Source organism: Mesorhizobium sp. WSM4833 (assembly GCF_055811095.1).
This window is the reverse complement of the sequence record NZ_JBVVQG010000002.1, coordinates 218,770-325,803: the sequence shown is the minus strand read 5'-3', so window position 1 is coordinate 325,803 and position 107,034 is coordinate 218,770. Positions and strand designations below refer to the sequence as shown.

The window sequence follows — 107,034 nt, the reverse complement described above, 5'->3', positions numbered from 1 at the left end:
CGGCGAACTCGCCGCAATAGACTTCCATCTCGCGGATCGGCCGGCGCGACAGCAGCGTCTTGCGGTAGCCTTCGCTGGTCGGCAGCGCCGGCCGCTCGCTGCGTGTCAGCACCGCGTGCGGCGACACTTCGCATTCGTCGAAAAGATCGGCGAGGCTGATGCCGAGCGCATTGGCAATCAGCATCAGCGTGCTGGTGTTGGCGCCGGAAAGGCCGCGCTCGAGCTGGCTTAGGAAACTGGCGGTGGTGCCGATCATGTCGCCGAGCTGGCGCAGCGTCAGGCGCCGCGTGGTGCGATAGGCCTTGATCCGATCGCCCAATACCGTCGAGCGGCGCGCTTCGGCGCTGGTCGCGGCATTGTCGTTGAGTGCGTGATCCGCAGCGATTTTCATGGCGATCTCAGGGTTCACTTAACATGCTATTAAGTGGGGCGTCCTGGCAAGCGGATTCGCCTGGTCACCTGAAAATCATCGATGGACCTGCAGAGGGCATGATCGGCCGACCGGCAACCCGGTTCAGCTCGATCACTGGATCATGAAGCGCGAACTGAATGGCAGGCTTGCCGCGCCGACGGCCTTCGGGCTGATGGTGACGCGCGCCGGCAGCGCTTCGATGCCGGGGAATTCCCGGCCGATGTCGTCGCACAAGGCCTCGGCAATCTTTTGCGGCGCATAGCTGGACAGGACGACCGTCCTGAACTCGACAAACTGGGTCAGCGCGGAGATCGACGCTTTCAGGCGGTCGGAACACTCGCCCAGCCATGCGCTGTAGGCCTCGCCCAGATCGGGCCACTCAGGGCTGCTGCTCCAGATGATTTCGGATGGGCGCCCGCGCATGGCCAATTCGCTCTCCAGGCGCATCAGGCCGTGATCGAAGCTGGCGCTGGAGCTTCCCTTGTAGATCTGGTGGTTGAGGATGAGCCTGCTCTGCAGCCGTGCTCCGAGATAGAAGAACAGATAGTCGTTGAGCGGTTTTGCGACGCCGAACATGCTCTCGCCGCCGGCTGCCGCGGTGATGTCGTTCTGCACGAAAACCGGCAGCTTGATCTGTTCCTCGATCTCGGCCTGCAAGGCTTTCAGCGAGGTGCTCGATCCGTTGCGGGTTGCAGCCATCGTGTCGACATCGTCGGGAACCGCCAGGCCGATGCCGGCAACCCGGCTGCGCGCCTCGACCGGCAGGCTGGTCATGGCTTGCCCGATCGCGCCGAACAGATCGCTGCTTTGCGGAAACGGATTGGCTTCATCCGCCGGCAACTGCGTGTGGAAGCGCACCGTGCCGATGAAGTCGATGAGCGCGATGTCGATCCTGCGCCGGCTGAAGCCGACGCCAACCGCATAGGCGCCCTCCGGGTTGAGTGAAAGCGGGATCGTCGGCGGCCCGACGCGGCCGCGCTGCGCCTCGCCCTGCGAGACCAGGCCCTCCTGCTCGAGCGAGCGAACGATGACCGAAGCCGTCTGCGCCGACAGGCCGGTCTTCTCGCCGATTTCCATCCGCGAAATGCCTTCGTTCTGAAGCAGCAGGGATAGCACCAGCCGCTCGTTGTAGCTGCGGACGCTCAATGCATTCAGCCCGCTCGCACGATCGGCGATGCGCAAGGGATTGGGTGGTGCGAATCTCATGTCAGGCAAAGGTCGCCCCGTCGGTAAGAGCGCGTTGCCTGGCGGCGGTATGGTTGCTCATGTCGAGCGGCTCCAGCCGATGGCATCGACCGCGCGGGCGAGCGCGGCGCCCAGCAATCTGTGCGCCTCGGCATCGATGTGAAAGCCGTCCGCCTCGCTGCACGACACCACCGAGCCGGCATCGAAAAAGTGCAGTTCGAGCGAGTCCGCCAGGACTTCGAATTCGAGCGCCAGCAGGCGCGATTTCTCGGGTGCGCCGGCGAAGATGGACTTCCATTCCTTGACGTCGTCCTGCATCGGCGGCGGCGCCACGATCATGATCTCGGGCGTCGAGCCGCCCGGACCTGGCGCCAGCTCCTTGATGTCATAGACCAGGCAGCCGATCCCCATCGCCACTTCCGACGGCGGCTTGTTGAAGCGGATCTTCAGATCGTTGGTGCCGAGCATGATGATGACGAGGTCGAGCGTCGCATGGCTCTGCAGGCAAGGACGAAGATAGGTTCGGCCGTTCTTGTGGGCGCCCTCGATCGGGTCGTCGTGGACGGTGGTGCGGCCGCTCAATCCCTCCTCGATGACATACCAGTCAGGGCCCAGCTGAGAACGCAATATGCCCGGCCAGCGTTCACCCGGACCATAGCGCTCGAGCGGCCCCCTGCCGGGGATCTGGCCGTGCGTGTTGGAGTCGCCGTAGCACAAGACTGATCGCATGTTTTTCCCGCCGGGACAGACTGCGCGCCGAAGCCGGCGAGCGCCATTCATGATGGATAGTGGAGCGGCGAAAGGCAAGCAAGGGAATAGTCATTCAACCTGACTAACTATTGACAGGGCGAATCCGCTGTGCTTCTAAAGTGCCCGGAGGAGTTCTCGACCGTCATCATCGTCCAGCAGAAGTTGGGCTTCGACACGCATGTGTTCGGGGGCGGGAGAATTGCGCGCATCGGTCGGTTTGTGACGGGGGCATGCATTGGGAGAGCGTCTCGTGGCCATACGAATTTGTAGGCCGGAGCAACCACAAGGAGGAGTGTTCAATGTTAGGATTGCTGAAAACCGTCGGCCTGGGGATGCTCGTTGCGTCCACGCTTGCCGTGACGTCCCTGGCGCATGCGCAAGACGTCAAGCTGATGGACGGCGTGGCGCCGCGCCCCGACGACACGCGCATGACCGCCGCCGGTGCGTTCAAGAAGGACCCGCCTTGGGTCATCGGCATGAGCGACTTCGGTGTCAACGCAAACACCTGGACGGTGCAGGTGGCGCATGAGGCGGAGAACGCCGCGGCCAAGGACAAGCGCATCTCGAAATTCATCCTGCTCGATGCCGGCTTCGACCAGAAGAAGCAGGTGGCCGATATCGAGGACCTGATCGCACAGCATGTCGACGCCATCATCGTTCAACCGGTGACCAGCACGTCGGCCAATGCCAGCATCGCCAAGGCGGTCGCCGCCGGCATCCCGGTCATCCTTCACACAGGGCGTATCGATTCCGACGCCTACACCACCGAAATCCAGGGCGGCGCCGAGCACTTCGGCAAGGTCATGGGCGACTGGCTGGTGAAGACCGTCGGCGACAACGGCAAGATCTGGGTCCTGCGTGGCCTGGCCGGCCATCCGGAAGACACCAACCGCTACAACGGCCTCCTGGAATCGCTCAAGGGCACGCATGTGCAGATCATTGCCGAGGAGCATGGCGACTGGCAGTACGACAAGGCCAAGAAGCTGTGCGAGACGCTCTATCTGAACAATCCGCAGGTCGACGGCATCTGGTCGTCCGGTGCCGACATGACGCGCGCCTGCGTCGATGTCTTCAAGCAGTTCGGCACACCCATTCCGCCGATTTCGGGCGAGGGCAACAATGGCTATTTCGGCCAGTGGATTACGGATGGGTTCAAGTCGATCTCTCCGGAATACAGTCCCGCCCAGGGCGCTGCCGGCGTGCGCGCTGCCGTTGCCCTTCTGGAAGGCAAGCAGCTCTACAAGCGCTATGTCTACAATCCCGACGGATGGGACCAGGACAAGGCCAAGAAATACTATCGCGACGACCTGACCGCCAATGTCTGGTGGCCAAGCGAACTGCCGGAAGACAAGCTCAAGGAATACTACGGCAAGAAGTGACGGCGCCGTGGCTGGCGGGGAGTGGACAAACATTCCCCGCAGGCCGTTCCATGTGTTGAATCCGGTTCGTTCGAGGGTTTCGTGACCAATCTTGTCGAGATGTCCCACATTTCGAAGGCATTCGGAGGGAGCAAGGCGCTCCACTCCGTTTCCCTGGACCTCAAGGCGGGCAGCGTCCACGCCCTGATGGGCGAGAACGGTGCCGGCAAATCGACGTTGATGAAGATTCTGGCGGGCGTGCATCAGCCCGATTCCGGCGAGATCTTCATGAGCGGCGAGAAGCTCGATTTGAAGTCGCCGCGCGCCGCGCTCGATGCCGGCATTTCGACCGTTTTCCAGGAGCATTCGCTGCTGCCCAATCTGTCGATCGCCGAGAACATGTTTCTCGGCCGGGAGCCGACGACCCGGTTTGGCTCGATCGACTATCCCGCGATGAAAAGCCAGACCGCCAGGGCGCTTGGCGAACTCGGCCTCACGCTCGACCCGTCGCAACTCGTTTCCAGCCTGACGATCGCCGAGCGGCAATTCGTCGAGATCGCGCATTGCATCCAGGCCGACGCCAGCGTGCTCATCCTCGATGAGCCGACGGCGGCTCTCAACGCGGCCGATGTCGATGTGCTCAACCGCAACATCCGCCGGCTGCGCGACAAGGGAAAAGCCATCGTCTACATCTCGCATCGCATGGAGGAGATCTTCGAGTTGTGCGACACGGTGACGGTGCTGAAGGATGGCGCACTGGTCGGCACAAGGACGGTGCCCGAGATCACCACCGACGAACTCATCGCCATGATGGTCGGACGCGAACTCCAGGACCTTTTTCCCGATCGTACGGGCGATGTAGGCGATGAGATACTGCGCGTCGAAAACCTCAAGATCACCGAGACATCGCAGCCGCTGTCGCTGACTTTGCACAAGGGCGAGATCGTCGCCCTGGCCGGGCTGGAAGGGCAGGGCCAGCAGCGCTTCCTGCGATCGCTGATTGGCCGCTACCATCCCTTCGCCGGGACGATTTCCATCAACGGCAAGGCGCTGAAGATGCCGCTCCCGGCGTCGGCGGGCGTTCGGTATTTGCAGCAGCTGAAGGTCGGCTTCGTTCCCGAGGACCGCAAGGAAGAGGGGCTCTTCCTCGCTTTGCCGATCGCCCACAACATCGCCATCGGATTGCATTCGAGGCGCCCTGAACTTGCGCCGGCGCGGCCATATCGAAACGTCATCGCCCGCATGATGGAGGTCATGAACATAAAGGCGGCGGGCCTGTCGGCTGCGGTCGGTTCGCTGTCGGGCGGCAACCAGCAAAAGGTTCTGCTCGGCCGCTACCTTGCCGCCGATCTCGATCTTCTGCTGGTCGAAGAGCCGACGCGCGGCGTCGACATCGGCGCCAAGTCCGAGATCTACCATCTTCTGCGGGACTTCACCGCGAAGGGCGGCGCGGTGCTGGTGCTCTCGCGCGAGACGATCGAGCTGATCGGGCTCTGCGACCGCATCTACGTCGTCCATCACGACACGATCGTGGCCGAAATGCTGGCAGCGCAGGCGAGCGAACACAAGATTCTCGACGCGGCCCTCATGGGCGGCTCCACGCGCCAGCATTAGGGGCCTGCCATGGTTCGTTCGGTTTTCAACATCCTGAATGGCCGGAACACGCGGCAGGGCCTGTGGGGCCTGCCGCTGCTGGTCGCCTTGCTCATTTCGCTGTGGCTCACCGTCGAGACGACGCAGTTCGCCACGGCCGAAAACCTCTTCAACCTGGTTGCCCAGGCGATGCCGCTGATCATCGCGGCGATCGGACAGCTCGTCGTCGTGCTCATCGGCGGGCTCGACCTGTCGGTCGGCTCGGTCATCAGCTTCACCACCGCGGTGCTGGCGCTCGACCAGCCAGCGATTGTGTTGATCCCGGCGGTCTTCGTGCTGGCGGCAGTCATCGGGCTGATCAACGGTCTGGCGATCACCCGTTTCAACGTCCATCCGATCATCGCGACGCTGTCGACGCAGTACATCGTGCTCGGCATCACGCGCATCCTGCGGCCCATCTCCGGCGGCACGGTGCCGGAGATCGTCATCGATGCCGTCTCGGGCAGTTTCCTCGGCATTCCCTATCCGGTTTTCTGGGGCATCGTCGTGATCCTGGCAGCGTGGAAACTGCTCTACGGATCCCGGTATGGGCTGCATCTGTTTGCGATCGGCGGCGGCATCGCGTCCGGCGCCGAGAGTGCTGCCCGCAATTTCGGCGTCTCCGACCGCCGCAACATCATCCTCGCCTATGTGATCTGTTCCTGTTTCGCAGCCGTTGCCGGTGTCTTCCTGGCCGGGCGCATCGTGTCGGGCGATCCGAATGTCGGGCTGCTTTTCGAACTCGATACCGTCACCGCCGTGGCGCTTGGAGGCACCCAGCTTTCCGGTGGCATAGGCAGCCTGCACGGCACCGTGATCGGCGCGCTGGTCATGGCGCTGCTGGCCAATGGCATGAACCTCGCCAACGTCTCGCCGTTCGTCCAGACCGCGATCAAGGGCGGCATCCTGCTGGCGGTGGTCGGGCTGCAATCCCGCAAGAAGATGGGGCTCTGAAAGATGGCTGCCGTTCTCGCAAATCCGATCGCCCGGCGCCTGCTGCGCATACCGCCGTCCTATTTTGTCTTCCTCGTGCTGCTGGTCACGCTGTGGATCGCACGGCCGAACATGCTCAACCTCAACATCATGGGTATCTTCGTCAGGCAGATCGTCCCGCTCGGCATCCTGGTTCTGGGGCAGCTCGTCGTCATGCGGGTGAAGTCGATCGACCTTTCCGGCGGCGGCATCATCCTGCTCATCAACTATTTCATTTCGTCGGGCACTTTCCCCGGCGCGTCGATGCCTTTCTTCGTCGTGCTGGCGCTCGCCACCGGCCTCGCCATCGGCCTGTTCAACGGCTTCATGATAGGGAGCCGGCGGGTGTCGGCGGTCATCGTCACGCTGGCGGTCAGCATCATCCTGGTCGGGCTGGTGCAGTTCCTGTCGAGCGGCAATCCGCCCGGCGATGTGCCGAAGCTGTTCAACGACCTCTACAACACGAAATTCCTGTCGGTTCCGACGCCGGTGCTGTTCTGGGTCCTGCTGACCGCTTTGGTGTGGCTGCTGCTGTCGCGGACCGTCTTTGGCCGCTACGTCGCCTCGGTCGGGGAGAATGCCGAAGCCGCGCATTTTTCCGGCGTGCCGGTCCAGCGCACGGTGATCCTTGCGCACACGCTCGCCGGCCTGATCGCGGCGATCGCGGCCCTGGTGCAGACCGGTTCGATCGCCGTCGGCAGCGTCCGTGTCGGCCTCGACCTGCCGATCCTGGCGGTCGCGGCAACGATCCTCGGCGGCGTCGTCTTCGGTCGCGGCGACGGTGGCGTCTGGGGACCTTTCTTCGGGGCGTTGTGCTTTGCGCTGCTGTTCGTGGTGATGACCGTGCTCGGCATCGACGAGCCTGGCAAGCTTATCGCGCAGGGCGTCATCATCCTGGGTGCCGCGATCTTCTACGGAGTGCGGGTGCGAAACCCCTGACCTGAGACGGCGAAAAGCAAGCCGACCGGCGTTCGCCGGGACTGACAAATCAACGCGTTCAGACAATTGCAAACAGATGGAGAAACATGGATGTCACCGCCAAAAAACATCATGTGCTACGGCGACTCGCTGACCTGGGGCTGGGTTCCGGTCAAGGAGGGGTCGCCGACCTACCGCTACCCCTATGACCAGCGCTGGACCGGTGTGATGGCGGCGGCGCTGGGAGGGGGCTACCACATCATCGAGGAAGGCCTGAGCGCGCGCACGACATGTCTCGACGACCCCAACGATCCGCGCCTGAACGGCGCCAATTACCTGCCCTCGGCCATCGCCAGCCATCTGCCGCTGGACCTGGTCATCGTCATGCTCGGCACCAACGACACCAAGTCCTATTTCCGCCGGACGCCTTATGAGATCGCCAATGGAATGGCGAAACTGGTCGGGCAGATCCTGACCAGTGCCGGCGGCATCGGCACCCCTTATCCGGCCCCCAAGGCGCTGGTCATTGCGCCGCCGCCGCTGACCCCGATGCCCGATCCATGGTTCGAGGGCATGTTCGGCGGCGGGCACGAAAAATCCAGGGACCTGGCCAGGCAGTACAAGGCGATGGCGGATTTCATGAAGATCGATTTCCTCAATGCCGGCGATTACCTCACCACGGACGGTGTCGACGGAATTCATTTCACCGCCGCAAACAACGCCGATCTGGGACGCGCCGTCGCCGACAAGGTCAAGTCGATCCTCGAGCCGGGCCAGGTCAGCACCGCCGCTTGAAGCCGCCACGCCCGTCGGCTTGCGGCACACAGGCCCACGGCGCAGGTGTGTCGCAGGTTCCTCCGGCGATGCACATCGATGCGGGGCCGAACGATGCGTTTGGCCCCGCGTTGATATGGCGCCCGGCGCCGGCAGATGTGCGTCGATCTAGGGGCTTGGCCTCGGAACATCATCGGCCGATGCTTTGGTTTGACGATCGAAGACGACCGCCAGGCCGTTCTTGACGGCAAGTGAGGCGACCATGTCGTCGAGCTCGCGATCGGGAATGGCGGGTTTGAGGACCTGCCGGATGGCCCGATAGGCCTGCTCGGTCGACACATAGTCATAGCGCTTTTTACGCGCTTCCACATATTGCTCGATGAGAATGCCCAATCGGCGGGCGGCTATGTCATCTGGCTGCTGCAAGGGAGCCTCCTCAAGCGTCGATCGTTTGCAGACCCCTCGGATGTAAAAACCCACGCTGCGAAAGTTAAGGCCTGCGGCTGGTCCGAAGCCAAATAAATACGCTGTGGTCATCGACGATCCGCACGGCAGCCAAGCCAAGCGTCGGTCAAGGCCTTGGGCGAAATAGGGCGGCAGCGATCGGCTCCCAAGCGCGGAGCGATCCGCCCAGACGTGCATTCATAACAGCGCCGACAGAGCGGCCATGAAGTGGTCGTTTTCCGAAGTCGAGCCGATGCTGACACGCACATAGGTGTCAAAGCCCTGCTGCTTCCACGGTTTGACGATGACCCCTTGCCGCAGCAGGCCTTCGACGAAGACGGAGGCATCCTGCCGGCAGTTGAAGAACAGGAAATTGCCTCTGGAGGCGGCGACGTCGAGGCCCTTGCTCGCCAGGAAAGTCTCGACGCGTTTTCTCTCCGCCCTGGCCAGAGCTACGACCCTGGCGAGGTGTTCGTCATCGGCCAGCGCCGCGAATGCTGCGGCCTGGGCCATGCCGTTGGCGTTGAAAGGCGTGCGGACGCGGTCCAGCAGCGCGCGCAGCTCCGGGTCGCCGACGATGCCGAAGCCGATCCGCAATCCGGCCAGGCCGAACGCCTTGGAAAAGGTCCGAAGCACGATCCAGGGCCGGTCGAGCTTTCCCAGATAGGGCAGGGATGACGCATAGTCGTCGCCCTTGGCATATTCGGCATAGGCTTCGTCGATGACGATCAGCGTCTCGTCGCTCGTCGCATCCAGAACCCTCGACAGATCGCCGCCGGAGAGCCAGCTGCCGACCGGGTTCATCGGGTTCGAGAACAGCAGCATGCGCGGCCGTTCGCGCACCGCCTCGACCAGCGCATCGACATTGATGGTCAGATCGTCGTTGACGACAACGCGCTTGACGGTAGCGCCCATCAACGTCGTGTAGTCCTCATGCAGCGGAAACGACGGATAGAGCGTGACGACGGCGTCGCCCGGCCGCAACACCGCGCGGCTGATGACGGAGAGAAGATCTTCGGAACCGTTGCCGAGGATAATCTGGTCCTCGGCGACGGCATATTTGTCGCCGATCGCCTGGCGCAGCTTGCGCCCGGCAGGATCCGGATAGAGGCGGAACATCTCGGAGCCGGCATGCATCGTCGCGGCGAGGGTCGGGCTGGGCCCGAGCGGGTTTTCGTTCGAGCCCAGTTTGGCGATTCTGGCCGGTGCGTATCGTTTCCGCACCTCGTCAATGGTCAGTCCGGAATTGTAGGGCGACAGGCGGTTGACTTCGGTGCGGACCATATCCGAGGCTTTCGACACGGGCTGGCTCCTCTGCGGTGGATTTCGTCATCCGTACCGCAGCTGAAATGCTTTGTATATGCTTGTATATGTAAGCTGACCTGATAGTCTCTACGCCGAAGCGGAAACCGACAACCGACCAGGAGGATCACATGCGCAACGCTTCTCTCTTCGATCTCTCCGGCAGGAAGGCGCTTGTCACCGGCGCCAGCCGTGGCATCGGGCGCAGCATCGCCGAAGCGCTGAGCGCTGCCGGCGCCGACGTCGCGGTCACGGCGCGCAGCCTGGCCGCGCTGGAGCACACGACGGTCGCCATCCGCGCGGCCGGTGGGGTGGCGCATGCCGTCGCTCTCGACGTCACCGATGTCGGCCGCTGCCGCGCAGCCACCAACGAGGCTGCCAGCCTGCTTGGTGGTCTCGACATTCTCGTCAACAATGCCGGGATGGAGGAGGTGCGGCCCTCGCTCGATGTCGACGAGGCGCTGTGGGACAGGATCGTCGACACGAATCTGAAGGGAGCGTTCTTCTGCGCCCAGGCCGCCGCGCGGCAGATGCGCGACGCCGGCCGTCCCGGCACCATCATCAACCTGTGCTCGCTGACGTCGGAAGTCGGAATCCCAACCGCGGTGCCGTATGGCTCGTCGAAGTCCGGCCTGCTCGGCATGACGCGGGCGCTTGCGGCCGAGTGGGCGGAGCTTGGCATAAGGGTCAACGCCATCGCGCCGGGCTATTTCAGGACGGCGATGACGGACGTTTTTTACAACAACGAGGCATGGCAGCACTCCATGCTGGCCAAGATTCCGCAGCGGCGTTTCGGTGATCTCTCCGACCTGCATGGCATCGCCGTGTTCCTCGCTTCGGATGCGGCGGCCTACATAACCGGCCAGTCCATTCCGGTCGATGGCGGCTTTCTCGCCTCGATCTGATGAGGCAGGTTTGTCTCGGTAGTTTCGACGGGAAGGATGATGGAAAAATCGCTGGCGACCGTCACATAGACATGTATATACTTTTGCCCGAGTGAAGCGTCTCGACGGCTTTGATCCTTGTTCAGGGTCGACCTGTCGGCCCGCAGCATATGGCCGGCCTGCGCCAGCCGTCATTGCGTTCCAAGAGTTCCAGGAGAACGAGCAGCCATGTCCGACATCAGCTTCCACGATTTGTCATCCATCGATGCCGACCAGCGCGCCAGTTTGCTGAAGCGCGCCGAGGCCGATCTGACGGTCTTCGTCGAGAAGGTCCGGCCGATCATCCAGGCCGTCAAGGACGAAGGCGACGCCGCCTTGATCCGCTTCGCCAGGGAACTCGACAAGGCCAATGTCGCCGAGGGCGAGCTGCAGGTGTCGGAAGCCGAGTTCGACGCGGCGTTCGACAAGGTGGAAAAGGACGTCGTCGAGAGCATCCAGTTCGGCATCGACAACATCAGGCATTTCCATGAGGAGCAGAAGCCGGAAACGATGTGGCTCAAGGAAGTCCGGCCGGGCGCCTATGCCGGCGACCGGTACACGCCGATCGCTTCCGTTGCGCTCTACGTGCCGCGCGGCAAGGGCGCCTTTCCGTCGGTGACGATGATGACGTCGGTGCCGGCGGTGATTGCCGGCGTGCCGCAAATCGCCATCGTGACGCCGCCGACATCGGATGGTTCGGTGGACGCGGCAACGTTGGTCGCCGCACGCCTCGCCGGCGTCGGAACCGTCTACAAATGCGGCGGCGCTCAGGCAGTTGCTGCCGTCGCCTACGGCACGGAGACGGTGAAGCCCGCGCTCAAGATCGTCGGCCCCGGCAGCCCCTGGGTGGTGGCGGCCAAGAGCGTGCTGTCGTCGGTCATCAACACAGGCCTTCCGGCCGGGCCGTCCGAAGCGATCATCTTTGCCGATGACAGCGTCGACGGCGGGCTTGCCGCGCTCGACCTGTTGATCGAAGCCGAGCACGGGCCGGATTCCTCGGCCTATCTGGTGACGCACAGCCGCAAGGTCGCCGAAGCCGCATTGGCTGCAATCCCGGAGCATTGGTCGCGGATGACCGAGCAGCGTGTCGAGTTTTCACGCGCGGTGCTGACCGGCAAGCGCGGCGGCATCGTGCTGACGACGTCGCTGGAGGACAGCTACCGCTTCATCAACGACTATGCGCCCGAACATCTCGAGATCCTGTCGAAGGAGCCGTTCGCGCATCTCGGGCGCATCACGGAGGCGGCTGAAATCCTGATGGGGCCGCACACGCCGGTGACGCTGGCCAATTTCGTGCTTGGACCCAATGCGGTGCTGCCGACCAGCCGTTGGGCGCGGACCTACGGGCCGCTTTCGGTGACGGATTTCGTCAAGCGCTCGTCGGTCGGCTATGTCACCTCGGTGGCCTATCCGGAACTCGCTCTGCACGCCCGCAGGCTCGCCCGCTACGAGGGCTTCAGCTCGCATGAGAACGCGGTCTCGGAGATCCGCGACCGCTATCTTGCCGGCTGAGCGGAACCGATCGAGATGAAGGCGGCACGACTTTACGGGCCCGGCGATCTGCGCGTCGAGGACATCGCGACGCCGGGCGCGCCGGATGCAGGCTGGGTGAAGCTCAGGGTCGATGCCGCCGGCATCTGCGGTTCGGACCTGCATAATTTCCGCACGGGACAGTGGATAAGCCGGTCGCCTTCGACGGCCGGCCATGAGCTGACCGGCACGGTGACCGCCACCGGCGAGGGCGTCGACGCCTTCGCTATCGGTGACAGGGTTGTCGCCGATTCCCGCTTCTGGTGCGGAGACTGCGCGCAATGCCAAGCCGGCAGGCATCATCTCTGCGCGTCACTGGGCTTCGTCGGAGAGGTCTGCGACGGCGGTTTTGCCGAACAGGCGGTGCTGCCCGCACGGCTTTTGCATATCATCGATGCCGGGCTCGACGAGCGGGTCGCGGCAATGGCCGAGCCGCTGGCGGTGGCGCTGCACGCGGTGCGGCGCCTGCCGAAAACGACAGGCTCCGTGCTGGTCGTCGGTTGCGGGCCGATCGGCGGTCTTGCCGCCCTGCTGTTGTCGCGGACCTTCGCCGGCACCGTGCTGATCGCCGACCGCAACCAGAGCCGCTGTGCCCGGGTGGCGCGGGTGACGGGTGCCCGGATCGTCGATCTGAGCCGGGACGCCGTTGCCGCCGCAACTGCCAATGCCCCGCTGCTCGCGGCCATCGAGGCGACCGGCAGCGTCGCGGCGCTCAATCAGCTGCTCGGCGTTCTCGATCCCGGCGGTACGATCGCCATGGTCGGCATCTTCCACGGCCGCCTCGACATTGATCCCAATACGCTGGTCGAACGCGAAATCGGGTTGCTGGGATGCCATGCCTTTGCCGACGAACTGCCCGAGGCCGTGCGGATGCTGGGTGAATTGAGCGAACCGCTGCTGGCGCTGATCGACCAGGAGATCGGCCTGGATGACATTCCGGCTGCCTATGAGCGGCTGTTGGCGGGGCGCAGCGACGGCTTGAAAACAATCATCCGCATGCGGCAACCTGTCGAGTCGTGATTTCCGATGAATCGCCGGAAAGGACTTTTGAAATGATCACTTTGCCCGACACCGCCAGCCCTCTTTACGAGAAGGTGAAGGACTACATCCTGGCAAACATCGGAACGGGCCGGTGGGGCAAAGATCGCAAGCTGCCGTCCGAGAATGAGTTGGTCGCTTCACTCGGCGTCTCGCGGATGACGGTTCACCGGGCGCTCAGAGAATTGACCTCGGCCGGGTTTCTGATCCGCCTGCAAGGTGTGGGGACCTTCATCGCGCCGCCTAGGCCACAGTCGACGCTGATCGAGATCAACAACATCGCAGCCGAGATCGTCGAGCGCGGCAACAGACATCGTTCCGAAGTCCTCGTCCTCGAAACCATCATGCCGACAAAAGAGCTGGCGCTGTCGTTCGAATTTCCAAAGCGCGTCTCGATCTATCATTCCGTCGTCGTCAATTTCGAGAACGATCTGCCGGTGCAGCTCGAAGAGCGCTTCGTCAATCCGAGCCTTATCCCCGACTATGACAAGCAGGATTTTTCGAAGACGGCGACCTATGACTACCTCATGCAGAAAACCCCGGTGACCGAGGTCGAGCATATCATTTCCGCCGTCCCGGCGGATGCCGAGACGGCGCGGCATCTGGGCATCGATGTCGGCGCCTGCTGCCTTTTCCTGCACCGCCGGACATGGACGGGCGCGGTGGTGGCGACGATCAGCAAGCTGACTTATGCCGGCAGCCGCTACTCGCTCGGCAGCCGCTACTCGCTCGGCAGCCGCTATTCCCCTTCAAAAAGCAGCTGACGGAAGCAGGTCGAATGCAAGAGCGACAGATGACGCCGGCACCGAGCCGCACGGCGCGGATCCGGGCACTCGCGCAGCATGATGTTGCCGAAGCACAAAGCGCGCTGGCGGCATTGCTGGGCGACCTGTTCGCGATGCGCCCCCGCAATGTCCGCATCAACTTCGATAAATACAGCCTCAATTCGTTGAACGGCTTCTTCGAGGACGACGGCAAGGCCTACTTCTTCAAGTTCCATCAGGAGGAGCGGGAAGAGGCGATGACGGGCGAGTATTACCGCGCCGAGATTCTGTCGCGCGCCGGCCTGCCGGTTGATCAACCCGTGCATATGTCGGCCCAACCGGGCGAGCAGATCCTTGTCTATCGGCGGCGCACGGATCCGAGGTTTTCGGATGTGCTGTTCGCGCTGGATGCGCAGGACGATGCCGGCAAACGGAGAGAAGCCGTTCTTGCCGAGCGCGACCTGTCGGCCAGGCTGCTCAAGGTCTATCTCGAAACGCTGCATCCGGTAACCGTCGAGGAGGTGGCGGCGGAACCGATCCACAGGCTGTTTCATGAGCGGCTGATCGATGCCGAGACACGCTTGTCGCCAGGCGGCCGGCTGGCCGATTTCTATGTCGGCAAGCCGTTCGTCTTTCCCGGTGCCGAGCTGGATTGGGATCGGTTTTCCCGGCTGAAATTCGTCATCAATGGCGAGCAGTACACCGACAGCGTCGGTGAGCTTTTCGATGCCGCCGCAGTGCGCTTGCGGCCGGACCGGATTGCCGATGCAGGCGGCGTGGTCGCGCATGGTGACGCCCACAACGCCAATGTCTGGTACACGGCGAAGGCGGGGAGGGCGGAGCTGTCCTTCTTCGATCCTGCCTTTGCCGGCTCGCATATCCCGACGCTGCTGGCGGAGGTGAAGGCGACGTTCCACAACATCTTCGCCCACCCGTTCTGGCTCTATGATCCGGCGACCGCGACCGAGGCTTTTCGCGCCCATGCGCGGCTGGACGGAAACCTGCTCCATGTCGACACGGACTGGGACCTGAGCCCGATCCGCCGCGACCTGCTGGAGGTCAAGGCCACAGCGCTGTGGCGGCCATTGCTGCTTGAGCTCAAACGGCGCGGCATGCTGCCGGCCGATTGGCGCGCGGTGCTCCGGGCCGGTCTCTTCCTGTCGCCGACGCTGGTCATGAACCTGCGCGCCGGCGCACGCAGCCACACGCCGGTTTCTTCCCTTATTGCCTTTTCGGTGGCGGTCATGGTCGGCAGCGAACCTGTTGCCGGAACCGATCGGGTGACCGATTTTCTAGACCGGATTGATCCCGGAGAGCGTAAAAATTGAGTCTTTCCAACTTGTATATGCATGTATGTATTTTAGTCTTGACATCCGCTCCCGCTGACGCTGAAATATCCGCGCACTTCACCATGAAGTGGCAGGTAAGACGCCGAGGCACAGTGCCGCAAGAGCAGAAACCCGCAGTCTCACCGGACCGGCTACCTCAGTCAGAAAAAGCGGTCCGATCATCAAGGGGAACAAGGATGATGCGTAACCTAACAGGACAATTTCGCGCGCTCGTGATGGCCGCCGCCATCGGGCTCGCCGCCGCCCCGGCGGCCTACGCGGCCGATGCGGCCATTCCCACCACGCCCGAGGCAGGAGCGTTCAAGATCGGCATCGAGCCCTGGCTCGGCTATGGCCAGTGGCATGTCGCCGAGGCCAAGGGCCTGTTCAAGACAAACGGGCTGAGCGACGTCCAGATCGTCAACTTCGCCGAGGACAAGGACATCAATGCAGCACTTGCAAGCGGCCAGCTCGACGCCGCCAACATCGCCACCCACACGGCGATGGGCATGGTTGCGGCCGGCCTGCCGGTGAAGATCGTGCTGCTGCTCGACGTCTCCGTGACCGCCGACGCGATCATCGCTGGCAAGGACGTCACCTCCATCGCGGACCTCAAGGGCAAGGAGGTGGCCTTCGAGGAAGGCACGACGAGCGACATCCTGCTCAAATACGCGCTCACCAGGAACGGCATGTCGATCGACGATGTGAAACCGGTTCCGATGCCTGCGTCCGACGCCGGCAGCGCCTTGATCGCCGGCCAGGTGCCGGTCGCGGTGACCTATGAACCGTACCTCACCGTCGCCATGGCGCAGAACAAGGACCTCAAGCTGCTGTTCACCGCCGGCGAGGATCCCGGCCTGATCAGCGACGTGCTGGTGGTGCGTGACGAGGTGATCAAATCGCGGCCCGGCCAAGTGCTGGCCATGATCAAGAGCTGGGACGCAGCGCTCAAGGACTACAATGCCGATACGCCCGGTGGGCGCGCCATCATCGCCAAGGCTGTCGGTTCGGACGTCAAGGACCTCAACACCGCCTTTGACGGCGTGCGCTACTACTCACTCGCCGAAAACAAGGCGGCGCTGACCGGTGATTTCACCACCAAGACCTTCGCCGATGTCGAAGCCGCCGCCAAGAACGCCAAGCTGCTGCAGGCCGATGTGACGCCGGAGCAGATGATCGACCCGTCATTCGTCAAGGCGGCGGAATGACCAAGGCCGGATCGCGGTGGTGACGCAGATGCCCGGGGAGCGTCCCGCTCAAACGGATCCGGCTCGTCCCACGAAACAGGCGAGGCGTCGCCGATCCTCCGGCATCGGCGTGCCCATCGCCAGGTCGCGCTTCCTGGTGATCGCGGTGGCCGTGTTCGTCGGGCTCGGCCTTGCCTGGTGGGCGGCGACCGGACTGGGGTTGGTAAAGCCGATCTTCCTGCCATCGCCGGGCAGCGTCGCTATGCAGATCGCCAAGCTCGCGGCCGACGGCACGTTGTGGCTGGACCTCAAAGCCTCGATGTACCGTATCTCCATCGGCTTCCTCATCGCCTCGGCCCTGTCGATACCGATCGGCGTGCTGATCGGCAGTTTCCGTTCCTGGGAAGCGGCCATCGAGCCGCTGGTGGATTTCATCCGCTACATGCCGGTCGTCGCTTTCGTGCCGCTCTCCATCCTGTGGGCCGGCACCGGTGATTCGCAGAAATTCCTGATTATCTTCATCGGCACGTTCTTCCAGCAGGTGCTGATGATCATGGACAATGTGAAACGGGTTCCCGCCGATTTCATCGGCCTTGGGCGCACGCTCGGCTTGCCGGATCGCAAGATCCTGACGCGCATCGTCGTGCCCAGTGCCTTGCCGGGCATCTGGGATACGCTGCGCATCAGCCTGGGCTGGGCATGGACCTGGCTGGTGCTGGCCGAACTCGTCGCCGCGACTTCGGGGCTGGGCTATCGCATCACCGTGTCCCAGCGCTATTTCCAGACCAACACGATCATCGGCTACATCCTGCTGCTCGGCCTGCTCGGCCTCATCACCGACCAGGTGATGAAGGCGCTGGAAAAGGTGCTGTTCAAGCAAGAGGGCCGCTCGCAATGAGGTCCAGCCGATGAGCCCCAAATTGCGGATCGCCGGTCTCCACAAGAGCTTCGGCACGGGCGAGCGGCGCACGGAAGTACTGCGCGATATCAACCTCGATCTTGCCGACAACGAGTTCGTCTCCCTGGTCGGCACGTCGGGCTGCGGCAAGAGCACGCTGCTGTCGATCGTGGCCGGACTGCAGGACTTCGACGCGGGCGATCTCAGCATCGATGGCGCGCCGATCCTGCAGCCTGGTCTCGACCGTGGCGTCGTCTTTCAGTCCTACACGCTGCTTCCCTGGCTGACGGCGCGGCAGAACATCGAGTTTGCGCTCAAGGCCGCTGGTTACGATCGCCCGACCTGCCGCAGGATCGCGCTGGAGCATCTCGAACTCGTCAAGCTGTCTGGTAGTGCGGACCGCTATCCAGCCGAACTCTCGGGCGGCATGAAACAACGCGTCGCCATTGCGCGCGCGCTTTCCTACCGGCCCAAGATGCTGTTGATGGACGAGCCCTTCGGCGCGCTCGATGCCTTGACCCGGCATCAGATGCAGGAACTGCTGACCCAGATCTGGGAGGAACACAGGTTGACCGTCCTGTTTGTCACCCATGATGTGGAGGAGGCCGTCTATCTGTCGGACCGCATCGTCGTCATGGGCATCGGCCCGGGACGTATCACGCAGACATTCAACGTGGATATCGAGCGCCCGCGCCGCGAAGAGGTGATGGAAAGCCCTGCATTCATGGATCTGCAACGCGGCGTGCACAAGGCCATCCGCGAGGGTTCAAAACGCCCGGAAATGGCCTAGGCGCCTGCGGTCGTTTGCAGGCCCAATCACGTCGCCTTGCCGACTGCCGCGTCCAGTTCCAGCTCGCCTTCGGAAATATCGTCGAACGAGGCGTAGTTCATGTTGTAGAGGCGGGCGTAGAGGCCTTTTCTTGCCATCAGCTGTTCGTGGTTGCCGCTTTCGACGATCTCGCCGTTCTGCAGCACGATGATGCGGTCGGCGCCGCGGACAGTGGCCAGACGGTGGGCGATGACCAGCCCGGTGCGGCCTTCCAGCAGCGTGATCAGCGCCTTCTGGATCAGCATCTCGGTGTAGGAATCGATGCTGGCCGTGGCTTCGTCGAGCACCAGGATCTTTGCATCCGCCACCAGCGCGCGCGCAAAGCTGATCAGCTGGCGCTGGCCCAGCGAGAGATTGCCGCCGCGCTGCTCGAGTTCGGTATCGTAGCCATCTGGCAGGTTCTCGATGAAATCGTGCGCGCCGACGGCTTGTGCGGCGCGGACCACCTCCTCGCGGCTGGCTGATGTCTTGTGGTAGCGGATGTTTTCCAGCACCGAGCCGGAAAACAGGAACGGCTCCTGCAGCACCATCGCGACCTGATCGCCGAGCGAATCCTGGGTGAGGTCACGCACATCATGGCCGCCGACCAGAACCTCACCCGACCAGACATCGTAGAAGCGGTGCACCAGCGCCATCGAGCTCGACTTGCCCGATCCGGTCGGGCCGACCAGGGCCACGGTCTCGCCCGGATTGACGCGAAAGGAGATGTTCTTCAGCACCGGCTGGTTCGGCCTATAACCGAAAGTGACGTTCCTGAACTCGACCGAGCCGTCCATATCGCGCGACAACGCGATAGCGCCTTGCCTGTCGCTGACATCGACCGGCACGTCGAGCACTTCGGAGATGCGCTGGCCCGAAGCCATGGCGCGCTGCATGACGCTGTATTGCATGGTCAGCGAGCGGATCGGGTCGAAGAAGCGCTGGATGTAGAACAGGAACGCCACCATGACACCGATGTCGAGGCTGTGCGAGAGCACCATCGACCCGCCGACGACGATGACAGTTGCCATGGCGATGCCGGTCAGCGTGTCGACGATCGGCACCATCACCTGCGCGTATTTCGCCGACCTCAAATGGGCATTGAGGTTGGCCAGCACCTTTTCGTCGTAGAGGTCGAAATTGACGTGCTGGCGCTCGAGGCTCTGCACCGTGCGCACGCCATGGATGCCTTCGGCCAGTGCGCCGTTGGCGATCGAGTTGGTTTCGTGCGCGGCCATGAAGGCGACCTTGGCGCGCGGCAGCCAGAAAAGGCGCACGATGAACAGCACCGGCATGGTCGACAGCGTCAGCAGGCCAAGCCGGAAATCGAGCCACAAAAGCACGCTGACAATGCCGAACAACAGCACGATGTCGCCTACCGACATCACCGATGTTTCGAGGAATTCCTGCATCGAATTGACGTCGCCCTGCAGGCGCGACATCAGCCGCCCGACCTCGGTCTTGTCCATGAAGCTCAGCGAGACCCGTTGCAGATGGCTGAACATGGCGCGGCGCAGGTCCGACAGCACGTTTTTCGGCCACCTTGCCGACGACGCTTTCCTGCACATAGCTGGCAGCATAGTTGATCAGGATGATCACGGCGAAAGCGCTGATCGCGGCGATCATCACCGATTGGTCGAGCTTGCCAGCCGTCATGCCGTGGTCGATGGCGTAGCGGATGACCAGCGGGATCGCCAGTTGCGTCAGCGTGAACACCAGCACCGCGGCGACTGAGATGAAAATCCGGTTCTGATACGGCCTCACGAAGCTCCAGATACGCCGCACGATGCGCGGGTCATAAGCTTTGCCGAAGACCTCTTCGTCGTCGCGGTGCGAGCCCACGACCGCCTTTGTCGGTGGCCCGCTGGTGTCTTCCTCCTCGTCGTCGGCCGGTGTCTGCATCACGCGGCTCCCGCCACGGGCCGCTCATCGTCCGGCCGCAACTGCAGGTCATGGAGCGCGCGGTAGCGTCCACCGAGCGCCAGCAACTCCTCATGCGTGCCGCGCTCGACGATCCGGCCGCCCTCGACGAACAGGATCTGGTCGGCATGCATCAGCGAACTCAGCCGGTGCGAGATGATGAGCGTCACGCGATCCCTGGCGAAGCGCTTCATGGCCGCCCGGATCCGCTGCTCGGTGCCGGCGTCGATGGCCGCGGTTGAATCGTCGAAGACCAGCACCGATGGCTGCAGCATCAGGCTGCGCGCAATGGTCAGGCGCTGCCGCTGGCCGCCGGAAAGCGAGGCGCCGCGCTCGCCGACGACCGTGGTGTAACCGGCTGGGAGGCCCATGATGTAGTTGTGCAGCTGCGCGTACTCGGCGGCTTGCCCGATGCGGGTCTCGCGCGCCCAGGGATTGCCGTAGGCGATGTTGTTCTCGATCGAGGTGGTGAACAAGAACGCGTCCTGCTGCACGACGCCGACCGCCTTGCGCAGCGATTGCAGCGTCACCTTGCGGATGTCCTGGCCGTCGATGGTGATCGAACCCGAAGTGACGTCGTAGAAACGCGGGATCAGATGCGCGATGGTCGACTTGCCGCTGCCCGGTGGGCCGACAATGCCGATGGTCTCGCCGGACCGGGCCTCGAAGGAGATGCCGGACAGTGTCGACCGGCCGCCCGCGCCCTCATAGCGAAAGCCGACATTGTCGAAGCGCAGCACGCCGTCGCTGACGACGAGATCCCTGGCGCCGGGCGCGTCCTCGATGTCGAGTTCGGCGTCGAGCAGTTCGAACAGGCGGGTGCCGCAGGTCGAGGCGCGGGCGAAGGAATTGACCATCAGCCCGAGCTGACGCACCGGCATCTGCAGGATGGTCATGAAGGTGAGGAACTGGGCCAGCGTGCCGACGCTGATCTGACCCGCGATCACCTTCTGGCCGCCGAACCAGAGCACCAGCCCCATGGCGGCGAGGAAGGAAAAATTCATGGCGCTGGTGTTCGAAACGCGGATGTCGACGCGCTGATTGGCAAGCTCCAGCGCCGACAGCTTGGCGCGGTCGAATTTTTCCAGCTCATGCCGCTGTGCCGCAAAGGCCCGCACGACGCGGATGCCGCCGAGGTTCTCATCCATCACCCGGCTCAGCACAGACAGCCGCTCCTGCAAAGTCAACCAGGTGCTGCGCAACGCCAGCTGGGTGACCGAGGACCGCCAGGCAACGAACGGCACGAAACTCAGGCTGAGCAGCCCGAGCATGAGATCGGTGCTGATCAGGAGATAGGCGCCGACGCCGATCAGCACGCCGAGCAGCACCACACGCAAAATGCCGGTGGAGAAGAACATGCGCACGCCGTCGAGATCGAGCAGGCCGAGCGTGATCAAATCGCCGGTGTGGACCCTGTCGTGGTAGGCGAAGCTCAGGCGCTGGATCTTCTCGTAGAAGGCCAGCCGCAGTTCATAGCCGGTGCGATGACCGACGGCCTCGCCATAGTAGTTCTGCGCCATGGTGAAGAGGCCGCGCAGGATCGAGACGACGAGCAGCGTCAGCGCCGTGTTCCACAGCGCCTGTTCCGCCGCAGCGCCGGCACCCGCGGCCATCACACCTTGCGCCTGGTCGATGGCGCGTCCCAGCAGGCGTGGAATGAAAAGCTGCAGCGTCGCGGCAATGAAGGTCGAGACGATGGTGATGGCGACCTGCCAGGGATGGCGCAGTGTCATGCGCACGATGCGAAGCAAGGTGCTGAGGCCCTTGCCCCAGGACGCTTCCGCGACGTGAGCAAACGATTTGCCGCGCTCCGGCGCGCTGCTGGTTGCTTGCGTGTTCAAGGAAAATATCCAAACCAATCCGGACGTTAGCCCGGACTAATAAAGCAGACTCAATGTGAGCGGTTGACTTGGCGCTATGTTACGCGGGTCTGGCTTGGCCATTCAAGAGCCAATGCCGGCATCGCACTGTGCCTGAAGGAAAGCGAACATGCGGCTGTGACCCGGCTGGCACCAGCGGCGGAATCCTGCCGATCTTGCCGAAGGGCGTTGGCCGGACGAGGCCAGCGCCCGGCTGTACGCAAGCGCCGGCCGGACGGCATGCGACCTTCCATCCGGCCGGAATCCGGTTTGCTAGGCAGGTATCAGGACGGCGATCCGATGCACGCCGACCTCCTTGCTTGTATTTGTCGCCTCGTCGGTCTTGCCTTTGGCGCAGGTGTACATGTCACCCGTCTTGAGCTTGAATTCCTTGTCGGCCTTCTTGATCGTGAACGCACCTGAAGCAATGGTGCAGACCATATCGTTGTCCATCACCATCTGAGGCGCGTGTGCGCCGGGCTGAAACACCACGTCGACAATTGCGATGCTCTTGTAGGCGGGAATGTCGGAGTTGCCGGTGCTGACCTCAACCACCCTGACACCGGGCGCAATCTCCTTGCCTTCCTTCGGGCCGTATTTCTTCGCTGATGCCGCCAGGGTGAACAGAGGCGTTATCGCGGCAGCCGTCACACCGAGAGCAATTGCAGACCTGCGATTCATGGTTTTCATCGCATCCTCCCACATGTTCGCCATGAACGAATGTGCATGGCTGAAATATATTAGCATAAACGAATGTAATTGTATGCGAGGAAGCTCCCAACCCCGGCATAGCCGCGTGAACTTGGCGGCAGCCGTCAGAGAGGTTCGTACATCGACCATCTGCTTGCCGCAAAAACCCCGCCGCGGCGGACCTTCGGACTGCTGTTGAGCCGCTCAAAAACCCTGGCCGTGCCGCCAGCAGGCGATCCGGTGGCCGGCCGCGACCTCTCGGGCCGGCGGCTCCGCCTTTCGGCAGTCGGGCAGGACCAGCGGGCAGCGGTCGGCGAAGGAGCACCCCGTATTCGGGACGCCGGCTGCCTCGATCTCGATTGGAGCGGATAGTCTCGGCGCAGCTTCGTCGGAGGACGCAGCCAAAAGCAGGGCCGTATAGGGGTGGTTGGGGCCGCGAAAAATCCGGTCGGAGGAGCCGGTTTCGACCAGGCGTCCGCGATAGAGCACGCCGATCCTGTCGGCCATGTAGCGCACCACCCTGAGGTCGTGGCTGATGAACAGATAGGTCGTGTCCTTGTCGCGCTGCAGGTCGTTGAGCAGGTTGAGAACGGTCGCCTGGACGGAGACGTCGAGCGCGGAGGTCGGTTCATCGAGCACGACGACCTTCGGCACGCCGGCGAAGGCGCGCGCGATTGCCGCCCGCTGCCGCTGGCCGCCGGACAGCGAACGCGATTTCTGCTCGGCCGTGGCGCCGGCAAGGCGAACCGATTGCAGCAGGTCGCCGACGCGGGCTCTCACCTCGCTGCGGCGCAGGCCGGCGAGCCTGCGCAGCGGGCGGCCGAGGATCGTGCCGATCCGCTGGCGCGGATTGAGCGTGCGATCCGGCGACTGGAAGACCATCTGCACGTCGCGGCGTTCAGCAAGGTTTCTCTTCTCGACGCGCGGCGCGACCGTCCTGCCGAACAGTTCGACCGATCCGGCGCTTGGCGTCTGCAGGCCGGTGACGATCCGTGCCAGGGTCGACTTGCCAGAACCGGACTCGCCGATCAGCCCGAAGGTCTCGCCCTGGCCGATGTCGAGATCGACGTGGTGCAGCACTGGCTGGCTGCCGAAGGCATGACTGATGCCTTTGCAGGCGATCGCGATGCGGCGTTCTTTTGGCAGGCCGGCGTCTTCGCCTTGGACTATTGGGTGCGCTGGCACGCCGTCCGTCTCCGCCAGTCTTCCGTCCCGCTTGGTGTAGTTGAGCGCCGGGATCGAGGCGATGAGCGCCTTGGTGTAGGCGTGAGAGGGGTTGTCGAAGACATCGCTCGCAACGCCGCTTTCGACCACGGTTCCCGCCTGCATCACCGCCACCCGGTCGCAGGAGCGGCGGATCATATTGATGTCGTGGCTGATCAGCAGGATGCTGGTTTTGTGATCCTTGCGTAAGTCGGAGAGGATGGCGATGATCTCGGACTGGACGCTGGCGTCGAGCGCCGTCGTCGGCTCATCCAGCACCAGCAGCGATGGGTCGAGCGCAATGGCAATGGCGATGTTGGCGCGCTGCTGCATGCCGCCGGAGAGTTCGTGCGGATAGAGATCCAGCACCCGCTCCGGATGGCTGACCCGGACGCGGCCGAGCAGTTCGGCGGCGCGCCCGCGCGCCTCTTCGAGGCGAACCGGGCGATGCCGCATGACCGTCTCGGTGATCTGGCGGCCGATCGTCATGCTTGGATTGAGGGCAGCACCGGGATGCTGGTAGACGGCGGCGATATGATTTCCCCTGAGCCGGCGCAGCTGCTCGGCGGAAAGGTCGCGGATTTCGCGGCCCTGGAATTCCAGCGCCGACGCAGCGATGCGGGCGTTTTTCGGCAGATAGCGCAATATGGCGAGCGCCACCGAGCTTTTGCCCGATCCCGACTCGCCAACCAGGCCGAGCGCTTCGCCTTCGCCGATGTGCAGTGACACGCCGCTGACGGCGGGATGCGATCCCTTGCGCCCGTCATAGGCCACGGACAGCTGGTCTACGTTCAGAACCGGGGAGGACATGGGGACTTGAAACCACTTTCTTCCAGCGCCGCCATCGAGGGCAATCGCTTCCGCTTTCGAAATGCATTATCTCTATAAAATTACTCGAATTAAGCCGGAGCGCAATCTACCTTTCTCGCATCAGCAGAGATTGTCGCCGTCTGCCGAGGCAGCGCGACGGTCTCCGGAGCAGATCTGGAAGGAGGCCCGGCATGGCTCGAGACCACATGATCCTCAGCGCATTCTTCTTCAACCCGCAGGGCGATCATCGGATGTCGTGGCGCCACCCGAGGGCGCCGGGGCGGGAGGTGCTGGATTTCGAATTCTACCGCGATCTCGTGCAGGCGGCCGAGCGTGCCAGGATCGACACCATCTTCGTCGCCGACCATGTATCGATCTGGGATTCGGTCAAGAGCGGCGTCTCCCATTACGCCAATGCCCGCCTTGAACCACTGACGCTGCTCTCGGCGCTGGCGGGAGTGACCAAGCATATCGGCCTGATCACCACCGCGTCGAGTTCTTATAGCGAGCCCTACAATGTGGCGCGCATTTTCGCCTCGCTTGACCATATCAGCAAGGGCAGGGCGTCGTGGAACGTCGTCACCTCGGCCATGGATGAGGAGGCGCGCAATTTCGGCCGCGACGGCAATATCGAACATGCGTTCCGCTATGAGCGCGCGGCCGAATTCCTCGATGTCGTCAAGGCGCTGTGGGACAGCTGGGAAGACGAGGCGCTGCTGATCGACAAGGCGTCTGGCTATTTCGCCGACCCCGACAAGGTCCATCCCATCGATCACAAGGGCAAGCACTTCAAGGTGCGTGGGCCGCTCAACGTCTCGCGGCCGCCGCAGGGCCATCCGCTGATCGTCCAGGCCGGTTCGTCCGAAGATGGCAAGAACTTCGCCACCGCCCAGGCCGATGCGCACTTCGCCATCTACAGCACCAAGGAGGATGGCATCAAATACCGTCAGGACATCAACGAGCGGCTGGCCCGCCACGGCAGGCGGCCGGAGAGCTTCAAGATCCTGCCCGGCATCCTGCCGATCGTCGCCGCCTCCGAAGCGGAAGGCCGGGAAAAGCAGGAATACCTGCAGACCTTGCTGCCGGATCAGGTCGGCATCGACCTTCTGTCGAGCTGGAGCGGGTTGGACCTGTCGCTGTTCCCGCCGGACGGGCCGCTGCCGCCGCTGCCGGACGAAAGCACGTTCAATGGCGGGCGCACATCGCTCAACCGGGTCAAGCAGTGGGCGAAGCAGAATCTCAGCCTGCGCGAGATCGCGCGCAAGCTCGCCAACAGCGGTTCGGTGCCGACGGTTGCCGGCACGCCGGTACAGATCGCGGACCAGTTGCAGGACTGGTTCGTTTCGGGTGCCGCTGACGGCTTCAACCTGATGTTCCCGCTGCTGCCAGAAGACTGGGTGAATTTTGCCGAACAGGTGGTGCCGGAGCTGCAGCGGCGCGGCGTCTTCCCGACCGAATACGGGCCGGGAACGCTGCGCGACCGTTTCGGCCTGGCGCGGCCCGCCAACCGCTTCGCCGAGCAGCGCGACAATGCGCGTGCCGTGTCCTGACCGGAAGAACGATCATGACCGTCGCACCAAGATTGCAGCCACGCGAAGCGACCGCGCCGCAGCTCGTCAATGTCCTGCACAGCCCCAAGCGTGTGCGCGTCAAATTCGGCGGCCGCACCATCGCCGACAGCCGCAACGTGCTGGTGCTGCGCTCCAACCATTTCCTGCCGATCTATTTCTTCCCGCCGTCAGCGGTCGACCCATCGGTGCTGAAACCTTCGCTGCATCGCGAGCCGCATCCGGTCGGTGGCGAGACCGCCTATTGGGATATCGACGGGGGCGACAGGCGCAGCGCCAACGCGGCGTGGTCGTTCGTGTCGCCGCCGGATGAAAACCTGGCGCCGCTGGCCGGCCGCATTGCATTCACCTGGAAGGCCGTCGACCAGTGGTTCGAGGAGGAAGAGGAAGTCTTCGTCCACGCCCGCGATCCCTATGCACGCATCGATGTTCTGCAAAGCTCGAGCCATTTGCAGATCTGGTTCGACGGCGAGCCGATCGCCGACAGCCACCGCCCGGTGCTGCTGTTCGAGACGCATCTGCCGACGCGTTTTTATCTGCCCGCGGAAGACATCCGGCTGGAGCGGCTGACAGCGTCCGTCACCACGACGCGATGTCCCTACAAGGGCATCGCCTCTTACTGGTCCGGCCTGCTGAGCGACGGTTCGGTGCGCCCTGATATCGCCTGGAGCTACCGGGATCCCATTGAGGAAATGCCGAAGATCAAGGGCCTCATCGCCTTCTATCCGCAGGCCGTCGAACGCATCCATCTCGACGGCGAGCCCGTCGCATAGATTTTCAATCTTCATTTCAAAGCAGGGGTTTCAAAATGACCAGACGCAGAGATATCGACGCAGTTCGCAATCTGTCGGGGGACATCTGGAATGTCGCCGTCGACGAACATCAGGGCGGCTTTCTCAAGCGCCGCGATCTCCTCAGATATGCCGCACTGCTCGGCCTGACCGGCTTTGCCGCCTCGCAGGGATTGGGAGGCGCGCGCGCCGCGGCTGCCGGCGGCGGCACGGTTCGCGTCGGGCTCGGCCAGCCGACCAAGGCGATCGATCCGGTTTCGGTCACCGATCCGGCCAGCATCGGGGTGATCAGCCAGGTCGGCGAGTATCTGATCCTCGACGATCCGAAGGATGGTCTGCAGCCGAAGCTGGCTCTGTCCTGGGAGGCCAACGAGACGGCCAGCCGCTGGACCTTCAAATTGCGGCAAGGGGTAAAATTCCACGATGGCCGCGCGGTCACCGCCAAAGACGTTGTGGCGAGCTTCGAGCGGCTGGTCGATCCGGCCAGCGGCTCGTCGGCGTTGTCCGCCTACAAGGGCATCCTGTCCAAGGGCGGCGCCAAGCTGGTCGACGACGAAACCGTCGCCTTCGATCTCGACGGTCCGAACAGCAACTTCCCGTTCTATGTCTCCTCCGACGTCTACAATGCCGTCATCCTGCCTGCCGACTATGCCGGTGATTTCGAGAAGACTTTCAACGGCACCGGTCCGTTCAAGCTCGAATCCTTCCGCCCCAAGCAAGGCGCCAGCTTCGTGCGCAATGAGAATTACTGGGGCGACAAGGCGCTGCCCGACCGGATCGAGATCAAGTTCTTCGACGACGAGCAGGCACAGGTGCTGGCTTTGCAGGCCGGCCAGCTCGACGTGATCCCAAGCACGACGCGGCTGGAGCTGGCGATCGAGGGCAATCCCAACTTCAAGCTGCTGAGCGTGCAGGCGAGCTCGCACGACCAGGTGCATCTCAGGACCGACCAGGCGCCGTTTACCGACAAGCGCATCCGCCGCGCGCTGGCGCTCACGATCGACCGAGAGGCTGTGGTCAAGGGCCTGCTCAAGGGCCGCGCCATCGTCGGCAACGACACGCCGTTCGCGCCGATCTTCCCCTCGGCCGATCCATCGGTGCCGCAGCGCAAGCAGGACATTGCCGAGGCCAAGCGGCTGCTTGGCGAGGCGGGCGTGCCCAACGGCTTCGAGGTGACGCTGACCACCGAACGCGCCTATGACATTCCCGACTATGCGGTCATCATCCAGAACTTCGCCAAGAAGGCCGGCATCGACGTCAAGCTCAATGTCCTGCCGCAGGACGCCTATTACGGCTCGGCGACGTTTGGCAGTTCGCCATGGCTGGATTCGGTGCTCGGCATCACCGACTATGGCCACCGCGGCACGCCCGACATCTTCCTCAACGCCACGCTAAAGAGTTCGGGAGCTTGGAATGCGGCACATTTCAACAACCCGGCCTATGACGCGCTGCTGCTTGACTACTCGAAGGCGCGCGACCTGCAGGCACAGCGCCTTGTTGCCCGCAAGATCCAGACCTTGCTGCTCGACGAGACGCCGGCGATCATCAGCTACTTCTCGCAATACAGCCGCATCGTCAGCTCCAAGGTCGAGGGCGTGCGCTTCACCGCAATTTCGCATCTCCTGCTCGACCGCGTTTCCTTCGTCCAGGCATGATCGCGACATGCTGACCGGTCGCATTCTGTCAGCGCGTGTGGGCACACTTGTCCTCACGCTGTGGCTGGTCAGCATTCTGGTGTTCTTCGCCGGGCAGGTCCTGCCCGGCGATGTGGGCCGTGTCATGCTCGGGCCTTTTGCCGACGCGCAAGCGGTGGCGGAACTGAACAAGCGGCTAGGCGCCGACCAGCCGGTTCTCGTCCAGTATTGGCTCTGGTTCAGCAAAGCGGTCACCGGTGACTTCGGCACCTCGCTGTCGATGCGCGGGCCGGTGGCGCCCTTCGTGCTGGAAAGCCTCAAGCGCTCCGCGGCGCTTGCCGGGATTATTTTGCTCTTCCTCGTTCCGCTTGGCGTTGGTGCCGGCGTCATCGCCGGTCTCAATGCGGGCCGCCTCATCGACCGGCTGATCGTGATGGCGGGCGTCTCCTTCGGCATTGTGCCTGATTTCGTTTCCGGCCTGATGCTGCTCATCGTTTTCGGCCTGTGGCTGAACTGGTTCCCGATCTCCGGAGTTGCGCCCGATGGCGCGGGCTTCTGGACGCATGGCTATTATCTGATCCTGCCGGCGCTGCCGCTGGTGCTGAACCTTTCCGGCTATATCGCCCGGATGACGCGAGCAGGCGTGATCGAGGCGATCGCCGCCGATTACACGCGCACCGCCGTCCTGAAAGGGCTCGAGCGGCGCGAGATCATCTTTCGGCACGTGCTGCGCAATGCGCTGACGCCGACCGTCGCGGTGCTGGCGACGCAGACCGGATACATGCTGGGTGGGCTGGTGGTGATCGAGGCGTTGTTCGGCATCCAGGGACTTGGCAATCTGGTCCTGAACGCGGCCAAGGCCCGTGATTTCCCGATGCTGGAGGCAGGCGTATTGGTGATGGCGGCCATCTTCGTGCTGTCGGCGGCGGCCGGCGACCTCTTGCTGGCGCTGCTCGATCCGCGGCAACGCCGCCGGACCTCGCCATGACGGATCTGGCCGAGTTTCCCGCACTGCAGCGCGCCGTGGCGGGCTTTTCGGCAGTGCGCCGGATTCGCAGTGCTTTCGCCGGATTGCCGCCGTCGGTCGTGGTCGGATTGCTGCTGCTTTTGTTCTGGGTCGCTTGCGCCATAGCAGGCAACCTCTTCGTTCCCTACGATCCCTATGCCGAGGATTTCCTGGCGACGCTGACGCCGCCCGATGCGCTGCACTGGTTCGGGACCGATCAGCTCGGCCGCGATGTGCTGTCCCGCATCATCGTCGGTTCGCGCGACATCCTGCTGGTTGCGCCGCTGGCGACGCTGGCCGGGGTTGCCGCCGGCAGCATTATCGGCCTGGTGCTCGGCTATTTCGAGGGCCTCACTGATGCCATCGGCGCGCGGCTGCTCGATACGCTGATGGCGTTTCCGTTCATCGTTCTCGTCACCATGACGCTGGTGGCGATCGGCCCGTCGAACCTGACCGTCATCCTGGTGATCGGCATCGCCTACGCGCCGCTGGTGGCGCGCACCGTTCGCGCCGCCGTGCGTGAGCAGAAGCAGCGCGACTATGTCAGCGCCGCGCGGCTTGGCGGTGAAGGCCCGCTCGCCATCATGTTCCTGGAGATCCTGCCCAACATCAGGGAAACGATCCTCATCGAACTCGTCACAAGGCTGGGCTACGCGTTCTTCTCGATCGCGACGCTGAGCTTTCTCGGCCTCGGCATTCAGCCGCCATCGGCCGACTGGGGACTGGCCGTCGCCGACGGCTATGGCTTCCTGACCGGCGGAAAATGGTGGGTCGTCGTCTTCAATTCCGGGGCAATCGTCTCGCTGGTGATGGCGACCAACCTGATCGCACAAGGCATTGGCGCCTTCGAGAATAGCGATGCATGAGCCTTGATCCGGGCGCCAAAAAATCTCTTTTGCATTGAAGCCTGACGCGCATCCTTATATCGCATGATTATGAAGAAAATCGGGTTCCTGTCGTTCGGGCACTGGACGCCCTCGTCGCAATCGCAAGTGCGCTCGGCTTCGGACGCGCTTTTGCAATCCATAGAGCTGGCTGTCGCCGCCGAGCAGCTGGGCGCGGACGGCGCGTATTTTCGCGTGCATCACTTCGCCCGCCAGCTCGCGTCGCCGTTCCCGCTGCTGGCGGCGGTCGGCGCCAGGACCAGCCGCATCGAGATCGGCACCGCGGTCATCGACATGCGCTACGAGAACCCGCTCTACATGGCCGAGGATGCCGGTGCCGCCGACATCATCGCCGGCGGGCGCCTGCAACTCGGCATCAGCCGTGGCTCGCCCGAGCAGGTGATCGATGGCTGGCGCCATTTTGGCTACGCGCCGCCGGAAGGGCAGAGCGACGCCGACATGGCAAGGCACCACGCCGAGGTCTTCCTCGAGACGCTGCGCGGCGAGGGGTTCGCCCAGCCCAATCCACGGCCAATGTTCCCCAACCCGCCCGGCCTCTTGCGCCTCGAGCCGCATTCGGAGGGTTTGCGCGAGCGGATCTGGTGGGGTGCGGCTACCAACGCCACGTCGGAATGGGCAGCCAAGCTCGGCATGAACCTGCAGAGCTCGACGCTCAAATTCGACGAGAGTGGCAAGCCGTTCCACATCCAGCAGGCCGAGCAGATCCGCATCTATCGCGAGGCCTGGAAGGCAGCCGGCCACAAGCGCGAGCCGCGCGTCTCGGTCAGCCGCAGCATCTTCGCGCTGGTCGACGATCGCGACCGCGCCTATTTCGGCCGCGGCAATGAGAGCCGCGACCAGATCGGCTTCATCGAGGAGAACACCAAGGCGATTTTCGGGCGCAGCTACGCGGCCGAGCCGGATGTGCTGATCAAGGAATTGGCGCAGGACGAGGCGATCGCCGAGGCGGATACGCTGTTGCTCACCGTTCCGAACCAGCTCGGCGTCGACTACAACGCGCATGTCATCGAGGCGATCCTGACCCATGTCGCTCCAGCGCTGGGCTGGCGCTGACGCCGGATCGATCAGGGCCGAGTTTTCCAGGGAGGTACACAATGCCAAAGAAGGCCTTGATCGCCTGGGGCGGCTGGGAGGGCCATACGCCGGAGCAGAGCGCGAAGCTCGTTCGCACCTTGCTTGAGCGAAACGGCTTCGACGTCACGCTGGGTGAGGGCACGGCGATGTTCGCCGGTCCGGAGCTTGCTTCCTTCGATCTCATCGTGCCTGTCATCACGATGTCGACGATCGAAAAGGCCGAGTTGCAGAACCTGACGCTTGCGGTTCGCGGGGGAAGCGGGCTCGGCGGTTTCCACGGCACGATGGGCGACAGTTTCCGCAATGAGCCTGACTATCAGTTCATGACCGGCGGCCAATGGGTGGCGCATCCCGGCAACATCATCGACTACACTGTCGCGATCACCCGGCCGGACGATCCGATCACAAAAGGCATCAGCGATTTCGCCTACCGGTCGGAGCAATATTACATGCATGTCGACCCAAGCAATGAGGTGCTGGCGACCACCACCTTCACCGACGCGCATTTTCCGGGGATAGGCGGCGTCGTCATGCCGGTCGTCTGGAAACGGCGCTATGGGGCGGGGAAGGTTTTCTACAGTTCCCTTGGTCACACGGCGGATGAGTTCGCGGTGCCGGAAATGGCGCTGATGGTGGAGCGGGGTTTGCTTTGGGCGGCGCGGGGGTAGAAGCAGGCGAAGTTCGTGAAAATCTGATGGAATTCACAGGAAATCTACGGAGATATCCAATGAACGATTCCAGTTGGTCCGCTTCCGAAAAGAAGCTCGCCCGCCACGCCTTCGATAAGGCTCTTGAGGCGGCCCTCGCAAAGACGATGGCCGAATTCAAGAGCAAGGCCAGTGCGGTGACGGTTCCCTCCCAGATGTGGGAGCTGGAAGCCTATTTGCGTGAACAGCGGCGGGATATCGATCGGACGTTCGACTACCGCTATTCGCAGCTCCTTTATGTCTTCACTCATCTCATCCGAGCAGGCTGCCTCGATGAAAAGCTGCTTGCCGGTCTGTCGCAAGACAAGCGGGATGTCATTCGGCGGGACCTTGCCTTTGCGGCGGGACGCCCGGCCAGCGGATGACGACGGCAGGGAGTGCGGCCGCGTCCCAATCCCTGCCATGCTGGAAAGCGGCCGTTGTCGTACTACCATCCCGTCACATGGCGAGGGGGATGAGATGGACCATCAGCGTACTGTTTTTCTGATCGGAGCAGGTTCCGTTGGTGACGACGAGCAAGCCGTGTTCACGCTGCACGTGAACGGCGCTGCCTGCAATCTGAAATGCAGTTATCGGGACAAGGTGATCGAGGCAGAAGAGGAAGACTTTTTCGAGGCTCTGTTCCAAATCCGTCAGGCACTCGAAGTCGATGGCCTGCTACCCTTCTGTTACGGAGCAAGCGCCAATGTTTATCCGGAAAATACCGTGATGGAGAAAAGTCGCGGATTGATAGCCTGCAAGGTGAAGACGGGGCAATTTCCGCAAGAGAGCGATCTGGTCGACATATTTGATGATGGCGTCGACGTGGTTCCGGTTTTCGTCCATATGCAGCAGGAATTTTGGGAAGAATGGCTGACTTCGCTGCCTTCCTAGCTGCTGGCGTTCATCCAATCCCGCCCGTAACCAGATAGGCGCCGGCGCTGCGCCCATCCTCCAGCCGCACAATAGCCGTCACGATCGAGCCATACGAGCCACGCCAGACGCTGTGGAACCGCTGGTGCTCTGCGGCCGGAACCAATGCCTGTCCACAGCAGCGCGCTCCGCTTCGCTGCATGGCGACAGGCTCGCCGTTGACATGCACCTTGACGCTGGCGTGTTCCGCCTCGGCGTCGATCGGCAGGTCGAGGGTGATGGTGATCTCGTCCTGATCGCCGGTCGTGCGCGTCTCGGCGGCAAGCGCGATGACGAGCGGAGGTGCCTTGCCGTTACCGGTTTGCGTGGGCCGGCGGGAAAATACATCTTCAGTCAGTTCCGGCGTGCGTGGGGGCAGGGTGCGGCGCCGGGTCGACAGTTCGTAGTCGCCGGCCATGCGCAGCAGCCTTTCGTCGTCATAGGCCTTACCGGCGAAGGTCAGGCCGACCGGCATGCCGATATCGGCCATGGTTCCCATCGGCACGGTGACGGTCGGGATGCCGAAATGGCGCCAGACCAGATTGCCGTTGGCGACCCAGGTGCCATTGCGCCAGGCAAGGGCGGCGGATGCCTCGTCGATGTCTGCATCGGCCGGTCCGACATCGGCGGCGGCGGGCAGCACCACGGCGTCGATGTCTTGGCCGTCCAGCCAGACCTCGAAATCGATCCGCCTTGTTGCTTCGAGGCCCTTCAGTCCGTCTTCCAGCGTTGGAATGTCTGCGAACGGCGTGACGCCGGACCGGGCCCGTTCCACATATTCTCTCAGATCGAAGCCGCCCTCATAGCGGTCGGGCAGCGTGCCGGGCGGCTGCGGGAAGATCTTTGGGCCGTCGACGGAGACGAGATCGGGCACGGCCGGGTCGGCATTGGCGCGCAAAAAGTCGTCCCAGCCCCAGATGCTGAGATCCCAGAGTTCGCGCTCGGCGAAGTCCTGCGGCACCAGCCCGCGCTCGACCATGGTGCGCGCCCCGGGGCGGTCGCGCTCGTAGTTGGAGACGACGGGAAAATCGACCTCGATCACCTCGGCGCCAAGCCGCTTGAGATCGGCCGCTGCCTGCTCCCACAGGGCAAGCACCGAGGCGCGGGTTTCGATCGGCGCATCGGCCTCGCTGTCGCGGCCGATATACATTCTGGGCACGCCCAGGCGCTTGCCTTTCAACGACCCCGCCAGTGCGAGATCGGTATAACGGGGCGGCCGCACATCGGAGCTTTTCGGCAGCTTGACCCAGGGCTGCGCGCGCCAGAAATCGCCTCGTGTCTCGGGATCGTCGGCGACGATCACATCGAGCAGTTCGAGCATGTCGGGCACGCTGCGCGCATGCGGCACGACGACATCCATGGTCGGCACCAGGGGCCAGTTGCCGCGCACAGAAATGACGCCGCGCGACGGCGTGTAGGCGACCAGCGCATTGTTGGTGGCCGGCGCGCGGCCGGACGACCAGGTTTCCTCGCCAAGCCCGAAGGCGCAGAAGCTGGCCGCTGTCGCCGTGCCGGAGCCATTGGACGAACCCGATGCGAAGGCGGCGGTGAGATAATCGCCATTGTACGGACTTTCGGCGCGGCCATAGACGCCGCGCTGCATGCCGCCATTGGCCATTGGCGGCATGTTGGTCAGCCCGATCAGCACCGCACCGCCGGCGCGCAGCCGGGCTATGGTGAAGGCATCCTCATTGGCAATGAGATGCTCGAAGGCCGGCGAGCCGGCGGCCACCGTCAGGCCTGCAACCTTGTAGCTGTCCTTGGCGGTGTAGGGGATGCCGTCGAGCGGTCCGAGCACGGCGCCGTTGCGGCGCCGCTGGTCGGAGGCCGCCGCCTGCTCCAACATGTCAGGGTTGAGCACCGGGACGGCATTGAGGCTGATGCCGTGCCGGTCGAAATGCGCGATGCGCCTGAGATACGCCCCGACCAGTTCGACGCTGGTGACGGTGCCGTCATCGAGCGCGCGGCGCAGTTGGTCGATCGTCGCTTCGACGAGGTGAAGGCTGGCGTCGGTCATCACGGATCCCACATTTCCACGCACCATGGATGAGCGAGGCCGCAGGCTTCGGCAAGAGCCTATCGCGGTCTTCTCGGAACTTTTGTCCGGCTGGCGGTTTTGGATGTATGGTGCGATTCCGGAATGGCCAGAAGGGTGTGCCGATGACCACGAAATGCGTTGCGATCCTAGCTCTCGCGGTTGCTACGGGCGCGAGTCTTTGCGCCCCGGCCTTGGCTGGCGACCGGCATTACGACCGCCGGGTCCACTCCGAACGCTACGTTCCCGCCGAAGGCGATCTCATCGATATCCTGTTCGGCGGTCCGCACTACTACGATCAGCAGTTGGTGACGACGGCGGCTGGCGCGTGCTCCTACCATCGCGTTGGACCCGACGCGAATGCATTGAACAAGATCAACGATCATCACTGCGGGAAATAAGGCAGTAGGGCAGTAGGGCAGTAGGGCAGTAGGGCAGTAGGGCAGTAGGGCAGTAGGGCAGTAGGGCAGAGGGAGCGCCTCAACGCTGGCCGCTCTCCTTCATACGCTCGATGATTTCGGCCATCAGCGCCAGGTCGCGGCGGGAATCGGCGAGGTCGGTCAGCGGCTTTGTTCCTTCGGCGATGTGGCGGTGGAAAATCTCGAGTTCATTCGAGAAAGCATCGCCGTAGAGAGGGCCGAAGGCTTTCGTCACCGGGCCGAGCGGGCCGGCATCGGTAACCTCCAGCCGCGTCGGCAGGCTGCGGATGTAGGGCGTGTCGTAGATGATGCGCACGCGCCTGGTGTTGGAGCGCACCTCGATCATTGCGTCGAACAGGCCGAGATCGTCGACCACCGCGTCGTAGAGACAAGCGAAATGGCCGTAGTCGAAGGTGACTGATGTGTTGGCGCCGCCATTGGTGCGGTGCGCGGCCAGCACGCGCGCCGGCTCGCCGATCAGCCCGCGCATCGCTGAAATGTGGTGCGAGGAAAGCGCCGTCAGCCCGCGATAGGCGCGCACCAGGTCGGCCGGCGCGTCGGCACCGACGACTTCGCGGATCAGCGCGTCGCGCTCCTTGGCGCCACGCGCCAGCAGGGCCGGGTCTATGTCGTTGGGATAGAGGACGTTCTGGCTCTTCTTGAGGAAATGCCGGCCCTCCGAGATCAGGTCGAAGATGCGGACATGGGTGATGTCGGCGAAGGCCGGCAGCTCGTCCCTGGCGGCCAGATATGCCGGCGCGTAGCGGCGCATATAGCCGACGAACAGGGTCTTGTCGTAGTCCGGCATCAGCGCCAGCAGATCGTCGATCTCGCGCACCGTCAGACAGGCGGGCTTTTCCAGCAGGATGTGCTTGTTGGTGGCAATCGCCGCGTGCACGAAGCGGCTGTGGGTGTCGTCGGATGACAGCACGAACACCGCGTCGATGTCGGGTGACGCTATTAGCGCCTCGGCCGTCTCGAAGGTTCTTGCCGTCGGGTGTTGCGAGGTGCACAGCGCCACCAGGCTGGGCGACACGTCGTACACGCCCATGCCGACGGTTGCGCATGTTTTATAAAAAATTTACACGCGTCAAGATTTAAAATGTGCGTAGCGATTTTTGACTGCGCGCCCTGCGGGCATGACTGTCCTGCCGGCATGCGCTACAACCAAGGCGCGAAAAAAACTGCCGGCCTAGGGAACCACTAGGGGGATGTCCGCGTTGGTCGCTACTTTTGTGCAGAGGGAGGTTTGGGGTGGGGCGTTTCGAAATCGTGGAAGAGCCAACGGGTACGTTTTCGATTTTCGACACCGTCACGGAATTGCCGGCAACGGCCAAAGGGGGCGTGTGCATTGGGCTTTATCGGCACGAAGTGCCTCTGGCACTGCTTGCAGCGGTTGAAACGGTCCAGCCCGGCCATTTTTCGCTCCTGCCCTCATTGTCGGTGTTGAACGACTGGCGGGCTCATCGAGACGATCTGCTGGCATGAGCAAAGCTGCCCGATGTCGCATCAAAAATCATACGGTATGGGAAATCACGCCCTGTTGTCGAAAGCGGCGGTGAGGCATGGAAAGCAAGGGGAGGTTGCAGTGCGTTGGGAGGTGAAGCAATGTCTGATCAGGACGACCTGATCCGAGCTGCCATCGGACGGCTGCTCGCCGAGAAGACAGGCGCCGCCGTCATATCGATGAGAGAGAGCGTCACCGAGCTTCTGGCGCTGACCGGTGCCGCACTCGACGAAAGACTCCAAGACCTGCTGCTGGAAATGGCCGAAGTCCGCGGCATGATGGTCGCTCTCGACTTCTGAACATATCCGGCTGGGATGCCGCAGCATGGACCGGCAGCGCTTTCATCGCCGGCAGCCTCGGACAGGCAGCTTTGGACTTCCGATGAAGATAGCTGACCAAAGCCGAGAGTAGCGGTCGAACAATTTCGCGGGCGACCGGCAGTGTGATCGCCGGCCGCCGTCCAATGCACTATGCCATGGCGGCCAATGCGGCCGCTTTGACCGACAGGGTCGGGTGGACCATCACCCCGAATGCCGAGACAAATGCTCGTAAAGATTCGGGTTGGTGCGGGTTGAACTACTGAGCCCATGACTGATATTCGATTGTTGGGGTCTGACATGGGCGGCAAGATTGCGTGCGAACTACTGCGGATGAAATCGGTTCCATTGGCTCGACAACGACGCCGGTGCGGGAATTGACGCCTGCCGAGCGCGACCGGATGTTTGCCTTGTATGAGACCTACTACGAGGCAGTCGATCGCAATGTCTTCGAACGTGATCTCGCTGAAAAGGATGCTGTCGTGATCATCCGGTGCGACCGGGAGATAATCGGCTTTTCGACTTACCTTGTCAGACCACAGACCGTCGGCGGGGAGACTGTTCACTATCTCTTCTCCGGCGATACTGTTCTCCATTCCGCGCGTTGGGGCGACCCCGTGTTGCTGCGCGGTTTCTTTCGCGCGGCCGGCGCCGCCAAGGCCGGGGTGGCGGGCCGGTTGTTCTGGTTCTCCATCATCGGAGGGCATAGGACGTTCCGCATTCTCCCCAATTTTTTCTGCGACTTCGTTCCAGCCGTCGATGGTCCGGTTTCGGCCCGCCTGCAGACGATCCGCGATGCCATCGCAACTGCCCGATACGGGCGTCAATTCGAGCCGTCGACCGGACTGATAGACTTCGGCCTGTCGCAAGGCCACTTGCGGGAACAGTGGGCAGATGTCGAGGAAACAGCATTCCGCAACCGTTTTGCCGCCTTCTTTCTCCAGGCCAATCCCTTCTACTTCCGAGGTGTCGAACTTGCCTGCCTCGCGGAATTCGAACTCGGCAATCTGAAGCGCTACGCCGCCGCGAGTTTCGCCGAAGGGCTGCAAGATGGGCGCTGAAGCCTGGGCACGGATTGCCGGCGCGACCGCTGCCGGGGATGCCGGTTTTCGGGCGCGGCTCGATCAACTTGAGGCCACGCAGCGCTCCCTCTTGCGGCGGCTCCTAGAAGCCAATCCTGCGACTGTGTTTGGTGGTGACCACAACTTCGCCAACGTCGCTTCGGCCGAGTCCTTTCGCGATCTCGTGCCGATCCGCGGCTACGAGGCCTTGTCGCCATACATCAATCGTGTCGTCGCCGGAGAGGAAAATGTGCTGACTGCCGAGCCGGTCCGGTTTATCGAGCAAACCGGCGGCAGTTCCGGTGGCGCGAAATACATCCCTTATACCGACACGGGCCTGCAGGCCTACACCGATTGTCTCTATCCCTGGATGTCGGAACTGATACGGCGCCGGCCGGGCGTTGCGCAAGGGCACAGCTATTTCGCGCTAAGCCCGGTAGGCCGCGGCGCAAGCGAGCGCGTCGGTGCGCGCAGGTTGGGCAGTCCCGTTCCTTTTGCTTATTTCGGCGCCTTGCGCGACAGCCTGATCCAAGTTTCGGCGGTGCCGATGGATTTGAGGCTGCTCAGCGATTTCGCCGAGTGGCAAAGGCAGACCTGCCTGCACCTGCTGGCGGCCGAGGATCTGAGCCTGATCTGGGTCTGGAGCCCGACCTATCTCACCGAAATCCTGCGCGCGATGCAGCGCGATGCCGAGAGCCTGTTGCCGGAGCTCGCGGACAGGCTGGGCGCCGTGCGGCCGGCGGACGTGGTGCGCCGCCGCATTGCTGCGCTGGAGGGCGCGCTTGGAAGTTCGCAGCTGTCGGCGATCTGGCCTCGCCTCGACACGATCAGCTGCTGGACAGACGCTTCCAGCAGTGGCTTTGCCGCCGCATTGCAGGCGCAATTTCGGCATGTCTTCATCCAGTCCAAAGGGCTGATGTCTACCGAAGCTGCCGTTTCATTTCCCTATGGCGACGGGTCCGGGTGCATCCTGGCATCGCAAAGCGGGTTTTTTGAATTTGTCGATGACAGCGGTGCCAGCTATTTCGCGTGGCAGTTGGAGGCAGGCCTGACCTACCGGCTTATCGTGACCACCGGCTCCGGCCTCTATCGCTACGATACGCAAGACATGGTCGAAGTCACCGGGTTCACCGGCGACACGCCGCGCCTGCGTTTCAGCGGGCGTATCGGCATGGTGTCCGATCTCTGTGGCGAAAAGCTCACGGAAGCCTTTGTCGTGCGGTCGCTGGCCGAGGCCGGTCTCGATCATCGTACCTATTCGCTGCTGGTGGCGGTCGCGACGCCGCACCCGCACTACCGGCTTTTCGTCGAGACCGGTCCGGGGCCGGCCGTTGAGGTGCTTGGCGGTGGCCTCGACCATGCGCTCAAGGCCAACCCGCAATATGAGTATGCCCGCCGCATCGGCCAGTTGGGGCCGCTGCGGACGACCGGCGTGGACGACCTCTATGGCAGGCTGAAGCGCCACCGCATGAAGGGCGGCACGAGCATTGCCGGAATGAAGGCGCCGGTTCTGCTCACTCGATCGGACGCAGCGCTTCTCGCGGCGCTCGGGGCGGACAAGGAGGACGCTTAGGATGATGCGGCATCCCGTGTCGCGGAAATGGGTCGCGCAAAGGCATGAAAACCGGACAAGCGACCATCCGGTCAGGCTGTCAGCCGCAACGCCAGCGCATCCAGGCCGCGGATCGAGGAATTGTCCATCCAACGTGCAGCAACAGGCTCGATGGCTCTCCAGTGGGTGAGTGCGGCTTCCAGCACCGCGACACCTTCCATTTCGGCCAGCGCCCTGCCGATGCAGACATGCGCGCCCCGGCCGAAGGCCAGGTTCTGCCTGCCGGCCCGGCCGAGGTCGAAACGCGATGCGTCGGCAAACTGGGCCGGGTCGCGGTTGGCAGCGCCGACAAGCAGCACCATCAGCCGGTTCTTTTCGATTTCCTGGCCGCCGATGATTACAGGCTCGAGCGGCCAGCGGCAGATCTTCTGCACCGGGCTTTCCAGCCGCAGAGTTTCGGCAACGGCACTGGCAGCAAGCCGGCGGTCGGCCCGCAGGGCCGCCCACTGGGCGGGCTGGTGAGCAAGATGGAACAGCATGTTGCCGATGAGGTGCACCGTGGTCTCGTGGCCGGCGAAGGCCAGGAAGGCGATGTTGCGACCGGCAGCCGTCAGCCCCAACGCATCGACGAGGCCGGCCAGCCCGGTCAGCAGCGGCGGCATTCGCCCAGCGGCAAGCAGATGGCGCAGATGCTCGACGAAGTAGCAGGACATCTCGTCGGCGGAGTTGGCGCCGCCGAACGCATCATCGAAACCAGTGTCGAGAAGGGCGCGGATCGAACCCGACCATGCCCGGACCATCGGCATGTCCTGGTCCGGTACGCCAAGCAGGCGGCAGATGACACGTTCGGGCACGGCGCGCGTGAAGGCGGCCACGACTTCGGTCGTCCCGGACAAGCCGGAATCGCCCATGAGGTCTTCGATCGTTTCAGCTACAATGAGACGCAAAGCCGGCATGCCCTTGCCGACAAAGGGCTGCTGCAGGGCCTGGCGCAGGGCGGCGTGAGCGCTGCCCTCCTGATAGATCAGCCAGTCGCGGATCGCGGAATCCGAATCCGCCATTACATCGGCCGGCGGCACGTGCGAAAGCTTGCGATTTGCGAGGCTGCTCGAAACGAGATCGTAGCCGGTGAGATAGACATCGCCCCACGGCGCCTGCCAGACCGGAGCGTGCCGTCGCATTTCATCGTGGATAGCATAGGTGTCCGTGGCACCTTCGAAAGCACCGGCGCGAATCACTTGCCAGGGATGCCGGCCGGATTTGAACAGAGCATTGGAGGGGAATTCGGTATGCATTGCGTTGGGGGAAGTCCAATCTTGTCGGCTAAGACAGTCGTGTGTCATGCATGCCAGGATATCGACGCCCGGCCATGACCAACAATCAGGGGCCGATCTACTATTTCTGCACACGCCAACACGCTTACACGATGGGCGTACTGCTTGGCTATTACCAGCATGGGCTTGGTGATCTTGTTCGGATCATTCCCTACGAGCTGGCCGCGAGGCTCGGGCCCCTCTCTCCGGGCACCTTCGTCTTTACGGATTTTGAACGGCTGGCGCCGGCGCAATTGCAGGCGGCGGTCTCACTTCATGAGCGCATCGCCTCGCTCAATCCAGGCCTGTTGCTGCTCAACGATCCAGCAATCGTGCCAAGTCGCTTTGACTTGCTGAAACGCCTGAAGGCCGCGGGCCTCAACCATTTCGATGTGCATCGGCTGGGTGAGCGCAAGTCCGTACGCCGCTTTCCAGTTTTCGTGCGCTGGGAAAGCCAGCATGAGCCGCCGCTGACCGGGCTGATCCACGCCGCGGATGCGCTGGAAGCAGCGATTGCCCGTCTGCCGGGCCATGTCCGTCAAGACCCGGACCTGATGATCGTCGAATACGGCGCGGCTCCCTCGGCCGATGGGCGGTTCCGCAAATACTCGGCTTACAAGGTCGGCCCAACCGTCTATCCGCAGCACTGCTTCATCAATGAGAACTGGTACATCAAGTTTCCGAGCACCCGCTTCACCGAAGCCGATAGGGCCGAAAGCCGCGCTTACGTGGACGACAATCCGCATGCCGAGCAGATCGGGCGTGTCTTCGCCCTGGCCGGCATCGACTATGGGCGCATCGATTACGGCATCGTCGACGGCCAGGTCCAGACCTTCGAAATCAATAATAACCCGTCCGTTCTGACGCGGCCGCCTGGCTGGGACGCGGGGGTGGATTACAGCCGCTACGCCGAGATGCACGAGCGGGCTCTGCGTGGCATCATGCGCCCGGTCTCGGGCCCCGACCTTTTACTCGGCAACGGTACCATGAGCGTCGATGCCATCCACGCCGATGCCATGCATGCGGTGCGGCAGAGGATTGCGGGATTCTCCCGGCGTCGGCGCCTGTCCCTGCGACCGCTCAAGAAGCGGCTGGCGCGGCTGTTTGGCTGGGGGTGACATGAGCGCAATTGGGCTTCACATTTAATGCAATGCAGCCCCTAATCGCTCCACTGCCCACGCGGCGCGGCATCATGCTTCTTCCGCCCTATCGCCAACATTGCCGGCATGTCGCGGATCGTCGCCGCGACAGCGCGCCTCGCCAAACCTTGGCTCTTTTTCCGACCCTCAAACGTCTTAGCTACAGTGAAGCTAAGGAGCAGGGTCGATGAGCCTCAGGAATAAAAAAATCGTGGTCACCGGTGGCAGCCGTGGGCTTGGCCTCGGATTGGTCGAGGCGCGGTCGAACAGGGCACCAGCGTGACGGTCGTTGCCCGTGGCGTCGAGGCGCTGGATGCGGTCGGTGCGCGGCTTGGGGTCGCCACTATCCGCGCCGACGTTGCGGAGGAGGGCGCGGCCTATCGCATTCTTAGCGAGGTTCGTCCTGACGTCGTGGTCCTGAATGCTGGTGCCACGCCCCGGATGGGCCGGTTGGACCAACTGAGCTGGGAAGATTTTTCAATCGCTTGGGAAACCGACGTCAAGGCCGGGCTATACTGGCTGCAGGCGGCGCTCAACCTGCCGCTCAAGCCGGGCAGCCGTGTTCTGGTGGGATCGAGCGGTGCCGCCGTCACCGGGTCGCAGTTGTCGGGCGGCTATGGCGGCGCCAAGCGCATGCTGTGGTTCATGGCGAAGTACGCCAACGGCGTTTCGCAGGAGAAGAAGCTCGGCATCCGCTTTCAGGCGATCGTGCCGCGGCAGATGATCCTCGGCACCGGAACAGGCGATGCGGCGGCCGGCGCCTATTCCGGATCCATGGGCATCACGCCCGAACAATTCGTCACCCGCTTCGGTGCGCCGATGCCGCCCCGAACCTTCGGCGACAGGGTGGTTTCCGTGCTGGAAGACCCGCAATATGCGGAGGGCATCGTCTTCGGCCTCAATGGCGACGCGGGCGTAACCGTGATGGAGGGGGCTGCGGCTTGAGCGAACGAGATCCTGCCGTGGACCGCGACCGACGGGAAGGGCTGCTTGCCCTTGCCGCCGCGATGCGGCCAGAGCTGCACCGCTATTGCGCGCGCCTGATGGGCTCGGTCATCGACGGGGAGGATGTCGTGCAGGACACGTTTGCGCGGGCCTTCGTTGCGCTGAATGAGCTGGGCGAGGTGCCGCAGCTCAGGCCCTGGCTGTTCCGCGTCGCCCACAACCGTGCGCTGGACCTGCTGCGCAGCCGCGCGACCCGCGCGGCGGAGCCTATCGAGGCGGCGCTTGAAATTGCCGACGACACCAAAGCCGACCCGGTGGAGATGCTGATGCGCAGGCAAGCTATACAGACCGCAGTGTCGCGCTTCGCGGAGCTTCCGCTGCTCCAGCGCAGCGTCGTCATCCTCAGAGATGTGCTCGACGAGCCGCTGGCCGAGATCGCTGCTTTGCTCGGCATCACCGTCGATGCGGTGAAAGGGCACTTGGCGCGCGGCCGCGCCCGGCTTAGGGAAGTCAGTGCGCAGGCCAGTTCGGCTCCCGATGCGCGTATCGCGTCGGCCGCCGTGGTCCGTTATGCGACCCTGTTCAACCAGCGGGATTGGGACGGCTTGCGCGCCCTGCTTGCCGACGACGTCAGGCTTCATCAGTCCCTGCATGCGCCGCGCTCGGGTGCGGCGGATGTCGGCGTGTTCTTCACGATCTACGCCAAAAGCGACCGCGTGTGGCTGACGCCGGCCTGGCTCGACGGCCGCGAGGTGATCGCTGTGTTCGAAAGCCATGCCGACCAGAAACCGCGTCATTTCATGTGGCTGGAGTGGCGAGAAGGTCAGATCAGCTTCATCCGCGACTATCGCTATGTCAGCCATGTTACCGACGATGCCGAGCTGGTGCTGGCCAAGGACGCCAGGTCCTTCGGTCGCGGCACCGGGCACTGAAGAGCGGGCGCGCATCTGACCATCATACGGGCGGTGCTGTTCCTGCCAAGGGGCCGATGCGGGGCTGGGCGTCATACCGCATGAGAATGACTTTGACGTGCCCACGCGTGGTACGCCCTTAACTCTGCTCGATCAGCGCGCGCGCCGCAGCTTTCCCTGCCGCAAGGATACGATCCGACAATTCCGTTCCCTCCACGGCACGGGCCAGCTGAAGCGTGCCAATGAGGGTCGCAAAGATAGCGAACGCAACGCCCTCCGGATCAGGAGTTTGCGGCGGCAGCTCTACCGACACCTGGTGCACCTGGGTCAGCAAACGCTCGGTATAAAGCTGACGCGTTTCGGGTGGCTCGCGGGCGATTTCCGCCAGCAAGGCGGCAGAGGCGCAGCCCTTCCCGGGGTTATCCCGATGCGCCGCCGACAGATATGTGTCTATGGCCATTGCCAAGCCGCCGGAGGCCAATGCTTGCCGTATCTCGTCGGACTGATCCTCGAGAGCTGCAGCGACCGTTTCACGGACAAGCGCCGCCTTTGATTGAAAGTGGGGATAGAAAGCCCCGTTCGTCAGCCCGGCGTCGCCCATGATGGTTGCCAGTCCGGACGCCGCTATGCCGTTTTTCCGAAAGCGTTCCGCGGCGACCTCCAGGATCCGGCCGCGCGAGGCGTCCTTCCTGCCCTTTTCGTAGCGCATGGCTGCTATTCCTTTCTGCTATTGCATTATGGCCATAATCTGATATTACGACTGTAATTTAACGGATGAAAAAAAGCTAGCCCCCCATGAGTTTGGAGCACGAAATGAAAACGAATGCCGGAAAAACCGCCGTTGTGACCGGGGCCTCTTCGGGCATTGGCCGCGCCAGTGCCGAAGCCCTTGCGCGGGCCGGGTTCACCGTCTTTGGAACCAGCCGGCGCAAGGCCGGCAACGATCCGGACGGGGTGACCATGCTGATCTGCGACGTGACCGACAGTGAGGCCGTTGCCGCACTCGTTTCGACGGTGCTCTCGCAGACCGGCCGGATCGACCTCTTGGTCAACAATGCCGGCGTCGGCCAGCTTGGAGGCGCCGAGGAATTCTCGATTGCCCAGGTGCAGGCCCTGTTCGACGTCAATCTGTTCGGCGTCATCCGCATGACCAATGCGGTGCTGCCGTCGATGCGGCAGCGTGGCGAGGGGCGCATCATCAATATCGGCTCTGTGCTGGGACTGGTGCCGGCGCCGTATTCAGCGCATTATTCGGCGGTCAAGCACGCGCTCGAGGGCTATTCGGAATCGCTCGACCACGAGGTTCGCGCCTTCAACATCCGCGTTTCGGTCATCGAGCCGGCATTCGTTCGTACTGTCTTCGACCAGAACGGGATCCAGCCGGATTCGCCGTTGCAGGAATACGATCAGGCCCGCGCTACGCTGGAAGCGCTGCTTCGCGACGTGATGCCTGTCGCCGACCGGCCGGAAATGGTGGCGCAAGTGGTCGTCAAGGCAGCGACCGATGCCCGTCCGCAACGGCGCTACACCGCCGGCAAGGCTGCGCGCCAGGTCAGCCTGCTGCGTCGCTTTGCTCCCGCGGGGATATTCGACAAGAGCCTGCGGAAACAATTCCGCCTGCCCGTTTGAACACAGCGAGCAGAGGATTTCACGCACATGCGACACACCAAAATCACTCTCAGAAAGTCACTGCCATGAAGGCATTCGTCGTCGACAAGTACAGCAGGAACGGCACTCTGCGGCTAGCCGAAATGCCGGAGCCGAAACTCGGGGACAGCGATGTCCTGGTCGAGGTCCACGCGGCGGCGGTGAACCTGCTCGATTCCAAGGTCAAAACCGGAGAGTTCAAGCTGATCCTGCCCTATCGCCGGCCCTTCATCCTGGGTCACGACGTGGCCGGGAGGGTTGTGCGCGTGGGATCGAAAGTCCGCAAATTCAAACTCGGCGACGACGTCTATGCGCGGCCGCGCGATGGCCGGATCGGAACGTTCGCCGAGTTCATAGCCATGGATGAAGCCGACGTGGCCCTGAAACCCGGGAACCTCAGCATGGAGGAGGCGGCCTCGATCCCGCTGGTCGGCCTGACCGCCTGGCAGGCGCTCGTCGAAAGGGCCAAGCTGAAGAAGGGACAGAAGGTCTTCATTCAAGCTGGTTCCGGCGGCGTGGGGACATTCGCCATCCAACTGGCAAAGCATCTCGGCGCGACCATTGCGACCACCGCCAGCGCGGCGAGTGCCGGTCTGGTCAAGGGGCTCGGCGCCGATATCGTCGTCGACTACAGGAAAGACGATTTCGAGAAAGTCCTTTCGGGCTACGACGTCGTCTTGAACAGCCAGGACGCCAAGACACTTGAAAAATCACTGAATGTGCTGAAACCGGGTGGCAAGCTCATCTCCATCTCCGGCCCACCGGATCCGGAATTTGCCAGGGAAAAGGGACTGAACGTGGTGCTGAGGCTGGTGCTTCGCCTGCTGAGCCGCGGTATTCGAGCGAAAGCCAAGCGCCGTGGCGTGACGTTCTCGTTCCTTTTCATGTGGGCGCAGGGCGAGCAGCTGAGCAAGATCGCATCGCTCATCGAATCCGGCGCGATCCGCCCGGTCGTCGACCGGATATTTCCCTTCGAGGCGACCAATGAGGCGCTGGCCTATGTCGAAACAGGACGCGCCAAGGGCAAGGTCGTCATCAAGGTCAGATAGCAACTCAGCCCCGATCGAGGTCAGCCGCGCCGGGCTGCGTCGATCGCCGCGACGTCGATCTTTGTCATCTCCATCATCGCATCAAAGGCGCGTTTGGCTTCCTCGCCGCCGGCCGCCATGGCCTCGGTCAGCGTGCGCGGCGTGATTTGCCAAGACACGCCCCATTTGTCCTTGCACCAGCCGCACACGCTCTCCTGGCCGCCATTGCCGACGATGGCATTCCAGTAGCGGTCGGTTTCCTGCTGATCGTCGGTGGCGATCTGGAACGAGAAGGCCTCGTTCTGCTTGAATGTGGAGCCGCCGTTCAATCCGATGCAGGGAATGCCGGCGACGGTAAATTCGACCGTCAACACGTCGCCTTTCTTGCCGGACGGAAAATCGCTCGGCGCACGGTGAACGGCGCCCACGCTGGTGTCGGGAAAGGTCTCTGCGTAGAAGCGCGCCGCAGCCTCGGCGTCCTTGTCGAACCAAAGGCAAATCGTGTTCTTCGGTATCTTTGGCATTGCATGTTCCTTTCGGCGTTGGAGTTGGCGGAGGTCAACCCAGGAGATTGCGTGCCGTGCGCATGAAGATCCTCGACCCGATCGGGATCAGGTCGTCGGGAAAGTCATAGTCGGGATTGTGCAAGGCGGGGTGCCGCTCGCCCGCACCGAGGAAGAACATCGCCGACTTGGCACTATGGCCGAACAGGCCGAAATCTTCCGAGGCGCGCATCGGCAGGGCCTCTTCGCCGTGCGATACGCCCTCTTCATCGAGCGCGCGCCGCAGATGCTCCACCGCGTCCGGCGCGTTGACGCTGGCGACGAAGATCTCGTGATAGTCCCAGCGGGCGGTAAGGCGATGCTCGCCCGCGATCCTGGCGACCAGTGCTTCGGCAGCAGCACAAAGGTTCGCCATGCGCTCGTCACGCCGGGTGCGCAGCGTTGCCCACACCTGCGCATGAGCAGGCGCGATGCCGAACACGGCTTCGCCCATCGCGGCATGGGTGACGGTCAGCATGGAGAAGTCGTCGTCGGCGAAGGTTCCGCGCCCGAGCGCCGGCAGCGCCGGCATCAGCTCACTGATCGCCAGCATCGGCGAGGTGCCGGTCTCCGGCATGGATGAATGGGCGGTCTTGCCCTCCAGCACGATGCGCATGCCGCGTGACGCACAGTTGACCACGCCGGGCTTGAGCCGCACCTCGCCGAACGGCACGCCAGGCAGGTTGTGCAGCGAGAAAGCGAAATCCGGCGCGATCTCGCCGAAGCGGGGATCGGCAACGACGCCGGCTGCGCCATTGCCGGTTTCCTCCGCCGGCTGGAACATCAGCACGACGCGGCCACTTGCAGGCCGCTCGCGCCCCAACTGCCGGCCGAGGGATGCCAGGATGGCGGTGTGTCCGTCATGGCCGCACATATGCGACTTGCCCGGCACGCGCGACGCATGCGGCACGCCTGAAAGTTCTTCGATAGGCAAGGCATCGAGTTCCGAACGGAACAGCACCGTCGGCCCTGCTTTGCCGCTGTCATATGTGACCGCGACGCCGTGCCCGCCGAGCTGTGTCAGCACCTTGTCCGGCCCCGTATCGGCGAGGAAGGCGACGACCTCCTTTGCCGTCTTCTCCTCTTCATTCGAGATTTCCGGATACTGGTGCAGCTGGCGCCGCCACGCCGTCAACTCGACGATGTCTCGGTTGGTCAGAGTCATGCTTTTTCAACCTCCGCTGCATTCTTCATCGACACGTCCAGGCACAGGGGTGCCGCAATGATGAATTGCTAGCGACAAAGGGCAGTTCCCGCCACAGTCCAAGTTTCAGGCTTCGGCAGGCCAGAAACGGCCGTTCTCCCGGCCATCCGCAGCCTATTGATTGATCTCGGGCTCGACGAGCTTTGCCAGATTTCTGAGCGATTCCTGCCAGCCGAGATAGCAGGCCTCGACCGGAATGACGTCCGGAATGCCGGCCTGGGTAATGTCGATTTCAGTGCCGACCGACACTTTTTTCAAGACCACGGTCACCCGTATCTCGCCGGGCAGGTTGGGATCGTCGAACCTGTCGGTGTAGAGCAGGCGCTCGCCCGGAACGAGTTCAAGGTATTCGCCGCCGAAGGCGTGGCTGTCGCCGGTGGTGAAATTGCGGAACGACATCTTGAACGTGCCTCCGACCTTTGCCTCGAAATTATGGACCGTGCAGGTGAAGCCGTTTGGCGGAAGCCACTTGGCCAGCGCGTCCGCTTCAACGAAGGCGCGATAGACCTTTTCAGGGCTGGTCGTCAGAACGCGGTGCAAACGTACGGTGCCGGGCATTGCTGGATCCTTTCATGAATGCCTGTTCGATACCCCAAGGACGGACGAAGCCTAGCCAGTCCGACATTGGTTTGCGAATTTTTTGACGGGAGGCGGCCTGCCTACGCCGCGGACATGCGTTCGACCCCGAGCTATCAACACGAAGCTCGGGCGAGGCGGCGGATGAACTGCACCGGCTTCGGAGCTGGCGCTCACCTGCTAAATCGAGTTCCTGAGCCATCTTGTTGTTCGGGCGTGTTTTTGTCGATTGCCGCGAACGGCCGCGCGTCCCCGTCAATGCTTCGAACGCCGCCAAATAGGGCAGCGCGTCTTTGCCGTCCATGTGCCGATCATTAGAATTTGCATCTGATCAGAGTTGATTTCCTATCAAGCCGTTAATGCGGCCATGCTGTTAATCAGCATTTGCTAATGAGTCTTTCGAACCTGAGGCAAGCAATGACCAAGAATCTCGGCAATGCACGTCATACGCCGGCGAAGGACCCGCAGGTCTCCCTTCTGGGCAAAGCCGCGCCGGCGCTGTTTCCGCTGGTCGTGGCGGCACTGGGTTACATGGTTGGCAAGCAGTTCTTCGGCATCTAGGCGCGAAGTTCCGTTCCCTCAAACGTCTCGGCGGACCGACCATCTCAGCGCGCGGGCCGCCGTTTGCGTTGCAGCGGCGTGTTGCCGGGCATCAACGTCAAACATGCACGTCGCCAAAGGACAGTTCGCCGTCGTTATCGGCCGTGAAAAAGACGATGGCAAGCAACCCGACATAGAATGCGGCCACGACAACCACGATCGCCACACCGGGAACGGGGCCAAGGGCGGCGCTGTCTACGGCTTCGCGAAGCGAACCGGCAAAGCCGGTCCTGACGCCCACGGTTTGAAGGCTGGGGGTGGATATCTTGAGCACCCAGGCCAGCAAGAGGATCAGGAACAGGTAGATGTAATTTCGCCGCAGCCGACGGGCCAGCGCGACGCGCTGCGACAGCAGGAACTTCGGCGCGCGTAGGCCTTCCCCGACGATGAGCAGCCAGTCCGAGGCAAAGTCGGGCTGTGGGGAAAAGATCTGCGCGAAATAGTGGCGCTCGAACTGGCGTACGCGCGCCCGATAGAAATCGAAGAACCGATAGCGGCGCGCCTCGATCCATAGCAGCAGCAAGATCAGCAGCATGGCGAAAAGCAGCACGCCGTGATGCGCACTGGCCGTCGACAGCGATACCGAAAGCAGCGCCGCCACCACCGTGATTGCCCAGTTGGTTGTCCTGTCCAGCCGGTCGCGCCATCCCGCCATGCGAGCGATCTCGGCGCGGTGAAAATGCGACAGCGTGTTGACGCGCTCCGCCGATGAAAGGACGGGGCCAGCGGGCTGTGCCGACGCGTCGTTCATGGCATCCTCCGGCAAGGAACAGAACGGCCTGCCAGCGGCATTGTTCCCTGTCCTCGAGACCGCCGATCCAGCCGACCAGCCGCGCGTTGACGCCGAGGCGGCTCCGGTCCAGCAGACATCAAGCTGGCGGTTGACCACTGTTTCGCGACATGCCGATCGAAGGGGCACGACTGATGTGGACAGCACCGGTGACGCAGGCACCTGCATGCACCAATCACATTACATTACGAGGTCTTGACCCACCCGCGACGGAGTCCAAAATCCTCCGCACCAGTGCCGACGAGGCGCCGGCTTCACGGGCGCCGCGCGGGTCAGGGGCGGTGGCCCTCGGGCAGGCTCAGGTGCGCGAGCCCCCGCCACTGATCCAGGCGTTTCCAACTGGACCGGAGCGCCAATGGCGCAGACGCGCATCGTCCGAGCATGGCAACCAGAGCATGCAAACGAACGATAGACAGGATCAAGAAAGGAGCAAATGCAATGACCATTCGTGATCTGATGCCATGGGGTCGCGATCCGAACCAGGTTCAGACCCTCTCAGGCGACCGCGATCAGGACCCATTCATGAGCCTGCATCGCGAGATGAACCGCCTTGTTGACGACATGTTCCGCGGTTTCGGTTCACGTCTTCCATCCTTGGGCAGGCTCTCTTCGGCGGGCGGTGGCTGGCCTAGCGTGGAAATCTCGGAAACGGACAAGGAAATCCGCGTGACCGCCGAGATACCCGGCATGGAGGAAAAGGACATAGAGGTGTTGCTCGATGACGGCGTCCTGACGTTGCGCGGTGAAAAACACGCCGAAACCGACGACAAGGAACGTCAGTTCTCCGAGCGATTCTACGGCCGCTTCGAACGTCGCATTCCGATCGGCTTCGAAGTCGAAGAAGACAAGGTCGCTGCCGATTTCCGCAACGGCGTGCTGTTCGTCACCTTGCCGAAATCCGAGAAGGCACAGAACAAGATGAGGCGCATCCCCATCGGCGGCAAGAGCACCAAGCACTAGAATGATTGGATGCCGGGCGGGAGGGTCACCCGCCCGGCATCGGCCGTTGAATTTTGCGCCGGTCACATGGACCCTTGAGAATCCCTCTGCCTTCGGCAACATGACGGCGACGGTAGAGGGTATGAAATGAACCAGCCGATTTCTGCCATATCGCCGCGCAAGTCCGTGCCGCGCAACACGCCGATGGCGCTGACCGAGGCGTTGGTCGCGCGCACTATGCGTGCTGTCGAGGATGCCGGGCCGACGCCGGGCATGGTTCACATGACCGACGCCGACTATGCGCGCATCCGCGACGAGGTGCTGGCCGGCGCTCCGGCCGGGCCGCTGAAACTATTTGCCTATGGCTCGCTGCTGTGGAAGCCCGCCGGCGAGGTGAGGGGCGGAGAACGCGCGGTGGCCAGCGGCTGGCATCGTTCGTTCTGCTTCACGGTGCAGCGTTTTCGCGGCACGGTCGAGCAGCCCGGCTTGATGATGGCGCTCGATCGCGGCGGCCAGTGCCAGGGCATGGTGTTCGAGATCGCGGAACCGGTGGCGGCCAACCTCGAAGCGCTGCTGCGCCGCGAAATGACCATCCTGCCCGCCGTCAACGTGCCGCGCTGGCTGCAGGTCAGGACCGAAGGCGGCCCATGTCGCGCGATTGGTTTCGTCGTCGATCCCGCCAATCCGCGTTATGCCGGCAAGCTCGACAAGCAGGCGATCGCGGCGACGCTGGTGACAGCCGTCGGTCATTGGGGCTCGGGCGCGCAATATCTATTCGAGACGATCCGCCACCTCGAAGCCTGCGGCATCCGCGACCGCAATCTGTGGCGGCTGCAGGAACTGGTGGCGGAAGAGATCGGGCTGACCGTCGCTCAGAAGTGATCCGCCCAGAAGTGATCCGCTCAGACGCGGCACGCTTCAGTCGTGTTTGGCTCCGGATGCTTGCAGGCCACAGCACCTTGCGAAGCAAATCTCTGATTTCGGAAGTCTCCGCAGTGAAGGTTTAATGAATTGAAAACAGTTCTGGGCCAACGATGACCTGAACACCGGCGCAGGACACGGTGCGCGTGGGCCAATCATGAAATCCTCGACCGGAGAGCACTACCCAGCGCTGGATCATGTTCGTGGCCTGGCGGCTTTTCTTGTCTTTACCTGGCATTTCCTTCATGCTTCTCCTGAAGGCCCCGTGCCTTATGACTTCGTGCCGGCTCTTCCTATCTTCAGCGTTCTGGATGAGGGCATACTGGCGTTTCCCTGTTCATGGCGCTTTCCGGCTACCTGTTCGCCAAGCTGCTCGATGGAAAGCAGATCAACTATCTGCCCTTCTTTGCCAACAGGGCCCTCAGGCTGCTTCCGCTTCTCCTGGTCGTGCTATGCATCGAGGCCTGCCGCAGGTACGTGGCCGGCCAGTCCCTCGACGGGTATTTCACGGGCGTCGGATTGGGGTTTCTTTTTCCCACCCTCCCGAATGGCGGCTGGTCGATAACGATCGAAGCGCACTTCTACCTGTTGCTGCCGTTCTTGCTGATGGTATCCAGGCGGTTTGTGTTCGCGCCCTTGCTGTTCATCGCGGCAGCCATTGTGCTGAGGTCCGTCCTGTATGTGCAGATCGGCGAAGTGCAGTCGGCGGCGTCCGCAACCATCATAGGCCATGCGGATCAGTTCCTGGCCGGCATTCTTGCCTTTCACCTGCGTGCCCACGCGAAGAACCAACACTGGCTGGCGCTGGCCGTTCTCATGGCTTTTTCGGGGTTCTTCTGGTGGTTCGATGCAGCCGGCGGATTTTACCAACTGGGCCGCTATCCGTCGCCTCATTGGATATGGATCATCCTGCCGACCCTGGAGGCGGCAGCCTATTCATTCGGCATCGCCTACTACGACACGAGCTTTTCGAGAAAGCGAACAAGCCCGCCATTCAGGGTACTGGAGAAGGCTGGGGCCTACAGCTATTCGATCTATCTTCTGCACCTGTTCTTCGTCATGCAATTGGCAGCGTTCATAGACACGAATGTCATGAGCATCAGCAATTTCTACGTCGCATGCCTCTGGTCCGCATTGTGCTTCGTGGCGACGATCCCGATCGGCTATCTCAGCTATACCTGCGTCGAGGCGCCATTCCTGCGCCTGCGTCTGCGCTATATGGACCAAAAGCCCGAAACCGCGGCATCGACCGCGGCTGAGCTTGGATCGGTCATCGCCGATACACCGACCTCGTTCAGCCGTCCCTGAGCCATACCAGCATCTCGCCGGGCTCGCGGTTGTTCCAGGCGAAATAGGGAATGGCGGTCAGTCGCGTCTCGGCGGTGGCCGGCGGCTCGGGCCTGTAGAGCCCGTCCTGCCAGCCGTCGGAGACATCGGCAAGTGCCGCGGTCGACAGCGTCACCACGCCGCCGAGAAGTTCCGGCCGGTGCTGCGCTTCGATGGTGGCCGTCCGCGGCAGCGTCAGGCGATGCGGCTGGCTGTCATTGTCTGATGCCTCGACGCAATAGATCAGCGGGCCGCGTGACAGCGCGACGCGGCCAGCATCCTGGCGCACCTGCGGGTTGGCATAAAGCCGCTCGATCGGCATTTCGAGATCGAGCCGGACATTGTCGCCCTTTTTCCATGTCCGCTTGATCGCGGCGTAGCCGTCGCTGGTGATATCCGCCAGCCTGATGGCTTCGCCGTTTATCTTCAACCCGGCACTGGCGCTCCAGGCGGGAATGCGCAGGTGCAAAGTGAACTCGACCGGCGCCCGCGGTTCGAGCATGATGTCGACGGCGCCGTCCCAGGGATAGCTGCTGACCTGCGTCAGGCTCACCGGGACGCCCGATATATCGAAGCGCGCGGTCGAGTCGCCATAGAGGTGGACGGCCAGCGCATCGTCGGCCAGGCTGTAGAAATAGCTGCCGATCGAGGCGACCATGCGCCCGATATTGGGCGGGCAGCACGGGCAGCGGTGCCACTTCCACCTGTTGTGCTTGCCCCGGCTTTCCAATGGATTCTCGTAGAAAAACAGCGAGCCGTCGAGCGACAGGCCCGAGATCGAACCGTTGTAGAGGGCGCGTTCCATCATGTCGGCGTAGCGCGCGTTCGGCCCCATGCCGAGCATGCGGCTGGCCCAGAACACCAGGCCGACCGCCGCACAGGTCTCGGCATAGGCGCTTTCGTTGGGCAGGTCGTAGTCGCTGGTGAAGCCCTCATTGTGCGCCGACGGCCCCAGTCCGCCAGTGATGTAGAGACTCTTGGTGGTGAGATCGTCCCACAGAAGGTCGAGTGCTGCTCGCAGCGTATCATCGCCATATTCGGTCGCGATATCGGCCATGCCGGAATAGAGGTACATCGCCCTGACAGCATGGCCGACGACCTTGTTCTGTTCTCGCACCGGGATATGCGACTGGCTGTATTCATAGGTTTTGAAATGATAGGCCTTCGGGTCGGCGCCGCGGGCGCGGGCCTCCTCGTCGAAATAATGCGGCTGCTGACCGCGCTGGTCGATGAAGTATCTGGCCAACTCCATATATTTCCGCTCGCCGGTCACCCGTGCCAGCTTGACCAGCGCCAGCTCGATCTCCTCGTGGCCGCAATAGCCCTTCTTCTTGCCGGGCTCCGGGCCGAGTACCGACGCGATGTGGTCGGCATAGCGGCACATGATATCGAGCAGCTTGCGTTTTCCCGTCGCCTGGTAGTAGGCGACCGCGCCCTCGATCAGATGGCCGGCGCAATAGAGCTCGTGGCAGTCGCGCAGATTGGTCCAGCGCTTGCCGGGCTGGATGCGTTGGTACCAGCTGGAGAGATAGCCGTCCTCCTGCTGCAGCCTGCCATACATGTCGATGACGGCGTCGATCTTCTTCTCCAGTTCGGGATTCTTGCGCCGGTACAGCGAATAGGCCGCGGTCTCGATCGTCTTGCCGAGATCGGAATCCCAGAACATCTGCGTGGTCACCGTCGATCCGGTGAATTCCGCGCCTTGGCGGTCGGCTTCGTCGGGAGAGGGCGAGTGGAAGGGGATGACTATGCCGGGCGAGGGACGGTCCGGATCGATCTGCTCCAGCATGCGGGCCTCCACGCAGCGCTCGTAAAGGATATCGGCGGTGCGGGCGGCGACAGCGTCGGCGCGATCGCCCCAGAAGCCGTGCACGTCGACCTGCGGCACCGGCAGCGGGCGGAAGGCGAGCTTCGGTTTCCCGGTTTTTGCGGATGGCGATGCGGTCATGAATTTACTCCATTCTATTTGACGGCCCCGGCCATCAGGCCGCGGATGTAGAAGCGCTGCAGCGCCAGGAACAGGATGAGGCACGGCACCATCATCACGGTGACGCCCGCCTGCACCGCGCCCCAGTCGATGGCGCCGAAGCGGCCCGACTGCAGTGCGGTCATCATCACTGGCAGCGTGAATTTGGATTGGTCGGTCATCAGCACGAGGGCGGCGAGGAATTCGTTCCAGGCGCCGAGGAAGGCAAACAGGGCGATGGTCACGACGCCCGGCCAGACCAGCGGCAGCATCACCTTCCAAAGCATGGTGAGATTGCCGGCGCCGTCCATGCGGGCGGCTTCCTCGATCTCGCGCGGCACCGCGTCGAAGGCGTTGCGCATCATGAAGATCGAAAACGGCAGTTGCAGCGTCACATAAACGCCGACCAGGCCGGTCAGCGTGTTGTGCAGGCCAAGCTTGGTCAGCACCAGGAAGATCGGCGTCAGGATCGACTGGAACGGGATCATGATCGTCGACAGGATGAGGATGAAGAACAGGTCCTTGAACGGAAACCGGAACCGCGAAAAGCCGTAGCCGGCCAGCACGCTGACGGCGACCGACAGCACGACGGTCATCACCGAGACGTAGATGCTGTTTTGCGCCGAGACCCACAGCCCGTCGCCGAAGCTGTTGAGCGTGGCGTAGTTCTCCAGCGAGAAGCCTGATGTCGGCCAGGGCGGCAGCGGCGGCAGGCGCGCTTCGGCCGCCGGCTTGAACGCCGACAGCACCGCCCACACGATCGGCGCGGCAAACAGCACCGAGGCGACGATGCCGGTCGAATGCTCGCCGATGCGGCTCAAGAGCCGGCGGTTGCGGGAAGCGGCCTGCGCCATCAGTCGAGCCCCTCCGGCTTGCGCAGCAGCCACAGCTGGACGAGGCTGAGCGCCACCAGGATCACCAGCAGCACCATCGACAAAGCCGCGCCGTAGCCGAGCTTGAACGACACGAAGGACTGGTTGAAGATCCAGTAGACCGCCGTCAGCGTCTGGTTGCGTGGGCCGCCGCGCAGGATGATGTAGAACTGGTCGAAGGCGAGGATCGAGCCGGCGACCGACAGGATCAGGGCCAGCGCCAGCGTGCGGCGCATCAGCGGCAAAGTGATCGCCCTGAACCTGGCGAACGGACCGGCGCTGTCGATGACGGCCGCCTCCTGCAGATCCTGCGGGATCGATTGCAGGCCGGCCATCAGGATGATCATGGTGAAGCCGGCGACCTTCCAGACGACCATGGCGATGATCGACCAGAAGGCCGGCTGGAAGGTGGCCAAGAGGTTGAACTTCCTGTCGATCAGGCCAAGGTCGTAGGCGGCCGGGCTGAACAGGCCGGAATCGACGTTCAACAGCCATGACCAGAGCAGGCTGGCCGAGGCAAAGCCGACAACCGCCGGCATGAAGAACATCGTCCGGTAAAGATTGGTCAGCGGCCGCGGCCGCTCGACGAACAGCGCCAGCGGAAACGCCACCACGAAGATCGCGATGGTGACGATCACGGTGTAGTAGGCGGTGAAGCGCAGCGCGTTCCAGAACCGGGTGTCGCGCAGGATGGCGACATAGTTGCCGAGGCCGATAAAGCTGTGCTCGCCCATCAGGGGCCAGTTGTGCAGCGACATCCACGCCGTCATGCCGAGCGGGATCAGGAAAAAGACGACGACCAGCGCGACAGCCGGCGCGACATAGAGCAGGCCGATCCATTGGTGGCGGCTGGCGACCTTGCGGGCGCGGGGCGGGGCAGGGGTTGCTGCGGTGATGACGGTCATGGCTGCGCGCTCGGTGCTATTGGGACATTGGCAAAGAACCCTCTCACCCGGATTGCCAACCGAATTGAAGAGAGCAATTCGGGGCAATCCGACCTCTCCCCGAGGGGAGAGGAGGTTGCCGGGGATGGTGCCAGCCTCTTCTCCCCAGCTGGGGAGAAGGTGGCCGCGAAGCGGCCGGATGAGGGGGTCTTTTCTCAACGTGATAGCCCTGCCGTTGGCGATGCGGTATCCGGCCACCCGCCCAGGTAGACAGGCGGGCGGCCGGCAGGCGTCCGCTACTTCTGCGGCGCCTGGTCGATGATCGACTGCATCGTTTCCTGCGCATTGGCTATCGCGCCATCGACATCGTCGCCGAAGAAGACCTCGTTGATCATCTGCGTCCACGGGCCGTTGGCGGAGTTGATCAGGTCGTTGAACACCACCGAATAGGGCGTCTTGCCCTTGGCCATGGCTTCGGCGGCGATCTGGTAGCGCGGATCGAGATCCTTCAACGCGTCCTTGGCGATGTCGCCGCGCACCGGCAGGCTTCCGTATTTGGCAAGGATGGTCTGGCCCTCGAGCGAATAGGCGAAGTCGAGGAACTCCTTCACCACGGGCAGTTTCGTGGTGCCCTTGGTGACGACGAAATTGTCGCCGCCCGCAAAGGACGACCAGCCGCTGTCCTTGCCCGGCAGGAAGGTGACGCCGTAATCGATGTCGGGATACTGGGTGTTGAGCGCGCCGATGGCAAAGGCGCCGGACGGCGAGATGCCGATATTGCCGGCGGCGAAGGCGGCAAAGAAATTGGCGCCGGTGTCGGTCTGTGCGCCTGCCGGTACCAGATCCTTCTTGACCATCGAGCGGTAGAGATCGATGGCGCCGCGCAGCTGCGGGCTGTCCAGCGTCGCCTTCGAGCCGTCTTCGCTCAGGATGTCGCCACCAGACGCCCAGATCAGGGGCGTGAAGGTGAAGATGTTGCAGCCGCCGCAATTGCCGGAGAAGTAGAAGCCCTTGATGTTGCCGCCGAGCGCGTTGACCTTCTCGGCATCGGCCGCGATCTCGGCCCAGTTGGCCGGGCCTTTTTCGGGATCGAGGCCGGCCTGCTTGAACAGCTTCTTGTTCCAGATCAGCACCGAGGCGTCGGCGGAGAAGGGCAGGCCGTAAATGTGGTCTTTGTAGGTGCCGGTCTTCACATGCGCCGGCGACAGGCTGGCAAAATAAGGCAGGGACTTTGCCCAGTCGGTGATGTCCTCCAATTGGCCGGCTGCGGCGAAGGAGGGCGTGTAGATCAGGTCGAGCGACAGCGCGTCGGGCGCTGTGCCGCCGGCGGCCGCGGCACCGTATTTGGGGATGATCTCGGCATTGGGGATGATATCGAGCTTGACCTGGTTGGTGTGCGCCTTGTTGTAGGCATCGACGATCCTCGGCATGAAATTCGAACCGTCGGCGCGCACCCATATGTTGGCCGTCTCGGCGGCGGCAGTGCCGAGACCGCCGCCCAGAACGGCAGCGGCCAGGGCCAGTTTGGCAATCAGGTTCCTCATGTTCTCCTCCTCCAAGGTTGGCCGCGGTCCGCGGCTTGGCGCCGATTGCGCGGCGCTTCGTTTTCAGCCACCCGGCGGATGGCCGCATGACTGCCGCACCACCAGCCGGCACGGCAGTTTTCGAATGCCGGGCGCGGCGGGCTTGCCGCCGACCAGCGAAAGCAGGGTCAACCCGGCCTCGCGCCCGAGCGCGACCAGGTTCATGTCGACAGAGGTCAGCGGCGGGCGCGTCGCCTCGGCCACGATCTCCCAATTGTCGAAACCGATGACGCCGACATCCCTGGGGACGTCGAGGCCGCGTTCGCGCAGAGCATCGATGACGCCGCGCGCGATCTGGTCGTTGCCGCAGAAGACCGCGTCGGGCCTTTCGCTTTTGCCGTCGAACAGTTGCGCAACCGCCTGGTGACCCCAGGCTTCCGACCAGGAGCCGAGCAGCGGCTCGCTGACCGTCAGGCCGTTTTCGGCGAGCACGTCGCGGTAAGCCTGAACGCGCGCGTGTACCACGGCAAAGCTCGCCGGCCCGGTGACGTGGGCGATGCGCTTGCGGCCAAGCCGGCAAAAATGCTCGACGGCCAGCCGGGCGCCGCCAACATCGTCCGAGACGAAGGCGACGGCGTCGGGGTCGGGCTGCGTGAAGGCATAGATCACCGGGACGCGCAGATTGGAGAGGTCGACGGGCAGATGGCGATCGATGCGCTTGCCAGTGGCGATGATGCCGTCAACGCGCTTGTCGAGCATGGCGTCGACATGCATCTGGCCCAGCCGCGGATCCTCCTCGACATTGCACAGGAACACCGAGACGCCATTGTCGACCAGCGCGTCCGAAATGCCCGACATCAGCGGCAGCGAGAAGCGGCCATAGGTATCGTTGGTGAGCAGGCCGACGGTGAAGCTGCGGCGTCGGAGCAGGCTTTGCGCCAGGCTGTTGGGCCGGAAGCCAAGCCGCCGGGCGGTCTCGCGAATGCGTTCGCGCGTCTCGGCTGTCATCCGGCCCTGGCTGTTGAGCGCCTTGGATGCGGTGGCGACGCTGACTCCGGCCTGCGCGGCCACGTCACGCAAGGTGACTGGCTTGGAAAAGACCGGAACAGGCAGATCGTCCGATGGCATCGCGCCGAGAGTCCTTAGTTGGAAAAAGGTTTTCTCTTACCGATCTGAAAGAGGCCCGGCAGGTGGCCGAGCCCGACTGAAATTGTTTGAGAAAACCTTTTCTCAGCTGAGGCTAGACCAGATTGGATCGCCGTTCAAGGGAAAAGCTGGTTGGGCCTCGGCTCTCTTCCTTCGAATGCAAACGCGGGTTAAAGCAGCGCCGGCAGCACTTAGCTCAGGGGAAGAGCGCCAGTCGCCGTGCTGGAGGCCCTCGGTCGAGACGGGGCGGGCTGCCGCTTGAGGCGTGAAGGATCGCAGCGTGCGCGGGATGCGAGGTCCGGCAAAGGGTTGGCGCTGCCGGGCAGCAAACCTGGCCGCAATATGTGCTGGCGAACGTTCTGAAGATCGTGCCGAAAATTCTGAACAGTCCCTCGGGATTAACCTTTCCGTAAATATTTGGCCGCTACTTCAACAGCCATGGCCTCGTGGCGGAGCGGCTACGCTGGAGACGGCAAATCTCTGAAGCCTCGGTTCGATTCCGAGGCGAGGCCTCCAAAATTTCGCGTCGAACAGCAGTCCCAATCTGCCCCAAGGCAGTCAGTCCCCACGAATAGATTTGTGCGTTACGAAGGCGGTGCGGACCGGACGTTAAAGCAGTCCTGTCTTGCATTTGGCATGCCGGCACGCGCGAAAAGAGTGGTATGGAAGGGAGCCGAGCGTTCTTGCTTCGCTTTTCCTGACATTCGAGGCCTTTCGTGCGTGAACCGTCGCTGCTGCCCGTCTTTGGAAAACTTGGCCTCAAGGCTCCTGCCGCCCTGGCGGCGGCACCGGCCTCGTCGGCAGGTGTGTCGCACCTGCGGAAGCTTCTGGCCGTGCATGGCGGCATGGTGCTGAAACTGTCGGTCGTCGCCTGGACGGTGCTGATCCTGGGCGCCGTGTTTTTCACGATGCAAGGCTGACCGGCATGGCCAACCGCTACACGCTGCGTATGGAGCTTCCCCAGAGCTGGAGCATCATCGATGTCTTCACCGGCCAGCCTGCGGTGGTCCGGCAAAAGGTGATGGTCGGGATGGGGCCGCGCGAGGCCGAGGACATGGTCGTGCAGATGAATGTCCGCGATGTCAAACGCCGCGAACGGGCCGAGCGCAAGGCCTGATCCGTAGCGGCCCGCCGGCGGAAGCCTGCCGCACCGCAAATCAAGGGATTCCCGTGAGAGCCAGCCTGAAGCAGAAGATACTGGAGGTTTGCGACCGCAAGATCTCCGAGAAGGGGGCCGGCGTCGGCGTGTCGTTCTATGCGTTTTTCGCCAACAGAAACGACAACCCCGAACTCCTGATGGAAGCCGCCGAATGGTGGATCAGAACCCACCGCCTCGACCATTTCGAAAAGGCTGCGAAGATACGCGCGATGGTCGAGGAGATGGATCTTTAATCGTCGTTTTGAGCGACATGCAATGGACTGATCAGCCGAAATCGGACGCCGTCAGAACATACATGCTCTTGTGGGTGCGGTCGTAGGCCTTCGACGCGACCTCGCGGATGGCACTGCTCTCGGTGTCGAATGTCTGGAGATAACCGGCTTCATCGGCCGCGGTTCCCGGCCGCATCTTGGCCATGGCGTCGGCGGCGACGGAGAACGAGATCTGGAACATGCCGTCATGGCCGACGAAACGGATGCGCTGGCCCGCTTCGTCATAGCTGCGGCTGCGGTTGGGGAAGGTGAGGCTCATGTCTTGGCCTCGGTGACTTTCTTGGTCACCCGCTTCTTCTTCGGCGTCGGATTGAGGGCCTCGGCGACACGATCGGCCTCTTCCTTGGCCAGCCGAAGCTCCCTCAGCCTTGCCGTCTTGATCTCCCTGGCTCTTGCCTCGGACATATATTCGGCGGTTGCCTTGTTTTTCTCCGCTGTCTTCTTCTGCTTGTCGACAAAGCGGGCTTCAGCTTTTTCCATGATCGTCTGATTGCCTTCGGCCATCGAAGAAATCTCCCTTGTGCCTGAAACCGTGAAAGTGAACTTGTCCGATAAATAGGCACTCGATCGGCAAAATTCAATCTTTTGAATTATTTGACATTCTGCGGATATCACGAAACGGCCAGCCGAAATAATACTTTTGAATATTTAATGTGGTCCGCGAATAATTTTTGGCACTCCTATCTATCGAGTGCCAACGCGTCTATAGAGGGGGGCGTGGCCGCCTGTGCCGGCCCCAGAAAGAAAGTTCCCATGAAATTTCGGCCACTCCACGACCGCGTCGTCATTCGTCGCGCCGAAGGCGATATCAAATCCAAGGGCGGGATCATCATCCCCGACACTGCCAAGGAAAAGCCGCAGGAGGGCGAAGTCATCGCTGTCGGCCCTGGCGCACGCGACGAAAACGGCGCGCTCGTTCCGCTCGACGTCAAGGCCGGCGACTTCATCCTGTTCGGCAAATGGTCGGGCACCGAGGTCAAGATCGACGGCGAGGACCTTCTGATCATGAAGGAAGCCGACATCATGGGCGTCATCGACAAGGACGAGACTGGCATTATCGACAAGGGCGCTGCAACCGACAAGACCGTGGCCGCCAAGAAAGCTGCCTGACCTCATTTTCTCCGAACGAACTGGATAAAAATCATGTCTGCCAAGGAAATAAAATTCTCCACCGACGCGCGCGACCGCATGCTGCGCGGCGTCGAGATCCTCACCAATGCGGTGAAGGTCACGCTCGGCCCCAAGGGCCGCAACGTTATCATCGACAAGGCCTATGGCGCGCCGCGCATTACCAAGGACGGTGTCACCGTCGCCAAGGAAATCGAGCTTGCCGACAAGTTCGAGAACATGGGCGCCCAGATGGTGCGCGAAGTGGCCTCGAAGACCAACGACCTCGCCGGTGACGGCACCACCACCGCCACGGTGCTGGCCGCCTCGATCCTGCGCGAAGGCGCCAAGCTGGTCGCCGCCGGCATGAATCCCATGGATTTGAAGCGCGGCATCGACCAGGCGGTTTCCGCCGTGGTCAAGGAAATCCAGGCGCGCGCCAAGAAGGTCAAGTCGTCGGCCGAGATCGCACAGGTCGGCACCATCGCCGCCAATGGCGATGCCAGCGTCGGCGAGATGATCGCCAAGGCGATGGACAAGGTCGGCAATGACGGCGTCATCACCGTTGAGGAAGCCAAGACGGCAGAGACCGAACTCGACGTCGTCGAAGGCATGCAGTTCGACCGCGGCTATCTCTCGCCCTATTTCGTCACCAATGCCGACAAGATGCGCGTCGAGCTGGAAGAGCCCTACATCCTCATCCACGAGAAGAAGCTCGGCAATCTGCAGGCGATGCTGCCGATCCTCGAAGCGGTGGTGCAGAGCGGCAGGCCGCTGCTGATCATCTCCGAGGACGTCGAGGGCGAGGCTCTGGCGACGCTGGTCGTCAACAAGCTGCGCGGCGGCCTCAAGGTCGCGGCCGTCAAGGCGCCGGGCTTCGGCGATCGCCGCAAGGCGATGCTGGAAGACATCGCCGTGCTGACATCAGGCCAGATGATCTCGGAAGACCTCGGCATCAAGCTTGAAAACGTCACCATCGAGATGCTCGGCCGCGCCAAGCGCGTGCTGATCGAGAAGGACACCACCACGATCATCGACGGCGCCGGCACCAAGGCGACCATCCAGGCGCGCGTCGCCCAGATCAAGGGCCAGATCGAGGAGACGACCTCCGACTACGACAAGGAAAAGCTGCAGGAGCGGCTGGCCAAGCTCTCCGGCGGCGTAGCCGTCATCCGCGTCGGCGGCGTCACCGAGTCGGAAGTCAAGGAAAAGAAGGACCGCATCGACGATGCGCTGAACGCCACCCGCGCGGCGGTCGAAGAAGGCATCGTGCCCGGCGGCGGCGTGGCTCTGCTGCGTGCCCGCTCGGTGCTTGGCGGCCTGACCGGCGCCAATGCCGATGTCACGGCCGGCATCACGATCGTGCTGCGGGCGCTCGAAGCGCCGATCCGCCAGATCGCCGAGAATTCCGGCGTCGAAGGCTCTGTTGTCGTCGGCAAGCTCACCGACAGCAAGGACCACAATCAGGGTTTTGACGCCCAGAACGAGGTCTATGTCGACATGATCAAGGCGGGCATCGTCGATCCGGCGAAAGTGGTGCGCACCGCACTGCAGGATGCCGGCTCGATCGCAGCCCTTTTGATCACCGCCGAAGCGATGATCACCGACATCCCGGCCAAGGATGCCGCGCCTGCGGGTGGCGGCGGTGGCGGCATGGGCGGCTACTAAAACCCAGGACTTGTCCGATCTGTTTGAGATGTGAATGGCGGCCCCCGATCGGGGCCGTCATGATTCTCAAGATGATCCATCGCAAAGTTTACGCATAGCTGCCTTGCCGCCCGGCTCAGCGCCGGGAGGCAATCCTGATCTTGCGGCTTTCGGAGGCGATGCAATCCACGCTAGACTGTCCAGGCAGCCGTCTGGTTGCGAAGCTCGCCGGACTTTGGCAAGCGATCGGACGAACAGCTATCCTCGATACGGAGACACGTTCATGTTTGCGGCCAAGGCCATCGACACCTCAGACAAGGCCGCGTTCTACCGCGACCTCGCCACCCAATTGAAGGCGCTGCTCGAGGGCGAACGCGATTCGATCGCCAACGCGGCCAACACCGCAGCACTCATCTTCCAGATGGTGCCGGACCTCAACTGGGCCGGTTTCTATTTCCTGCAGTCGGAAGAGGAAATGGTGCTCGGGCCGTTCCAGGGCAAGCCGGCCTGTGGGCGCATCGCCGTCGGCAAGGGCGTGTGCGGAACGGCGGTCGAACTCGGCACCTCGATGCTGATCAAGGACGTGCATGATTTTCCCGGCCACATCGCCTGCGATGCCGACTCGCGCTCGGAACTGGTGGTGCTGCTCGAGGACGATGAAGGCGTCTTCGGCGTGCTCGATCTCGACAGCCCGCTGGCCGGCCGCTTCGACAAGGCCGACCAGGCCGGCATCGAGACGCTGGCGGCGATCTATGCCGCGGCGAGTTCGTTCGAGGACTAATCAGCCTACGAACTTCACCAGCATCAGGCTGAAGCAGCCGATGAACAGGAAGGCTGAGAAGGCTAGCGCCAGCGGGCGCAGGCCGCGTGAGCGCAGCTGCGAAATGTCGGCTTGCAGGCCCATGGCGGCCAGCCCCATGGTCAGCATGATGGTGGTGGCGAGCGCCATTGCCGATTTCACTTCGGCCGGCACCGTGACCAGGCTGTTCAGCACCACGACTGCGACGAAGGCGGCGACGAAATACGGCATGGGCGGCCTTGCCGCCGACCGATCGCTCCTGCGGCGCGCCATCAGGCCGAGCGCGACGACCATCGGCGCCAGCATGGCGACGCGGGTCAGCTTGGCGACGGTGGCGATCTCGCCGGACTGGGTGCCGTTCTGAAAGCCGGCGCCGATCACCTGCGCCACTTCATGGATCGAGGCGCCGGTCCACAGGCCGAAAGCGTGCTGGTCGAGGCCGAGCATGGGCGCCATGAGCGGGAAGCCGAGCATGGCGACGGTGCCGAACAAGGTGATCGAGGCGACGGCGTAGGTGACGTCTTCGTCGCGCGCATCGGTGACGATATTGGTGGCAACGATGGCCGAGGCGCCGCAGATCGAGGTGCCGGCGGCGATCAACTGCGCCAGCTTGGCGTCGACGCCGATCAGCCGGCCGAGCGTGATGGTGAAAACGAAAGTGGCGCCAAGCGTCGCCGCGACAATGCCGACGCCGCCGGCGCCGATCGAGACGACCTGGCCCAGCGTCAGCTGGAAGCCGAGCAGCACGATGGCGAAGCGCAGCAGGCGCTTTTGCGAGAATGCGATGCCGGCCTTGGCGTGCACCGGTGTGCCGAGCACGTTGGAGTAGATCATGCCGGCGACGACGGCGAGGATCATCGGGCTGAATAGCGCGAAGCCGGAAACATTGCGGGCCGAGAAGGCGACGGCAGTGATCATCGCCACCAGCACGATGCCGGGGATGACACCGTTCCAGTTGAGGGATTTTCGCCCTTGTGTCAGATCGGCAGGAAAAGCGCTTTTCGGAATATCGTTCGCGAAGTGGGAAACGGAAGACAATGCAATGCTCCAGGCGGGTACGCGAGGAGAATGTCATTCCTACACCAATCTTTCCAACGAATTATTCTCGTTAGAACGATCGATTTTTACGAACGATTGATCGGGCGCTGGTTGCGCAGATGTCGCCTTCTGCCCGACTTGGTCAAAGCTGCGCCTCGATAGCCGCCTTGTCGATCACCGACCAGACATGCCTGATCCTGCCGTCGAGAAATTCATAGAAGACGTTCTCGCTGAAGGAGACCTTCCGGCCGTTGATGGGCAGGCCGAAGAAGGTTCCCTTCGGCGTGCAGTTGAACTGGAGCCGGCTGGCTATGAACGGCGGTTCGGCAATCAGCAACTGGATGTCGAAATAGAGGTCCGGGATTTCCCGAAAATCGCGCTCCAGCATTTCTTGGTAACCCGACAGCCCGACGGGGTCGCCATTGTAGTGCACCTCGTCATGAACGAAGCGATGCAGCTTCGGCCAGTCCTGATTGTTGAGGCAGGCGATGTAGCCTCGATAGAGGTCGGTCACGGTCACGGCGGTGGCTCCGGTGCTGATGCCCGCCATATTGCGACAGGGCTGAAGGCCAGGACGTACAATAAAGGCAACACATAGCGGGCCGCAGTCCTGTTGCCAGTGCCCAAGGTCAGGGGAACAATTCCGATTCGTGTCCGCTCATCACCTAGTCCAATGCACGCTGATCAACGTGCTCGCTGTCAACCGAGGCCTCAAGTTGGGTCAACGCTGCTTGCAGCGTCCAGGTGACACCGTGGCTATCATACTCGAGAACACCGGTGCCGCTCACCGCGGCTGGAGCGACGCGCCGCAGCACCACGCTGCCGAAACCACCGTGGCCGATCGTCTGTACTTCAGGACCATCTCTCTCTTTCCAGATCAGCTGGAACTGTTTCTGGCCGCCCGGTCCGGTTACCTTCCATTGCACCGTTATCGTTCCCTCGGCGGCCGAAAGCACGCCGTATTTAGCGGAATTGGTCGCGAGTTCATGAAACGCTATGCCGAGGTACTGGACGGCATTGGGGCTCAGCGTCAGGGAAGGGCCCGACATTGAGATCCGCTCCTCGTTGCCGAACGGTTTGGCCTGCGCAAGCAGCAGTTCGAAGATCGTGGCACCCTTCCAGTCGCCGGAAACCAGAAGGTCATGCGAGAGCGACAACGCCATGATGCGCTCGCGCACCTGACGTTCGAACTGGGCCGGCGTCGATGACCGCTTGCTGGTCTCCCGGATCATCGAGATGATGACGGAATACTGGTTCTTCACCCGGTGGTTGACCTCGCGCATCAGCATGCGGATGCGATATTCGCTCTCCTTGGCTACTGATATGTCGCGGGCGATCTTCGAGGCGCCGACGATCTGCCCGACGGCGTTGCGCACCGGCGAGATTGTCAGGGATACGGGTACAAGGCTGCCGTCCTTGCGACGGCGGATGGTTTCGTAGGTCTCGACCTGCTCGCCTTTGCGGATGCGCTCCAATATGCGCGGCTCTTCGTCCAAATGGTCGTCCGGTATCAGCATAGTTACCGACCTGCCGATTGCTTCGTCGGCGGTGTAACCGAACAGACGTTGGGCGGCTGAGTTCCAGCTCCTGATGACCCCGTTCAAATCCTTGCTGACGATGGCATCGAAGGAAGACTCCACGATGGCTGACAGATGATGCCTGGCCTCGTCGGCATGATGGCGGTCACTGAGATCGAACAGCATATTGACGGCGCCGACCAGTCTGCCCTGCTCGTCATGAAGCGGCGTGGGATAGGGAAGGAAAGGCACACGCGTGCCGTCCGGGCGTTGGGAGATAGCCGACTGGTTTCTGACCGGCCGGTTCTCCTTTAGCGCGACAGCCATCGGGCATTCGTCATGCGGCAACACTTCGCCGTCGGTCGTGAACAGCTTGTGCGTCACACACCATTGGTCTTTTCCGAGCTCAGGTTCGCGCCCGGCGAAATCTGCCGCGGCCCGATTGAAATAGGTGATCTTGCCTTCGGTGTCGGTGGTGTAGATGGCTACGGGAAGATTATCGAGAATTTGGTGGGACAGATCAAAGGTCGAGCCCGAGGTTTTCGTCAATTGCGCCACGTATAGGAGTTCCAGTTAACCGTAGGAAACGCGGTGCCGCCGAAATGGTTCCGCGACCATTTTCGGGGATAGTCACCGCAGGCGGCGGCGAGTCAAAGCCGAGTGGAAGCTGCTCACCGACTTACACCTTGCCGCGGTGACGCAGCGCGTCGACCAGCAGCGAGAAGGCCGGCGTCGCTTGCCGGCGGCTGGGGTAATAGAGATGGTAGCCGGGGAAGGGCCCGCACCAGTCGGCGAGCACACGCACCAGCCGGCCGTCGGCCAGCGGCGCCGTCACCTGTTCCTCCGGCAGATAGGCAAGGCCGAGGCCGGCGAGCACCGCGTTCATGCGCAGCGCGGCCGTGTTGAACACAAGCTGGCCTTCGACCCGCACCTTCAGCTCGCGCCCGGCCTTCTCGAACTCCCAAGCATAGAGCCCGCCATAGGTGGGCAGCCGCAGATTGATGCAATTGTGGGTGGTCAGATCCTGCGGCATGCGCGGCTTTGGCCGGGTGGCGAAATAGGCTGGCGAGCCGACAACCGCCATGCGCATGTCGGGAGCGATGCGTACCGCGATCATGTCGCGCGCCACCTGTTCGCCCAGCCTCACGCCGGCGTCGTAGCGCTCGGCGACGATGTCGATCAGCCCATAGTCGACGATGATCTCGACCCTGATGTCGGGATAGTCGGGCAGGAATTTCGCCAGGGCGGGCCACAGGACCGCATCGGCGGCATGCTCGCCGGCGGTGATGCGGATGGTGCCGGCAGGTTTTTCGCGCAAGGCGCTGAGTGCGGCGATCTCGGTCTCGATCTCGTCGAGCCTCGGTCCGATGGTGCGAACCAGCCGCTCGCCCGCTTCGGTCGGCGAGACGCTGCGCGTGGTGCGGGTCAGAAGCCTGACGCCCAGCCGTTCCTCCAGCGCCCGCACCGTGTGGCTGAGCGCCGATTGGGAAACGCCAAGTTTGGCCGCCGCCCTGGTGAAGCTTTCCTCTCGCGCGACAGCGAGGAAGGCGGTTAGCTCATTCAGATTGTCACGCGGCATTCATGAGCCCCTTTCATAAGATCATGCTGGATATAGCACCTAATCGGCACCAATCGCAGACCCTAGATAGGCGTCATCACGCCGGGCTCCTCTACCGGCGGCCTCTGAAGACCGGGGTCGTGTCATGCCTGTTGCCAGGAAGGGACAAAACCATGGACATCACGCGAAACGGCTCTCAAGCCTCGGCCAGGGGATCGGCTGACTATTTCACCGGCGCGGTGCGCATCGACGCGCCCTTCAAGGGCAGCGAGCCCGCCCGGGTCGGCGGCGCCACCGTGACTTTCGAGCCCGGCGCGCGCACCGCCTGGCACACGCATCCGCTTGGCCAGACGCTGATCGTCCTATCGGGCGCCGGCCCGGTGCAGCGCGAGGGCGGCCCCATCGAACCGATCCTTCCGGGCGACATCGTCTGGTTCGCGCCCGGAGAGAAGCATTGGCATGGCGCCGCGCCGACCACGGCGATGAGCCACATCGCTATCGCCGAAGCGCTCGATGGCAAGGTCGTCGACTGGTTGGAGCATGTCAGCGACGAACAATACGGGATTTGACAGGTATCGGCGCGTGGCGCCGAGTTCAACGCCCGAACTCTACGAAGGAGACCACCATGACCGATGTTCCAAGGCTGAAAAGCCCATTCTCCGATATCGCTCCCGCGCTTGGCAGATACACCGACGAGGTGTTGTTCGGCGACGTTTGGGAGCGCCCCGGCCTGTCGCCGCGGGACCGCAGCCTCATCACCGTCACCAGCCTGATTTCGGGCTACCGGATCAATGAAATGCCTTTCCACATGAAGCGCGCGCTCGACAATGGCGTCACCCGTGACGAACTCATCGAAACCATCACGCATCTCGCCTTCTACGCCGGTTGGCCAACGGCAGCCACGGCTCTGGGCATTGCCCGCAAGGTCTTCGAACAAGCCGACGCCGAGAAGAAGGGATAACGACAATGCAGAAGCGCACACTTGGAAACAGCGGTCTCGAAGTTTCGGCCATTGGACTCGGCTGCATGGGAATGAGCCATTCATACGGACAGCCGATGGAGACGGCGGATGCGGTCCATCTGATCAGGGCGGCGTTCGAACGTGGCATCACCTTCTTCGACACCGCGGAGGTCTATGGACCGTTCACGAACGAGGAGGTCGTCGGCGAGGCGCTGCAGCCGATCCGCGACCAGGTGGTGATCGCCACCAAGTTCGGCATCGACATCGCCGGGACAGCCGGACACGATGGCATGGACAGCCGGTCGCAGCATATTCGTGACGTCGTCGAGGCCTCGCTCAGACGGCTCAGGACCGACCGCATCGACCTCCTCTATCAGCACCGCGTCGATCCGGTCGTGCCGATCGAAGAGGTGGCGGGCGCTGTGAAGGACTTGATCAGCCAAGGCAAGGTGAAGCATTTCGGTCTCTCCGAGGCGGGCGTACGCACGATCCGGCGCGCGCATGCGGTACAGCCGGTCGCCGCGGTCCAGAGCGAATATTCGCTCTGGTGGCGTGAACCGGAAGAGGCGATCCTGCCGGTGCTTGAAGAGCTGGGGATCGGCTTCGTGCCCTTCAGCCCGCTGGGCAAGGGGTTCCTCACCGGCGCCATCGATGCCAGCACGACATTCGACAGCAGCGACTTCCGCAACACCGTGCCGCGTTTTGCGGAAGACGCCCGCAAGGCCAACCAGGCGCTGGTCGACGCGATCGGCGTGATCGCGGCCCAGAAGAAGGCGACATCAGCACAGGTCGCGCTGGCCTGGTTGCTGGCGCGGAAGCCCTGGATCGTTCCGATCCCCGGCACCACCAAGCTCAATCGCCTCGAAGAGAACATCGCATCGGCGACTGTAGCGCTGACGGCGAACGATCTTGCCGACATCGAGAACGCGGTCTCGGCGATTGCCGTACAGGGAGCGCGCTATTCTCCGCAACAGGAAGCAAGGATCGATCGCTAGAGCCAGGCGCAGGAGAGCCATATGCGTCAACCGGTCTCAAGACGAGGTGCACTGATGACCATGCTTGCACTGCCTTGGGGCGCCGGATTGAGTCCCGGATCGAGCCGGCCCGCCAGTGCGTCGAGCGCGCGACTGGCGGGCGGCGCCAAGGGGCTAGTGGCCTACTACACCCGCACCGGCAACACGCGGGTCATCGCGCGGCAGATCAGCAGGGCTCTGCGAGCGGATATTTTCGAGATCGCGACCGTCGATCCCTACCCGGAAGACTACAAGCAGCAGGTTGCGGTGGCGGAGCAGCAGCGGGAGTCCGGTTTCGAACCGGCGCTGGCCGCCACGGTGCCTGATATCGAATCCTACGAGACGGTGTTCCTCGGATTTCCGATCTGGGGCATGACCGCGCCTTCGGTGATCCGCTCCTTCCTGTCGAAACACGATCTGTCCGGCAAGACCTTGGTGCCGTTCATCACCCATGGCGGCTACGGAACAGGGCAGAGCGTGAAAGTCCTCGCAGATCATGCACCAGGGGCTCGGCTCATCGAGGGTTTTTCCAAGCAGTGCGACCAGGAACGCCAGACGCTTGAAGAGGTCACCGGCTGGCTCGGTCGGGTCGAATTGCCCGGCTGAGCCGCCAACGCGACCGCCCAGGCTGCCGGGGGCAGCGAAGCCAAAGATCAGAAGGAAGAGATCATGGCCGAGAACATCAGGGACAAAGTCGTCGTCATCACTGGCGCCAGCAGCGGGCTGGGCGAAGCCGCTGCGCGGCTTCTGGCGAAAGAGGGCGCCAAGCTGGTCCTGGGGGCGCGCCGCCTTGACCGGTTGCAGGCGCTGGCCGGCGCGCTTTCACTTGGCGAGGACGCCATCCTTCAGACCGACGTCACCGATGTCGGCCAAGTCCGGCGTCTGGTCGACCACGCGGTCAAGACGCACGGCCGCGTCGACGTCATCATCAACAATGCCGGCCTGATGCCGCACTCGCCACTGGAGCGAGGCAAGGTCGAGGATTGGGACCGGATGATCGACGTCAACATCAAGGGCGTGCTCTATGGCATTGCCGCGGCACTGCCGCACATGAAGACGCAGAAAAGCGGCCACATCATCAATGTGTCGTCGGTCGCCGGCCACAAGGTCGGGCCGGGCGGAGCGGTCTATGCCGCGACCAAGCATGCGGTGCGCATCATCTCGGAAGGGCTGCGCCAGGAAGTAAAACCCTACAACATCCGCACCACCATCATCTCGCCCGGCGCGGTGGCGACCGAGCTGCCGGACAGCGTCACCGAAGCCGATGTCGCCGAAGGCGTGCGGGCGCTCTACGAACGGGTGGCCATTCCCGCCGATTCCTTTGCCAGGACGGTGGTGTTCGCCATGAGCCAGCCCGACGAGGTCGACATCAACGAGATACTGTTCAGGCCGACGGCGCAGGAATACTAGAAGCCGTTATAGGTGCCTTGACGCGCCGTACTTCCTGCTCCAGCTTGGCGCCATGTTCGCCTTTGCGCCAGCCATCACCAAGCGACGCCGCCCCTGCACGATGCGGAGCGGCAAGCTGATTGCGCGACGACAAAGACCGGCAGGATAGACCCGGTTCTTTCGTTTCCAGCCCCGCCCGCGAAACCGCCGGCGGGGTTTTTCATGTCTGGAGCACTTTGATGACCAACAATTCTTCCATCCGGCTTCGGCCGGCCGAGCCCACTGACGCCGCCGCCATCCGGGATATCGTTCGCGCCGCCTATGCCAAATGGGTGCCGGTGATCGGCCGCGAGCCGCTACCTATGCGCGCCGACTATGACAAGGCCGTTGCCGAGCATCCGTTCGATCTCGCCGTCGAGGATGATCGGATCGTGGGAATGATCGAAACAACCATCCTGGCCGAGGATCACCTGTGGATCGAGAATGTCTGCGTGGCACCGGATGCACAGGGCAGGGGGATCGGCCGGCTGTTGCTGGAGCTGGCCGAGCGCAAGGCGATCGAAGCAGGACGTGCCGAGCTTCGCCTGCTGACCAATGGCGCCTTCGAGGCGAATGTGTCGCTCTACAAGAGGCAGGGCTATATCGTGGACCGGGAAGAGCCGTTCATGGGCGGCATGACGGTCTATATGAGCAAGAAGCTCGCGGGATCACCGGCGATCTGAGGAAGGAGTTCGATAATGGCTGCCAGGGTCAGGCTTAAGCAACTCTCAGGGTTTTACGCGGTTTCCCGGCTGGCGGCGGGCGAGACCATTCCCGGTTGGGCGGACGGGCCAGGCTTCGTCAGCATCACAAGGACCGACGACGAGCTTTCGATCGTTTGCCTGCAGGATCGTGTGCCGGATGGCGTCAAGCAGGATATCGACTGGGTGGCCTTCAAACTCCAGGGGCCGTTTGCCTTCGACGAAACCGGTATCGTGCTGTCGGTCATCAGGCCGTTGTCGGAAAACGGGTTGGGCATCTTCCTGGTGTCCACTTTCGATGGCGACCATCTGTTGGTGAAAGCGACGGATCAGGCCGCCGCGAGGCGGTTTCTGGTCGAGGCCGGGCATATCCTGCTGTAGGCCATCCTCACCAAGCCGGTTGCTGGCCCAACCGCTCTGGTTCAATGACTGCCGCACTGGCTCAACCACTTCGGGGTTGCGTTTGACAGCGGCGTTTGTGCATCGTTATCTCCAGCCAGATATGACGGCCCGGCGCGGCCATGCGGCCAAGGAGAAAACCATGTCACACAATCTGCAGTTCTATATCGATGGCGCGTGGGTCGATCCTGTTGTGCCCAACACATTGGACGTCATCGATCCCTCGAATGAGGACGCTTTTGCGCAGATTTCGCTCGGCTCAAAGGCCGATGTCGACAAGGCGGTGGCTGCCGCCAAGCGCGCCTTCAACAGCTTTGGCTTCACCGAGGTCGGCGAGCGGCTCGACCTGTTGAACCGCATCATCGCGGTCTACAAGAAGCGCAGTGGCGATCTTGCGGTTGCCGTGTCGCGCGAGATGGGCGCGCCGCGCCAGATGGCGTTGGACAGCCAGGTCGGCATCGGGCTGGCGCATCTGCAGAAGATGGCCGACGTGCTGAAGACTTTCGAATTCCGCCACGTCAAGGGCAACCATCTGGTGGTCAAGGAGCCGATCGGCGTCGTCGGGCTGATCACGCCGTGGAACTGGCCGCTCAACCAGATCACCTGCAAGGTCGGCCCGGCGCTTGCTGCCGGCTGCACCACGGTGCTGAAGCCCTCCGAGATCGCGCCGCTCGACGCCATCATCTTCGCCGAAATCCTCGACGAGGCCGGCGTGCCGAAGGGCGTCTTCAACCTCGTCAATGGCGACGGACCGGGCGTCGGCCAGGCGCTGTCCAGCCATCCTGACATCGACATGATGTCGTTCACCGGTTCAACCCGTGCCGGCATCCTGGTGGCCAAGGCCGCCGCCGACACGGTCAAGCGCGTGCATCAGGAGCTTGGCGGCAAGTCGGCCAACATCCTGTTCGGGGATGTCGACCTCGCAAGCGCCGTCAGCAAGGGCGTCGCCGGCTGCTTCAGCAACAGCGGCCAGTCCTGCAACGCGCCGACGCGCATGTTCGTGCCGCGCGACCGCCATGACGAGGCAGCCGGCTATGCCAAGGCGGCTGCGGAAAAGTTCACCGTCGGCCCCGCCGACGCCGCCGGCACCAAGCTTGGCCCGGTCGTCAGCCAGGTCCAGTTCGACAAGATCCAGGACCTGATCCAGGCCGGCATCGACGAGGGTGCGACGCTGGTGGTCGGCGGCCCCGGCCGGCCGGCCGAGCTCAACCGCGGCTACTATGTCAGGCCGACCGTGTTCGCCGGCGTCACCCACGACATGCGCATCGCGCGGGAGGAAATCTTCGGACCGGTGCTGGCGATCATGCCCTATGACAGCGTTGATGAGGTGGTCGAGACCGCCAACGACACCGTCTATGGTCTCGCCTCCTACATCCAGGCCAAGGACATGAACAAGGCGCGCGAAGTCGCGGCGCGCATGCGCACCGGCAATGTCTACATCAACTATCCCCAGTGGGACGCCGGCCTGCCGTTCGGCGGCTACAAGCAGTCGGGCAACGGCCGCGAATATGCCGAATACGGGCTCGAGGATTTCCTCGAGATCAAGGGTATCGCCGGATATGAGGCGGCCGAGTAGGTACGAGATTTTTTGAGGCGGGCGGCCGGTGCCGACCCCACTAGGCAATCTACAAGGGCGCGGCTTGGGTGCGCTCTTGCCATTTGGAGTCCATCGACCGACCCTGCTTGTTGCTATTCAGCGAAGCCTTGATCGTTGGCCACTTTCCCGTCCGTTGCAACTTCGGGTTCGTGCGGTCTAAGGGCGACGCCGTCTTGCGTCGTTGTCGCAGGCTCGGGTTCCTTTGCCGGTCCAGTGAGCAGCTTGATATTGGGCTCAGGGGCTTCCTTGGAAAAATACTGTAACGCGACTTGAAAACCTGCGTAGTTATTCTCAATCGCTGTTATGCCCGCGTCTGGAATCGTCATCAGCAAGTATATGGTTGCCAATACATTCCATGCTTTGGCAAACCCTCGTTTTTTCTGACCATCACTTTGCGAGGCTTCTGCGCTTCGAAGGATCGCGTGTGTATTGAGTAGGTGATCGATTAGACCGTCGACTCCGTAAAATTCAAGCTTGTCGATAATAACACGAAGAGTTAAAAAAGAACTGACGAGTAGTGTTGCGAAAACATCGTTTCCGTCTTTAATTTCCTTTATTGCGTCATCAAGTTTCTTAATTAGGTCAGCCCGTTCACACTCAGTGGTGCCACTTTTTTGACTGTATGTCCTGCCATCATAAGAGTGTTAAGTGCAACATCCCTAAAGGCAGTATCTCGCACTCCTCGCCATTGTCCGGTTAAACTGGTTGATGAGAGAAACGACGCCACTTGAGCGCAGGCGCTATCAAACGCAGATCGGAAGGGCTCTGGAGTGTCAGTCAACGAGGCTACTAAGGAACGAAGCCGATGGATTCTTGAAGAGATCGCGGCAAGCGTCGAAAAGAACTCCGCACTATCAACATCGACGCCAAATTTTTTGGCAAGCGTCCTGCTCGTAACGTCTTTTGAATCAACACCCTTAAGCATTGTGCAAAGCTGGAACAGTTCAGTAGACGGATCCGTGATTTCAGCCATCAGCATCCCCAAGCGTTTGTCCAAACCTACATCAGATTGCTTAAAGTGAGTATTGAAAACGCGCGTCGCTGAGCGCTGACCGGGGGCAGTCAACAGGACGCTTTGGCCCAAGGCTAGCGCGCCCCCTTGCCATTTGGCAAATGAATGCTATATATCTGCCAATAGCGAGGCACCGAAATGCAGCTCCAGTCCATTGTCACGACACCGGCCACGGTTGGAAGCGTCATCACCGATGACGAGGCTGGCGCGCTGGCGCGCACCACGGTCAATCTGTTCAAGGCCTGGAACCTCACCGACCTGGAGGCCTGCATCCTGCTCGGCGGCATGTCGGCGCGGACCTGGGCGCGTTGGAAGACTGGGGCGAAGGAAGGCGGCGTCGGCAGGATCGACCGTGACCTGCGCACCCGCATGGCGCATCTGATGGGCATCCATAAGGGCCTGCGTTACCTTTTCACGGAGCCGGCGCGCGGCTATGCCTGGATCCGCAAGCCCAATGCCACCTTCGACGGCCAGTCGGCTCTCGACCTGATGCTGCGCGGCGAAATTTCCGATCTCTCGGCGATGCGCGAATGGCTCGATGCGGAGCGTGGTGGATGGTGAGTGGGCTTGCGGTCCGTCGCGGCGTCCATTGGCACCAGACCTTCCGCATCATCCGCTCCATCCACCCGCCGATCGACCTGTTCGAAGACATTGCTGATCCGCGCGACTGGGAGGCGCTTGCCGCCGTCGAGGCGAAGACCAACCCGCGCATAAGGTTCGAGATCGGCGATCTCGGCAAGGTGTCGGCCGCAAGGCGGGTTTCCGGCCCCGGCGCCAGCTTCGTGATGGCGCCCTTCGTGCACTGCTCGACGCTGAGGCCAGGCCGCTTCTCGGATGGCAGCTACGGCATCTACTATGCCGGCGACAGTGAGGAGGTGGCGCTGGCCGAGACCATCCACCACCACCAGAAATTCATGCGTGCCACCAATGAGGGGCCGGGCTGGACTGCGGATTTCCGCGTGCTGATCGGCAGCGTCGACCGCGACCTCGATGACGTCAACGCCGTGCCCGGCGTGCTCGACCCGGACGACTATTCCGCCTCGCAGGCGGAAGGGCGGGCGCTGCGGGCAGCAGGCAGCGACGGATTGGTGTGGAACAGCGTGCGCATGCCGGGCGGCGGCTGTATCGGCATCTTCTGGCCAGATGTCATTACCATTCCAGTGCAGGGCCGCCACTACAGCTACCACTGGGACGGCGCCCGCGTGGATTTCGTGCGCCAGCACGATACGGGAAAGGTGCTGGCCGTCACCTGATGGTGGGCGGATACCCTTTACAGATCGTGGGGGAGTTGGTACTCACGAATCCATAAATCCAAGGATTCGGATATATGGATAAGAAAGGTACTTTGAACGCGCTGGCCGCACTTGGCCAGGAGACGCGGCTGGATGTCTTCCGGCTGCTCGTGCGTGCCAGCCCGGAAGGCATTCCGGCGGGCGAGATCGCAACGAGGCTGGACACGGTCCAGAACACCATGTCGGCGCATCTGAAGGTGCTCGCCCATGCCGGGCTGATCCGTCCCGAACGCGACGGAAGGACCGTGCGCTATGTCGCCGACATGACCGGCTTGCGCGACCTGCTGGCCTATCTGATGGAAGATTGCTGCAATGGCGCGCCGGAGCTCTGCCGCCCGGTCATCAATGCCGTGACCTGTGACTGCTGAGGGGCTTGTGACTGTCCGCCGCGCGCCGTTCGAACAAGGAAGCCATCATGACCGATCATGCTCTGAACACAGCTGAGGCGGTGCGGCCCGGCATCGGCTTCGTCGAGAAATATCTGACGGTGTGGGTGGCACTGTGCATCGTCGCGGGCATCGCGCTTGGCCATCTGCTGCCGGGCGTGTTCGGCGCCATCGCGTCGGCCGAGATCGCCAGGGTCAACATTCCTGTCGCCGTGCTGATCTGGCTGATGATCGTGCCGATGCTCTTGCGCGTCGATTTCGCCTCGCTGGCCAAGGTCGGCACCTATTGGCGCGGCATCGGCGTGACGCTGTTCATCAACTGGGCGGTGAAGCCGTTCTCGATGGCGCTGCTGGGCTGGCTCTTCATCGGCTGGTTGTTCCGGCCGTGGCTGCCCGCCGTGCAGATCGATTCCTACATTGCCGGGCTGATCATCCTTGCCGCGGCGCCCTGCACGGCGATGGTTTTCGTCTGGTCGAACCTGACGCGCGGCGAGCCGAATTTCACGCTGTCGCAGGTAGCGCTCAACGACGCTATCATGATCGTTGCTTTCGCGCCAATCGTCGGCCTGCTGCTCGGCCTGTCGGCGATCACCGTGCCATGGGGCACGCTGATGCTGTCGGTCGCACTCTACATCGTCGCGCCGGTGATCGTCGCGCAACTGGTTCGTGGCCGGCTGCTGGCAGCGAGGGGACAGGCCGGGCTTGAGGCCCTGCTTGCCACGCTGCAGCCCCTGTCGCTGGTTGCCTTGCTGGCGACGTTGGTGCTGCTGTTCGGCTTTCAGGGCGAGCAGATCATCGCGCAGCCATTGGTGATCGTGCTGCTGGCGGTGCCGATCCTGATCCAGGTCTATTTCAATTCCGGTCTTGCCTATCTGCTCAACCGCCTCAGCGGCGAACGACACTGCGTGGCTGGACCATCGGCGCTGATCGGCGCGTCGAACTTCTTCGAGCTGGCGGTGGCCGCCGCGATCGCGCTGTTCGGGCTGAATTCTGGCGCGGCCCTTGCCACTGTGGTCGGGGTGCTCATCGAGGTTCCGGTCATGCTGTCGGTGGTGTGGATCGTGAACCGCAGCAAGGGCTGGTACGAGATGGGCGGCGCCGTCCGGAATACCATGTCGGCTGAGAGGACCTCGAAATGACCATCACCATCTACCACAATCCCGATTGCGGCACGTCGCGCAACACGTTGGCCATGATCCGCCAGTCGGGCGAGGAGCCGGAGGTGATCGAATATCTGAAGACGCCGCCATCGCGCGAAAGGTTGGTCGAACTGATCGCGGCGATGGGCATTACACCGCGCGCCCTGCTGCGCGAGAAGGGCACACCCTATGCCGAACTCGGCCTTGCCGACCCGAAATGGTCCGACCAGCAGATCCTCGATTTCATGCTGGCACATCCGATCCTGATCAACCGGCCGATCGTCGTCAGTCCGCTCGGCGTCGTGCTGGCGCGGCCGTCGGAAAAGGTGCTGGACATCCTGCCCAACCCGGAGATCGGCGCGTTCACCAAGGAGGATGGCGAGGTGGTCATTTACGCCTCGGGCAAGCGCGCCGGCTGATGCTATTTCCATAATTTTCGAAATTGGGTTGACGGCGCGAAAAGTGCCGCGTAGCTTATTTCCATGAAACTCGAAAAAGCAGCCGCGCAGCTTGAAGCGCTCGGCAATCCGACGCGGCTTCAGCTCTATCGCATCCTGGTGCGGGCCGGTGATGACGGGCTTGCCGTCGGCAGCGTCCAGGGCAGGCTCGACATTCCGTCCTCCACGCTGTCGCATCACCTCAAACGGCTGGTCGATACCGGGCTTGTCACGCAGGAACGGCAAGCGACGACGCTGATCTGCCGCGCCAACTATCCCGGCATGAATGCGCTGATCGGCTATCTCGCCGACGAGTGCTGCGCGGATGCTGCCTGCGCGCCCGCCGTCGGCAAAGCACTGGCCTGATTTTTCTGCGCGTATAATTCGAAGATACCGGAAGGATCGAACCTATGGACATGATGACAGATCTTCCCGTCGCGGTAATTGGCGCCGGCCCGGTCGGCCTTGCCGCCGCGGCGCATCTGGTCGAGCGCGGCATCCGTCCACTCATCCTGGAGCGCGGCGAAAGTGTTGGGGCCGCACTGCTCGAATGGGGCCATGTGCGGGTGTTCTCGCCTTGGGAATACAACATCGACGCGGCGGGGCGGGCGCTGCTCGACCGCTCCGGCTGGACGGCGCCGGACAGCCAGGGCCTACCGACCGGCGGCGAGATCGTGCGCGACTATCTGGCGCCGCTTGGCCGGCTTCCGGCGATCGCCGCCAATTTGAAGCTGGGCGCCGAAGTCACCGCGATCACCCGTCAGGGGCACGACAAGGTCGCCAATGAGGGCCGCAAGGACGCGCCCTTCGTCATCCGCTACCGCGATGGCGGCGGTGAGCACCGCTTTCTCGCACGCGCCGTCATCGACGCATCCGGAACATGGTGGCGGCCAAACCCGATCGGCATCGACGGGCTGCCGGTTGCCGGCGAAGGCAAGGCGTCGGCACGCATCGCCTATGGCATTCCCGACGTGGTCGGCAAGGCGAGAGAAGACTATGCGGGCAAGCGCATCCTGGTCATCGGCGGCGGGCACTCGGCCATCAACGTCGCGCTGGCGCTGATGGAGTTGCAGGATGGCGCGCCTGGCACCGAAATCTTCTGGGCGCTGCGGCACGCCAGCATCGAGAGATTGCTCGGCGGCGGGCTGAACGACCAGTTGCCGGAACGTGGTGCGCTCGGGCTGGCCGCCAGGCAGGCGATGGCGGACGGCAGGCTGAACATGCTGACGGGCTTCGCCGTCGACCGCATCGAGACGCAAGGCGAGAAGCTTGCCGTCGACGCCCACCTCGCCGGCAAGCCGTTCAGCCTGGCCGTGGACCGCATCGTCGTCACCACCGGCTTCAGGCCAGACCTGTCGTTCCTCGGCGAAATCCGCATCGCGCTCGATCCCGTCGTCGAAGCGCCGCCGGCACTGGCGCCGCTGATCGATCCGAACTTCCACTCATGCGGCACGGTTCCCGCGCATGGCATTGCGGAACTCGCGCATCCCGAACCCGGTTTCACCATCGTCGGCTCGAAATCCTACGGCCGTGCCCCGACTTTCCTGATGGCGACCGGCTACGAGCAGGTCCGCTCGGTGGTGGCCGATATTGCCGGAGACCATGCCGCGGCCCGCGAGGTGCGGCTGGTGCTGCCGGAGACCGGCGTGTGCAGTGCCGTCGGTGTCGCGACGGTATCGGAAAGCGCCGGCTGCTGTGGCGGGCCTGCTCCCGCCGCTGTCGATGCCTGCTGCGTCAGGGATGCGGCCGCCAAGGCAACGGGCGCGTCGGGTTGCGGCTGCGCAACCGCGCCGGCCACCGAGACGCGAGAGAATATGGCGGCCGGCGTCGATGCCTGAACGATCCGTCCTGCGCAAGGCAATCTGGGCGCTTGGGCTGACCCAGATCATCGGCTACGGCACGCTCTATTACAGCTTCTCGATCCTGGCGCCGGCAATGGCACGCGAGTTCGGGCTCACGGAAGGCTGGGTATTCGCAGCCCTGTCGGCCTCGCTGTTTGCCGGCAGCCTGTTCGCGCCGACTGCCGGGCGGTGGGCCGACCGCTTCGGCGCCGGCCGCATCATGACCGTCGGCTCGGTCGCGGCGGCTGTGGCGCTGGCGCTGTGCGCCGTCGCACCCGGCCGCGTGAGCTTCGTTCTGGGATTGCTGGCGATGGAACTGGCCTCCAGCTTCGTCCTCTACAGCGCTGCCTTCGTGGCGATCGTGCAGGTCGGGGTTCCCCGGCCGCAACGCAGCATCACCCATCTGACGCTGATCGCCGGGTTTGCCTCTACCCTGTTCTGGCCGCTGACCTCGGCGCTGCATGCGCATCTCACATGGCGCGAGGTCTACCTTTTGTTCGCCGCTCTCAATCTCGGCCTATGCCTGCCGATCCACGCCTGGCTGATGCGCCTGTCGCGTCGCCACGCAACGGTCACGCCGCATGAGCGCGGTTCCGCTCCCGATGAAGCGGGAATGCCGCTCGATGCGCGGCGCGGCCGGGCCGCATTCCTGCTGATGCTGGCGGGGTTCGCCACCGAGGGTTTCGTGCTGTCGGCGATCCTCATCCACATGGTGCCGCTGACGGCGGCCCTTGGGCTCGGCACCGCAGGCCTGTTCGTCTCGACCCTGTTCGGGCCGGCGCAGGTCGCCAGCCGGTTGATCAACATGCTGTTTGGCGGGCGGCTGCAGCAGACGCACCTTGCCGTCATTGCCGCGTCACTGCTCACGGCCGGGCTGTGTGCGCTGTTGCTGACCACGCCATGGCTGCCCGGCGCCTTCGTGTTCGTGTTCCTGTTCGGCCTCGGCTCCGGCCTCACCAGCATCGTCGGCGGCACCTTGCCGCTCGAACTCTTCGGCCGCGAAGGCTATGGCGCGCGGCTGGGATGGGCGAGCGCTGCCCGCCAGTTCACTTCGGCCTTCGCGCCGTTCGCGCTCGCCTTCATGATGGCGCGGACATCCGTCGCCAATTCCTTGTGGGTGCTGGTAGTCGTCGCCGCGAGCGGGGTCATCGCCTTCCTCGCCATCGCGCTGCTCAGGCGGCGCGGCGGCCCGGCGGCGTTTGCGATTGGCGGCAGCGCGGAAGAGGCGACCTGACCGCCCGCCGTCAGTGCCGCAGAATCTTGCTCAGGAAAGCGCGGCTGCGGTCGGTCTTGGGGTGTGAGAAGAACTCGTCGGGCGTGCCGCTTTCGACGATGGCGCCGGCGTCCATGAACACCACGCGCTGGGCGACCTTGCGGGCAAAGCCCATCTCGTGCGTCACCACCATCATGGTCATGCCTTCCTCGGCGACCGCGACCATGACGTCGAGCACTTCGGAAATCATCTCGGGATCGAGCGCCGAGGTCGGCTCGTCGAACAGCATGATTTTGGGCCGCATGCCGAGGCAACGCGCGATCGCCACGCGCTGCTGCTGGCCGCCGGAGAGCTGTGCTGGATAGGCATTGACCTTGTCGGCGAGGCCTACCTTGGCCAGCAATTCGCGGCCGGCCTTTTCGGCTTCGGCACGCGGGATCTTGCGGACATGGATGGGGGCGAGCGTGACGTTTTCGAGTGCCGTCTTATGCGGGTAGAGGTTGAACGACTGGAAGACGAAGCCGATCTCGGTGCGCAGCTGGGTCATGTTGGTGGCGGGGTCGCCCAGGCGCTGGCCGTCGACGACGAGGTCGCCGTTCTTGATCGCCTCCAGGCCGTTGACGCAGCGGATCAGAGTGCTTTTGCCCGAGCCGCTCGGGCCGCAGACGACGACCACTTCGCGCGGTTCGACGCTGAGCGTGATGTCCTTGAGCACGTTGAGCGAGCCGAACCATTTGTTGACGCCGCGAAAGTCGATCATGCCGGTTTTGGCAAGGCCCGTTTTGGTCATGTTTTCTGGACCTTTGGGGTTGGAAGTCACAACTGCACCTCGCCATGCGCCGCGCCCATGCGCTGCTCCAGCCGGCGGGCCAGCATGATCAGCGGATAGCAGACGATGAAATAGCCGACGCCGACGAGGAAGAACACCAGCAGGCCGTTGGGCACACGCTGCACCACCAGCCAGCCGACGCGAGTGAGGTCGGTTAATCCGATGGCCGAGACGACAGAAGAATCCTTGATCAGCAGCACATATTGCCCGACCAATGGCGGCAGCACGATGCGCATCGCCTGCGGCAGCACCACCTGGCGCATGCGCTGCCAGCGCGACAGGCCGGACGCCAGTGCCGCCTCGACCTGGCCTGTCGGCACCGAGCGGATGCCGGCGACGACGATCTCGCAGATGAAGCAGGCAGCCAGATTGGTCAGCGCGATGATGCCGGCGGTGAAGGCGTCGAGCTCGATGCCGAACTCCGGCAGGATGAAGAAGATCAGGAAGATCTGCACCAGGAACGGCGTGCCGCGGATCAGGTCGACCCAGGCGCCGATCAAGCCCGAGATCAGCCGGTTGCCGCCGGTGCGCAAGATGCCGAGGCCGAAGCCGAGCATGGTGCCGAGCACCAGGCTGATCAGCGACAGCAACACGGTCATGCCGAGGCCGCGCAGGGCCAGTGGATAGGAGCCGGCGAGGCTTTGCAGTTGTTGCCAGATCATGTCCGCGCCCCCGCTGTGCCGAGCCAGCGGCTGGAGAGCCCAGCCAGTCCTTTCAGGCCGTAATAGAGCAGCAGATAGAAGGCGGCGATGGTGAGGAAACCTTCCGCCGGCATGAAGCGGTCGGAGGCGAGCAATTGACCGGCGCGCGTCAGTTCCGAAACCGAGATCAGCGACAAAAGGGCGGAATCCTTGACCAGCACGATCGCTTGGCCGAGCAGCGGCGGGATCGTCACCTTGAAGGCTTGCGGCAGGACGACAAGGCGCATGCGCTGGACATAGGTCATGCCCGAAGCGACGCTGGCCTCGACCTGGCCGCGCGGGATCGACAGGATGCCGGCGCGAATGATTTCAGCGATATAGGCGCCGCTGTTCAGCGACAACGCGAGGATGCCGACGACGAGTTCCGGCAGAACGAAGCCGAGCCGGGGCAGGCCGAAATAAAGAAAATAGAGCTGCGCCAGCAAGGGCGTGGCACGCACCGCATCGATATAGGCCTTGGCTGGGGCGCGAAACAGCCAGCCGCGCTGCAGATTCATGGCGCACAGCACGATGCCGACGATGAGCGCGCCGACAAAGGACAGCGCCGACAGCCAAACGGTCGTGACCAGGCCCTGTCCGAACAACGGCAGGTATTCGACGATGGTGCGGAAACTGAAATTTTCGAGCATCGTTGGGTGAAATCCCCAGAGCGCAGGAAACGACAGATGAAACGAAATTCCGGGCGGCTTCGCGGCGTTTAAGATGCGCGCGAAACCGCCTGGATTTATCGCTGCTTAGTGATCCTTCTTCCAGGCGTCGGAATTGACCCAGTAGTCGAGGTTCTTCTGCAGGCGGCCGTCGATAGTGACCTGGTTGAGGAACAGGTTCATCCAGATCAACAGGTCCGGCTCATCATAGCGGGTGGCGAAGGCAAGCGGCTCCTTCGACAGAAGGTCCGGCATGATGGTGAAGGTGCCGGCCGGATAGGCGGTCGACTGGCCTTTGACCGCCGAGACGTCGTTGACGCCGCAGTCGGCCTGGCCGTTGTTGACGGCGTCAAGCAGCAGCGGACCGCCACCCTTGTAGCTCTTGATGTCGGCATCGGGGAAGGCTTTCTTGGCTTCCTTCTCGCCGGTGGCGCCGAGCAGCACGGCGATCTTGGTGCCCTTGGCTTTGCAGTCCTCGGTGGTCTTGAACTTGCTGTCGGCCTTGGTGAAGACGGTGCTGCCCGTGTACATGTAAGGCGTGGTAAAGGCGACCTTCATGCCGCGCGCCAGCGTCGGTGTCATGTCGGCAACCAGCAGGTCGGCCTTGCCCGACAGCAGCGCCGGGATCAAACCATCCCAGTCGAAGTCGAGGAAGGTGATTTTCACACCCATTTCCTTGGCCATCAGTTCGGCCAGTTCGACCGAACTGCCGGTGCGTTCGCCATTGGCGCCGACCAGCGAGAAGGGCGGTCCCTGGGTCTGCACGGCGACGCGCAATTCGCCGCGCTTGGTGATGTCGTCGAGCGTACCCGCACTGGCCGCAGCGGTGAGCCCGGCGAGCGCAAGCCCGGCGATGAAAAGTCTTCCGGCGATGAAAAGTCTGGCAATCTTCATTTCGGTATTCCTCCCTGTTGTCGTTAATGTGTGCCCGCGGTTCTCCTTGGGCTCCTTTTTGAGCGGCAGCGCCGTTGCCGGCGGCAGCCACCGTTCGAAAATCTTTCGCCTCAGTCCCGTGCCACCGTCTCGGAAACCGTGATGCCACGCCTGGCCAATTCATCGAAGAACCTGATGTCGGGCACATCCAGCAGCGGGTTCAAAAAGCCGGGTCTGGTGATCTCGCCCCTCGCCAGCATCTGCGCCACGATGCTGGCGGGATAGCCGACGCCGAGGCTCATGCCGAACAGGCCGGAAACGAGATCGCGTTCGATGATCAGGTCCGACGTCACCGTCTTGGCGCGGCCGCCTTCGAGGCCGGAAAAGACATTGCGCATCACGCAAAGATCCTTTTCGCCGGGGCCGTATTGCAATTGCGGGCCGAGCAGCCGGCCAAGGAATTCGCGCGGGCTGTTGGAGGTGCCGGGCACCTTGTCCTCAGAGAGGAAACCGAGTTCCTTCAACGGCGCCCAGAAGGCCGACCATCCCGGCCAGCGCAGTGTGTAGCGGCCGGAGCGGCGCAGCCCTTTTGCGGCGTCCAGCATCTCGACATAGTGCAGCGCGTCGCCATTGGGGAAGGCTTCGAGCCTGCCGAGGCCGGCAACCTCGATTTCATGGATGAACGGATTGTCGTGCTGCTGGCCGGCAGGCACTGCGACACGGTTCCCGTCCTCGATCATCACGCTGTCGCGGTTCTGGCTGACCAGGACCATGTCGAAATTCCAGCTCACCTTGTAGCACAGCGGCTTGGCCATCGCCTTCGGCTCGGGGATGCCGCCGCAATAGGAATCGATCGAAGAAATCGAGTCGAACTGCCTGGCGGCGCGCGCGTAGAGCACGAGGTCGATGCCGGGGTCGAGCCCGCATTCGGTCATGATCGAGACACCGGCCTGTTCGGCGGCCGGCGCCAGGTCGGCGATCGACTTGGCGTAGTTGGTGGTGACCAGCGGCGTGCGCGTGGCAATCGCGGCCTTTACCGCCTCGCGCATCAGCGGCTGCGGCAACAGGTCGATGACGGCGTCGACATCATCAAGCACAGTGGCCAGGGCCTGGCCGATCGCGCCCTCAGGCACCACGAAGCGCACGCGGGCAAGATCGGTCAGGCCGGCAAGCCGGGCAGGGCCGTCCGGCGCGGTGTCGACGCAGACAATTTCCTCGACGCCGTCGCTGGCGACGAGGTCGGCGATTGCCGCCCGGCCTTGCAGGCCAAGGCCGCCGAGTACCGCGATCTTCATGCCGGCTCCTTACGATCGTCCGACCAGCAGCCTTCCGGCAGGCTGACCCATTTGTTGCAGGACGCCATGACGACGAATGTCTCGCTGCGCACGACTTCGCCTGGCTCGCCGGCGCCGGGGATCAGCTCGCTGGTGACGCGGTAGAGATCGGCGACGTCACCGGCCACCGTCACGTCGACGATGATATCGAAGCGCCCGGTGACCACCGAAGCCGAGTTGACGAAGGGCAGTTCGGCAATGCGCTGCGCCAGTTCGCGGGCCCGGCCGCGCCCTTGGGCATTGATGCCGACAATGGCGGAGATCAGCTCGGGGCGCTCGGTCAGGTTCAGCAGCCCGACGATCTTGAGCAGGTTGCGGTCGAGCAGGTTGCGCAGCCGCGAGCGCACCGTCGGCACCGAAATCGCCAATATCTCGGCGATCCGGTTGATGCCCGGCTGGGCGTCCTGCGACAGCTGTTTGACCAGCCGCCGATCGGTCAGATCGAGATGTTCCCGCAAAGTCCCCGTCTTTCACAAAAGGAAAAAAGTTTGGCGATTTTTTTGCCAATGTGCAAACAAGCTACGTCACGAACATTTGAAAAGCAAGGCAATGATTCAGCGCTGATGAGGATAGGTGCTCGCTGTCCGGCTCACGCCAGCGCTGTCGCGAGCAATTTTGCCTGCGGTGTCAACTCGTCGAAGCGGCGGGCGCAGAGGTTGAGCTGGCGCGTTGCCCAATCATCGGTCAGCCGCAGTGTGCGTAGCGTCCGCGCCGAGCGGCGGGCGGCACTTTCCGGCACGATGGCGATGCCGGCACCTTGCGCGACCAGCCGGCAGACATTGTCGAGGCCGGGAACGTGGATGCGGATATGCAGATGGCCGCCAAGGCGGGCCGCCTGGCGGGCGATGTGCTCCTGCAGCGCATGGCCGGTGCTGAGGCCGACGAAAGATTCGCCGAGAAGCTCAGTGAGGTTGACGGTGCGGCCTTCAAGGCCGGGCCGGTTTCGCGCGGCGATCACCACCAGCCGGTCGATGAAGAACGGTTTCTGCTCGAGGTGCGCAAGGCCGGCCCAGGTGGCGGCGATGCCGAGATCGGCCGCACCACTGGCCACGGCTTGCGCGATCTCATGGCTGGGGCGCTCGTCGAGCTCGATGTCGATGCCGGGGTGCGCGACAAGGAAGGCGGGCAGGATCTCGCGCAGCAACTCGGCTGTGGCGGCGGTGTTGGCCATCAGCCGGACGCGGGCGCGCAGGCCGGTGGCATAGGCGGCGAGGTCGCCGGCCATCGCTTCGATCTGGTTCTGCACGGCGCGCGCATGATGCAGCAGCGCCTGTCCGGCCGCCGTCGGCACCACCCCACGGCGCCGGCGCTCCAGCAGCGGCGCGCCGAGCCGCTCCTCCATGCCCTTGATGCGGGCGCTGGCCGACGCCAAGGCCAGTCCGGCAAGCTCGGCGCCATGGGTGATGCTGCCGCGTTCGGCGACCAGCAGGAACAGGCGGAGATCGACCAGATCGAAGCGCATTCTCTTGCTCCTGCGAATATTCAGCGCCGGGAAGGCGGTCGGCCAACCAGCCTTCGTCGTGGCCGAAGGCTGGCAGCGCAACTTCCACATTGTGATCGGCCAGGATTTTCGTCAAACAGTTTCGAAGGAGAATTGCGATGAACGAACGAACATCAGGCCGGCTAGGCATTCTTGAAAGCACGGCGATCGTGCTGGCCATTGCCGTGGCCGGCCTTGCCATGGCGCGAGCGGGATCAGGCCTGCGGGGATGCGCGGCGACGGTCGTATCCACCAGCCGCGATGCGGCGCCGGCAAAGGCCGCCAGCCCGGATGCCGAAGCAACCGATATGCTGCTGCATGACTGATCCGGCCCTGAAGATACGATCATGCTGAGCGCCGGCATCCTCGCCTGGATCGGCGCCGTGTTCCTCGCCGCCGGCTTCGTCAAGGGCGTCGTCGGCATGGGGCTGCCGACCGTGGCGATGGGGCTGCTGGCGGTAACGATGCCGCCAGCACAGGCCGCGGCACTGCTGCTGATCCCGTCGCTGGTTACCAACCTCTGGCAATTGCTGACCGGCCCGTCCTTCGGCCGGCTGTGCAAGCGGCTGTGGACGATGATGGCCGGCGTGATGCTCGGCACCGTTGCCGGCGCCGGCCTGCTGACCGGCACACACTCTGGCGTTGCCTCGGCCGGGCTCGGTGCGGCGCTGGTGCTTTACGCCATTCTCGGCCTCGCCAAAGCCGGCTTCACCACGCCGGCGCGCCGCGAAGCCTTGATGTCACCGCTGGTCGGGGTGGCGACCGGGCTGGTCACCGGCGCCACCGGCGTCTTCGTCATCCCGGCGGTGCCCTATCTGCAGTCGCTGCGGCTGGAGAAAGAAGACCTGATCCAGGCGCTCGGCCTGTCCTTCACCGTGTCGACGGCGGCGCTCGCCATCGGGTTGTTCAAGGCAGGCGCCCTGGCGTCGCCGAGTGCGCAACTGGTGGGGTCGGTCGCAGCCCTTTGCGCCGGCGCTGGCCGGCATGTTCGCCGGCCAGGCGCTGCGCCAGAAGATGAGCGTCGAGACCTTCCGCAAAGTGTTCTTCGCGGGGTTGCTGGCGCTTGGGGTCTATCTCGTGGGGGAGTTGGTGTTCTAGGCGCCGGACTTCCCCAGAGCACTGGCAGGAAGTCGTCAGCCAATGCTTTCGCTGAGATCAGCGAGCGTGACCATGAGTGTCAACGGCTCGACCGGCGAGGGCTCGAACCCGATGGTGATGTAGAAAGCTCGGGCATCGTCGGAAATCGCATGCACCACTATGCCTTTGATGCCCAGTATTTCAGCAGCCTGGAGAATTCGTAGACCGGCATCCCTTACCAGCGCCCGACCGATGCCCCGACCGTGATAGGCTTGGTCTATGGCCAACCTGCCTAGCACTGCGACGGGGATCGGATCGGGCATGTTGCGCCGGAAACGGCTGGAAGCTTCGACCATTTTCACGGCGCCGCTGGCAACGGCATAGTAGCCAATCACACGGTTGCCTTTGCAAGTCACATAGGTCCGGGATGCACCGCCCGCTTGATTGGTGCGAGCACGTTTTTTCAACCAATCGTCGAGCGCTGTAATGCCCGACGAAAATTCCCCGAGTTCGTGATGATCCGCGAGTGGAACCGGGACCGACAGCGTCACGCAGCTTCCCACGGAGCCTTTGTCGTCATCGTGCGGCGCAATCGGTCGTTGGGCTGCGGCGGCGCGTCGAGGCGTGCCAGAAACGCAGCGTAGACATCCGGTTCGACGGTAAACACGAGACGGTTGAGCAACGCTTCCTCAGCGGCGCGTTGCGAGGCTTCAAGCATGAAGTCGGTGCGATTCTTACCGAGCAATTCGGCTGCGCGGTCGATCAGATTGCGAACTTCCGGCTTGACGCGGATGTTGAGCGGAACGCTCTTCGGCACCGGATGATGTGACGTTGGCATGGACGGCTCCTTCGTCGCGCATATCTAGCACAGCGTAACGACATTGTCATTACCCGGTTCGATGGAGCATGCGATCCGTAGTAGCCCTAGCGCACGACCAGCACCGGGATCTCCGTGTAGGACAGCACTTCCGCCGTCTGGCTGCCGAGGAGCAGCTTGCCCAGCCCGCGGCGGCCGTGCGAAGCCATGACGATCAGGTCGCAGCCCAGGGCCTGCGACAGTTCCAGAATGGCTTCGGCGGGCCGCTTGTCCTCGACATGCACGACCTCCGCCGAGACGCCGGCGGCGTCGGCCGATGCCTTGCACCTGTCGAGAACTTCCTTGGCGTATTTGCGCGCCTCTTCCTGATAGGCGGCCAGTTCATCGCCGGCGGCGTAGCCGGCCATGGCGCCGCCCCAGGCGAAGATCGGGAATTGTTCGGAGACGGTGATGAAAGTAACAGAGGCGCCGAGGCCCTTGGCCAATGTCAGGCCGTGGGTAACGCCCTTGTCGGCCAGTTCCGATCCGTCCGTGGCGATGAGCAAATGTTTGTACATGATGACATGACCTGTTGCGCAAGGGCCGATGCCCTTGAGGTGGCGGGAGCCTTGTGGAGGGCTGGCCTTGATATAGTTGCGGCCTCGGGCCGATCACAGGGCCGGCCCCGCCGCGGATCAAGGCCAGGCGACCACGCAGTCTTGTACCAAGCGGATTCCCCTTTGCCGCATCGTCGCCTAAGGTGCCGGTGACATTGAAAGGCAGTCCATGAGCAACTCGTATCCCCAAATCCATCTGGTCCGGCATGGTGAGACGGCATGGAGCCTTTCGGGGCAGCATACCGGCCGCACCGACATGCCGTTGACCCCGGTTGGCGAGGCCGCCGCGCGGGGTCTCGCGGACAGGCTCGAGGGCCTGTCTTTTTCGGCCGTATGGTCGAGCCCGTCGCAGCGCGCCTACAATACCAGCGTACTGGCCGGCTTCGGCGCGCAGGGCGTCAAGAAGGACGATCTGCAGGAGTGGGACTATGGCGCCTATGAGGGGCTGACGACAAAACAGATCCTGGCCGAGCGCCGCGGCTGGAATGTGTTTCGCGATGGGTGTCCAAAGGGCGAGATGGCGGCCGATGTCGGCGCGCGGGCCGACAGGATTATCGCTGGGCTGCGCGAGGCCAATGCCAGCATATTGGTGTTTTCCAGCGCACATTTTCTGCGCGTGCTGGCGGCGCGCTGGATCGGGCTGCCGCCGGAGGGCGGCGCGCTGCTGGTGCTCGATACGGCCAGCATCAGCGTGCTCGGCTACGAGCATGATTTGAGCGAGCCGGTCATCCGGAAATGGAACCAGAAATAGAGCAGCTTCGGCCAGCGGCGCCGCTTACGCCTATCTGTCGAATTTCCTGATCGCCTCAGCGGTTACCGGCGTGAAGAAATTCACCAGATTGCCGTCAGGGTCGCGAAACAACAGCGAGCGGTTGCCCCAGGGCATGGTGGTCGGCTTCTGCACAGTGATATTCCTGAGGAGGTCCGAGAGCCTGGCGAATTCAGCATCGACGTCGCCGACGCGGAACTCGATGATGGCGGTGTGGTTGTCGGCGGGGCGGGCGATGTCGCCGCCGAACAGCATCAAGGTGCGTGTGCTGCCGATCGCCAGCGTGCAGGTCGGCGTCGCCAGTTCGGCGAAGTCTTCCGTGTACACCGTCACGGGCATGCCGGTGATCTCACCGTAGAAGTGAACGAGACGCTGGACGTCCGACGTGATGATGCGGACGGAGACGAAATTCATTGCATTGGCTCCCTGATCGTTGAAGCCGTGGCCGGCTCCCATCCGACCTATAGGCCAGGCCTGCTGACAGCTTTCCGTCAGGAGGGATCGCCGTGCGCCTGCACCAGCGGCACGCCCTGCTTACCCCCTCAGCAGCGACAACTCTTCTGCTGTCAAATGCCGTGCCGTACCCTTGGCGAGGTCGCCGAGCGGCAGGCGGCCGATGGCGATGCGGATGAGGCGCAGGACCTCGACGCCGTGCGCGGCGAGCAGGCGACGGATGTGGCGGTTACGGCCTTCGTCGAGCATGATCTCCAGCCAGGCGGTGCGGCCGCCACTGCGCAAAAGTTCGATCGCGTTCGCGGTGAGCACCTCGCCGTCGACGATCACGCCGGCGCGCAACGTCTCCAGCATCGGAGCATCCGGTACCGTGCCGATCTGCACGTGATAGGTTTTCGGCAGATGCGAAGCCGGGTCCATCAGCCGGTTGGCAAACCGGGTGTCGTTGGTCATCAGCAGCAGGCCTTCGCTCGCCTTGTCGAGGCGGCCGACCGGGGAGACGAAGGGCAGGTCGAGCCCTTCCAGGCAGGCATAGACGGTGTCGCGCTGCTGCGGGTCCTCGCGGGTGGTGACCAGCCCGCGCGGCTTGTTGAGCATGAGGTAGACCTTGCGCTCGGCAACCACCGGCCTGTCGTCGACGACGATGCGGTCGCGGTCGAGGTCGACGCGCAGCGCCGCATCGCGCACCACCTTGCCGCCTACACGCACGCGGCCTTCGGCGATCAGCACCTCGGCCTGTGTGCGCGAGCACAGGCCGAGCTTCGACAGCGCCCGGTTGAGACTGACGCCGGGCGCCCCCTGCCTGCCGCTCTGCCGTGTCTGCCGTGGTGTCATGGTGCCGTCTGCGCTGGTGGAGCCGACAGATGCCACGGGCTGCAATGGCTTCGCAAGCGTGGTGCTGTCTCCCTATACAGGGCAAGGGGCAATGGCGGCATCCGTACCGCCTGGAACAGCGATATTGTCGCCGCCGCATCCGCTATAATCTGCACCCCATGAGTGAGTCCGCTGCGCCGATAACCAAGACCGTCGTCATCGGTGCCGAGCCGGCCAAGGTCTGGCGGATACTAACGACGCCAGAAATGATCCCGCAATGGATGTCCGACGAGGCGTTGACCGTCAGCCTGCAAGGGCAGGCCGGCGGCGCGATCGTCATGCGCGGACTGCTGCACGGAATACCGTTCGAAAACCACGGCACCATCCGCACTTTTGAGCCGGGAATGAGCTTCGCCTACAGCTATTGGAGCACACTGTCGGCCTCGCGTCTGGCGGACGTGCCCGAAAATCACACCGTGGTCAGCTTCGACCTGGCGCCGGCGGATGGGGGAACACTGTTGACACTGACGCTCAGCGACTTCGCCGAACCGGCGATCCGTCCGCACGCCAATCTCTACTGGGGACCGACCTTGCAGATCCTGAAGGCGGTCTGCGAGCGCGCTTGAGAGCGGGCGGGAGTCATCGCAGCGGATAGGTCGTCCCGCCCTTACTCTTTGGGGTGTCGGGTGAGGGCCAGCGTGCGAATACGGTCGGCGACGGCGCTGTCGACCGGGTTGTAGACGGTCAGGCTCAAATCCGGCCGGCCGTCGACCGCGAAGCCCGAATATTCCAGTTCGATATCGCCAAGTTCCGGGTGCTTCAGGCGCTTTGTCCCGTCGCCATGGCTGAGCACGCCGTTTTCCCGCCACAGGGCGGCAAACTCGGGGCTGGCGCTGCAGAGTTCGTCGACGAGTTCACGCACCTCGGAGACAGCACCGGCGCGTGCCGCATCGGCCCGGAACGCGCCCACCACGAAACGGGCGAGGTTTTGCCAGTCGTGCTGTCTAGCGCGGATATGGGGACTGAGGAACATGAAGCGCAGAATGTTGCGCTCGCCCTCGGGCAGGGTGCTGTAGTCGGTCAGCACGACCCTCGCGGCACGGTTCCAGGCAACGACGTCCCAGGTAGCGGTCCTGACTATGGCGGGGCTGGCATCGAGTGTGTCGATGAGGCGCTGCAGCCGGGGGCTGACGCCTTCGACGCCCCTGTAGCGGACCTCGGGCGGGCGCCCCAGCCCGAGCATGAAAAGATGTTCGCGCTCCGCCTCGGTCAGCAGCAGCCCCTTGGCGATGCGGTTGAGGACATCGGCCGAGGGTGCGCCGCCGCGGCCCTGTTCCAGCCATGTGTACCAGGTCGGGCTGATGTTGGCGCGCTGTGCGACCTCTTCGCGGCGCAGCCCCGGCGTGCGTCTGCGTCCGGAAAACCCGAATGATGCGGGATCAAGCCGGGTGCGCCGGTCTTTGAGGAACGCTGCTAGTGAGCCGGAATTGGAAGGCATCCTGTTAGCCATTATACCACGATAAGATCACTACTTTAATAGAATAATAGACCGGCAATATTACGCAGGCAACTGTACAGGAGATTTTGCATGCGTATCTTTCTCACCGGCGCGACCGGTTTCATCGGTTCGGCGATCGTTCCCGAACTCATCAAGGCAGGCCACCAGGTGGTCGGCGTGACCCGCTCCGACGCCGGCGCCGAGGCGCTGGCCGCCGCCGGTGCTGAAGTGCATCGCGGAACGCTCGAGGAGCCCGAAGGGCTGTGCGATGGCGCGGCCAAGGCGGACGGCGTGATCCACACGGCATTCGACCACGACTTTTCGCGGTTTGCCGAGAATTGCGAAAAGGACAAACGCGTCATCGCGGCACTGGGCACCGCGCTCGCCGGCTCCGACCGGCCGCTGGTGATCACCTCCGGCGTCGGCATGGGCAGCCCCGGGCATGGCCAGTTGGCGATCGAGGACGTCTTCAACGCCAGCCATCCCAATCCGCGCATCGCCTCGGAGCTGGCCGGCAATGCCTTGCTGGACGCCGGCATCAATGTGTCGGTGGTGCGGCTGCCGCAGGTCCACAATCCGGTCAAGCAAGGCCTTATCACGCCGCTCATCGAGATCGCGCGTGAAAGGGGCGTCTCGGCCTATGTCGGCGAAGGCCGCAATCGCTACTCCGCGGGCCACCTCCTCGATGCGGCGCGGCTTTACCGGCTCGCCGTGGAAAAGCGGCAGCCGGGCGCGCGCTATCACGCGGTCGGCGAGGAAGGTGTCGAAGTGCGCGCTATCGCCGAGGCGCTCGGCCGGGGTTTGAAATTGCCGGTGGTTTCCATTGCGCCGGAAAAGGCGGCGGAGCATTTCGGCTGGATGGCGATGTTCGCGCCGATGGATCTGCCGGCCTCCAGCGCTCTGACCCAGGCACGGCTCGGCTGGCACCCCACCGGCCCGACGCTGATCGCCGATCTCGACGCCATGCGGTATTGATGCGCTTAGCAACGCTCGAGGTGAGCCGAAGTCTCTGACTTCGTCATCCCTGGACGAAGCAGGAGCGCAGCTCCGTCGCGGAGACCCTGGGCCACGCCGCGACCTTTCGGGATTATGCTCCAGGGCTGACCGCGTAGCGCAGATGGACGAGCCCATGCGCCAGCGCCTCGCAGCTCTTCAGGGACAGCTGCGTCTTGCCCGCCAGGCCGCTCTCGCCGAACTCGACGAAACCCTGATTGGCGGCCCGCCCGTCGATCGCGGGTGCAACGAGAAGGCTCAATTCATCGACGAGCCCGGCGGCGAGGAAGGAACCGTTGATGCTGGCGCCGCCCTCGAGCAGCAGCCGGCTTATGCCGAGTTCGCGTCCGAGGACCTCAAGCATCGCGGCGAGATCGACATCGGCGGTTTCCGCGACGATATAGGACACGCCGTCGGCGGCAAGCTCTGCCAAATGGCTGTCGGCAACGTCGCGCCCAAGCAGCACCACGACATGGTCGCCACCGATGTCGGGTTTGGAAAAGTGAAGCTTGCCCGAGGCATCGAGCGCCACGGCATAACTGCCCGCACCTATTTGCGCGAAATGATAGGGCCGGTCGACCTTGCCGGCATTGGCCGGCGGATGCGCGCCGGCCTTGCTCATCTCGGCCATGGTGACGCGCCCGACGATCCAGGCATCAGCCGCGAGATCATTATGGATATGCTCGTAGAGGCTCGACCACTCGGCCCGGGTGCCATCGGGGCTCGAGGTATAGCGGCTGGGGTGGAGGCTGCCGTCAAGGGATGCCAGCATATGGCAGATGATTTGCGGCTTCATGTTGTTCTCCAGTCGAGTGCTTTGGGTTCAGTCCAAAGTAGTGCCACGCGGGGAGAATGGAAGCCGCACGCCTCATGACGTACCCAGCCGTTGAGACGGCATGTGCCGGCAGGTATCATGACCGGATGTCCGCGAACATAATCCTGTTTCATTCGGTTCTGGGGCTGCGCGAGCACGAGCGGCATCTTGCGGGAAAGCTGGGCGCCGCCGGTCACGCCGTTTCGCTGCCGGACCTCTATGCGGGCGTGGCGACGGACGATCTCGAGCAAGGCTTCGCGATCAAGGCGCGGATCGGCTGGGAGGTCATTTGCCAAAGGGCGCGCGATGCCCTGGCCTCGACGCCGGCGATACGGTGCTGGCGGGGATTTCGATGGGTGCAGGCGTGGTCGCGTCAGTCTGGGCCTTGCGGCCGCTGACGGCCAAGGTGCTGCTGTTGCATGGGCTGGCAACCGTGCCTGCGAACATCCGGCCCGGCCTGCCGGTTCAATTGCATGTCGCCGACACCGATCCGTTCTTCCCCGAGCCGGATGTCCGCGCCTGGCAGCACGCCGCCGAGGCCGCGCAAACCGATGTGCGGATCTTCCGCTATCCAAACTCGGGACATTATTTCTCGGATCCAGCTCTGCCCGACTACAACGACACAGCCGCGGCGCTGCTTTGGCAGCGTGTTCTGGCGTTCCTGGATTGAGAAGCAGAGGGGCGGCCTTGCATTGGAGGTCTTCCGACAAAGCGGCCCCCACGCCGGAAATCCAAAATCCGACAATTCCGATAATTTGCCTGGCACCGCTGTTATATCGATGTTGCACAAATGGTTGGCCCTGGGTTAGCATCCCTGCGCAGGCGTCGGTGGGAGGCTCTTTTTACAGCGGCGGCCAGCTGGAGCGGCATGCGTTTTCGGGCGCAGGGAGGATGCTCCACACTTTGAACCGACGCATGATCCTTCCTGAAACCGATCCCGGTTTTCGGGTCGTGCGTTCTTGTGGAGGAGGATCCCATGAACAGACGTGAATTCCTGCTGTCGTCCGCGGCTTTCGGCGCCATGATGGTTGCCGCGCCTTCTGTGTTTGCGCAGGACAAGCTCACTATCCTTGGCTCGGTGCCCAGTCTCGGTTTTCCGTTCTTCGTGCACATGCTGAACGAGATCAAGGCGGAAGCCGCCACGCAAGGCGTCAATCTGACCGAAAGCGACGGCCAGAACTCGGCCACCAAGCAGACCGCCGACATCGAGGCCGCCCTGGTGCAGAAGGTCAACGCCATCGTCATCTCGCCGCTCGACGTCAACGCCCTGGCGCCGGCCATCGAAGAAGCGGTCAAGGCCGGCGTTCCCGTGGTGACGATCGACCGCCGCGTAGACGGCGTCGAGGGCATCCTCGCCCATGTTGGCGCCGACAATGTGAAGGGCGGCGAGGCGGAAGCCAACGCCGTGGTGGCGGCGTTTCCCAACGGTGCCAAGCTGTTCCATCTGCAGGGCCAGCCCGGCGCCGGCCCGGCGATCGACCGCAACAAGGGCGTGCACAATGTGCTCGATCCTCTGAAGGACAAGTATCAGATCGTCTTCGAGCAGACCGCCAACTTCGCCCGCGCCGAGGCGCTGTCGGTGACCGAGGCTGGCCTTGCCGCCAACGGCAAACCCGACGCCATCGTCTGCGCCAATGACGACATGGCGCTGGGCGCCATGGAGGCTTGTGCCGCGCGCAACTTCACCGACGTCAAGATCTACGGCTTCGATGCACTGCCCGAAGCGCTGGTCGCCGTACGCGACGGCAAGCTTGCGGGCACGGTCGAGCAATTCCCCGGCGAGCAGTCGCGCACTGCGGTGCGCATCGCGGTGGCCTTTGCCAAGGACAAGACCGAGCCGAAGGAGAAGCTGGTGCTGCTGACGCCAATCGTCATCGGCAAGGACAATCTCGACAAGGCGGAGCGGATTGGCGAGACGAAGTAGGGTTTGGCGGGGATCGGCCGATTGGCAAAGCCGGCGGGACAGCGCCCCCCTCTGTCCTGCCGGACATCTCCCCCTCAAGGGGGGAGATCGACTGTTCCTCCTGCTTTCGCCAGTTCCCAAATGTTGAAAGAAAAGGTGTCGCCGGTGACACAGCCAATCTCCCTTGAGGGGGAGATGTCCGGCAGGACAGAGGGGGGCGTTCAAGCGCTGACAGGCGACATCAACTGCATGGAAGGAGCCACCCTTGCCGCCAGCCGCTGAAGCCGCCTCGCCCGAACCCATCCTGCTTGCCGTCGAAGGCATCACCAAGCATTTCTCGGGCGTCACCGCGCTCAGCGATGTCTCGCTCGATATCCGCCCCGGCGAGATCCTCGGCCTGCTGGGCGAAAACGGCGCCGGCAAATCGACGCTCTTGAAAATCCTGTCGGGTGTGATGCCGCCATCGGGCGGCCGCATCACTTTCGACGGTGCCGATTATCATCCCTCCAGCCCGCAGGATGCCAAGCGGCTTGGCATCGTCACCATCTATCAGGAACTGAGCCTGATCCCGACGCTGACCGTGGCGGAGAACATTTTCATCGGCCGCGCGCCGATCGGCCCGCTCGGGCTGGTGAGTTGGCGCAAGATGGAGGAAGATTCCCGCACGATCATCGCCCGCGTCGGTCTCTCCATAGACCCGATGACGCCGGTCTCGGCACTGTCGGTGGCCGAGCAGCAACTGGTCGAGATTGCTCGGGCGCTGTCGCTGGAAAGCCGGCTGATCATCATGGACGAGCCGACCTCGGCGCTGACCGAGACCGAGGTGCAGCGGCTGCTGTCGATCATGGACCGGCTGCGCAAGGACAAGGTCGCCATCATGTTCGTCACCCACCGGCTGGAGGAAGCGTCCGCCATATGCGACCGCATGACGGTGCTGCGCGACGGCCGGCTGGCCGGACATCTCGACCGTGAAGGCGGGCCGATCGCGCTGCCGAAAATCATCGAGAAGATGGTCGGCCGCGCGGCGTCCGAGCTCTACGCCCGGCCGGCGCAACGCGCGGTGGCCGGCGATGTCGTGCTGTCGGTGCGCGGCCTGCGCACCGTGCGCGACCCCGAGGCGCCGCACGCCATCGTGCTCGACGGCGTCGACATAGACCTCAAGGCCGGTGAAATCCTCGGCGTCGCCGGGCTTGTCGGCTCAGGCCGCACCGAATTGGCGCGCGCCATCTTCGGCGCCGACCGCATCGCGGCCGGCACCATCACGCTCGACGGCGAGCCGATCGCCCCGGCATCGCCCGCGGACGCCATTGCGCTCGGCATCGGCCTGGTGCCGGAGGACCGCAAGCACCAGGCGATCTTTGCCGCGCTGGGCATCCTGCCGAATTTCTCCATCGCTTCGCTGGGCAGCTTCAGCAACGGTTTCGGCTTCATGGCCGAGCGGCGCGAGCGCGATGCGCTGTCCGGGTTTCGAAAGATGCTGTCGATCCGCATGGCTTCGGCCGAGCAGGCGATCGAGGGCCTGTCGGGCGGCAACCAGCAAAAGGTGATCCTGGCGCGCTGGCTGGCGCGCGATCCGAAAGTGCTGATCGTCGACGAGCCGACGCGCGGCGTCGATGTCGGCGCCAAGACCGAGGTGCACCAGATCCTGGTGCAGCTTGCGGCGCGCGGCATTGCGGTGATGATGATCTCGTCCGAACTGCCCGAGGTGCTGGCGGTTTCGGACCGCATCGTCACCATGCGCCGCGGACGCATCACCGGCCAGATGCCGGGCGTCGAAGCAAACGAGGAAAGACTGATGGAACTGATGGCACTCGACCGCAAGGAGACACTATGAGCGTGGCGGGGGAGCAGGATCAGCGCGGCGGCATCAACTTCGCGCGGCTTTTGATGAGCTTCGGGCCGCTGCTGTTCCTGGTGGCGCTGATCATCGTCTTCACGGTGCTGAAGCCGAGCTTCATGGACCCGATCAACCTGTTCAACATCACAAGGCAGATCTCGATCACCGGGCTGATCGCGCTCGGCATGACCTTCGTCATCCTTACCGCCGGCATCGACCTGTCGGTCGGCTCGCTGCTCGCCTTCTGCGGCATGGTCGCCGCCGTGGTCGCCAAGGGCGGCACGGCCAACACGCTGTCGCTGTCGACGAGCGGCACGCAAGGGTTCGGCTGGTTCGCCGCGCTGCTGGCCGCCATCATCGTCGGAGCCGCTGCCGGCGGCGTGCAGGGACTTGTCATCACCCGGCTGAAAGTGCCGCCCTTCGTCGTCACGCTGGGCGGGCTGACGGTGTTTCGCGGGCTGACGCTGACCATCTCCAATGGCGGCCCGATCTCGGGCTTCGACGCCTCGATGCGCTGGTTCGGCACCGGGCTGATCGGCCCGGTGCCGGTGCCGGCGCTGATCTTCGCGGCGGCCGCCATCCTGTGCCACATCGTGCTGCGCTACACGCGCTATGGCCGGGCCGTCTATGCCGTCGGCGGTAATGCGGAAGCAGCGCGGCTGTCGGGCCTGCGCGTCGACCGCATCCTGGTCTCGGTCTACGTCATTGTCGGCTTCTTCGCCGGGCTCGCGGCCTTCGTGCTGTCGGCCAGGCTGAACTCCTCGGAAGCGGTGGCGGGCATCGGCTACGAACTGACCGTCATTTCGGCCGTCGTCATCGGCGGCACCTCGCTGTTCGGCGGCATCGGCTCGGTCGGCGGCACGGTGGTGGGCGCGGCGCTCATCGGCGTGCTGCAAAACGGGCTGCAGTTCAACAACGTCTCGTCCTACACGCAAAGCATCGTCATCGGGCTCATCCTGATCCTGGCGGTGGCGTTTGATCGGTGGCTGAAGTCGAGGGTAAGAAGGTGAGGGGGACGGTTCTCCCTTCTCCCTCTGTTGGAGAAGGGGAGCCCCCTTCCTTGCAAAACAATCATGCTTTGCTAGAAAGATTTTGGCGGGTGGCATCGTGAGAGAACCTCATGTTTGCCGATATCATCAGACCGATCACCCTAGGTTTTTCGCTGCTGCTGCGGTTCTGGCCACAGCTCATCGCCCTGGTGCTGGCCGGCGTGCTGGTCGGCGATCTCCTCATGCTGCTGGCGGCGAAGGTGGCGCTGGCCAATCACTTCGCCGGGTTGGCGATGCTGACCCTAGTGGCGCTGGCGCAGCTGGTGGTGACGGTGGCGATGTTCCACGTGCTGCGCCCCGGCCTGCCGCATGTGGTGGCCGCGCAGCGCGGCGCCGACAAGGCCGCAACCACCGAGACGCAAACGAAGCCGGGTGCCGAGGCTGACCGGCGCGGCTCGCGGCTGGTGCGGATGATCACCATCGCGCTTCTGCCGTTCTTCGCCTATTATGCCGCCTGGGGATTTCTGGGCGACATCGTGCGGCAGTATTCGCGCGAAACACTCGACCAGGCCGATTTCGGCCAGAGCGCTGATGTGCTCGACGTGCTCGACTCGCGCTGGCTGCTGGTCTCCGTGGCGGTGTCGTGGCTGATCCGCCGGCTGGCCAAATTCATGCAGGCTAAGACAGGTGCCGAGTCGTTCTGGCAGATCGTCGTGGTGATCTGCGAGACCAACTGGATTTTCGTCGGTCTCTACGTGATCAGCCGCTGGAAGGATTCGGCCCTGCAATGGCTGATGAGCCGCAATTTCTGGTCGGCCCTGCAGGCATCGGTGGACGGGTTGGCAAACCCGGTGCCGATGGCCTCGGCCGCACCCATGGTGCCGGTCGAGATCTCCTCGATCGCGCCGTCGACGGCTGCGATCAACCTGTTCTTCTTCATGCTCCTGCCGCTGATCTGGCTGGTGATGGCGGCGCTGATCTACGGCTATGATGTGCGCGACGATGCTGCCCTGATGCGCGTGCACGGCCGGCTGGAGCGTGCCGGCCAGCGCTATGCCGGCCTGCCGAAATTCCTGCGCGATTTCGTCGAGCATTTCATCGCCGGCTACCGCTCGCGCTATCTGCCGATCGCCAACGGCGTGCGGCTGACGGTCAGCGCCAGCCTGGTGCTGTTGTGCACGCTGGTGGTCGGCTACCGGTTGCTCGACTGGGGCGCGGCCTGGCTGTGGCTCGGCGCGACGCGGCTGATCGGCCCACACGAGCTCGATATCTGGCAGATTTTTTCGCATGCCGTGACGCTGCTCTTCGGCAGCCCGTTCCAGGATTCTTCCACCGGCATCCTGATCGAGCCGCTGCGCATATGCTTTCTCGCCGCCGTGCTGGAGACGGCGTTTTCGATGGCGAAGCGGGCGGGGAAGTGAGCTTTCTTTACGGGGAGAAGGGTGCTGTCACTTCGGCGGCCGCTGAAAACGCAGGAACCATGGGCGCTCGCTGCCCAGGCCAACGGCTGGGCGGATGGTCTCGATGGCATCCTCGGGCACGATGAAGGTCTCGCCGACGCTGATGATTTCGCCCTTTTTGGCGCCGGAGAAGATCGCCGAGGTGCAGTTCATCACGCCGTCCGGCAGGCTGACGCCGGGGATGAAGTCGGGCAGCCAGCGGCGGCCGGCGGCGTCGGTCAGCATCACCTTGCAGCCCAGCCACTGCTTTTGCAGATCGGGATCGCCGACCGTGACGGCGAAGGTGGCGATGACGGCCATGGCATGGTCGGGCAAGCGGCCGGCCTTGCCGCCGCGCAAATCGGCCAGCCGCCATTCGCTGCCGCCGAACGGCGCGCCTTGGCCAAACTCGACATCCCTGGCGATGAGGTCCTCGCCATGCAGCCATTCACGGATGCTCTCGTAGCTGGTTTCGGCCAGCGTCAGCGGCAGCAGGATAGCGAGCGCGGCAAGACCGCGCCGTCGCCATTTTTTCTCGCCACCGCCGGCTGGGTCGATGTCGGTTGAAACCGCGCTCATGTCTTGCCCTGCCGTGTCTGGCCCTGCGGCGGTGCAGGAGCGTCGAGATCGTATAGCGGCAAGACATCCGCCGGTTGACCATCGGCACCGGTCGGAACGGCATCGAGGCTGATGCGAGCCTGGGCGTCGAGCGGGCCGAACTGACGTGCGGCGATAAGCAGGCTGGCGCCTCGGATCTGGTCGGCCGGCAACTCGAAGACGAACAGGCCGCTTCTCTCCAGCCCTGGATCGACGGCATGTGGCGGCATATCCTGGCGATAGTTGAGCCGCTCCGTCTGGCGGTAGCGCAGGCCGGTCGGGCCTTGCCAGGTGCCGTCGGCGACCGTGGTGGAGGTGCTGGTGGCGGTGAGATTGGTCGTCGCCACCGCCCACAGGCCGCTGGTGGTCAGCAGCCTTTCCTGGCCGAACTGGTTGGTCTTCAGCGTGCGCGCAAAGACCATTCTGTCGAGGCGGACATCGAAGCTGCGCGCCCGCACCGTGTCGTGCATGGCGCCATCAATGGGGATCGGCGCGGTGAGTTCGGCATAATGCGGCTTCGACACCTGCATGCCGTAGCTGAGCACCACGGTGGCGGCGACGATCAGGAGATTGCCGATGGCGCGGATCCTCATGAGCCGCTCTCGGGCAGGTCGGCGACCGGCATGGTGACGGTGCCGAGCCGATAGGAATTGAACCAGCCCGGCGTGCCGTAAAGATTGTCGCGCGGCTTGAAGATCTCGGCGGTGACGCCGAAGCTGAGATTTGCCGGCACGGCGGCGTTACCGGCAAGCGGCCAGACATAGGCCATGCGTTCCGTCATGCCGGGATGCAGTTCCGGCGTCAGCGTCGAATCGCGGGCCAGCGCGATCATCGGCGTGGAATCGGGCAGGTCGATCCCGTCCGGCTTGAAGACGTTGAAATAAGCCTTGTCGGATTGCGCCGTGCGATTGGTCAGATCGGCCTCCAAGACCAGCGCCTTCTGGCCTGGTTTCAGCGCCACGCCATAGACCTTGGCGCGGCTGACATAGGCGCGCGCGGGCTGGACCCGCTAGCGCCCGGCATCGATGGCGGCATCGGGCGGCAATTGCGGCGGGGCGTGGGCGGGCAGGGCGCCGAACGCGCCCATCAGGCCGGCGACGAGCAAGGCGGCGATGGTTCCCGCGCCGGCCGTTATCCAGGTTTGAAATTTTGAGCGGGCAGTCTTGAACATTCCAAACTATGCACGTCGAACGGTCAGCCACCCCTGCGCAGTCTAGAAAGAAAAAATGGCTGATGGAACCCGCAAACGGCTGGTCCAGTCCTCACGCCGCTTCCCTTGCCCAGAGCCTGTGGCCATGGCGGCGGAAATAGCGCGCCACCAGGCGCTGCTGCTTGGCCCTGATCAGGTCGGGCAGGCGCCGCTCCTGGCGCCAGCGCGGTATGTTGCGCCAGCAGGCTATGAAGCGGGCGGCGTCCTCGATTGCCTCCTGCGCCGAGAGCGCCGGACCGATAGCGGCCAGGAACAGCGCCTCCGACGGTTTCAACTCGTCGATCACCGCCTTGCGCCTGACGTGATCGTGACGGGCGTGGGCGATGCCGCTGCGACGGATCGCTTCGAAGGCTTCAAGCAAGGCCAGGCTGTCGCCGGCGTAGCCGCAGGAACGGGCAAAATCGGCGGCAAAAGCGTCCATTATCGCTCCCGGGTCTGATGCAGTGGGCAGGTTCGTGCCCGACTCACATTTTCATACATTTATGAAAGCATAACTCAAATTACGCCAGAAGAAAAACTTCTGGGAAAGTTTGAAAACTGCGACTCGACTCCCGGCGTAAAACACAGGAATATACGAACAAATCAGGAACAAATACGAGGCAGGGGCGATGGCATTGCCGGGCAAGGAACCAACGATCGCGCATGTCGCCTCGATCTCGGTCGAGTGCGCCGATTGTGGCCGCAACAGGTGGTGGCGACCCGATCAGCTGAAGCGGTTCGGGGTGACGGGGAATACGCCGCTGTCCGCTCTGTCGGGCCGTATCGTCTGTTCGGCCTGCCGCGCCGACGGACTGCCGGGGACGGCGATTTCGATCCAGGCGGCGTTTGTCGACGAGCGCCAGCGCGTGCGCAGCGAAGCGCGGATGCTGAGCGACAGGGATGTGCCGCTGGAGGGATCGCGGCGGGCTTGAGTGGGTGGGTGCCAGCGCTGGTTCTTCCTTCTCCCGCAGGGGGAGAAGGAAGAGCGTCCCTTGCTCAATACCCCAGCAATTCCTTCAGCGGAATCACGCGCCAGACATGTTTGATGGCGTAGCGGTTGAAGGTCAGCGTCTTCGGCGGGTTGTACTGCTCGACGACCAGCTCGCCCGCCGTGCGTTTGACCAGCTTTTTGATGAAGGCCTTGCCGTTGCGCTCGTTTTCCTCCGGGAAGGTCTCGATCACCACATGGTCGCCCGGTACGGCGTCGCGGCCGCCGCAATAGATCAGGTCGCCGGGCTCGTAACGCGGCACCATGGAATCCGAGAGCACGTGCAGGGCGAACACCTTCGGCAGGTTGCGCACGCCCGGCGGGCGCTGGACGTAACCCGCCGGCTCGCCGTTGAAGGTGAAATCGCCATCGTCGCCACCGACAGCTGCGCCCAGCACCTCGATGTCCATCGAGCTGGCGGGTAGTGGACCCGCATCGGTGACGATCTCCGCATCGGCAACCGGTCCGGCATCGTCGAGAAACACGACCTGCCCCTGGCCCAGCGCAACCGGGTCGACGCGCAGGAAGGCGGCGGTCTTCAGCAGGTTCTCGGTCTTGGGCAGATTGCGGCCGGTTTCCCAGTTGCCGACGGCGGCGACATCGGTGTCGTTGTGCTCGGCGATGTGGCGCATGACCAGGCCGCGCTGCTTGCGCGCCTTGCGGATCGCCGCTCCGACCTTGATCGACAGTTCCGTTTTTGCCATGGCGCCCATGTGAGGGATGAAAGCCGCTCTCGTCTATGAAAGAATGGCTTGCATGTATTTTCGAGTTATGCTTATATCCGGTCATGCAAAACCTGTCCAGCTTTGATGGCGCCGAGTCGCCGGCCTCACGCGAGGCGCGCCCGGCGGTCATAACCGCCCATTCCCTTTCGTCCCGGCCGTCCTCCTCCCCGGCCCGGATGAAGCCCGAGGCCCAGTGCCTGACCGCACGAGCCTCGGGTCCGGTCCGCCGCCTGTCTCCGGCGACCGGAACGGCCGGAGCCGCCGCTCCCAGCGGCTTCGGCCCCCAATTCGGCCGGCATGGCGCCGGCGCTGTTTTTGCGGCAGGCCGATCCTGCATCCGCACCGAGGACGGCACCGTCATCCTGTTCGACAGGCTGACGGGCAGGGCGGTTTCCGCCCTGGACAGAAACACGGCCGAAGCGCGGCTTCTGCACCTTGCCGGCGGGAAATCGGCCCAAGCCGGCTGAGGCTGGCCGGCTGAGAGCCGGCTCTTGAAAAACAACTGACTGCGGCCTGGCGACCGGGTCGAACCTTGACGCTGCCCGACGGCGCGCGGCCGAACTTTGGATGGAGCTGGATATGGCAAGCTATAGCGACGCGGAATTGCACGAGATCGCCCGCTGGCTGAAGGATGGCTTCTCAGCCTCCAGGATTGCAGTCGCGTTCAGCGCGTTGCGCGGCAGTCCGGTGTCGCGCGACGCCATCATCGGCAT

120 protein-coding genes, 1 tRNA gene and 3 pseudogenes (2 of these 124 cut by a window edge) are annotated in these 107,034 nt (G+C 63.4%); 73 read left to right on the top strand and 51 right to left on the bottom strand.

From position 1 onward, the window contains the following. The 3 genes from AC0L2D_RS04820 to AC0L2D_RS04810 all read right to left on the bottom strand — a co-directional run. Positions 1-391, bottom strand: partial view of a helix-turn-helix domain-containing protein gene (locus AC0L2D_RS04820; protein WP_024503956.1) — the 5' portion only. Its footprint begins 302 nt before the window's first position; the window shows 391 of its 693 coding nt (coding positions 1-391); its start codon is at positions 389-391; its stop codon lies off the left edge, out of view. Positions 392-523: 132 nt separating this feature from the next. After that, positions 524-1,618, bottom strand: coding sequence for an ROK family transcriptional regulator (locus AC0L2D_RS04815; protein WP_064992539.1), 1,095 nt, complete (start codon positions 1,616-1,618; stop codon positions 524-526). 57 nt (positions 1,619-1,675) lie between these two features. Beyond that, positions 1,676-2,326, bottom strand: coding sequence for an SGNH/GDSL hydrolase family protein (locus tag AC0L2D_RS04810; protein WP_064992538.1), 651 nt, complete (start codon positions 2,324-2,326; stop codon positions 1,676-1,678). 353 nt (positions 2,327-2,679) lie between these two features. Between AC0L2D_RS04810 and AC0L2D_RS04805 the strand changes: the two genes are divergently transcribed. The 5 genes from AC0L2D_RS04805 to AC0L2D_RS04785 all read left to right on the top strand — a co-directional run bounded on the left by AC0L2D_RS04805 (position 2,680) and on the right by AC0L2D_RS04785 (position 8,022). Then, positions 2,680-3,726 (top strand): substrate-binding domain-containing protein, encoded by a 1,047-nt coding sequence (locus AC0L2D_RS04805; RefSeq protein ID WP_395316698.1) that lies wholly within the window; start codon positions 2,680-2,682, stop codon positions 3,724-3,726. Between the two features lie 81 nt (positions 3,727-3,807). Beyond that, positions 3,808-5,319, top strand: coding sequence for a sugar ABC transporter ATP-binding protein (locus AC0L2D_RS04800; protein ID WP_473540482.1), 1,512 nt, complete (start codon positions 3,808-3,810; stop codon positions 5,317-5,319). Positions 5,320-5,328: 9 nt separating this feature from the next. Then, positions 5,329-6,291, top strand: coding sequence for an ABC transporter permease (locus AC0L2D_RS04795; protein WP_473540481.1), 963 nt, complete (start codon positions 5,329-5,331; stop codon positions 6,289-6,291). Positions 6,292-6,294: 3 nt separating this feature from the next. Next, on the top strand, positions 6,295-7,248 hold the full coding sequence (locus AC0L2D_RS04790; protein WP_473540480.1) for an ABC transporter permease: 954 nt from the start codon (positions 6,295-6,297) through the stop codon (positions 7,246-7,248). 90 nt (positions 7,249-7,338) lie between these two features. Continuing rightward, positions 7,339-8,022 carry an SGNH/GDSL hydrolase family protein gene (locus AC0L2D_RS04785; protein WP_013530477.1) on the top strand — a complete coding sequence of 228 codons (684 nt, stop codon included), beginning with the start codon at positions 7,339-7,341 and terminating at the stop codon, positions 8,020-8,022. A gap of 147 nt (positions 8,023-8,169) precedes the next feature. Here AC0L2D_RS04785 and AC0L2D_RS04780 read toward each other — a convergent pair whose 3' ends face one another. Then, positions 8,170-8,538: a hypothetical protein gene (locus AC0L2D_RS04780; protein ID WP_224620654.1), complete on the bottom strand. Its 369-nt coding sequence runs from the start codon at positions 8,536-8,538 to the stop codon at positions 8,170-8,172. Positions 8,539-8,643: 105 nt separating this feature from the next. After that, positions 8,644-9,747: a histidinol-phosphate transaminase gene (locus AC0L2D_RS04775; protein WP_473540479.1), complete on the bottom strand. Its 1,104-nt coding sequence runs from the start codon at positions 9,745-9,747 to the stop codon at positions 8,644-8,646. Between the two features lie 131 nt (positions 9,748-9,878). Here AC0L2D_RS04775 and AC0L2D_RS04770 point away from each other — a divergent pair, with 131 nt between their 5' ends. The 8 genes from AC0L2D_RS04770 to AC0L2D_RS04735 all read left to right on the top strand — a co-directional run bounded on the left by AC0L2D_RS04770 (position 9,879) and on the right by AC0L2D_RS04735 (position 18,205). Next, a complete protein-coding gene (locus AC0L2D_RS04770; protein WP_013530480.1) occupies positions 9,879-10,652 on the top strand; it encodes an SDR family NAD(P)-dependent oxidoreductase in 774 nt (257 codons plus the stop codon). 207 nt (positions 10,653-10,859) lie between these two features. Beyond that, positions 10,860-12,182 (top strand): histidinol dehydrogenase, encoded by a 1,323-nt coding sequence (gene hisD, locus AC0L2D_RS04765; protein WP_473540478.1) that lies wholly within the window; start codon positions 10,860-10,862, stop codon positions 12,180-12,182. 15 nt (positions 12,183-12,197) lie between these two features. Then, a complete protein-coding gene (locus AC0L2D_RS04760) occupies positions 12,198-13,220 on the top strand; it encodes a zinc-dependent alcohol dehydrogenase (protein WP_473540477.1) in 1,023 nt (340 codons plus the stop codon). 32 nt (positions 13,221-13,252) lie between these two features. Continuing rightward, complete coding sequence (gene hutC, locus AC0L2D_RS04755; RefSeq protein ID WP_473540476.1) at positions 13,253-14,002, top strand: histidine utilization repressor; 750 nt, start codon at positions 13,253-13,255, stop codon at positions 14,000-14,002. A 29-nt stretch (positions 14,003-14,031) separates the two neighbouring features. Beyond that, positions 14,032-15,330, top strand: a complete 1,299-nt coding sequence (locus tag AC0L2D_RS04750; protein WP_473540581.1) for a hypothetical protein — start codon at positions 14,032-14,034, stop codon at positions 15,328-15,330. 200 nt (positions 15,331-15,530) lie between these two features. Continuing rightward, a complete protein-coding gene (locus tag AC0L2D_RS04745; RefSeq protein WP_473540580.1) occupies positions 15,531-16,538 on the top strand; it encodes an ABC transporter substrate-binding protein in 1,008 nt (335 codons plus the stop codon). A gap of 28 nt (positions 16,539-16,566) precedes the next feature. After that, the gene (locus AC0L2D_RS04740) at positions 16,567-17,415 is read left to right on the top strand and encodes an ABC transporter permease (protein WP_013530487.1); all 849 of its coding nucleotides are present in this window, start codon (positions 16,567-16,569) and stop codon (positions 17,413-17,415) included. A 10-nt stretch (positions 17,416-17,425) separates the two neighbouring features. Continuing rightward, positions 17,426-18,205, top strand: a complete 780-nt coding sequence (locus AC0L2D_RS04735; protein ID WP_473540475.1) for an ABC transporter ATP-binding protein — start codon at positions 17,426-17,428, stop codon at positions 18,203-18,205. A 26-nt stretch (positions 18,206-18,231) separates the two neighbouring features. Here AC0L2D_RS04735 and AC0L2D_RS04730 read toward each other — a convergent pair. From AC0L2D_RS04730 to AC0L2D_RS04715, 4 genes and pseudogenes are all read right to left on the bottom strand, one after another. Further along, a pseudogene (locus AC0L2D_RS04730) lies at positions 18,232-20,125 on the bottom strand (ABC transporter ATP-binding protein). Then, complete coding sequence (locus AC0L2D_RS04725; protein ID WP_473540474.1) at positions 20,125-21,984, bottom strand: ABC transporter ATP-binding protein; 1,860 nt, start codon at positions 21,982-21,984, stop codon at positions 20,125-20,127. The pseudogene AC0L2D_RS04730 and the gene AC0L2D_RS04725 overlap by 1 nt, the downstream one beginning before the upstream one ends. A gap of 291 nt (positions 21,985-22,275) precedes the next feature. Beyond that, positions 22,276-22,692, bottom strand: coding sequence for a cupin domain-containing protein (locus AC0L2D_RS04720; RefSeq protein ID WP_024503942.1), 417 nt, complete (start codon positions 22,690-22,692; stop codon positions 22,276-22,278). A gap of 204 nt (positions 22,693-22,896) precedes the next feature. Then, on the bottom strand, positions 22,897-24,705 hold the full coding sequence (locus tag AC0L2D_RS04715) for a dipeptide ABC transporter ATP-binding protein (protein ID WP_473540473.1): 1,809 nt from the start codon (positions 24,703-24,705) through the stop codon (positions 22,897-22,899). Positions 24,706-24,896: 191 nt separating this feature from the next. On the opposite strand from AC0L2D_RS04715, the gene AC0L2D_RS04710 reads away from it, so the two are divergent. The 9 genes from AC0L2D_RS04710 (at position 24,897) to AC0L2D_RS04670 (ending at position 33,263) form a co-directional block, all read left to right on the top strand. Then, positions 24,897-26,255 carry an LLM class flavin-dependent oxidoreductase gene (locus AC0L2D_RS04710; RefSeq protein ID WP_473540472.1) on the top strand — a complete coding sequence of 453 codons (1,359 nt, stop codon included), beginning with the start codon at positions 24,897-24,899 and terminating at the stop codon, positions 26,253-26,255. A 14-nt stretch (positions 26,256-26,269) separates the two neighbouring features. Further along, a complete protein-coding gene (locus tag AC0L2D_RS04705; protein ID WP_473540471.1) occupies positions 26,270-27,046 on the top strand; it encodes a DUF427 domain-containing protein in 777 nt (258 codons plus the stop codon). Between the two features lie 35 nt (positions 27,047-27,081). Then, on the top strand, positions 27,082-28,719 hold the full coding sequence (locus AC0L2D_RS04700) for an ABC transporter substrate-binding protein (RefSeq protein ID WP_024503938.1): 1,638 nt from the start codon (positions 27,082-27,084) through the stop codon (positions 28,717-28,719). A 7-nt stretch (positions 28,720-28,726) separates the two neighbouring features. Continuing rightward, on the top strand, positions 28,727-29,686 hold the full coding sequence (locus tag AC0L2D_RS04695; RefSeq protein ID WP_013530496.1) for an ABC transporter permease: 960 nt from the start codon (positions 28,727-28,729) through the stop codon (positions 29,684-29,686). Further along, complete coding sequence (locus tag AC0L2D_RS04690; RefSeq protein WP_013530497.1) at positions 29,683-30,570, top strand: ABC transporter permease; 888 nt, start codon at positions 29,683-29,685, stop codon at positions 30,568-30,570. The genes AC0L2D_RS04695 and AC0L2D_RS04690 overlap by 4 nt, the downstream gene beginning before the upstream one ends. A 69-nt stretch (positions 30,571-30,639) precedes the next feature. Next, a complete protein-coding gene (locus AC0L2D_RS04685; RefSeq protein WP_063168683.1) occupies positions 30,640-31,662 on the top strand; it encodes an LLM class flavin-dependent oxidoreductase in 1,023 nt (340 codons plus the stop codon). 41 nt (positions 31,663-31,703) lie between these two features. Beyond that, positions 31,704-32,351, top strand: a complete 648-nt coding sequence (locus AC0L2D_RS04680) for a ThuA domain-containing protein (protein ID WP_013530499.1) — start codon at positions 31,704-31,706, stop codon at positions 32,349-32,351. 26 nt (positions 32,352-32,377) lie between these two features. Beyond that, on the top strand, positions 32,378-32,755 hold the full coding sequence (locus tag AC0L2D_RS04675; RefSeq protein ID WP_245268615.1) for a hypothetical protein: 378 nt from the start codon (positions 32,378-32,380) through the stop codon (positions 32,753-32,755). A 94-nt stretch (positions 32,756-32,849) separates the two neighbouring features. Beyond that, entirely contained in the window at positions 32,850-33,263 is a 414-nt protein-coding gene (locus tag AC0L2D_RS04670; RefSeq protein WP_063168681.1) for a hypothetical protein, read from the top strand. Between the two features lie 10 nt (positions 33,264-33,273). On the opposite strand, the gene AC0L2D_RS04665 is transcribed toward AC0L2D_RS04670, so the two are convergent. Next, positions 33,274-35,298 carry an amidase gene (locus AC0L2D_RS04665; RefSeq protein WP_473540470.1) on the bottom strand — a complete coding sequence of 675 codons (2,025 nt, stop codon included), beginning with the start codon at positions 35,296-35,298 and terminating at the stop codon, positions 33,274-33,276. A gap of 143 nt (positions 35,299-35,441) precedes the next feature. On the opposite strand from AC0L2D_RS04665, the gene AC0L2D_RS04660 reads away from it, so the two are divergent. Continuing rightward, positions 35,442-35,717 carry a hypothetical protein gene (locus tag AC0L2D_RS04660; RefSeq protein WP_024503933.1) on the top strand — a complete coding sequence of 92 codons (276 nt, stop codon included), beginning with the start codon at positions 35,442-35,444 and terminating at the stop codon, positions 35,715-35,717. A 79-nt stretch (positions 35,718-35,796) separates the two neighbouring features. On the opposite strand, the gene AC0L2D_RS04655 is transcribed toward AC0L2D_RS04660, so the two are convergent. Next, complete coding sequence (locus tag AC0L2D_RS04655; RefSeq protein ID WP_473540469.1) at positions 35,797-36,786, bottom strand: Gfo/Idh/MocA family protein; 990 nt, start codon at positions 36,784-36,786, stop codon at positions 35,797-35,799. A 203-nt stretch (positions 36,787-36,989) separates the two neighbouring features. Here AC0L2D_RS04655 and AC0L2D_RS04650 point away from each other — a divergent pair, with 203 nt between their 5' ends. The 4 genes from AC0L2D_RS04650 to AC0L2D_RS04635 all read left to right on the top strand — a co-directional run bounded on the left by AC0L2D_RS04650 (position 36,990) and on the right by AC0L2D_RS04635 (position 40,193). Beyond that, complete coding sequence (locus AC0L2D_RS04650; RefSeq protein ID WP_013530508.1) at positions 36,990-37,223, top strand: hypothetical protein; 234 nt, start codon at positions 36,990-36,992, stop codon at positions 37,221-37,223. A 120-nt stretch (positions 37,224-37,343) separates the two neighbouring features. After that, complete coding sequence (locus AC0L2D_RS04645) at positions 37,344-37,541, top strand: hypothetical protein (protein WP_013530509.1); 198 nt, start codon at positions 37,344-37,346, stop codon at positions 37,539-37,541. Between the two features lie 428 nt (positions 37,542-37,969). Continuing rightward, positions 37,970-38,620, top strand: coding sequence for a hypothetical protein (locus tag AC0L2D_RS04640; protein ID WP_473540468.1), 651 nt, complete (start codon positions 37,970-37,972; stop codon positions 38,618-38,620). Next, the gene (locus tag AC0L2D_RS04635) at positions 38,610-40,193 is read left to right on the top strand and encodes a GH3 family acyl-acid amido synthetase (RefSeq protein ID WP_275952541.1); all 1,584 of its coding nucleotides are present in this window, start codon (positions 38,610-38,612) and stop codon (positions 40,191-40,193) included. The genes AC0L2D_RS04640 and AC0L2D_RS04635 overlap by 11 nt, the downstream gene beginning before the upstream one ends. Before the next feature lie 71 nt (positions 40,194-40,264). On the opposite strand, the gene AC0L2D_RS04630 is transcribed toward AC0L2D_RS04635, so the two are convergent. After that, positions 40,265-41,467 carry a cytochrome P450 gene (locus AC0L2D_RS04630; RefSeq protein ID WP_275952542.1) on the bottom strand — a complete coding sequence of 401 codons (1,203 nt, stop codon included), beginning with the start codon at positions 41,465-41,467 and terminating at the stop codon, positions 40,265-40,267. A 74-nt stretch (positions 41,468-41,541) separates the two neighbouring features. On the opposite strand from AC0L2D_RS04630, the gene AC0L2D_RS04625 reads away from it, so the two are divergent. The 3 genes and pseudogenes from AC0L2D_RS04625 to AC0L2D_RS04615 all read left to right on the top strand — a co-directional run bounded on the left by AC0L2D_RS04625 (position 41,542) and on the right by AC0L2D_RS04615 (position 44,501). Next, positions 41,542-42,603, top strand: a complete 1,062-nt coding sequence (locus tag AC0L2D_RS04625) for a hypothetical protein (RefSeq protein ID WP_473540467.1) — start codon at positions 41,542-41,544, stop codon at positions 42,601-42,603. 208 nt (positions 42,604-42,811) lie between these two features. Further along, positions 42,812-43,569 (top strand): annotated as a pseudogene (locus AC0L2D_RS04620) (SDR family NAD(P)-dependent oxidoreductase). Continuing rightward, entirely contained in the window at positions 43,566-44,501 is a 936-nt protein-coding gene (locus AC0L2D_RS04615) for a sigma-70 family RNA polymerase sigma factor (RefSeq protein ID WP_473540466.1), read from the top strand. The pseudogene AC0L2D_RS04620 and the gene AC0L2D_RS04615 overlap by 4 nt, the downstream one beginning before the upstream one ends. Before the next feature lie 118 nt (positions 44,502-44,619). Here AC0L2D_RS04615 and AC0L2D_RS04610 read toward each other — a convergent pair whose 3' ends face one another. Continuing rightward, the gene (locus AC0L2D_RS04610) at positions 44,620-45,189 is read right to left on the bottom strand and encodes a TetR/AcrR family transcriptional regulator (RefSeq protein WP_013530512.1); all 570 of its coding nucleotides are present in this window, start codon (positions 45,187-45,189) and stop codon (positions 44,620-44,622) included. Positions 45,190-45,293: 104 nt separating this feature from the next. Between AC0L2D_RS04610 and AC0L2D_RS04605 the strand changes: the two genes are divergently transcribed. Both AC0L2D_RS04605 and AC0L2D_RS04600 read left to right on the top strand, forming a co-directional pair. Then, positions 45,294-46,109, top strand: coding sequence for an oxidoreductase (locus AC0L2D_RS04605; protein WP_064992516.1), 816 nt, complete (start codon positions 45,294-45,296; stop codon positions 46,107-46,109). 65 nt (positions 46,110-46,174) lie between these two features. After that, positions 46,175-47,176 (top strand): NADP-dependent oxidoreductase, encoded by a 1,002-nt coding sequence (locus tag AC0L2D_RS04600; protein WP_473540465.1) that lies wholly within the window; start codon positions 46,175-46,177, stop codon positions 47,174-47,176. Between the two features lie 20 nt (positions 47,177-47,196). Here AC0L2D_RS04600 and AC0L2D_RS04595 read toward each other — a convergent pair whose 3' ends face one another. The 3 genes from AC0L2D_RS04595 to AC0L2D_RS04585 form a co-directional block, all read right to left on the bottom strand. After that, positions 47,197-47,670, bottom strand: coding sequence for a VOC family protein (locus AC0L2D_RS04595; protein WP_027160885.1), 474 nt, complete (start codon positions 47,668-47,670; stop codon positions 47,197-47,199). A gap of 43 nt (positions 47,671-47,713) precedes the next feature. Further along, entirely contained in the window at positions 47,714-48,862 is a 1,149-nt protein-coding gene (locus AC0L2D_RS04590) for an amidohydrolase (protein WP_013530516.1), read from the bottom strand. A gap of 153 nt (positions 48,863-49,015) precedes the next feature. Next, positions 49,016-49,459 (bottom strand): SRPBCC family protein, encoded by a 444-nt coding sequence (locus tag AC0L2D_RS04585; RefSeq protein ID WP_013530517.1) that lies wholly within the window; start codon positions 49,457-49,459, stop codon positions 49,016-49,018. 435 nt (positions 49,460-49,894) lie between these two features. On the opposite strand from AC0L2D_RS04585, the gene AC0L2D_RS04580 reads away from it, so the two are divergent. Next, positions 49,895-50,038, top strand: a complete 144-nt coding sequence (locus tag AC0L2D_RS04580) for a hypothetical protein (RefSeq protein ID WP_013530518.1) — start codon at positions 49,895-49,897, stop codon at positions 50,036-50,038. Positions 50,039-50,135: 97 nt separating this feature from the next. Here AC0L2D_RS04580 and AC0L2D_RS04575 read toward each other — a convergent pair whose 3' ends face one another. Further along, on the bottom strand, positions 50,136-50,828 hold the full coding sequence (locus AC0L2D_RS04575) for a DUF2270 domain-containing protein (protein ID WP_013530519.1): 693 nt from the start codon (positions 50,826-50,828) through the stop codon (positions 50,136-50,138). A gap of 477 nt (positions 50,829-51,305) precedes the next feature. Between AC0L2D_RS04575 and AC0L2D_RS04570 the strand changes: the two genes are divergently transcribed. Continuing rightward, a complete protein-coding gene (locus tag AC0L2D_RS04570) occupies positions 51,306-51,827 on the top strand; it encodes an Hsp20/alpha crystallin family protein (RefSeq protein ID WP_013530520.1) in 522 nt (173 codons plus the stop codon). A gap of 126 nt (positions 51,828-51,953) precedes the next feature. Further along, positions 51,954-52,688: a gamma-glutamylcyclotransferase gene (locus AC0L2D_RS04565; protein WP_013530521.1), complete on the top strand. Its 735-nt coding sequence runs from the start codon at positions 51,954-51,956 to the stop codon at positions 52,686-52,688. A gap of 121 nt (positions 52,689-52,809) precedes the next feature. On the opposite strand, the gene AC0L2D_RS04560 is transcribed toward AC0L2D_RS04565, so the two are convergent. Next, on the bottom strand, positions 52,810-52,974 hold the full coding sequence (locus AC0L2D_RS04560) for a hypothetical protein (protein ID WP_473540464.1): 165 nt from the start codon (positions 52,972-52,974) through the stop codon (positions 52,810-52,812). Positions 52,975-53,066: 92 nt separating this feature from the next. Here AC0L2D_RS04560 and AC0L2D_RS04555 point away from each other — a divergent pair, with 92 nt between their 5' ends. After that, positions 53,067-54,035, top strand: coding sequence for an acyltransferase family protein (locus AC0L2D_RS04555; protein ID WP_473540463.1), 969 nt, complete (start codon positions 53,067-53,069; stop codon positions 54,033-54,035). Here the strand turns inward: AC0L2D_RS04555 and AC0L2D_RS04550 are convergent. The 5 genes from AC0L2D_RS04550 to AC0L2D_RS04530 form a co-directional block, all read right to left on the bottom strand. Further along, the gene (locus tag AC0L2D_RS04550) at positions 54,022-56,001 is read right to left on the bottom strand and encodes a glycoside hydrolase family 127 protein (protein WP_473540462.1); all 1,980 of its coding nucleotides are present in this window, start codon (positions 55,999-56,001) and stop codon (positions 54,022-54,024) included. The two genes, AC0L2D_RS04555 and AC0L2D_RS04550, sit on opposite strands and share 14 nt — an antisense overlap. Before the next feature lie 14 nt (positions 56,002-56,015). Then, positions 56,016-56,873 carry a carbohydrate ABC transporter permease gene (locus tag AC0L2D_RS04545; protein WP_013530524.1) on the bottom strand — a complete coding sequence of 286 codons (858 nt, stop codon included), beginning with the start codon at positions 56,871-56,873 and terminating at the stop codon, positions 56,016-56,018. Further along, complete coding sequence (locus AC0L2D_RS04540) at positions 56,873-57,796, bottom strand: carbohydrate ABC transporter permease (protein ID WP_473540461.1); 924 nt, start codon at positions 57,794-57,796, stop codon at positions 56,873-56,875. The genes AC0L2D_RS04545 and AC0L2D_RS04540 overlap by 1 nt, the downstream gene beginning before the upstream one ends. A 275-nt stretch (positions 57,797-58,071) precedes the next feature. Next, complete coding sequence (locus AC0L2D_RS04535) at positions 58,072-59,319, bottom strand: ABC transporter substrate-binding protein (RefSeq protein WP_013530526.1); 1,248 nt, start codon at positions 59,317-59,319, stop codon at positions 58,072-58,074. Between the two features lie 63 nt (positions 59,320-59,382). Further along, positions 59,383-60,426: a LacI family DNA-binding transcriptional regulator gene (locus AC0L2D_RS04530; protein ID WP_013530527.1), complete on the bottom strand. Its 1,044-nt coding sequence runs from the start codon at positions 60,424-60,426 to the stop codon at positions 59,383-59,385. Positions 60,427-60,884: 458 nt separating this feature from the next. Here AC0L2D_RS04530 and AC0L2D_RS04525 point away from each other — a divergent pair. The 4 genes from AC0L2D_RS04525 to AC0L2D_RS04510 all read left to right on the top strand — a co-directional run bounded on the left by AC0L2D_RS04525 (position 60,885) and on the right by AC0L2D_RS04510 (position 61,836). Beyond that, positions 60,885-60,960: transfer RNA gene (locus tag AC0L2D_RS04525), tRNA-Cys, on the top strand. A gap of 200 nt (positions 60,961-61,160) precedes the next feature. Then, a complete protein-coding gene (locus AC0L2D_RS04520; RefSeq protein ID WP_027160879.1) occupies positions 61,161-61,364 on the top strand; it encodes a hypothetical protein in 204 nt (67 codons plus the stop codon). Between the two features lie 5 nt (positions 61,365-61,369). Next, on the top strand, positions 61,370-61,561 hold the full coding sequence (locus AC0L2D_RS04515) for a hypothetical protein (protein ID WP_027160878.1): 192 nt from the start codon (positions 61,370-61,372) through the stop codon (positions 61,559-61,561). 53 nt (positions 61,562-61,614) lie between these two features. Further along, positions 61,615-61,836 carry a DUF6500 family protein gene (locus AC0L2D_RS04510; RefSeq protein ID WP_127367757.1) on the top strand — a complete coding sequence of 74 codons (222 nt, stop codon included), beginning with the start codon at positions 61,615-61,617 and terminating at the stop codon, positions 61,834-61,836. A 31-nt stretch (positions 61,837-61,867) separates the two neighbouring features. On the opposite strand, the gene AC0L2D_RS04505 is transcribed toward AC0L2D_RS04510, so the two are convergent. Continuing rightward, positions 61,868-62,134 carry a DUF1488 family protein gene (locus AC0L2D_RS04505; protein WP_013530531.1) on the bottom strand — a complete coding sequence of 89 codons (267 nt, stop codon included), beginning with the start codon at positions 62,132-62,134 and terminating at the stop codon, positions 61,868-61,870. Next, the gene (locus AC0L2D_RS04500) at positions 62,131-62,379 is read right to left on the bottom strand and encodes a hypothetical protein (RefSeq protein ID WP_013530532.1); all 249 of its coding nucleotides are present in this window, start codon (positions 62,377-62,379) and stop codon (positions 62,131-62,133) included. The genes AC0L2D_RS04505 and AC0L2D_RS04500 overlap by 4 nt, the downstream gene beginning before the upstream one ends. 249 nt (positions 62,380-62,628) lie before the next feature. Between AC0L2D_RS04500 and AC0L2D_RS04495 the strand changes: the two genes are divergently transcribed. The 3 genes from AC0L2D_RS04495 (at position 62,629) to AC0L2D_RS04485 (ending at position 65,410) form a co-directional block, all read left to right on the top strand. Beyond that, positions 62,629-62,985, top strand: coding sequence for a co-chaperone GroES (locus AC0L2D_RS04495; RefSeq protein ID WP_473540460.1), 357 nt, complete (start codon positions 62,629-62,631; stop codon positions 62,983-62,985). 33 nt (positions 62,986-63,018) lie between these two features. Continuing rightward, on the top strand, positions 63,019-64,650 hold the full coding sequence (groL, locus tag AC0L2D_RS04490) for a chaperonin GroEL (RefSeq protein WP_127389378.1): 1,632 nt from the start codon (positions 63,019-63,021) through the stop codon (positions 64,648-64,650). A 262-nt stretch (positions 64,651-64,912) separates the two neighbouring features. Beyond that, complete coding sequence (locus tag AC0L2D_RS04485; protein ID WP_473540459.1) at positions 64,913-65,410, top strand: GAF domain-containing protein; 498 nt, start codon at positions 64,913-64,915, stop codon at positions 65,408-65,410. On the opposite strand, the gene AC0L2D_RS04480 is transcribed toward AC0L2D_RS04485, so the two are convergent. The 4 genes from AC0L2D_RS04480 to AC0L2D_RS04465 form a co-directional block, all read right to left on the bottom strand. Then, the gene (locus AC0L2D_RS04480) at positions 65,411-66,466 is read right to left on the bottom strand and encodes a YeiH family protein (RefSeq protein ID WP_473540458.1); all 1,056 of its coding nucleotides are present in this window, start codon (positions 66,464-66,466) and stop codon (positions 65,411-65,413) included. 142 nt (positions 66,467-66,608) lie between these two features. Beyond that, complete coding sequence (locus AC0L2D_RS04475) at positions 66,609-67,016, bottom strand: ester cyclase (protein WP_473540457.1); 408 nt, start codon at positions 67,014-67,016, stop codon at positions 66,609-66,611. Positions 67,017-67,131: 115 nt separating this feature from the next. Then, positions 67,132-68,541 (bottom strand): sensor histidine kinase, encoded by a 1,410-nt coding sequence (locus AC0L2D_RS04470; protein WP_473540456.1) that lies wholly within the window; start codon positions 68,539-68,541, stop codon positions 67,132-67,134. 121 nt (positions 68,542-68,662) lie between these two features. Continuing rightward, on the bottom strand, positions 68,663-69,562 hold the full coding sequence (locus AC0L2D_RS04465) for a LysR family transcriptional regulator (protein ID WP_473540455.1): 900 nt from the start codon (positions 69,560-69,562) through the stop codon (positions 68,663-68,665). A gap of 152 nt (positions 69,563-69,714) precedes the next feature. On the opposite strand from AC0L2D_RS04465, the gene AC0L2D_RS04460 reads away from it, so the two are divergent. From AC0L2D_RS04460 to AC0L2D_RS04425, 8 genes are all read left to right on the top strand, one after another. Further along, a complete protein-coding gene (locus AC0L2D_RS04460) occupies positions 69,715-70,110 on the top strand; it encodes a (R)-mandelonitrile lyase (protein ID WP_473540454.1) in 396 nt (131 codons plus the stop codon). Positions 70,111-70,166: 56 nt separating this feature from the next. Further along, complete coding sequence (locus AC0L2D_RS04455) at positions 70,167-70,502, top strand: carboxymuconolactone decarboxylase family protein (protein ID WP_027035318.1); 336 nt, start codon at positions 70,167-70,169, stop codon at positions 70,500-70,502. Positions 70,503-70,507: 5 nt separating this feature from the next. After that, positions 70,508-71,497: an aldo/keto reductase gene (locus AC0L2D_RS04450; protein WP_473540453.1), complete on the top strand. Its 990-nt coding sequence runs from the start codon at positions 70,508-70,510 to the stop codon at positions 71,495-71,497. 54 nt (positions 71,498-71,551) lie between these two features. Further along, positions 71,552-72,121 carry a flavodoxin gene (locus tag AC0L2D_RS04445; RefSeq protein ID WP_473540452.1) on the top strand — a complete coding sequence of 190 codons (570 nt, stop codon included), beginning with the start codon at positions 71,552-71,554 and terminating at the stop codon, positions 72,119-72,121. 63 nt (positions 72,122-72,184) lie between these two features. Continuing rightward, complete coding sequence (locus tag AC0L2D_RS04440; protein WP_473540451.1) at positions 72,185-72,925, top strand: SDR family oxidoreductase; 741 nt, start codon at positions 72,185-72,187, stop codon at positions 72,923-72,925. Between the two features lie 218 nt (positions 72,926-73,143). Beyond that, a complete protein-coding gene (locus tag AC0L2D_RS04435; protein WP_473540450.1) occupies positions 73,144-73,626 on the top strand; it encodes a GNAT family N-acetyltransferase in 483 nt (160 codons plus the stop codon). 15 nt (positions 73,627-73,641) lie between these two features. Then, entirely contained in the window at positions 73,642-74,025 is a 384-nt protein-coding gene (locus AC0L2D_RS04430) for an ACT domain-containing protein (RefSeq protein ID WP_473540449.1), read from the top strand. A gap of 160 nt (positions 74,026-74,185) precedes the next feature. Further along, positions 74,186-75,619, top strand: a complete 1,434-nt coding sequence (locus AC0L2D_RS04425) for an aldehyde dehydrogenase family protein (RefSeq protein ID WP_473540448.1) — start codon at positions 74,186-74,188, stop codon at positions 75,617-75,619. 113 nt (positions 75,620-75,732) lie between these two features. On the opposite strand, the gene AC0L2D_RS04420 is transcribed toward AC0L2D_RS04425, so the two are convergent. Together AC0L2D_RS04420 and AC0L2D_RS04415 are read right to left on the bottom strand one after the other, a co-directional pair. Further along, positions 75,733-75,972 carry a hypothetical protein gene (locus tag AC0L2D_RS04420; RefSeq protein ID WP_473540447.1) on the bottom strand — a complete coding sequence of 80 codons (240 nt, stop codon included), beginning with the start codon at positions 75,970-75,972 and terminating at the stop codon, positions 75,733-75,735. 245 nt (positions 75,973-76,217) lie between these two features. Beyond that, a complete protein-coding gene (locus tag AC0L2D_RS04415; protein ID WP_473540446.1) occupies positions 76,218-76,613 on the bottom strand; it encodes a hypothetical protein in 396 nt (131 codons plus the stop codon). Positions 76,614-76,790: 177 nt separating this feature from the next. On the opposite strand from AC0L2D_RS04415, the gene AC0L2D_RS04410 reads away from it, so the two are divergent. The 8 genes from AC0L2D_RS04410 to arsK all read left to right on the top strand — a co-directional run bounded on the left by AC0L2D_RS04410 (position 76,791) and on the right by arsK (position 82,981). Then, positions 76,791-77,213 (top strand): antitoxin Xre/MbcA/ParS toxin-binding domain-containing protein, encoded by a 423-nt coding sequence (locus tag AC0L2D_RS04410; protein ID WP_473540445.1) that lies wholly within the window; start codon positions 76,791-76,793, stop codon positions 77,211-77,213. Then, positions 77,207-77,905, top strand: coding sequence for an RES family NAD+ phosphorylase (locus tag AC0L2D_RS04405; RefSeq protein ID WP_473540444.1), 699 nt, complete (start codon positions 77,207-77,209; stop codon positions 77,903-77,905). Before AC0L2D_RS04410 ends, AC0L2D_RS04405 begins: the two co-directional genes overlap by 7 nt. 74 nt (positions 77,906-77,979) lie before the next feature. After that, entirely contained in the window at positions 77,980-78,312 is a 333-nt protein-coding gene (locus tag AC0L2D_RS04400; protein ID WP_292335385.1) for an ArsR/SmtB family transcription factor, read from the top strand. A gap of 47 nt (positions 78,313-78,359) precedes the next feature. Beyond that, positions 78,360-79,469, top strand: coding sequence for an ACR3 family arsenite efflux transporter (arsB, locus tag AC0L2D_RS04395; RefSeq protein ID WP_473540443.1), 1,110 nt, complete (start codon positions 78,360-78,362; stop codon positions 79,467-79,469). Next, positions 79,466-79,888, top strand: coding sequence for an arsenate reductase (glutaredoxin) (gene arsC / locus AC0L2D_RS04390; RefSeq protein ID WP_064994011.1), 423 nt, complete (start codon positions 79,466-79,468; stop codon positions 79,886-79,888). Before arsB ends, arsC begins: the two co-directional genes overlap by 4 nt. Positions 79,889-79,951: 63 nt before the next feature. Then, entirely contained in the window at positions 79,952-80,272 is a 321-nt protein-coding gene (locus AC0L2D_RS04385) for an ArsR/SmtB family transcription factor (protein WP_064994010.1), read from the top strand. 44 nt (positions 80,273-80,316) lie between these two features. Then, positions 80,317-81,744, top strand: coding sequence for an NAD(P)-binding domain-containing protein (locus tag AC0L2D_RS04380; protein WP_473540442.1), 1,428 nt, complete (start codon positions 80,317-80,319; stop codon positions 81,742-81,744). Then, positions 81,737-82,981 carry an arsenite efflux MFS transporter ArsK gene (gene arsK / locus AC0L2D_RS04375; RefSeq protein ID WP_024501779.1) on the top strand — a complete coding sequence of 415 codons (1,245 nt, stop codon included), beginning with the start codon at positions 81,737-81,739 and terminating at the stop codon, positions 82,979-82,981. Before AC0L2D_RS04380 ends, arsK begins: the two co-directional genes overlap by 8 nt. 10 nt (positions 82,982-82,991) lie before the next feature. On the opposite strand, the gene AC0L2D_RS04370 is transcribed toward arsK, so the two are convergent. The 7 genes from AC0L2D_RS04370 to AC0L2D_RS04340 form a co-directional block, all read right to left on the bottom strand. Beyond that, positions 82,992-83,750 carry an amino acid ABC transporter ATP-binding protein gene (locus AC0L2D_RS04370; RefSeq protein WP_013530555.1) on the bottom strand — a complete coding sequence of 253 codons (759 nt, stop codon included), beginning with the start codon at positions 83,748-83,750 and terminating at the stop codon, positions 82,992-82,994. Positions 83,751-83,776: 26 nt separating this feature from the next. Beyond that, positions 83,777-84,451 carry an amino acid ABC transporter permease gene (locus AC0L2D_RS04365; RefSeq protein ID WP_064994008.1) on the bottom strand — a complete coding sequence of 225 codons (675 nt, stop codon included), beginning with the start codon at positions 84,449-84,451 and terminating at the stop codon, positions 83,777-83,779. Further along, on the bottom strand, positions 84,448-85,119 hold the full coding sequence (locus tag AC0L2D_RS04360; protein ID WP_013530557.1) for an amino acid ABC transporter permease: 672 nt from the start codon (positions 85,117-85,119) through the stop codon (positions 84,448-84,450). Before AC0L2D_RS04360 ends, AC0L2D_RS04365 begins: the two co-directional genes overlap by 4 nt. 105 nt (positions 85,120-85,224) lie before the next feature. Then, complete coding sequence (locus AC0L2D_RS04355) at positions 85,225-86,031, bottom strand: ABC transporter substrate-binding protein (RefSeq protein ID WP_064994007.1); 807 nt, start codon at positions 86,029-86,031, stop codon at positions 85,225-85,227. A gap of 110 nt (positions 86,032-86,141) precedes the next feature. Continuing rightward, positions 86,142-87,305 (bottom strand): saccharopine dehydrogenase family protein, encoded by a 1,164-nt coding sequence (locus AC0L2D_RS04350; protein ID WP_064994080.1) that lies wholly within the window; start codon positions 87,303-87,305, stop codon positions 86,142-86,144. Then, positions 87,302-87,802: an Lrp/AsnC family transcriptional regulator gene (locus AC0L2D_RS04345; protein WP_024501775.1), complete on the bottom strand. Its 501-nt coding sequence runs from the start codon at positions 87,800-87,802 to the stop codon at positions 87,302-87,304. The genes AC0L2D_RS04350 and AC0L2D_RS04345 overlap by 4 nt, the downstream gene beginning before the upstream one ends. Before the next feature lie 131 nt (positions 87,803-87,933). Further along, positions 87,934-88,806 carry a LysR substrate-binding domain-containing protein gene (locus AC0L2D_RS04340; protein WP_275952556.1) on the bottom strand — a complete coding sequence of 291 codons (873 nt, stop codon included), beginning with the start codon at positions 88,804-88,806 and terminating at the stop codon, positions 87,934-87,936. 137 nt (positions 88,807-88,943) lie between these two features. Here AC0L2D_RS04340 and AC0L2D_RS04335 point away from each other — a divergent pair, with 137 nt between their 5' ends. Continuing rightward, positions 88,944-89,150, top strand: coding sequence for a hypothetical protein (locus AC0L2D_RS04335; RefSeq protein ID WP_224675006.1), 207 nt, complete (start codon positions 88,944-88,946; stop codon positions 89,148-89,150). Between the two features lie 21 nt (positions 89,151-89,171). Beyond that, positions 89,172-89,922 (top strand): annotated as a pseudogene (locus tag AC0L2D_RS04330) (sulfite exporter TauE/SafE family protein). Between the two features lie 35 nt (positions 89,923-89,957). Here AC0L2D_RS04330 and AC0L2D_RS04325 read toward each other — a convergent pair. The 3 genes from AC0L2D_RS04325 to AC0L2D_RS04315 all read right to left on the bottom strand — a co-directional run bounded on the left by AC0L2D_RS04325 (position 89,958) and on the right by AC0L2D_RS04315 (position 91,275). Next, the gene (locus AC0L2D_RS04325) at positions 89,958-90,452 is read right to left on the bottom strand and encodes a GNAT family N-acetyltransferase (protein WP_473540441.1); all 495 of its coding nucleotides are present in this window, start codon (positions 90,450-90,452) and stop codon (positions 89,958-89,960) included. Then, positions 90,449-90,739, bottom strand: a complete 291-nt coding sequence (locus AC0L2D_RS04320; RefSeq protein ID WP_013530564.1) for a type II toxin-antitoxin system TacA family antitoxin — start codon at positions 90,737-90,739, stop codon at positions 90,449-90,451. The genes AC0L2D_RS04325 and AC0L2D_RS04320 overlap by 4 nt, the downstream gene beginning before the upstream one ends. An 86-nt stretch (positions 90,740-90,825) precedes the next feature. Then, positions 90,826-91,275 (bottom strand): universal stress protein, encoded by a 450-nt coding sequence (locus AC0L2D_RS04315; RefSeq protein ID WP_127366237.1) that lies wholly within the window; start codon positions 91,273-91,275, stop codon positions 90,826-90,828. Between the two features lie 208 nt (positions 91,276-91,483). Between AC0L2D_RS04315 and AC0L2D_RS04310 the strand changes: the two genes are divergently transcribed. Then, the gene (locus tag AC0L2D_RS04310) at positions 91,484-92,065 is read left to right on the top strand and encodes a histidine phosphatase family protein (protein ID WP_473540440.1); all 582 of its coding nucleotides are present in this window, start codon (positions 91,484-91,486) and stop codon (positions 92,063-92,065) included. A gap of 30 nt (positions 92,066-92,095) precedes the next feature. Here the strand turns inward: AC0L2D_RS04310 and AC0L2D_RS04305 are convergent, their stop codons facing one another. Next, on the bottom strand, positions 92,096-92,497 hold the full coding sequence (locus AC0L2D_RS04305) for a VOC family protein (protein ID WP_013530567.1): 402 nt from the start codon (positions 92,495-92,497) through the stop codon (positions 92,096-92,098). A gap of 120 nt (positions 92,498-92,617) precedes the next feature. Continuing rightward, positions 92,618-93,370: a pseudouridine synthase gene (locus AC0L2D_RS04300; RefSeq protein WP_064994005.1), complete on the bottom strand. Its 753-nt coding sequence runs from the start codon at positions 93,368-93,370 to the stop codon at positions 92,618-92,620. 158 nt (positions 93,371-93,528) lie between these two features. Here AC0L2D_RS04300 and AC0L2D_RS04295 point away from each other — a divergent pair, with 158 nt between their 5' ends. Next, positions 93,529-93,975 carry an SRPBCC family protein gene (locus tag AC0L2D_RS04295; RefSeq protein WP_473540439.1) on the top strand — a complete coding sequence of 149 codons (447 nt, stop codon included), beginning with the start codon at positions 93,529-93,531 and terminating at the stop codon, positions 93,973-93,975. 41 nt (positions 93,976-94,016) lie between these two features. Here the strand turns inward: AC0L2D_RS04295 and AC0L2D_RS04290 are convergent, their stop codons facing one another. Beyond that, positions 94,017-94,859, bottom strand: a complete 843-nt coding sequence (locus tag AC0L2D_RS04290) for a helix-turn-helix transcriptional regulator (protein WP_063168648.1) — start codon at positions 94,857-94,859, stop codon at positions 94,017-94,019. Between the two features lie 78 nt (positions 94,860-94,937). Between AC0L2D_RS04290 and AC0L2D_RS04285 the strand changes: the two genes are divergently transcribed. After that, positions 94,938-95,822 carry an SDR family oxidoreductase gene (locus AC0L2D_RS04285; protein ID WP_064994003.1) on the top strand — a complete coding sequence of 295 codons (885 nt, stop codon included), beginning with the start codon at positions 94,938-94,940 and terminating at the stop codon, positions 95,820-95,822. A 112-nt stretch (positions 95,823-95,934) separates the two neighbouring features. Here AC0L2D_RS04285 and AC0L2D_RS04280 read toward each other — a convergent pair whose 3' ends face one another. Further along, positions 95,935-96,636: a RibD family protein gene (locus tag AC0L2D_RS04280; protein WP_127366234.1), complete on the bottom strand. Its 702-nt coding sequence runs from the start codon at positions 96,634-96,636 to the stop codon at positions 95,935-95,937. Positions 96,637-96,761: 125 nt separating this feature from the next. Between AC0L2D_RS04280 and AC0L2D_RS04275 the strand changes: the two genes are divergently transcribed. The 6 genes from AC0L2D_RS04275 to AC0L2D_RS04250 all read left to right on the top strand — a co-directional run bounded on the left by AC0L2D_RS04275 (position 96,762) and on the right by AC0L2D_RS04250 (position 102,804). Then, positions 96,762-97,052, top strand: coding sequence for a hypothetical protein (locus AC0L2D_RS04275; protein WP_473540587.1), 291 nt, complete (start codon positions 96,762-96,764; stop codon positions 97,050-97,052). Continuing rightward, a complete protein-coding gene (locus AC0L2D_RS04270; protein ID WP_473540438.1) occupies positions 96,944-97,324 on the top strand; it encodes a dienelactone hydrolase family protein in 381 nt (126 codons plus the stop codon). The genes AC0L2D_RS04275 and AC0L2D_RS04270 overlap by 109 nt, the downstream gene beginning before the upstream one ends. A gap of 306 nt (positions 97,325-97,630) precedes the next feature. Beyond that, positions 97,631-98,578 (top strand): substrate-binding domain-containing protein, encoded by a 948-nt coding sequence (locus tag AC0L2D_RS04265; RefSeq protein WP_013530574.1) that lies wholly within the window; start codon positions 97,631-97,633, stop codon positions 98,576-98,578. Positions 98,579-98,822: 244 nt separating this feature from the next. Further along, a complete protein-coding gene (locus AC0L2D_RS04260) occupies positions 98,823-100,391 on the top strand; it encodes a sugar ABC transporter ATP-binding protein (RefSeq protein ID WP_473540437.1) in 1,569 nt (522 codons plus the stop codon). Further along, positions 100,388-101,404 (top strand): ABC transporter permease, encoded by a 1,017-nt coding sequence (locus AC0L2D_RS04255; RefSeq protein ID WP_013530576.1) that lies wholly within the window; start codon positions 100,388-100,390, stop codon positions 101,402-101,404. The genes AC0L2D_RS04260 and AC0L2D_RS04255 overlap by 4 nt, the downstream gene beginning before the upstream one ends. A 110-nt stretch (positions 101,405-101,514) precedes the next feature. After that, positions 101,515-102,804 carry a hypothetical protein gene (locus AC0L2D_RS04250; protein WP_473540436.1) on the top strand — a complete coding sequence of 430 codons (1,290 nt, stop codon included), beginning with the start codon at positions 101,515-101,517 and terminating at the stop codon, positions 102,802-102,804. Between the two features lie 27 nt (positions 102,805-102,831). On the opposite strand, the gene AC0L2D_RS04245 is transcribed toward AC0L2D_RS04250, so the two are convergent. The 5 genes from AC0L2D_RS04245 to AC0L2D_RS04225 all read right to left on the bottom strand — a co-directional run bounded on the left by AC0L2D_RS04245 (position 102,832) and on the right by AC0L2D_RS04225 (position 105,050). Then, on the bottom strand, positions 102,832-103,401 hold the full coding sequence (locus tag AC0L2D_RS04245) for a hypothetical protein (RefSeq protein WP_473540435.1): 570 nt from the start codon (positions 103,399-103,401) through the stop codon (positions 102,832-102,834). After that, positions 103,398-104,012 (bottom strand): hypothetical protein, encoded by a 615-nt coding sequence (locus AC0L2D_RS04240; RefSeq protein ID WP_473540434.1) that lies wholly within the window; start codon positions 104,010-104,012, stop codon positions 103,398-103,400. The genes AC0L2D_RS04245 and AC0L2D_RS04240 overlap by 4 nt, the downstream gene beginning before the upstream one ends. Further along, positions 104,009-104,380 carry a hypothetical protein gene (locus AC0L2D_RS04235; RefSeq protein ID WP_473540433.1) on the bottom strand — a complete coding sequence of 124 codons (372 nt, stop codon included), beginning with the start codon at positions 104,378-104,380 and terminating at the stop codon, positions 104,009-104,011. Before AC0L2D_RS04235 ends, AC0L2D_RS04240 begins: the two co-directional genes overlap by 4 nt. 48 nt (positions 104,381-104,428) lie before the next feature. Continuing rightward, on the bottom strand, positions 104,429-104,590 hold the full coding sequence (locus AC0L2D_RS04230) for a hypothetical protein (protein WP_473540432.1): 162 nt from the start codon (positions 104,588-104,590) through the stop codon (positions 104,429-104,431). 91 nt (positions 104,591-104,681) lie between these two features. Next, positions 104,682-105,050, bottom strand: coding sequence for a hypothetical protein (locus tag AC0L2D_RS04225; RefSeq protein ID WP_473540431.1), 369 nt, complete (start codon positions 105,048-105,050; stop codon positions 104,682-104,684). A gap of 187 nt (positions 105,051-105,237) precedes the next feature. Here AC0L2D_RS04225 and AC0L2D_RS04220 point away from each other — a divergent pair, with 187 nt between their 5' ends. After that, positions 105,238-105,540: a hypothetical protein gene (locus AC0L2D_RS04220; RefSeq protein ID WP_024501757.1), complete on the top strand. Its 303-nt coding sequence runs from the start codon at positions 105,238-105,240 to the stop codon at positions 105,538-105,540. 64 nt (positions 105,541-105,604) lie between these two features. Here AC0L2D_RS04220 and AC0L2D_RS04215 read toward each other — a convergent pair whose 3' ends face one another. Next, positions 105,605-106,309 carry an XRE family transcriptional regulator gene (locus AC0L2D_RS04215; RefSeq protein ID WP_013530583.1) on the bottom strand — a complete coding sequence of 235 codons (705 nt, stop codon included), beginning with the start codon at positions 106,307-106,309 and terminating at the stop codon, positions 105,605-105,607. 188 nt (positions 106,310-106,497) lie between these two features. Between AC0L2D_RS04215 and AC0L2D_RS04210 the strand changes: the two genes are divergently transcribed. Together AC0L2D_RS04210 and AC0L2D_RS04205 are read left to right on the top strand one after the other, a co-directional pair. After that, positions 106,498-106,788 carry a hypothetical protein gene (locus tag AC0L2D_RS04210; RefSeq protein ID WP_473540430.1) on the top strand — a complete coding sequence of 97 codons (291 nt, stop codon included), beginning with the start codon at positions 106,498-106,500 and terminating at the stop codon, positions 106,786-106,788. 112 nt (positions 106,789-106,900) lie between these two features. Beyond that, positions 106,901-107,034, top strand: the beginning of a protein-coding gene (locus AC0L2D_RS04205) for a GcrA cell cycle regulator (protein WP_473540429.1). Its footprint extends 535 nt past the window's final position; the window shows 134 of its 669 coding nt (coding positions 1-134); it begins with the start codon at positions 106,901-106,903; its stop codon lies beyond the right edge, outside the window.

Excerpts from the sequence above, each read along its gene's own strand:
- AC0L2D_RS04665 (WP_473540470.1), bottom strand. The coding sequence starts at position 35,298 with ATGACCGACGCCAGCCTTCACCTCGTCGAAGCGACGATCGACCAACTG.
- arsB (WP_473540443.1), top strand. The coding sequence starts at position 78,360 with ATGACCGATCATGCTCTGAACACAGCTGAGGCGGTGCGGCCCGGCATC.
- AC0L2D_RS04240 (WP_473540434.1), bottom strand. The coding sequence starts at position 104,012 with ATGAGGATCCGCGCCATCGGCAATCTCCTGATCGTCGCCGCCACCGTG.
- AC0L2D_RS04360 (WP_013530557.1), bottom strand. The coding sequence starts at position 85,119 with ATGCTCGAAAATTTCAGTTTCCGCACCATCGTCGAATACCTGCCGTTG.
- AC0L2D_RS04370 (WP_013530555.1), bottom strand. The coding sequence starts at position 83,750 with ATGACCAAAACGGGCCTTGCCAAAACCGGCATGATCGACTTTCGCGGC.
- AC0L2D_RS04385 (WP_064994010.1), top strand. The coding sequence starts at position 79,952 with ATGAAACTCGAAAAAGCAGCCGCGCAGCTTGAAGCGCTCGGCAATCCG.
- AC0L2D_RS04565 (WP_013530521.1), top strand. The coding sequence starts at position 51,954 with ATGAACCAGCCGATTTCTGCCATATCGCCGCGCAAGTCCGTGCCGCGC.
- hisD (WP_473540478.1), top strand. The coding sequence starts at position 10,860 with ATGTCCGACATCAGCTTCCACGATTTGTCATCCATCGATGCCGACCAG.
- AC0L2D_RS04485 (WP_473540459.1), top strand. The coding sequence starts at position 64,913 with ATGTTTGCGGCCAAGGCCATCGACACCTCAGACAAGGCCGCGTTCTAC.
- AC0L2D_RS04690 (WP_013530497.1), top strand. The coding sequence starts at position 29,683 with ATGACGGATCTGGCCGAGTTTCCCGCACTGCAGCGCGCCGTGGCGGGC.
- AC0L2D_RS04465 (WP_473540455.1), bottom strand. The coding sequence starts at position 69,562 with ATGCCGCGTGACAATCTGAATGAGCTAACCGCCTTCCTCGCTGTCGCG.
- groL (WP_127389378.1), top strand. The coding sequence starts at position 63,019 with ATGTCTGCCAAGGAAATAAAATTCTCCACCGACGCGCGCGACCGCATG.
- AC0L2D_RS04605 (WP_064992516.1), top strand. The coding sequence starts at position 45,294 with ATGAAAACGAATGCCGGAAAAACCGCCGTTGTGACCGGGGCCTCTTCG.
- AC0L2D_RS04570 (WP_013530520.1), top strand. The coding sequence starts at position 51,306 with ATGACCATTCGTGATCTGATGCCATGGGGTCGCGATCCGAACCAGGTT.
- AC0L2D_RS04210 (WP_473540430.1), top strand. The coding sequence starts at position 106,498 with ATGAAGCCCGAGGCCCAGTGCCTGACCGCACGAGCCTCGGGTCCGGTC.
- AC0L2D_RS04675 (WP_245268615.1), top strand. The coding sequence starts at position 32,378 with ATGGAATTCACAGGAAATCTACGGAGATATCCAATGAACGATTCCAGT.
- AC0L2D_RS04745 (WP_473540580.1), top strand. The coding sequence starts at position 15,531 with ATGCGTAACCTAACAGGACAATTTCGCGCGCTCGTGATGGCCGCCGCC.
- AC0L2D_RS04700 (WP_024503938.1), top strand. The coding sequence starts at position 27,082 with ATGACCAGACGCAGAGATATCGACGCAGTTCGCAATCTGTCGGGGGAC.
- AC0L2D_RS04540 (WP_473540461.1), bottom strand. The coding sequence starts at position 57,796 with ATGACCGTCATCACCGCAGCAACCCCTGCCCCGCCCCGCGCCCGCAAG.
- AC0L2D_RS04625 (WP_473540467.1), top strand. The coding sequence starts at position 41,542 with ATGACCAACAATCAGGGGCCGATCTACTATTTCTGCACACGCCAACAC.
- AC0L2D_RS04780 (WP_224620654.1), bottom strand. The coding sequence starts at position 8,538 with ATGACCACAGCGTATTTATTTGGCTTCGGACCAGCCGCAGGCCTTAAC.
- AC0L2D_RS04695 (WP_013530496.1), top strand. The coding sequence starts at position 28,727 with ATGCTGACCGGTCGCATTCTGTCAGCGCGTGTGGGCACACTTGTCCTC.
- AC0L2D_RS04455 (WP_027035318.1), top strand. The coding sequence starts at position 70,167 with ATGACCGATGTTCCAAGGCTGAAAAGCCCATTCTCCGATATCGCTCCC.
- AC0L2D_RS04250 (WP_473540436.1), top strand. The coding sequence starts at position 101,515 with ATGTTTGCCGATATCATCAGACCGATCACCCTAGGTTTTTCGCTGCTG.
- AC0L2D_RS04530 (WP_013530527.1), bottom strand. The coding sequence starts at position 60,426 with ATGCCATCGGACGATCTGCCTGTTCCGGTCTTTTCCAAGCCAGTCACC.
- AC0L2D_RS04600 (WP_473540465.1), top strand. The coding sequence starts at position 46,175 with ATGAAGGCATTCGTCGTCGACAAGTACAGCAGGAACGGCACTCTGCGG.
- AC0L2D_RS04555 (WP_473540463.1), top strand. The coding sequence starts at position 53,067 with ATGGCGCTTTCCGGCTACCTGTTCGCCAAGCTGCTCGATGGAAAGCAG.
- AC0L2D_RS04430 (WP_473540449.1), top strand. The coding sequence starts at position 73,642 with ATGGCTGCCAGGGTCAGGCTTAAGCAACTCTCAGGGTTTTACGCGGTT.
- AC0L2D_RS04215 (WP_013530583.1), bottom strand. The coding sequence starts at position 106,309 with ATGGGCGCCATGGCAAAAACGGAACTGTCGATCAAGGTCGGAGCGGCG.
- AC0L2D_RS04475 (WP_473540457.1), bottom strand. The coding sequence starts at position 67,016 with ATGGCGGGCATCAGCACCGGAGCCACCGCCGTGACCGTGACCGACCTC.
- AC0L2D_RS04365 (WP_064994008.1), bottom strand. The coding sequence starts at position 84,451 with ATGATCTGGCAACAACTGCAAAGCCTCGCCGGCTCCTATCCACTGGCC.
- AC0L2D_RS04740 (WP_013530487.1), top strand. The coding sequence starts at position 16,567 with ATGCCCGGGGAGCGTCCCGCTCAAACGGATCCGGCTCGTCCCACGAAA.
- AC0L2D_RS04590 (WP_013530516.1), bottom strand. The coding sequence starts at position 48,862 with ATGACTCTGACCAACCGAGACATCGTCGAGTTGACGGCGTGGCGGCGC.
- AC0L2D_RS04810 (WP_064992538.1), bottom strand. The coding sequence starts at position 2,326 with ATGCGATCAGTCTTGTGCTACGGCGACTCCAACACGCACGGCCAGATC.
- AC0L2D_RS04350 (WP_064994080.1), bottom strand. The coding sequence starts at position 87,305 with ATGAAGATCGCGGTACTCGGCGGCCTTGGCCTGCAAGGCCGGGCGGCA.
- AC0L2D_RS04670 (WP_063168681.1), top strand. The coding sequence starts at position 32,850 with ATGGACCATCAGCGTACTGTTTTTCTGATCGGAGCAGGTTCCGTTGGT.
- AC0L2D_RS04655 (WP_473540469.1), bottom strand. The coding sequence starts at position 36,786 with ATGGGCGTGTACGACGTGTCGCCCAGCCTGGTGGCGCTGTGCACCTCG.
- AC0L2D_RS04495 (WP_473540460.1), top strand. The coding sequence starts at position 62,629 with ATGAAATTTCGGCCACTCCACGACCGCGTCGTCATTCGTCGCGCCGAA.
- AC0L2D_RS04300 (WP_064994005.1), bottom strand. The coding sequence starts at position 93,370 with ATGACACCACGGCAGACACGGCAGAGCGGCAGGCAGGGGGCGCCCGGC.
- AC0L2D_RS04805 (WP_395316698.1), top strand. The coding sequence starts at position 2,680 with ATGCTCGTTGCGTCCACGCTTGCCGTGACGTCCCTGGCGCATGCGCAA.
- AC0L2D_RS04760 (WP_473540477.1), top strand. The coding sequence starts at position 12,198 with ATGAAGGCGGCACGACTTTACGGGCCCGGCGATCTGCGCGTCGAGGAC.
- AC0L2D_RS04405 (WP_473540444.1), top strand. The coding sequence starts at position 77,207 with ATGGTGAGTGGGCTTGCGGTCCGTCGCGGCGTCCATTGGCACCAGACC.
- AC0L2D_RS04255 (WP_013530576.1), top strand. The coding sequence starts at position 100,388 with ATGAGCGTGGCGGGGGAGCAGGATCAGCGCGGCGGCATCAACTTCGCG.
- AC0L2D_RS04315 (WP_127366237.1), bottom strand. The coding sequence starts at position 91,275 with ATGTACAAACATTTGCTCATCGCCACGGACGGATCGGAACTGGCCGAC.
- AC0L2D_RS04305 (WP_013530567.1), bottom strand. The coding sequence starts at position 92,497 with ATGAATTTCGTCTCCGTCCGCATCATCACGTCGGACGTCCAGCGTCTC.
- AC0L2D_RS04435 (WP_473540450.1), top strand. The coding sequence starts at position 73,144 with ATGACCAACAATTCTTCCATCCGGCTTCGGCCGGCCGAGCCCACTGAC.
- AC0L2D_RS04425 (WP_473540448.1), top strand. The coding sequence starts at position 74,186 with ATGTCACACAATCTGCAGTTCTATATCGATGGCGCGTGGGTCGATCCT.
- AC0L2D_RS04720 (WP_024503942.1), bottom strand. The coding sequence starts at position 22,692 with ATGAAAACCATGAATCGCAGGTCTGCAATTGCTCTCGGTGTGACGGCT.
- AC0L2D_RS04560 (WP_473540464.1), bottom strand. The coding sequence starts at position 52,974 with ATGAAGGAAATGCCAGGTAAAGACAAGAAAAGCCGCCAGGCCACGAAC.
- AC0L2D_RS04785 (WP_013530477.1), top strand. The coding sequence starts at position 7,339 with ATGTCACCGCCAAAAAACATCATGTGCTACGGCGACTCGCTGACCTGG.
- arsK (WP_024501779.1), top strand. The coding sequence starts at position 81,737 with ATGCCTGAACGATCCGTCCTGCGCAAGGCAATCTGGGCGCTTGGGCTG.
- AC0L2D_RS04225 (WP_473540431.1), bottom strand. The coding sequence starts at position 105,050 with ATGGACGCTTTTGCCGCCGATTTTGCCCGTTCCTGCGGCTACGCCGGC.
- hutC (WP_473540476.1), top strand. The coding sequence starts at position 13,253 with ATGATCACTTTGCCCGACACCGCCAGCCCTCTTTACGAGAAGGTGAAG.
- AC0L2D_RS04460 (WP_473540454.1), top strand. The coding sequence starts at position 69,715 with ATGGACATCACGCGAAACGGCTCTCAAGCCTCGGCCAGGGGATCGGCT.
- AC0L2D_RS04680 (WP_013530499.1), top strand. The coding sequence starts at position 31,704 with ATGCCAAAGAAGGCCTTGATCGCCTGGGGCGGCTGGGAGGGCCATACG.
- AC0L2D_RS04660 (WP_024503933.1), top strand. The coding sequence starts at position 35,442 with ATGACCACGAAATGCGTTGCGATCCTAGCTCTCGCGGTTGCTACGGGC.
- AC0L2D_RS04630 (WP_275952542.1), bottom strand. The coding sequence starts at position 41,467 with ATGCATACCGAATTCCCCTCCAATGCTCTGTTCAAATCCGGCCGGCAT.
- AC0L2D_RS04310 (WP_473540440.1), top strand. The coding sequence starts at position 91,484 with ATGAGCAACTCGTATCCCCAAATCCATCTGGTCCGGCATGGTGAGACG.
- AC0L2D_RS04340 (WP_275952556.1), bottom strand. The coding sequence starts at position 88,806 with ATGCGCTTCGATCTGGTCGATCTCCGCCTGTTCCTGCTGGTCGCCGAA.
- AC0L2D_RS04505 (WP_013530531.1), bottom strand. The coding sequence starts at position 62,134 with ATGAGCCTCACCTTCCCCAACCGCAGCCGCAGCTATGACGAAGCGGGC.
- AC0L2D_RS04410 (WP_473540445.1), top strand. The coding sequence starts at position 76,791 with ATGCAGCTCCAGTCCATTGTCACGACACCGGCCACGGTTGGAAGCGTC.
- AC0L2D_RS04635 (WP_275952541.1), top strand. The coding sequence starts at position 38,610 with ATGGGCGCTGAAGCCTGGGCACGGATTGCCGGCGCGACCGCTGCCGGG.
- AC0L2D_RS04535 (WP_013530526.1), bottom strand. The coding sequence starts at position 59,319 with ATGAGGAACCTGATTGCCAAACTGGCCCTGGCCGCTGCCGTTCTGGGC.
- AC0L2D_RS04585 (WP_013530517.1), bottom strand. The coding sequence starts at position 49,459 with ATGCCCGGCACCGTACGTTTGCACCGCGTTCTGACGACCAGCCCTGAA.
- AC0L2D_RS04645 (WP_013530509.1), top strand. The coding sequence starts at position 37,344 with ATGTCTGATCAGGACGACCTGATCCGAGCTGCCATCGGACGGCTGCTC.
- AC0L2D_RS04545 (WP_013530524.1), bottom strand. The coding sequence starts at position 56,873 with ATGGCGCAGGCCGCTTCCCGCAACCGCCGGCTCTTGAGCCGCATCGGC.
- AC0L2D_RS04220 (WP_024501757.1), top strand. The coding sequence starts at position 105,238 with ATGGCATTGCCGGGCAAGGAACCAACGATCGCGCATGTCGCCTCGATC.
- AC0L2D_RS04440 (WP_473540451.1), top strand. The coding sequence starts at position 72,185 with ATGGCCGAGAACATCAGGGACAAAGTCGTCGTCATCACTGGCGCCAGC.
- AC0L2D_RS04795 (WP_473540481.1), top strand. The coding sequence starts at position 5,329 with ATGGTTCGTTCGGTTTTCAACATCCTGAATGGCCGGAACACGCGGCAG.
- AC0L2D_RS04275 (WP_473540587.1), top strand. The coding sequence starts at position 96,762 with ATGTCCGCGAACATAATCCTGTTTCATTCGGTTCTGGGGCTGCGCGAG.
- AC0L2D_RS04290 (WP_063168648.1), bottom strand. The coding sequence starts at position 94,859 with ATGGCTAACAGGATGCCTTCCAATTCCGGCTCACTAGCAGCGTTCCTC.
- AC0L2D_RS04230 (WP_473540432.1), bottom strand. The coding sequence starts at position 104,590 with ATGTTCAAGACTGCCCGCTCAAAATTTCAAACCTGGATAACGGCCGGC.
- AC0L2D_RS04355 (WP_064994007.1), bottom strand. The coding sequence starts at position 86,031 with ATGAAGATTGCCAGACTTTTCATCGCCGGAAGACTTTTCATCGCCGGG.
- AC0L2D_RS04320 (WP_013530564.1), bottom strand. The coding sequence starts at position 90,739 with ATGCCAACGTCACATCATCCGGTGCCGAAGAGCGTTCCGCTCAACATC.
- AC0L2D_RS04280 (WP_127366234.1), bottom strand. The coding sequence starts at position 96,636 with ATGAAGCCGCAAATCATCTGCCATATGCTGGCATCCCTTGACGGCAGC.
- AC0L2D_RS04380 (WP_473540442.1), top strand. The coding sequence starts at position 80,317 with ATGGACATGATGACAGATCTTCCCGTCGCGGTAATTGGCGCCGGCCCG.
- AC0L2D_RS04550 (WP_473540462.1), bottom strand. The coding sequence starts at position 56,001 with ATGACCGCATCGCCATCCGCAAAAACCGGGAAACCGAAGCTCGCCTTC.
- AC0L2D_RS04515 (WP_027160878.1), top strand. The coding sequence starts at position 61,370 with ATGGCCAACCGCTACACGCTGCGTATGGAGCTTCCCCAGAGCTGGAGC.
- AC0L2D_RS04610 (WP_013530512.1), bottom strand. The coding sequence starts at position 45,189 with ATGCGCTACGAAAAGGGCAGGAAGGACGCCTCGCGCGGCCGGATCCTG.
- AC0L2D_RS04575 (WP_013530519.1), bottom strand. The coding sequence starts at position 50,828 with ATGAACGACGCGTCGGCACAGCCCGCTGGCCCCGTCCTTTCATCGGCG.
- AC0L2D_RS04815 (WP_064992539.1), bottom strand. The coding sequence starts at position 1,618 with ATGAGATTCGCACCACCCAATCCCTTGCGCATCGCCGATCGTGCGAGC.
- AC0L2D_RS04265 (WP_013530574.1), top strand. The coding sequence starts at position 97,631 with ATGAACAGACGTGAATTCCTGCTGTCGTCCGCGGCTTTCGGCGCCATG.
- arsC (WP_064994011.1), top strand. The coding sequence starts at position 79,466 with ATGACCATCACCATCTACCACAATCCCGATTGCGGCACGTCGCGCAAC.
- AC0L2D_RS04735 (WP_473540475.1), top strand. The coding sequence starts at position 17,426 with ATGAGCCCCAAATTGCGGATCGCCGGTCTCCACAAGAGCTTCGGCACG.
- AC0L2D_RS04400 (WP_292335385.1), top strand. The coding sequence starts at position 77,980 with ATGGATAAGAAAGGTACTTTGAACGCGCTGGCCGCACTTGGCCAGGAG.
- AC0L2D_RS04715 (WP_473540473.1), bottom strand. The coding sequence starts at position 24,705 with ATGTCCTCCCCGGTTCTGAACGTAGACCAGCTGTCCGTGGCCTATGAC.
- AC0L2D_RS04445 (WP_473540452.1), top strand. The coding sequence starts at position 71,552 with ATGACCATGCTTGCACTGCCTTGGGGCGCCGGATTGAGTCCCGGATCG.
- AC0L2D_RS04685 (WP_063168683.1), top strand. The coding sequence starts at position 30,640 with ATGAAGAAAATCGGGTTCCTGTCGTTCGGGCACTGGACGCCCTCGTCG.
- AC0L2D_RS04710 (WP_473540472.1), top strand. The coding sequence starts at position 24,897 with ATGGCTCGAGACCACATGATCCTCAGCGCATTCTTCTTCAACCCGCAG.
- AC0L2D_RS04750 (WP_473540581.1), top strand. The coding sequence starts at position 14,032 with ATGACGCCGGCACCGAGCCGCACGGCGCGGATCCGGGCACTCGCGCAG.
- AC0L2D_RS04790 (WP_473540480.1), top strand. The coding sequence starts at position 6,295 with ATGGCTGCCGTTCTCGCAAATCCGATCGCCCGGCGCCTGCTGCGCATA.
- AC0L2D_RS04705 (WP_473540471.1), top strand. The coding sequence starts at position 26,270 with ATGACCGTCGCACCAAGATTGCAGCCACGCGAAGCGACCGCGCCGCAG.
- AC0L2D_RS04415 (WP_473540446.1), bottom strand. The coding sequence starts at position 76,613 with ATGGCTGAAATCACGGATCCGTCTACTGAACTGTTCCAGCTTTGCACA.
- AC0L2D_RS04245 (WP_473540435.1), bottom strand. The coding sequence starts at position 103,401 with ATGAGCGCGGTTTCAACCGACATCGACCCAGCCGGCGGTGGCGAGAAA.
- AC0L2D_RS04335 (WP_224675006.1), top strand. The coding sequence starts at position 88,944 with ATGAACGAACGAACATCAGGCCGGCTAGGCATTCTTGAAAGCACGGCG.
- AC0L2D_RS04295 (WP_473540439.1), top strand. The coding sequence starts at position 93,529 with ATGAGTGAGTCCGCTGCGCCGATAACCAAGACCGTCGTCATCGGTGCC.
- AC0L2D_RS04500 (WP_013530532.1), bottom strand. The coding sequence starts at position 62,379 with ATGGCCGAAGGCAATCAGACGATCATGGAAAAAGCTGAAGCCCGCTTT.
- AC0L2D_RS04770 (WP_013530480.1), top strand. The coding sequence starts at position 9,879 with ATGCGCAACGCTTCTCTCTTCGATCTCTCCGGCAGGAAGGCGCTTGTC.
- AC0L2D_RS04285 (WP_064994003.1), top strand. The coding sequence starts at position 94,938 with ATGCGTATCTTTCTCACCGGCGCGACCGGTTTCATCGGTTCGGCGATC.
- AC0L2D_RS04580 (WP_013530518.1), top strand. The coding sequence starts at position 49,895 with ATGACCAAGAATCTCGGCAATGCACGTCATACGCCGGCGAAGGACCCG.
- AC0L2D_RS04450 (WP_473540453.1), top strand. The coding sequence starts at position 70,508 with ATGCAGAAGCGCACACTTGGAAACAGCGGTCTCGAAGTTTCGGCCATT.